Raw genomic sequence first — 115343 nt, forward strand, 5'->3', positions numbered from 1 at the left:
AATTGTTAAATTGAAACTTATTACAAAAAATCCTCGTAATATAGCTTTTATGTTATTAAAACCGTATTTTGTTACGAATGCTTTTGATTTGGCTCTTAATGGTGTTCAAAGATTTAAATAATTTTTCAGCAATTTGAGTGTTATTTAACCCTTGCTTCCTCAGTTGATACACTTGCCGTTCCATTGGCGTTAATACCGATAAGCGTAGTTCTGCGCGAATGACTTCAGCTATGTCAGCATGGAAAGTGGATTTGCCTTGGTAGGCTTCACGGATAGAGGTTACGAGATTGGCGTAGTTGGACTTTGGAATATAGTTCGTTGCCCCTTTTCGAAAACTTTCCACAATAATTTCTGGTTCTTGAAATGAGGTAAGCATGATTACTTTTGTTTCTACATTTGTAAGGCGGTCGATTAATTGGGTCGCATCAATCCCGTCCAATAGATTTTCGGTTAAATTAATATCCATCAGCACAATATCTACATCCCGCTCCTGAATCATTAAAAGCGCGTCTTCCTTACTGGCTACTGCCGACACAACCGTGATATCCAATTCCTCATTTAAGTCTTTTCTTAACTGTTGCTGCCAGAACGGGTCATCATCCACAATTAGGACACTAATCATCCAATCTCCTCCTCTACAAAACTACTTCTTGGAAAATATATTGAAAAAGTCGTTCCTTGATTGATTTCAGAATAAGCGATTTTAAGTGTGCCGGAATGCTTATGAATGACCGAATGGCAATAGCTTAACCCAAGACCATAGTGGCTTGTATTATTTTTAGTGGTGTAAAATGGCTCAAACACTTTAGAAAATTGCTCCTTCGGAATCCCTTTACCATTATCCTGAATTTCAAGTATTACGTTGCGCTTGCTTACCATCATTCTGAGGATCAATATCCCTTCGCATGGTTTCATTGCCTCGATGGCATTAATAAAAAGATTGAGAAGCGCTTCCTGCAAATGGATCGGATCACATATTACTGTAACATCCCTATCGAATTTCTCCATTTTTTGTATTTGATTTTTTTCCAAATAAACATCCGCCTGATTCATCACTTCTTTTAGAATCGAATGCAGCGACTTTTTCGTCTTAACTAGATAAATATCACCTGTCTTATCTTGGATTCTGTTGATCATTTGCTGCAAATGATTGGTGACCTGCTGCATTCGATCAAGGTATTCATCGACTTGATTAATATCATTTGTCGGGAGCTTCTCTCTGATTCTTTCCCTTAAATATTCCATTTTTCCGATTTCATTCTTAATCGTATGGTTAAGAATAGCTGTCCCGGACTTTATAGCCGTTATCGAGCTATCAAGACGCTGCTTCTCAATATACAATTTGATTCCAAACATACCGTACTTGCCGGAGAAAAAAACAAAAAGAAAAATCATTAAAAACGCGATGGAGTTAAAATAATCATGTGGGCCATGAATCTGTAACACACTACTTTCAAACTTAGGAAGCTCGTTTCCATAATTCGTTGTTTTGTTATGAATATAAAAGAAAAAGAGGTTCAACAACATGGATATGGTTCCTGCGGTGAATGTTCGTTTTCTATTAAAATAAATATGGCCATCGTTCTCCTTCCCCATCATGATGCCAATAAAAAGAATCAAGATTAAAAGACAGCCCGCAGCGTATAGCCAAAACCAATTGAAATTTTGGTAAAGGGAAGGAACCGTTTGGAAAAAAAGAATAAAAAAGACCGCCCCGATTGACCTGGAGATGGCATCGGGAAATACAATCCAACCCATCAAAATGATAAAGGGAAACAACACGACAAAAGAATAGTAGACAATAAATATAAACAGTTGAAGCTCCTCAATCAAAATGGTGGGATATGAAGTAGCATGTAAATAGGGAAGCGTGAAAATTTGAAAGACGCTTGTTAACCGCTGCAATGCGATAAGAATTTGACAGGCACTCATCCAGCGGAAAAATAAATTTTGTTCACTTTTACGCCATAACATGAATGTAGAATACAAAAGAATGGAAATTTCTATGAAACGAAATAACATAGGCCATCCCCCTTGATTCGATCCATTTTCATTGAACTTCCACATATATAGGGGGTGAAAAAAGTTCATCCTCCCGCTTTATTTACCTGCAAGTTATAATCCAATTAAAGGGATTGAAAGTCTTGAACAATGGTGACTGGCCAAGGAGTCTCGCTTTGTCCTCATAAAATATTTATAGTTCTATTGTTCTATGTTAATACCGTTCATTCCTTTAAAAGGAGGGATTTTTTATGGATAGTAATGTGAAGCCATCGGTGGAGCGGATTCGTCTCGCCGGTCTTGCGTGCCTCACTGGCGGGTTACTGTGGGCGATTCTTGTTATCGTCAGTCCTCTAGAGACTGTACCTCCAATATTCACTGGTTTACTGATACCTTTGCCGATGTTGATTTGCTTGGCATGTGGTCCGCTGGGACTTTTTATACTCCGTGCTATTGGGAAGGGTCGGATTAGGTGGGTCGGACTCATCGGCACGTCTATCACTCTACTAGGGATTTGTTCTTATCTGGCAGCTACCTTGTCAAAATACATCGTAGGGTACGAGGTGGAGTTCTTTTATCCCGTAGGTGCATTGTTGCTTGGAGTCGGAATGCTAATGCTCGGGATTGCGGTGTTCGTAGCACGAAGTCTAACGGGGTGGCATAGAATGGCGCCGCTTTTCGTCGGGGTATACTACGTAGCAATGATCCCGTTCCAAATCGTCTTCTTTATTATCCCTAACGGGGAACCTTCACCAATACTGCTCGGGATCTGGAGTATCCCATGGATTCTACTCGGATATGCCATTTGGTCTAGTGCTTCTTCATTCGAACGTTTATCCACGGGTGGGAACGTTAGCACTGCGGGGGGAAATGGTAAATAAGGTAAGGATTAGTAAGGGGTGTGATTCTCCTTACCTTTTTCATGAACCCTTTATACTTCTGTTATTTCATTTAACATGATTTCGTTATATCACTTATTTCTGACTTCCTTTTATTCTAATTGGCTTAAAAAGTATATACTGGAGGGGAAACAAATATGACGTTGAATCAGGTTGTTCGCACTTTTGCTATCATAGGAATCATTGCCTCCATCGCAAATATCGCCTCGATTACTTATGCATATATCAATCCTGAAACAAATGTCACTAACATTATTGATGCCTTTGTGTCCAGCCTTGTTTTCATCGGTTTGATTTGTTCTTACTTGGTGCAGACTAAAGATCTTGGAGGATTTGGTTTAATCAGCTTTATCATCTTATCTATTGGTTTTATTCTGGTTTGTGGTTTGGAATGGACGATCACTTTTGCTGGACCTGTAATGGAATCACTTTCTCCATCTTTAAATTTCGATAATCTACCATCTCCGTTAATTGAAGGAATGGCTACTTCCTTTCTCACATTCAATCTCGGTTTACTTTTTTTTGGTATTTCTCTTCTAAAGTCAAGCAAAATTTCACGCTGGCCAGGTCTTCTCTTTATCATCGCAATTGCTGCCAACTTTGCCCCGCCAATGGACGATAAGGCTTGGTACTTCATCAATATTTCAATCATCTGGATATGTTGGAAAGTATGGACACGCAAAGTAACAGCCGTTCCGGAGTCATTGAATAGTGAATAAACTAAAAAATCTATGTTCATTTTCTTAGGTAAATAAAGAGACGGTCCTCAGGTACCCTTGTAAAGGACATTTTAAAAAGACTAGGCAACTGTTAAAAGGTGATCTCTGTATTGAGCGAGAGCAGGGGTCATCTTTTTTAATTCCAATGATAAGGGCATTGTTAAATGGCAAAACAAATAAAAAAGGAGAGAAATCATCATAAGACAATTGCTTCTCTCCTGAGGGAAATTTATCCTTAACTGTTTATACTATTATAATTTTTATATCTTTTTTTAAAAAACCTCATTTACTTATGGTAAGGTTCATCGTAACATATCCAAATGAAGTAAGTTCTAATTTCCTTTTACACCATCAATATTTCCCGTATATCCTCTTCGGTCAGAGTCGATAGTGCCTTATCTTCAGAATCGATCACTTCTTCAATTAAATGGCGCTTTTGCTCCTGCAGCACATTCATTTTTTCTTCAATTGTACCTTTCGCTACGAGCTTGATGACCTCTACAGTGTTTTTCTGACCGATGCGATGAGCTCGGTCTGCTGCTTGTTCCTCCACGGCAGGATTCCACCAAGAGTCATATAGGATCACGGTATCTGCACCCGTCAAATTAAGGCCCGTACCCCCAGCTTTCAATGAAATGAGGAATAAATGGCGTTCGCCTGCATTAAATCGATTAGCAATATTCAATCTTTCTTCTGATGGGGTTTGTCCATCCAGGTAGAAAAAAGGCAAGCCTTGAAACGCTAACTCTCTCCCAATGATCTGGAGCATTTTTGTAAACTGCGAGAAGATTAATACCCTTCTTCCGGAAAGCTGAGATTCCTTTACAATCTGCATAAGCTGTTCCAATTTCGCCGAGCTTCCTTTATAACCGTCTACAAACAATGCAGGATGACAGCAAATCTGCCGAAGCCGAGTCAATCCCGCCAAGATTTTGATACGATTTTTCCGAAGTGTGTCTTTGTCTAAATGTTTCAGAGTCTCGTGCTTAAGCTTGGCTAAATAAGCAGCATACAGCTTCTTTTGATCAGGAAGGAGTTCCACTGTTTCTCTCGACTCAATTTTTTCAGGAAGCTCTGAAAGCACGCCCTCTTTCAACCTACGAAGTAAAAACGGACGAATCCGCCGTGCAACTTGTTTATTCGTGAGTGAACTATATTCCTTTAACCCTTGGAAAAGTTCAGGAAAGACAATATGAAAAATAGACCAAAGCTCTTCAAGTGCATTTTCAACCGGTGTACCCGTAAGTGCAAAGCGATGATCCGCCTGGATTTTTTTCACCGCTCTCGCAATCTGTGTCGTAGGATTTTTAAAGACTTGGGCCTCGTCGAAAAAAACAGTGTGAAAAACTTGTTTCTCAAACCAAAGAATGTCCTTACGCAACAGAGTATAGGAGGTGATGATAACGTCCTTGTCTAATGCGTCTTCCTGTAAATTTATTCTCTCTTTTTTATGGCCGTCTATGATTACGACTTGTACATCAGGGGTAAATTTAACGAATTCACTATACCAGTTATACAAAAGTGAAGATGGACAGACAATCAGGACAGGGTGTTTCTTGGTACGGATGTCAGCGATCTCAGACAGAATGAATGTAATGCTTTGCAGCGTTTTACCCAACCCCATATCATCCGCAAGAATTCCTCCAAAGCCATATTTAGCGAGTGTTTTCATCCATTTAAAACCATTCTTTTGGTAATCTCGCAACACAGCTTGTAAGCTTTCAGGCACCTCGAACTCGAGTTCTTCTAACTTATAGATGTTTTCTAAAAACTGACGGAAAGATTTTTCCAGCTTAAATATATGATCATCACTTACAGAATCTAGAAGCCGAAGGCCTTGGACGACATGTACATTTAAGCCATTTTCCAAATCTTCCGGTTGTGTCGGAATCTTCCTCAAAAATTGATTTACTTCCTCAAATTCCCTTGTCGTAAGAGAGAGCAGTGATCCGTCCCGGAGACGAAAATACTTCCGTTTTTCCTCTAAAGCCAATAAAATTTCACGAATATGCTTTTCGAAAATCCCGTCCATTTCAAATTTGAATTCCAGCCAATTCATCCGATCCTTATGGACCTTCACCCTTATCCGCGGGCGTGGATTTTCTCTGAAGATGCGATTTCTCACTGCCGTCGTTGCATATAGCTGTACAAGTTTATTCATTTTCGGAACGATTTGGTACAAAAATTCAAATTCCAACTCCTCGTTTTGCAAAAAATAGCCACTTTCGGTCTTAGTAAACGAGCTTTCCTCCATAATCTTTAAAATCGTATTCTCCTTTTCCACATCTCTTATAAGAATGGGATTTATTAGGAATTCACGGCTTTCTAATGGGTTAATCACAATATTCCCATAGTGAAACTCGAGCCCAGCTAGAAGCCGATTTTTCACACGATCTAAATAGAGCTTGGCAATGAGAGGTGTCTCTTCAAGCATTTTAGAAATAGCGCTAGGAAGATGAACATTGCCTAACTTTTTCAAACCTGGTATCACTTTTTCTATGAAAACATGTAATTGCTTCTGAGGCACTGAAAATTCATTCGTCCCTGAAGTTTCTAGCATTTGTTTTAGCTCAATTAAACGATTAAAGTCCTCATTTTCCAATCGAATGAATTTTCCTTCAGACAACACATACCCATATGATTTCAACACTTGTATCTGATCCAAACCATTTACCTTAAGCTTGTAGCCACCTCCCTCATCTAGAAAGTGAAACTGTAGTGGCAATGGTTCTTTCGATAAGTGAATTCCATCAAACGAATGCCCATTGTACTCCAACGTTACCGATGGTGCTTTTGTTAGTAAAAGCATAAGCCGCTCCCAGGAAGATGGTGGAATGAGTATGGTTTGATAGTGGGATGTGTAAGCAGCGTTGTTCTGACGGTTCTCAAAATAAACGGTTTCATCATCCATCACTTGAATGAGCTGTTGAATGACAGCATCTGTTTCTTTTTGAAAGCAATGCAAGCTTGGATCATAGGTGAAAGAAGAGGAAATCACACATGTATTTCCTTTCTTTACATGCTCCAGAAAATCGCGAATATTTTCGATTATTATCGATTCTAGCAGTGCTTCAATTCCGATCATTTGTTGTTCATTACCAATCTGGACGGGTTTACAGATAAATTCTAAATAAATCACTTTTCTTTTTTCAAAGTGAAGCTGTTGCCCGCTTTTTCGTACAGGGTTTTCATTGAAAAGTGTCATTAAACCATCTGTCAGCACTTGATTTGTTGAAACGCCAGTATGATCAATAGTCGGGATACTTCCCTGACGTTGATGCTCGTATATCGCGAGTAAAACAGCCGCAATATGCTGGCAATCCCGCTTAAAGGAAGCAAGTTTTGGGCAGCTGCATGACGAATGAAAATCCCCTTCTGAAAGGTTTTTGATCGTCACATGGAAATCTTCTGTCCCTTTAACCGTTGCCTCACATCTATCAGAACTATAGTGTTCAAATATAACTTTATTCGATCGATAAAAGGAGTCTCCTCTTTTGAAGGAGACCGTCCCGCAGATTTCTTGAATGATCTTTTGATTTACTTTGATATCCAAAGAACTTACCCCTTCCTCCGGAAACTGTAATTATGAAGATTTTATCATATTATTTCCATGAGCCTGTACCTATAGCATCGTTCCGCCAGGTCATTATTTTTTAATGGTGCTATTGCACTAATCAAAAAATATATATAATAAGAGACTTTTTACCTAAAGAAAAATGAAATCTGACATGTAAATAACCATATTTTTTTGAATCATAAACTAAGGAATCGTATCAGATACCAAAAATGTCTGGGGAGAGGGTTTTGGCGAAACTAAAAGCGTTGGAAGAAAAACATTTTATATTAGCTTTATTATTTGCTGGATGGTCGCTTGGAAATTTAGATCGCTTTGTGATGAACTATGCTGTCATTTCCATTACTAAAGATTTACAGCTTAGTGCTGCTTCAACAGGAATATTGCTTAGTAGTTTTTTTGCAGGATATGCATTGATGCAAATTCCTGGGGGCTGGTTAGCAGATCGTTATGGTTCAAGGAAAGTTCTGCTAACAGCAATAATCATGTGGTCAATTTTCACTGTCTTAACAGGGATGGCTTGGTCATTAGCTTCCATATTAATCATTCGTTTTTTGTTTGGCATTGGAGAAGGGGGCTATATGCCAGCTGGATCAAAGCTTATTGCCCAAACCTTCCCATTTTCGGAAAGAGGAAGAGCAATGTCCATCGTTCTTTCCTCAGGGGCATTTTTAGGGATTTTTTCACCCATATTTGCAACGACCATGATGTCTACCATTGGGTGGCGAATGATGTTTTGGATCATTGGCGGAATTGGAATTGTTTTAGCGGCTATGTTTTGGTATTACATAAAGGATCCTAAACCTGTTGTAGAGGATGTCAAAGAAGAAGGAAATCATCAACAGTCAACATCCTTGCTTCAGCTTTTAAGGTACCCCATAATATGGATCTTGTTCATAGCTTCTTTTAGTGTAAATGCTATTAACTGGGGACTTTTATCGTGGATGCCAACATATTTAGTAAACGTTCGAGGACTAGAATTACTTGAATTAGGCTGGATTGCTGCAATTCCAGGATTATCAGCAATTATCGGAACATTTGGAGCCGGTTATATTTTAGATAAATTACCAAAGGGAAAAGAATATATTTACGGTATCATTAGTGCTGCTTGTGTTAGTATTTTGCTTTATCTTATGTTTAAAGCAAACAGTGTCACTGAATTCATGATTTATCAAACAATTATCATGATTTTTGGTGCATTTATTATCATTTTTCTTCCTACGAATGTACTAAAGACAGTGCCTTCACAAATTGTCGGTTCTACAATGGGATTTGTTAGTTTCGGCGGACAGCTTGCAGGTTTTGTAACCCCCATTGCCATTGGATTCATAGTTGAATTATCAAGAGGCTCTTTTGATACAGCGTTCTGGCTCCTAATTGGGTTTGCCATCATTTGTACACTATCATTTATTTCTTTAATGATAAAAGATCGAGATATTCATCATATATAAAATACTTCTAGCCGCCTAATTTACTTGTAGGACGTAGTTATATGGTTTTAACAACTGGCGGGGTAACGATCGATGTCATAAAGCATTAATCGAAAACCAAGGTAAAGAAAAAAACATAAAAGTGAGCCACTCCCCCCTACCAAATCAAGATTGAAGCAAAGTAAGAATATTATCAATGAATGTCGTGTGGTAGGTTCAATGGAAATTCAGGGTGGTGTATTCCCGTTCAAGCAGGGTCTATTCTCGTTCAGGTGGGATCCATTCCCGTTCAGACGGGTTCTATTCTTGTTCGGAAAGGTTCTATTCCCGTTCAAGAGGGTTCTATTCCCGTTCAAGAGGGTTCTATTCCCGTTCGGGCACTCCAAAACGAATATACGTCCGATCATCAAAGGAAAGATTACCTTTTTGCAGTCCTTTAGATGCGATGTATTCTCGGAAACAGAGCGGATCTTTTTCTAGTAATTCTTTTAGCTCTTGTTCGGATTCTTCAAGGGTTGGACGCAACACTGGATATCCATCTGATGCTAAGATAATCGATTTCGTTCCGACTGGAACAGGAATGATTTGAATTCTAGATTCATCCACCGGGAAGCCATTGATCACTTCATAACCAAATTGATTGTATGGATCGTTTTGTAACTGATATTGCTGCTTGATCAGTGGTCGAATGAATTCCCAGCCAGTATCGTGCTCTAACAAATCATTAATGGTCTTTCCTTTTTTTATTTCTGCTTCCAAGTACAAAGCACGGGCCCTACCTGTAATATCATCAATGATTTTATCATTCTTATAAAGAGTGCCATCCATCATACATTGGGAATCGCCAATCTGCCAGATTTCACGATAAAAATGACTATAGCAAATCAGACAAGCCGAAGGGGCCATCCAAGCATTCTCTTGAATTTCCTTTAGAAGGCCGAGTCTCTCATAAACAGTGAGAAGATTGTGGTTGATTCTTTCCAATAATTGAGGAAGTGTAATATCCGCTTCTGCCTCCAATAAGCTTGTTTGAATCACCTCTGCAGCCAATCTTCCAGGCGTTTTTCCTTCCATTAATTGACCTGTTATATTAGTTGCACCATCAATAACCGCGACAAAGTGGTCATTGGTAACATACAAATCCTCACACAAATCAGGGTTCCCCCTTTTTCCTTCGTTCCATAACTCAATGATTGAAATGGTCATTTTCTTCATCACCTACTTCGGATTTTCATTCAATCGCAAAAGTTTTCACCAATTTTGTACGAGCTAATTCATCCCTCCGCATTGATTGGAAGCCTGCATAACATTTTTTATCAGGTTGGAATCAATTATATTCAACCTCTATCTTACCAGCAGTAGTAATTCCCCTGTTCTACCTTTATCAATCAATCGAGATAAACTCACTTCTATTATTTTATACATATTATACCATTATCATATCCATCGTTTTAAAAAGCAAAAAGACCTCTCACAAATTGAGAAGCCTTTTTCAATAGAATTATAGAGCATATATATTTATTACTTATTTTTTCTTTTCAGCCAATGCACGTTCGTGTTCTTTCTTCACTTTATGCAATAGCACGGAATCCGTCAACAAACGGTAACCTGTTGCTGCGAGGGCCTTGGCACCTTTGATGAGTGCTTCATTGCCAAGCTCGGATTTCGCACATTCACGGAATTCGTCTGTATGAGCAATCAGATCATCTGGACCAATTTTGATGTGTGGGTGAGCTGTTGGTACAGCGTAACTGATGTTTCCTGCATCAGTGGAACCTTTACCAGTCGATTTTTCCGTATGAACGGTCTCCCCAACGGCTTCCAACTCTTCGTGAAGAACGCTATCCAATACAGAGTTCAGAACAAAATCCTGAACCTCGTTCTGGAAACGTTCAACTTTTACTTTCGCTCCAGTGGCGAGACCTGCTCCTTCCGCAATAGCACGGATTTTATTTGCCACTTCTTCCGTCCGCTTCCATGTGCTTGCTCGGATGTAGAAACGGGCGGAAGCGTATTCCGGAATGATGTTCGGTGCATCTCCGCCATGCGTGATGATGCCATGGATCCGTACGTCCGTCGGCAATTGCTGGCGAAGTGCGCTGATGCCGTTGAATAAAAGGATGACTGCATCCAACGCATTGATTCCCTTTTCGGGTGAAGCAGCAGCATGGGCCGCTTTCCCGTAGAAATGGAAATCAAGTGGGTCGACGGCAAGCGTCTCACCTGTCAACGATGTCCTGCCTGATGGGTGGATCATGAGCGCAACATCGATATCTTCCAGGAAGCCGTGTTTGACGAAACTCCCTTTCGCACTGCCGTTCGGACCACCTTCTTCTGCAGGAGTTCCGAGAACCGCCACACGTCCACCTGTTTCTAATAATACTTGTGAAAGGGCGATGCCCGCAGCGACGCTTGTCGTACCGATAATGTTGTGGCCGCAAGCATGTCCGAGTCCCGGAAGTGCGTCATACTCAGCAAGAAATGCGATCGTCGGACCTGGAACGCCGCTATCTTTCACTGCAAAGAATGATGTTTCGTGGCCAGCAACTGCCGTCTGTACCTCAAACCCTGCTTCCGCCAATGTATCTACATGGCGCTTGCTCGCAAAAAATTCTTGGTTCCCGATTTCCGGATTTGCATGGATGACCTGGCTCGTCTCAATATACTTCTCACGATTGGTTTCAATGGATTCATTAATCAAATCAAGACCGTTCAATACTGTGCTCATTTCCGCTTCCTCCTTTGAATTAAAGTCCCTTATACACTTCAAGTAATTCTTCCGGTTTCAAATCGACAACGAAGGATCCGCCGTTCGTATCCTTTTTCACTGCTTCTTTCACTTCTTCTGTATGGTAAAGCTCTACAATGCGCTTGAACGTTTCATTGTCCGCATCTTCGCTACGTGCAGCAAAAACATTCACGTATGGAATGGCGTTTTTGTCCGCGCCATCTTCAAGAAAAATAGGGTCTTTCGCAGGGTCGAAACCAGCTTGGCCCGCTACTCCGTTATTGATGACGGAAATGGCTACGTCAGGCAATACTTGCGGTGTTTGCTGAGCGACCATCGGGATAATTTCCAAGTTTTTCGGATTATCAACGATTTTAGAAGGATCCCCGAAAAGTCCAAAGTCATCTGCTAATTTGATTAAACCTGCAGATTCAAGCAATTTCAAAGCACGCGCTTGGTTAGATGGATCGTCCGGAATAGCGACTTTCGCTTTGTCTTCTAACTCGGAAACATCTTTTATTTTTTTTGAATAAATACCCATCGGAGCAATCACCGTAGCGCCAATTGGTACTAAATCCGCGTTGTTTTCCTTAGAAAAAGAGCTAAGAAAGGCGATATGTTGAAAAGAATTTATGTCTATATCCCCATTTTCCAACGCTTGGTTTGGAAGCGTGTAGTCCGCGAATTCCACTAACTCGATTTCAATGCCTTCAGCGGCTGCTTTTTTCTTCAAGATTGGCCATACTTCTCCATCTGTACCCGTTACACCAATCTTTATTTTTTTCGTTTTTCCATCTGCACCAGTTGCAGAGTTACCGCAAGCTGCAAGTACTGCCGCAACTGTTAGAACGAATAACAATAACAATGTTTTTTTCATGATGTCGATTCTCCTTTTTTATTATTAGCGACGCATAATTTTGCGTGAAAGTGTATTTCCTACCCATTGGGCGATTTGAACGAGGAAGATCAAAATGACAACTGTGACAACCATGACACTCCAATCGAAACGCTGGTATCCGTATGTCTGGGCAATATGACCAAGTCCTCCGCCACCGACTATTCCGGCCATCGCCGAGAAGTCGATTAAGCCTATGGTCATAAAGGTTAGACCTAATACCAACGGACCGAGTGCTTCGGGAATCAAGACCGTAAAGATAATCTGTAATGGACTTGCCCCCATCGCCTTTGCTGCTTCGACGACACCCGGATCAATGCTCACCAGGTTATTCTCGACTACGCGAGCGATGGCGAATGAAGCGGCAATCGTCATCGGGAAGACCGCACCGCCGATGCCGATCGTCGTTCCAATGACCAGACGAGTCACCGGACTGATCGCAAATAGGAAAATAATGAACGGAATCGGCCGGATAAAGTTGATTAAAAAGTTAAGCAAATTAAAGATGAACCGGTTCTCAAGGATATTTCCTTTCCGTGTTACATATAGAATTAGGCCAATTGCAATCCCGATGATGGAACCTAGGACTAGAGTAATTGCGACCATGAGAATCGTTTCGCCGGTGGCTTCGACGATGCGTGGCCAAAACGTATTCCAATCAACCTTCATGGACAGACACCTCCTCAATCTCTACAACTATGTTCAATTCTTCGATGACTTGTTGTACGGAGGATTCATCACCTTCGAATGACACCAATAAATTACCGATAAGCTTTCCCTGCAATTCACGGACCGAACCGTACACAATGTTCACGTCGACTCCGTGTTTGCGGGTCACACGGGACAATACCGGATCCCCAGCCACTTCTCCTTTGAAGATGACTCGGTAGAGCTGCTTGCCACCGCGCTCCTTCCATTCACTCAACAAATGATCAGAAGGACGATCCTTTTGTACGGATTCGATGAACCGCTTCGTCGTCGGGTGCTGCGGATTCGTGAATGTGTCAAATACACTGCCTTGCTCGATAACTTCTCCGTTCTCCATGACGGCCACCCTATCACAAATCGTTTGAATGACGTTCATTTCGTGAGTGATCAATAAAATAGTTAAACCAAGATCCTTGTTGACTTTTTTCAAAAGGCGAAGGATTTCTGCGGTTGTATCCGGATCAAGTGCCGAAGTGGCTTCATCGCAGATCAGTATATCCGGTGATGTCGCGATTGCCCGCGCAATGCCGACCCGCTGTTTTTGCCCGCCTGACAGCTGCTCGGGATAATCATTCGCTTTCTCCGACAACCCGACAAAGCTTAAGAGCTCCGCTACGCGCTCATTGATTTCCTTCTTCGGAACACCTGCCAATTTAAGCGGATATGCCACGTTGCCGGCAACGGTCCGGGAATTGAATAAGTTAAAGTTCTGAAAGATCATCCCGATCCTGCGGCGAAGCTTCCGTAATTCCTTCTGAGAAAGACTTGCCACGTCCACCCCTTGTACGCATACAGCACCGCTCGTCGGCCGCTCCAACATATTCACCAGTCTTAAGAGCGTACTCTTTCCGGCACCACTGAAACCGATGATGCCAAAGATTTCGCCTTGCTCAATTGACAGCGAAACTTCCTTTACCGCATGCACCTCCCGGTTGGCGAGCCTGAACGTCTTGGCTGCCTGCTTAAATTCGATCATGCTTTGTCCCTCCTCTTGCTGTTATTGCTTCATGCAGACAATGCAGATTGCAGTCATCTACCTTTCTTTTTTGAACGAAAAAAGCCTTCTTTTTTCTCATCCATAAGAAAAAAGAAGGCTTCTATAAAGAAAACCATCTCGTTCTCATCTTTCAGATGCACATAGCATCTGCAGGAATTGGCACGATTGTTCATTCGTCATGAACCCGCTGCCGAGATGTCATAGGGCCTGTCCCTCGATCTCTCTGGATAAGAAAGTGATGTATTGCTATTCGATTGTTGCAAGAATTGATTATTACTTTATGCCGGTTTATGAGAAAAGTCAACTTAGATTTTTAAAGTAATATTATTCTGATTATTGGAAGGGTTTACTGTTAAGGCAATTTCTTCATACCTTCCGCACTAAAAAATGATATAGGTCTTAGCATTCGTATATTAATAGATACACAGTATTTAACTAGATTTTAGAGTCGATTGATACAATACAAAATAAATAAGCAAGGCAAGAATATCATCAATGAATATCTTGTCTTGCTTACTTTTGATAGATGTTCGATTCACTTAACCTACCTGTACCGCCACTTTTTCACTTAAACCAAGGGCTTGCGCAGTTGACTCATGAATTTCTTGGAAAAGCTCTGGGTTTTCCGTAAGTGATACACCGTAAGAAGGAATCATTTCCTTTAATTTTGGTTCCCACTCTTCCATATGTTGTGGGAAGCATTTTTCTAATACTTCCAGCATGACGTGAACAGCAGTAGATGCACCTGGAGAAGCTCCTAGCAACGCAGCAACCGAGCCATCAGTAGCCGTAACTACTTCCGTACCAAATTGCAGGGTTCCTTTACCGGCTTCCGTATCTTTGATTACTTGTACACGTTGGCCTGCTACGACGATATCCCAATCTTCACTTTTTGCGTTCGGAATAAATTCACGCAATTCTTCCATGCGTTTTTCATTCGATAACAACACTTGCTGAATTAAGTATTTTGTCAGAGGCAACTCTTTTACACCTGCTGCCAACATCGTAAGGACATTATATGGTTTTACGGAACAGATCAAATCTAAATTTGAACCCTTTTTTAAGAACTTCGGCGTGAAGCCAGCAAACGGTCCAAACAGTAGTGATTTTTTGTTGTCGATATATCGTGTATCAAGATGCGGCACAGACATTGGGGGAGCGCCGACCTTAGCTTTACCGTATACCTTTGCATGATGCTGCTCTGCAATCTCCGGATTATTACATACCAAAAACAGGCCGCTTACCGGGAAGCCTCCAATATGTTTCGACTCAGGAATACCGGTTTTTTGCAGTAACGGCAGACTTCCGCCACCAGCACCAATAAAGACGAATTTTGCAGTATGGTGTTCGACTTTACCACCATCGAGATCATGCACCTTTAGTTCCCATGAACCGTCGTCGGTACGTTTAATATCCTTAATATTATGCTTGTAGTTGACCTCGACGTTTTGGCTCTTTAAATGTTCAAATAACATACGCGTTAAAGCACCAAAGTTAACATCCGTGCCAGAGTCGATTTTTGTTGCCGCAATCGGTTCATCCGACGCGCGGCCTTCCATGATGACCGGAATCCATTCCTTTAGTTTTTCAGGTTCATCGGAAAATTCCATTCCTTGAAACAGAGGATTGTTCGCAAGCGCCTCAAAACGATTCTTTAAAAACGTTACATCCTCTTCCCCTTCAACTAGACTCATATGAGGAATTGGCATGATAAAGTCATGAGGATTGCTAATCAGGTTACTGTTTACAAGATAGGACCAAAACTGTCTCGAAAGCTGGAACTGTTCATTCACCTTAACAGCTTTGCTAATATCGATAGATCCGTCGGATTTTTGAGGTGTATAGTTAAGCTCGCACAGTGCAGCATGCCCCGTACCTGCATTGTTCCATTCGTTGGAGCTTTCTTCTCCAGGATTTTCGAGCTTCTCAAACACGGTAATCTCCCAGTCGGGTACTAGTTCTTTCAAGAGCGTCCCCAACGTCGCACTCATGATTCCGGCACCAATTAAGATAACATCTGATTTCGTTTGTTTGTTACTCATGTCTCTCTTCCTTACTAACCTATTATTTTTAGAAGGATGTAGGCGCACCTATTTCCTACCTATTTTGTATGAATTATGATCTTATATTATTATAGTGTACCACTATTAAATATAGATTAAAATAATTACTCTAACAAAATAGTTATTAATCTATGTAAATGTTGGTAAAAAATGGCGAGTTCGTACACAAAGTCCAAATGGGATTGGATTGGTACAACATGATTGCGAAGAAACCTGATTGCGGAACGAATTTTATCTCACTATCGTAAAAGTTTCTTCATCCTCATTAATAGGTAAATCAATCATTGTCACTTTTTTTACAGACGCCCGTTTCAATGACTGCATGCATTTGACAAGAAAATCAATTTTTGATTCTTCCCCTTGTATTTCCGCTTCCACACTTCCATCTTCTAAATTTTTTACCCATCCTGTTAAGTTCATTCTTTGAGCAATACAATGTATTTCCAAGCGGAATCCTACTTTTTGCACTCTTCCAGAAAAAGTTACTTTCTTTCTTAATAAAGTGCTTGAAACAAATGTAGGAAGCTCAATTCGATGTGCATGCCAAATTACATATTCATCTCTTAATTTCTTAAAAACACTCATTCTTCGACCTACTCCTTTTCGTTTATTACTAAATTGTCTCTGAACCTAAAAAATAAAAACGCTTTACTCCCTCTAAAAGTCTATTAAAAACCCCATTACAAGCATAAACACATTTTTTTAAAAAAAGCCCAATTTTTAAACGCAAGCTACACTTTTAATTCCCTTACTTTTACATTGTTTGTTATCCTATTATACTCCTTTGTTTAATAAGAAATATAAGGGGTAATGAACAATTTGATCCGAATGTGATATAAAAAAGCCAACAATTAATGTTGACTTCTTCAAATAAACACCCGTTTAGTACAATAACTCCTTATGAGAGACGAACCTTCTCAAAATGTTCAACTGTTGGAAAAGGGTCATAGAAATGATGCAATTGACCATTCTTGGTACTCTTTTGATTGCCTAAATCCAACTGTATGGTCTTCTAATGTTTCCCACTTCACTAATAGTAGATATTTCCCTTGAACTTCCATACAACGTTGTAACTCGTGTGATATGTAACCTTTCATTGAAGAGATAATTTTTGATGCCCCACGAAACGCTTCCTCATATTCAGTTTCCATACTTTCCTTAACTTGTATCATAACAGCTTCCAATATCATTTGATTTTCCCCTTTTTCAAAAGTATATCATTACAACTTTTTTAAGTGACTAAGACAAGTAACGACGTATGTGAGCGTTTGTTTTCAGTCTGAGACATTCTCAAATTCCCAGTTTTTAAACAAGGAATACAATTAACACTAGCTTTTGCTGCCATGATTGCAGGAAAAGGATGTTTAAACTCGAATATATGATAAAAGGACTAAGTTTAGAAAGGGAGAACAACACGCATGGATATTAAATCGCTTGATTTGTTTTCGCAGGAGTTTCACCAAAATCCTTATGATTATTACAGTAAAATCCGACCACACCAACCTTTTGCAAAAGTGAAAATGTTTAACGAAGGTCAACATCATTCATGGATGGCTTTTACGTATGAAGCAGCGGTAGCCGTGTTAAAAGATGAGAGGTTTATTAAAGATATGCGGACAGTCTTCCCTGACGAAGTGACAGACGAAAATCTGCCTCCAATAAGTCAAAGCATGCTTTTTGTTGACCCGCCTGACCATCGCCGTCTGCGCAGCCTTGTACAAAGTGGCTTTACGCCCAAAAGGATTGCGAGGTTAAGAGGGCGCATTGAGGATATTGCAAGAGAACAAGCATGGCTTATGAGAAACAAAGGAACGGTTGACTTTATTGAAGAATATGCGTTTCCGATTCCAATTAGAGTCATCTGTGAATTGCTTGGCATCCCGTCTGAAGATCGTCTTGATTTCCAGCGCTGGTCCAATGTAATAGTGGAGATAAGCGATAATCCTCGATATGATGAGGCCATGATGGAATTTATGGCTTATCTGGAGAAAGTGATTGAAAAAAAGCGCGTGTCTCCTAAAGAAGATTTGCTGTCTGATTTAATTCAGGCAGAGGAAGGAGGGGACCGTTTAACTGTACGCGAATTGTATGGAGTCGTTATGCTTCTGATTGTAGCCGGACATGAAACGACAGTGAATCTTATTGCCAATGGTTTACTGGCGCTGCTTACACATCAAGATCAACTTGCGTTGCTAAAAGAAGACCATTCCCTTGTGGCACAAGCCATTGAAGAATTGCTACGTTTTAATGGCCCCGTTGAGTTCAGTACAGACCGATGGGCGAAAGAATCCTTTACGTTTATGGGCCAGCAGGTTGAGAAAGGGGACCATGTCATTGTTTCTCTTGCATCTGCTGATCATGATCCAGAAGCGTTTGCGGATCCCAGTAACCTCAACATTACAAGGGAAAAAAGTTCTCATCTTGCGTTTGGAAAAGGCATCCACTATTGCCTTGGCGCCCCACTCGCCCGTCTTGAAGGCGAAATAGCCATACGCGTTTTGCTGGAAGAATACCCAAATCTTAGCCTTGCAGCTGAACTGAATGAACTTGAATGGCGACAAAGCCTTATCATTCGTGGATTGAAACAGTTGCCTATCAAGCTTTTTTAAAGAAACACATTAAGAAAACAAGCAGCGATTGGGGCCATTTACATTGTCATTTCATTCCTTCTACAAAAGAAGACGATTTGTATTTGTGATATCAGATTTTATATCAAAAAAGAAGCCGAAGATATCGATAAACAAGAATATATCGCTTAACAAATTGCCCTCTACTTTATTTCGGTAGAGGGTTATTTGTGTGCAAGCCTATTTTCTTCTTTTACAGTTTTAGCATTAATGATTATTCCTTATCAATCGGGGAATGAATATGATCTCTATATGTATCAACATACATATTACCATTATCAGCCAATACGGCATATACAACATCCTGTTGTGTTAAATTACGCTTTCTCAACTCTGATTCTAACCATGGAATCGTTAATTTATTTTGCTCTAAATTTTTTTCGATTACTTCGCCATCCATAATCAGTTCAATTGGTAATCTCTGTTCGGGCGTTACTGCAATCATCAAATCCTGTCTTGTTACACTTCTAAACTGCGGTTTTTTTTGTACAGTTAATGTTCCATTCGTTTCAACCATAGCGTGGAGAACCTCTTCAATATTAAATACATCTCTTTCCCTTAGTTGCTGATTTAAATAATCTAATGTGTACCTCATCTTCTTCATGTTTTGTTCTAATACTTTCCCGTTTTGTATCACGATTGTGGGATCACCGCCAAGTAATTTTCTTCCTTTTCTACTTTTTAACGAAATAATGGAAATAAGAAAAATAATGGCTACGTATATTGAAAAAGCAATAATAGTATGGGGTACCTTCACATTAGTATTGAAGGCAATATTGGCTGAAATAGCACCTAATGAGATTGCTGCAACAAAATCAAACATGGTCATTTGTGCGATCGTTTGCTTACCTATAATTCTTGCTCCAACGAGTAAAAGACTAAAAGAAATGATTGTCCTCAAAAAGACTTCAATATGATCAGGCATTTTCCCACCCCGATAATAACGATTGTTATTCATATCATAGCCTTGATTTTTTTATTTATTTATAAAAAAAAAAAGACTGGTATGCCTGTCACTAGCTAAAGTAAATATTCACGTTAACTTTTCGTTACATTCATTTTGGGTATATTTATTTCTGCTAAGTATGTATGATTTTCCTTCCCGACAACATATATCATTTTATCTACTATGATAAATGTTAACCTTATTCAACTATTGTAAGAAAGATATCTACTAGCATTCGGGAGGAATTCTACGATAGACAGAGGTTTTAAACGGTCATTTTGGTATAGCAAAGGCTAATTCTACAATTTACAGAATATTGGATTTTGAGTAACGTACAATATTTTGATAACATTAAACCTAGTTGCATTTTTTGTAAATAGAGAGGGCTGATAAGTCTACTATGTGAAGACATACACAAAAAGGAGCTGATTCTATTGAATTTGAATACAACTACAGATAACAAAGAAAGCAACCAACAACTAGGGGATGATTATTCTCTCGATCGTGTCCCACGCCACAAGCGAAACATGAGTTGGATGAGTATTACCAATATTACATTTGGCATTGCTACTGCCATCTTCTATTTTCAAATGGGAAGTGTAATGGCGCTCAAATTTGGCGCAGTCAATGCGATTATTTCCGCAATTTATGCCATTATTGTCGCGGGAATTCTCGGAACGTTCATTGCCCACTTATCCGCAAAGTCGGGAATGAATGTCAACCTCCTATCAAGAGGCGGAGGATTTGGTTATATTGGAGCATCCTTAACTTCCTTTATTTACGCAACTAACTTTATTATGTATTGTGCATTGGAAGGGCTAATACTAGTAACAGCTGTACACGAATTCTTCCCCTCAATCCCCAAATGGTCACTCATTCTTTTCTTCGGAACAATCGTTATTCCATTAAATTGGTTTGGGATAAAACAACTCGACAAATTACAAAAATGGTCCTTGCCATTATTTTTTTTATTCTTACTAGCAGCTATCATCATGGCCGCGATGAAGCCATCAAGCTTTGATGGGATTTTTTGGACTTATATGCCGGAAGGTGTCCACGTTGGAGGGACCGCCCTTTTACTTTGTATCGGAATGCAGCACGGAATTATGGGACTCACTCCCCTTCTCGCATCTGATTATTCACGTTTTTTAAAACCGAAAGATCATAAAATTGGTATCTTTGCGATTGGTTTTATTCCGCAAATTTTTTGTTTCGGAGTAATGGGAGGTCTTGGAATCTGGTTTGGAGTTCGTCTCGGCGAACCGAATCCCGGAGTCTACATCGTCCTTCTTCTAGGCATTGGCGGTGCCTTATTTACCGTCCTAACCCAGGTTAGAATTAACGTTACCAACATTTATAGTGGATCCTTATCGCTATCCAATTTCTTTGAAAATATTTTTAAATTTACCCCAGGCAGACGTTTTTGGGTTGTCGTTACTGGAGTATCCGCGATTATTTTAATGATGATGAATATCGTCAATTATTTGGAAGCCGTCATGACGTTCCAAGGAGTTTTCCTATTAGCATGGGCGTCGATCTTAGTAACAGATGCAACGATCGTAAAAAACTTATTGAAAATTGGTCCTAGATATTATGAAGCACGGCAAGAGTTCTTGCATAAATGGAATCCTGTCGGCGCCTGGTCCCTTCTCATTTCCAGTGTACTAGGAACCATTGCTGCATTAGGCTTTATGGGAACATTCCTTCAAAGCACTGCCGCCTTCTTTGCCGCAGTCCTTGCAGCCATACTTACCGTTATCATCGCAATCTTTACCCGAGGAAAGTTTTATACTAAAAAAGAAGCCGAAGATATCAACAAACAAGATTATGTTGCTTAACAAATGGCCCTCTACTTTATTTCAGTAGAGGGTTTATTTGTGTGCTAACCTGGTTTACCATATATTTTTTATAAACACTCACGTACATAGCGAGGGTTTTTGCTCTGTAAGGGCGGAATCTCGGCTTTACTTGCTGCATCCTTAGATTTACTGGCGGGTTTCTCTACTTTTCTGGCCATATCATAGATTTACTGACCAGTTTCTCTACTCTACTAGCCGTAACCTTAATTTACTGGCCTATATCTCTACTTTTCTGTCCATATCCTGGATTTACTGGCCGGTTTCTCTACTTTACTGGCCGTAACCTAAATTTACTGGCCAGGTTCTCTACTTTTCTGGCCATATCCTAGATTTACTGGCCAGTTCTCTACTTTACTAGCCGCAACCTTAATTTACTGGCCGGTTTCTCTACTTTTCTGGCCATATCCTAGATTTACTGGCCAGTTGCTCAACTTTACTAGCCGTAGCCTTAATTTACTGGCCGGTTTCTCTACTTTTCTGGCCGTAACCTAAATTTACTAGCCAGTATCTCAACCTTACTAGCCATCCTACTCAGTTTACTTGCCGAATGCTCTATTAAAGCACAGCCGCAATGCCTAATCGAGATTACGTCCAATAATACTCAACCAAAAAAGGAACTTTGTTCTTTTCCATTTACGAAAGTTGATGATGAGATTAATGGTCATGATATATAGACCATATTAAAACGAATGAGGGCTGCCACAAAATATGGGAGCCCTTTTCATAAATGAACTTGTTATTTTTTCGGTGCAACTTTTATCACTTTTGATTTACTTTGGTTTCCAGCTTCGTCTTTAGCCACAATAGTCAGGCTTGTACCTGCTTTTTGGGCTTTCATTTCCACTGTGAATTTTCCTTTAGAATCTGCTTTTGCTTCTCCTAATAATGTATTGCCATTATAAATTTGTACAGTAGCATCTTTGTCAGTTTTACCAGTAACAGCTGTAGATTTTTCAGTTACTTTATTTACTGAAGGCTTTTTAGGTGCAGTGAAGTCTGGCATCATTGTAAAAGAAGGGAGGCCAGAGATGTATCCAATACCACCTGTTTTATTAATCCCGATTTGTTCATCTACTGCCTTCAGCAACTCATCTTTATTAACAGCTGTAATAGCTTTACCCTCTACTTCATCACCAGGATGTTGGAAGTTACTGAAGATATAAGAGAAGTTATTACTATTGTCTACAGCCGTTAATCCCGTTGCTTCCGCTCCGGCTGGAACAGATAAAATACGTTCTAATTCTTTTGTATCAACATTATAAGCCCAAACGTAGTTATTTGTGTGGCTACCACTATCTTCACCGATAAAAAGTGTTCTCATTGCTTCAGAATAACTTAGGTTATCTGGATTAGCTACTTTATTTACATTAGCTGTATTACCATAAGCATCAGCTTCAGGAAGATCTTCACCTACAATTAATCCGTGCATGGAAGGTGCTACATAAGAACTATGAATCACTTTTCCTTTGCTGTCCTTTTGACCTTTTATCAGATCTAATTCATACGTTACGCCAGCTTTGATTTTAGGTAATTGAATGTGATCTGCTGGATCATTTCCGGTAGAATCCTTTTCCATGCTCTTGCTTTGGTCAGAAATGGCAATATATAATTTACTATCTTTTTGATTTAACGTTACGCCTTCCATCTTGTTAAATTCAGTCGTTGCACCAAGCATAGCTGCGTAACGGCGTGTTTCAAGGAAAGCAGCTGCTTTTTCTTTACCTGGCTTTAATTTTAAATATTCTACTTTACCATATGAATATTGTTTAATTGCTGTAAAGCCTTTTGCAGGAACTTCTGAAGTTTCAAAAATATCCTTGAATGTTATGCCACTATTAATGATTTTCTCTACTTCTTTATCCGTTGCATGTCCCAGATTGATCCAATCTAAATCTCCAGCACCACCATTTTCAGTACCTGTTTGATTGAATTTAGCGGAGTATAATGTACCTGCAGATAAATCCTTTGCTTTATCTGCTACATACATAAATAATCCTGTATTTCCACCATCATCACCGAAATAAACAGTTTTATTATCTGGCATCACTTTCGCTAATTCATGAGAGAGGCGTCCAGTGCTGTAATGTTTTACGACCGAAGCATTCCCATTATGATCTACTGATATTTCTGGAGTGAATCCGTAAAAGTAAGGATTTGCTTTAGATTTATCGCCAAAATAAAATTGAGCAAATGTTTCTACTTGGCTTCTTGTTTTTGAGGTTGCATCTAAAAATTGACGAGCATCTGGCTCATACTCTTCTGAACCTAAATGTGTATTCCATGGCGATAAAGAGCCGTTACACGGGATCCATAGTCCATTTACTGCTGAAAAGTCAATTTTCTTAACTGATTTTTCTTCAAGCTCTCCTGTTTTTGGATCTTGAGTCAATTCAGTTAAAGACATGGAAGCAGGTACTAATCCATAAGCTGAATTCCCAGCAGCATCAACAGTTTGATATTCATAATGAGTAATCAAGTACAATTTACCGTTAATCGGATTCAACAGTGAGTTTGAATCAGGAGCATCTGATACAAAGTATTTATTATCCGGGCTACTTGGATCAACAATTGGCTTACCATTTACATCAATCGGTGTACCTGCAGGGATTTTTTCTCCATTGACGGTTGCTACTTTATCTTCTGACTTGAATAAAGATTTGTATGTCAATGGGAATGTTTGTACTTTTCCATTTGTGTATTTTACTGTAACGGATGCAGTTGTATACGTTTTTACCATTTCATCAATCGTAGATGGTGCTTGCATTCCATTAAATTTAACAGATTCAATTTTAAAATTATCCTTAGCAGCCACTTCTGCCGGTGATAACGCTGGAACTGTAATAGCTAGAGCAAGTGCTAAAGTCGCTCCTGTTTTCACAAGTTTTTTATTAATCATTTAATAAATCCTCCTTGTAAATTTATGTACTACAGTTCCATTAAACACAATAAATTTTAATTCCATATTAATCTTTCGTAATGATTTAGTTTTTTTATTATTACAAGTATTACAGACGATTTTTTACAACATTTTAGTCCTACTTATTAAAACGCACAAAAGAAAGAGCAGAATGATAAGTTTGAATTCATCATTCTGCTCTTTCTTGAATAAGTATTTTATTTAGATTTCTATATAAAAAGAAACCTCACTTATTTTATCATCTCGATAAAATGTCTTAATATCCTAGCTGTTATCCCCCAGATGGTATACTTCTCATATTCAAAAAACCATTCTTCCAATGAACGAGCCCTCCATTGATACTGGGTACCGTTCATTATTTTTTCAAAAGGAAAGTCTGCTGAAGGTGTAGGTTGAAAGGAAACTAAATGCATATACGGCTCATAGTCCAATAACCATTTAACTGGTACTGTAAATACCTCTTCCACTTCTTCTTTGTTGTAGGAATGAATGATTTGATCGTAATCAACGATCCCTATAAATGGGTAGATAACAAATGAAGGAGAAGCAATATAAGGACTTAATTGCCCTAAAACAGTAACTGTTTTGGAATCGACACCTAATTCTTCATATGTTTCTCGTAAAGCTGCTGCCAATGGGGATGGATCAGTCGAGTCGATTCTACCACCAGGAAAACAAATATCACCCGGCTGTTTTCTCATAGTCGCTGAACGTACTTCAAAAAGGACATGCCATTCTTTATCTACTTGGACTAATGGAATCAAAACGGCTGAACGAAAGGCGGTTTCCTCTCCTATAAATAGGGAATTATTTTGATTTAACTGTTCTTTTAGTTTATCTAGGAACATACAATATCCCTCATCTCAATGTTCTATATTCTTATTATCGTATCACTAGGAGATTGATAGGAGAATATCAGAATGCGATTTATTGATTGAAATGTAGACAAAGTTTGTGACTTTTTAAAATCGCTCTAAAAGTAATTATCCATAAAATAACAGCCCGATTCATTATGTATCCGACTGTTTCATTGCTATATGTCCAAACCTCTCTTACGAATAATACATTGCTCCTTTTAAGCTGTAACCAACTGTCCCACCAAAATCAACGGAATAGATTGCCCTTTGATAACCTCAACATTAAACATCCTTAAGGGACAAATCCCCTTTTAATGGAACGAACATATAATTAATTAAATGTCTTCATATAGAAAGAAGGAAATGGTATGCCAAGCGGAATGCATCAAGTTGAGGTGGATTTACCAATTCATAAGGTTTGGGATTTTGTTAAGAACATGGATAACTGGGCGCCACTTATTTCAGGATATATTCAACATCGGAAATTTACGAATCGCCAGTCCCTCTGGGAATTTTATAGTGATATTGGAATTATAAAGAAAAAGATTAGTCTAATGGTTACGATAAAAGAATGGATCGAACCGACAAAGGTTACTTTTGATCTAAAGGGGGAAAGTGGAAAACTTTCAGGCGGGGGATATTACCTAGCAGAAGCAATCGGTAAAAATAAAACGAGGATAACCGGCTTTCTAGACATCACTGCAAGCGGCGTAATGGTACGAATGGTTAATGAGGTATTAAAATCTTATCTTCCAAAAGTGACGGGAGAAATGGTTACAGCTATCGCCGTAAAATTGGAGGAGCTTAATCGAATATAAAGAGAAGCATCAAAAATATGGTTCCATGGGGATGTAAGAGGCAAAAGTAGACACTGAGATGTAATTTCAGTGTCTACAATTCTCTAAAATGTACTACTTACTATTTTTCATTTTAAATCTGGCGTCATTTCTAATTTATCGGCTTTATAGTAAGTTAATACATTTTTACTAACTTTATGATCAGGTTAGAATTAGCAGGAAAATCAGGCCCGTTTAGGTTCTATGTCCAATAGCATGTCCAGTGCTCAATTAATATAATAATCTAATTGTGTCGGAATCTATTAACCTTCTTTTTGTGGGTGTTGACCACTGTCACTTGTCGTTTTTTATTTTATATTTTACCTTTACGTCTGGATTTTCTTTGTATTCTTGCCATAGTTCATCAATGGACTTTCCAGTTAATGTTTTAAAAGAATTTAAATCATACGTATTTTGTTGGAGTTGAGCATTTAATTCATCAACAATCCTCTTATTTTTATGCTGTTCTAGCCATAATAGAAAACGAGCCGTAACCCGGTATCCACTATTATAGTTGTCTGTGTCTTTTACTTCCTCTGGTAATATCCACCTTCCATCATGAGGGCCATAGGCATAACGAATATAATCTGATATCCCTTCGACTAACCACCAGTTGGAATTATCATAGCGAGGATATGCCTGAGCGATATGAGATAATTCATGCGTAAACAGCGCAATATCATATGGGCGAGAGACTATGTAATCGACACCTACAACAATCGTACCGTTACTTGCATAAGCCACGCCATCATAGGTTGGATCAAATTTCAATATGACCTTTGTGGGCGCACTTTTCCGATCAGCCGAAAAATCCTTTACCAGCTTTGGAAACATTTTAAAATAAAGCTCCACAAAATCCGGAATAATCGTTTGAAGACTAGGATTATTAGAATCGGCAATTACTTCTAATTGATAACCCCTTTTTTCATAAAGCTTGCTGTCAAGCTGTTGTATTGTAGATGCAGGAGCACTATCTTCTGCAGATGCATGTTGCACCGCTGTGAAACTACTAAATACCAAACTTGCACATAGGAAACTAGCTGCTATTTTCCTTTTCATTTCCTCACTCCTCGATTTTTTTTATAAAAGATTGACAGTGGCTGTTTGCGCTTACAATTTTCTTATACTAAACACCTCTCTTCTACATTAAAAGGTAAAAGCTCGTGGTATTTTGAATTGATAGTTTAATAGTATTTCGAATTCCATTTATTGTAAATAGGCCAATTGGTTGCTTATCTTCAAGTCTTTTATTCCTATTTTCACAATAAATGTGGATGAAAAAAGAAGGGAAAATGAGATTTAAAACCAAAAAAGGAATGCACTTTAATAAAAAATGCATCCCTTCCTTCATATTCTCGAGAATAAAGCACTATTGCTTTCTACTCACTAAAGTTCAAAAGAATTGATGGAAGTAGGCATACTCCCCTCTCCTGCAATTGGTATTAGTGTTTTTAGAAAAAATATTTTGAAATTGTTCGCAGGTCAATGAGTTGTTCTTTGACGCTTTTACTAAAAATAACTTTGTGCATACTTGTGGTACGATTCACCGTAACGTATCAAAATGAGATCATTTAGCGTTCTACCTTCTTCCTTTTTACTTCTGACAAGATCTCTCATGTTGAAGCAGCCATTCTTTTCTCCACAGACCTCCTGCATATCCGGTTAATTTTCCATTGGAACCAATTACTCTGTGACAAGGAATGACAATGCTTAACTTGTTTTTCCCATTTGCACTTCCTACCGCTCTGATTGCTTTTTCATTCCTAATGGAAACGGCAATATCCTTATAAGACCCAGTTTTTGCATAGGGAATTTCTATTAAAGCTCCCCACACCGTTTTCTGAAAGTCTGTCCCTTCAAATTGATATGGGAATGTAAATTCATGGCGATCGCCTTTAAAATATTCGTCAAGTTGGTTATAGCATTCTGCTAAAACAGGAGGAGTTTCAGGTTGTAAAAAATGCACTTTTTTATTCTCTTCAGAGAACAGAATAGAAATAATCGCTTCTTGGGTACCGATTATTTCTATCACTCCAATCGGCGATTCATAATCTAATTTATATATTTTTGTCATATAAGGACCTCCATAGATAAAAAGTAGCATATGCCTGCCAACCTTCCCAATTTGCTGCTAATTCTTCAATTTCTTCTATAGTCGGTTTTCTCTCAATTCCTAATACATTCTTTAATGCATTATGAAGGCCGACATCCGCAATTGGGAAGGAAGAGGTATAGTGTAAACATTTCATCATCACATAATCTGCCGTCCATGCTCCAATACCTCTTATCGACATCAATGATTTTTGTACCTGATGATAATCTTGTTTCTGAAGCAATAATTCTTTTGTTAATTCGCCATTTATCATGGCTTTAGCAATGCCAATTATATATTCTGCCTTCCTAACAGTAAATTGAAGTTTCCTTAAATCCTCCATTTCTATTGATGCAATTTTTTCAAATGAGGGAAATAACCAAAATGTTTCCCCTTCGAAAATTAGACATTCTCCAAATTGTTCTACAAAGCGTTTTTTTAAAGTGTAAGCAAAGGTTAAATTAATTTGCTGTCCGATAATTGCCCATACTAGCGCTTCAAATAAATCCGGAATGCACAAAATCCGTAAGCCATAATATTTATGTGCGAGTTTCTTTAAAACTTTATCTTTACTAGCCACTTGATAAAATCCCTCTAAATCCTGATTCAAATCAAACCATTCCCAAATATATTCTGCCACTATTTTGCGAAAGTGATTTGATGGGGGGCTTACTGGAAATTCAACCTTTATGGAATCATTGAAAAAACCTATTTTACATAAAATCAAAGATTCTTTAACCTTTATTAGTTTATATACAGACCCCTCTTTAATTTGATAAAGCACTTCCTGGTCTGATCTGCCTAAAAAAATTAAACACTCTTCAAAATTAAATTCCTTAGGAGGATAAATTTCCAAATATGATTCATGATCAATCCAATCCATTTTGGAATTCCTTTCGATATTCACTAGGTGAACAGTTTTTTAAGTTACGAAAAACCTTGTAAAAATTGGAAGGACTCTGAAATCCCACCTCATAGCAGATCTCAAGATTCGTCAAGGTTGAGCATTTAAGAAGGTGGGTTGCTTTATCGATGCGTATTTTTTCTAAATAAGAACGCGGGGTCTCAGAGGTTTCTTGTTTAAATAAGCGTTCTAAATAAAATGGACTTAAACCTACTTGATTTGCTATATCTGTTAATATCAACTTTTGTTTATAATGATTGACTAGGAACGTAATGACATTTCTGACAAGACCAACATGAGGAGAATGCTCTACTTCTGGCTGACATCTTTTGCAAGCACGAAAACCAGCTTTTTCAACTTCATTGATGTCATGGTAAAATTCTACATTCGTTTTTTTGGGCTTCCTTGATCTACAGGAAGGACGACAGTAGATTTTAGTTGTTTTCACTGCCGTAAAAAATAGGCCATCATATTTACGATCACAAGCTATTATCTTTTCCCACATTTCTTCAAACGAAAGATTGATATTTGTCACCATCGTACCTCACTGTCCTTTCTACATGAGTCCTCGTATAAATGAGCAGTATCCATACACTTTATTAAGTGTGCAGCATTTTTTTCTAAAAATGCTATTATTTTGTCAGATAAGGCATTTCCAAAACTAAAACATTTAACGCCTAATTCTTTTAGCTTATTACATTTTATTAGACTTGATAAAGATAAACACTTAATGGAGCGCTAATATTCATTATAATTTCTTTAATATCATCGTCTTCGATCCAACCAGGAACAAAAATCCCGCTAGCAACTGTTGGACCCATTTTATCAAGTAATCGACCTCCATTTCGTCCTCATTCTTGCTCTTATGGTCTGCCTACTTAGAGAACAAAAAAAGTGAAGCTAAATGGCGCTCCACTTTTAAAGTCTACTTCACTATAAATTTGCTTCATTTTTTTAAGACAACTCTCTAAAATGCGTGGCTCGATTTCGACCCATTTCTTTGGAAGCATAGAGAGCTTGATCTGCATTTTTCATGATCGATTCTTCTGTATCATTCTTAGTAAATGTCGCTGCTCCAATACTTATTGTTAAACTTCCAGTCTCTTTCCATTCAGCTATTTCAACCTGATGATTCATATTCTGAGCAATTGCTATTGCTTCTTCCACATCAGTATTCGGAAGAATAATTGTAAATTCTTCACCACCGAATCGTGCAGGAATATCTTTAGGTCGCGCCTGATTTTTCAGGATATTAGCTAATTTCGCAAGGACAATATCACCAATTTGATGCCCATATGTATCATTCACTTTTTTGAAATGGTCAATATCAATCATAAGCAGAGAGAACGTCTTTTGTTCTTTGCGGTACCATTCAATCTGCTCTTCTAGCTTTTCTTGAAAGAATCTTCTGTTAGGAATGCCTGTGAGCTTATCTGTATTTGAAATTTTAACTAATCCTGAATTAATTTCCATTAATTCAATCTGTTTCTTCTCTATTTCAAGATAGATTTGTTCTAGTTTTGCAAAAGCTAGATCCTTTTTTATGTAGGCCTCTTCCAATTGTTTTTTAGTCGTACGTAATTCTAATTCATAATCAATTCGCTTTTTCATTTGAACCAAAACACAGTCAATTATTTCAATACTACCTTGCTCTATACGTCTTGCATTCATCAAATAAGGAACGGATTCACCATTTTGGTTTCTAAGATTAATGAATAGCTCTTCTACATACCCATGTAAATTAATATTCGGATAAAAATAAGAATGAAAAACCAGCTTATTTCCCGTCGTCAATAACGATTCAAAATGCTTTCCTACTAGATTCTCTTGCTTGCAGCCCATCCACTCAAGAAAGGTTTTATTGACCTCAATCATATAGCCATTACGGTCAATCGATAAAAACCCACAAGGTGCCTCTCTTAATCTTTCATCCATCATTAATCCCCTTTGATAAACTAATTCATTAGATAATCTATTATAATCTTAGATGTTTCTAAAGGTTGACTAATATGCGGATAATGACCTCTTGCATCTATGATTTGAAGCGTACTATTTTGTAAATGCTTATTTAAATATTCTCCTACTTCTATTGGAACAATGCTATCCTTCGAGCATTGAATAATAAGTGTAGGTACCTTTACTAATGGTAAACTCGAACGATAATCCGAAAAGAATGTTACCTCTGCAAATTCCTTTGCTACACGAGAATCCGTCGTGACAAAGCTACTCTCCAGTTCTTTCGTTAGCTTAGAATCCTTAGATTGGTCCATAGCTAAAGGCGCCAAATAGCTTGCCCATCCTGCAAAATTCATCTCCATCATCGCAAGTAATTCTTTAATATCACTTTGTTCAAACCCACCAACATATCCGTCTGTATCATTTAAATAACAAGGCGAAGGCGCAATCATTATTAGCTTATCGAAGTAATCCGGTCGCTCAATTGCAGCAAGCATACCAATCATTGAACTAATCGAATGGCCAATAAATAGTATATGTTGAAGATCCATTCCTTCAATTATATCTAGAACATCCTGCTTATAACCATGAAGAGTGCTATACTTTTCAGATTGGTACGCGGTGATGTCTGAATTTCCTGACCCTACATAGTCAAATAAAATAATTCGATAGCTCTCTGCCAATTTAGGAGCGATATATTGCCACATGCTCTGATCACAACCAAATCCATGCGCAAAAATAATTGTTTGCTCTCCCTCTCCCATTACCTTCACATTGTTACGTTTCATCACATCATTCATGACAAATGCTTCCTTTCCTATGTACATTAAATTTATTGTGAACGAATACACTATATATTTCTAGTGAAATTTACCTTTTCATTTCTACTTAACGTATGTTATGTATTACTCAATTAATAAAACTACAGCCCAGCCAAATTAGCTAGAATGTTTCACTCATACTAACGTATTTAAGTAGTTTTTTAAGTGATCAACCATTTAGAATTCTCCGTCGACTAAACATTGTTTCGTTCCAAGTTTCGACATCTTTCCCTTTTATTTAATGGTAATATTTTCATATTACATATTGCCTATTAATCTATTTTTTGATTTTATATTTAAGAAGCTAGTGAGTTGTTGTTATCAAGACAGAAATGATTGATTTAAACAGGAGGTTTCTGATGAAAGAAAAAATTGTTATGATTACGGGGGCAAATTCCGGGATTGGTAAAGCAGCATCCCTTAAATTTGCAACAGAAGGCTACCGTGTTATCATGGCTTGTCGCAATATGAAAATTAGTACAGCGGCACAAAAAGACATTATCGGAATTACAAAAAATAAAAAAGTAGATCTGATGGAGCTTGATGTTTCTTCTTTTGATTCGATTCGTACATTTTGCACGGCTTTTAAATCCAAATACCCGCGATTGGACATCCTGATACATAACGCAGCCTACTTAAATCACGGTGAAAAAGAATATAAACTTAGTCCCGATAATATCGAATTGTCATTCGCTACTAATACAATTGGTCCTTTTTTAATGACTCGTTTATTGGTAGAACATCTCGCAAAATCACCAGACCCAAGAATCCTTAATGCTTGTACAACAAACATTAAAAATTTCTTCGACCCGAAAAGGGAGATCGAGTTCGACAATTTGCGTGGAGAACTGAAGGACAAGCGGCCATATAGCACTTACAAGATGTATGGAGACTCGAAAATGGCGTTATTGATCCTAACCTTTAAAATGGCTGAAGAATTAAAAAGCATGGGGATCAAAGTCAATGCCCTTATGATCAACCGCGTAAAACTATCAAAAGAGACAATCGAAAAAATGAATTCCATTTGGAAAGTATTTGCACGGTTACAAAACCTCACTAATCCTTTGCCATCGGGCATGGCCGATAATTATTTTCATATTTGTACTTCGGATGAATTTAAGAATGTTACTGGCCAGCTTATCAATCATAAGAGAGAGATTGTTAATCCATCAACAACCGAAGTAGGCTTTACACAATTGAAGAACATATTCGGTTCAAGTAGCTATCCTAAATACGCAACAAATCCTCAAAATGTCGAACAAATATGGAGCTTGTGCACCACACTCACCGAAGACTAAGACTTCAAATATACACTATCAAAATGATTAACCTTTACTACACTCTTGGTCTAAATAAAGCTTTCAGCGAAAAAATGAAAACTCCCGTCCTTATTATAGGGCAGGAGCTTTTTTGTAACTTCAACATCTATTTTTACATGATAATAGCCAATACATGACTACAAGAAAGTGGTGGTTATGTTTAGAAGAAATTAGATACGAATGAAGCTTATTTTTTGTGGAGGGAAAAGAGTCGTTATCATTCGGAAACACAATCAATTTTTTCCAATTGATATAAAGAAAACAGGACTAACTAATCAAATTAAACAGATTATTCCAAAAACTCTCCCGTATATTTCAGTTTATCAAAATTTAGGCTGTGACAATCAATATATAACTGACCTAAACCTTCTTTACCACTTTAATGGACATCCAAAGAACAGCTATTAAAAAGAGGATAAAAGCAAGAGACTACCAAGTTATCACCAGAAAAAGGCTGGTAGGACTGTGTTGCTAAAAAAGGACCCTCCTGCCCGCTCAGAATACCATGCTTGCTCAAAACGTCTTTCTAACTCCCCCTCTGACCAATCTCCAATGGGGAATATCCTAGCCTACTAATAGCTAATGCCATTTGATAATACCCCTTACTATTTGGGTGAATACCTCCATGCGATAATAAAACCTTTTCTTTCCTTTTAAAAATACTATAAATATCAGCAACTTTAACATTCTTCTCTGAACTGAAACTTTGGATCATGGAATTATACTCTTTAATCCCCGCTTCTGCTATCGGAATATCGGGAAACGGATTGTATAAATTCGTTAGCCGTATCATGTAATGTTCCTGTTTGTCTAGACGGTGAAGTCTTTCTAATATTTTTACATAGTGATCCCTTGATTGTTGAATAGCTTGAGCCACACTCTTATCGTTTTTATTTGTTAAAAACCTTTTAGCTGCATTTATTAAGTCATCCCCTCCCGCTGTAATCGTAATGATATCCGCATGCTTAACAGCTTCCATCACATTCGGCGAATGAAGCATTGCTAAGACATCCTTTGTTGTTGCCCCTGACCTTGCATATTTTTGATAAGAGATATACCTTTTTAACATTTGCTGACTTAAACCTCTGAAATATTCAACAAATCCAGGGTCCAAAAACGGAACACCAATACCTATAGTGAGGGAATCGCCTATCGCCAGATAACGTAAAGGATTGCAGTCCATATTCCACCTCCATTAACTGATTATTCCTATCATATTCACATGTCTAAAATGTGTATTCCTTTTCATCTAGTAGGTATATTGATTGCATTCGTCACACGATTTGAAAGTGATAGGACTAAAAAAAGAACTTGATAGTGGTATGAAAAATTTCATCCTATATCATCAAGTTCATTTCCTCTTATATGGGGCACTTTTTGTGTTCTTAAAAGTTTTTTCGATATTTGATTGCTGATGAGATTTTTACTTATATTTTAGTGGATTCGACAAAACGGAGAATTGAACCTGCAAAAGAACCATATAAAATTATGAAAGGAGGAGAGTCATAAAATGCAAAATGAGTATTATCGTGCGAGTGTTAGTATGGTCTATATTATGACTAATAATGAAGTAATGAATCAAATCATTGCCTTTTCTAGGGACACGAATGGAATGCTTAATTTTGCGGGTTCTTATCCAACTTATGGTAGAGGTACTGGTACAAGGGAAGTCTCCACGGCAACGGCAAACGATGGCGTCGATCCCCTTACATCACAAGGATCCCTAACTTTGTCTCGTGATGGACGTTTTTTGCTTGCAGTAAACGCAGGAGACAATAGTATCAGCAGCTTTATTATTACTGACAGCGGTGCACCCGTTCTCGCGGATGTGAAGCCATCAGGAGGTGCTCAGCCCAATACAGTAGATGTGTTTGGTAATCTTGTCTATGTTGCTAATGTAGGGAATGTGGCTAACAATTTCGCCTCCAATATCACTGGATTTCGCATAGATCATAACGGTCTCCTTACTCCTATTCCCGGGTCCACCCACTCTCTTAGTACTTTTAATGCCCAACCGGCGCAGGTTCTCTTTACTCCCGATGGCAGAAAAATCCTTGTATCCGAACTTACATCAAACCATCTCAGTGTATTCCAAGTAAATAAAAATGGGACGGTTAGAGAACCGATTGTTAATGATTCTTATGGTCAAGGACCATTGGGCGCTCATTTTCTATCCACGGGAATCCTTTTAGTTACAGAAGCAGGTTCAAACGCGTTGTCATCTTATTCATTTAGAACCGACGGGATTCTTCGTGTGATTAGCGGTTCTGTTCCAGACGGATATAAAACCGCTTGCTGGGTGATAACAACGAGAGATGAACGTTTTGCATACGTTACCAACACCTTAAGCGGCACTATCTCCACCTACCAAATCGCTCCCAATGGAGTACTATCGGTGGTAAGGCATATTACCAGTACACCGACAGGTACAGCACCAGGTCTCCCGATAGATGTTGGGGTGAGTAAAGATGGAAGGCATTTTTACACACTTAATGGAAATCAGGGTACTGTCTCGGTATTTTCTATTCAAGATGATGGTAGTCTAGTAAGATTGCAGGTCGCTTCATGGACTAACATTCCTTACTTTGGGTCACAAGGTTTAGCTGTTCTTTGATTCTAATGGGTCTTCTATAATATGTGGAATAGAAAAATACAGGAGTTGCTAACAAACTAATGGTTTTTGTGATAGAAAACATAATTACCTACAGATTGTTAAATTATATAAGGAATAAAAACTAAAGATCCTAAGATATGCATTACTTGCGTATTTTAGCTTTTTTTCATTCATAAAAGATACTGCCATTTACAGCATTTTTCAATTGCTATGAACAAGAAGATAGAAAAAAAAACTGGGTATGATTCAATAAATTTGGAAAAAAAAGGACCATACAATTATCTAAAAATTTTGTCTCTAGAGGTTGTTTTTTTGATAATTTGGTAGTAGCATAGATTTCACTGAAATATTCCATACAGAATATGAATTACTATACTTTATGCATCTAAGAAGGGAACAGATAGGATGAACGAAAAATTACCATTTTCAAAATATACTGCAATTGGAGTTATGTTGTTTGCCTTATTCTTTGGTGCAGGAAACTTAATATTCCCAGCACAATTAGGGCAAAACGCTGGTTCAAATCTTTGGCTTTCTGTAGCGGGATTTTTAATAACTGGCGTTGGTTTACCATTGCTTGGGATTTTGGCGATGGGCTTTTCCGGAAGCCGTAACTTGCAAGAGCTTGCGAGCAGAGTGAATCCAACGTATGCCATCTTTTTCACCTGTCTTCTATATTTAACGATTGGTCCATTTTTTGCCTCACCTCGGACAGGCACTGTGGCATATGAAGTGGGAATCGCACCGTTTGTAAGTGAAGGATTTCAGCAAGGTGGATTACTCATTTTTACATTTCTATTTTTCGCTGCTACACTTTGGTTTTCTCTTAACCCGGCAAAGATCGTTGATAACGTTGGGAAAATATTGGCACCGGGCATCGTGATTCTCCTCGCTATTCTATTATTTATGGTTGTCACTAAGCCAATGGGTGTTATTCAGGCTCCCGTAGGGGGATATGCAAACGGGGCCTTTGTAAAAGGTTTTTTAGACGGATATAACACGATGGATGCACTTGCTTCCCTTGTATTTGGTATTATTGTCATCAATTCAGTTCGTGCACTCGGTATCACATCAAAAAGAGGGGTTCTAGGAGCAACTGTAAAATCGGGTCTCATTGCCATATCTATACTCGGAGCCATTTACATTGGAATTGCGTATATGGGAGCAACGAGCACAGAAAGCCTTGGAATTACTGAGAACGGCGGGCCCGTACTAAGCAGCGCTGCATCTTATTACTTTGGAGAAATTGGACTAGTCTTACTGGCGGTTCTGATCATACTTGCATGCTTAACGACAGCAATTGGATTAACAACAGCATGTGCTGAATATTTTCAAACACTATTCCCGAGATTCAGCTATAAGTCATTAGTCATATTTTTTGTTACACTATCATTCATCTTTGCTAACTTTGGATTAACGAACATTATTACATTCTCCGTCCCTGTTCTCATGTTCCTTTATCCACTTGCAATTGTATTAATGATTTTGACCTTTCTATCACCATTATTTAATCACAAACGGATTGTATATGTATTAACAATTGCTATTACGTTTTTGATTAGTATCTTTGATGGGTTGAAATCACTATGCCAATCATTAGAAATTGATTATTTTGGTTGGATGGTGCCGGTCGTTTCCTTCTATGAAAATACATTACCGCTATACAACAAAGGACTTGGATGGCTACTGCCTGCCTTGGTTGTGATTATCATTACGGCTGTGGTGAGTCGTTTGCAAAGAACATCTAAAGACTAGACACAATACGGAAACGAGTGTAGGGGCTAATTATTAGTAAATTTAGCCCTTACACATGTTAACATTGATAGTCCGAAAAATGGGTCAGGCACCCATTTAAGCTATATCCGTTATATGGACATAAATATTCTCTGATCAAACCAGTTTGATTTGCCACTAATCCGTTACATTCAGAAAGGCACCTTCTTATTCAAGAATGGCGCCTTTTTCTTGAATAGACACAATCCATTTTATCTCATTTGAGTATATACTTTTAAAGTCACAATTTTGCAGACCTCTTAGGTCCAGTCGTGTTAACTAAACGTAAATGCTTATTTTCAGCTAAAAAGACATCCAATTTCTCCGTAATCTAATATTCACTTTTCACTAACTGGCAACATCCAGTCATTAATTCGTATGAAACAGCCTTTGGGGTATTCAAAATCATACTCACCAATAAACGAGAAACCTAGCTTGCGACAAATAGCATTAGAAGCGGGATTATTGATTTTAGGGAAAGCATGAATGAAACTGCGCTTCTTTTCAGAATTGATATAAGCGATGGCTTTTGCTGTTGCTTCTGTCGCTATTCCTCTACCTTGATATGCTGTTAAAACACACCAACCTATCTCATAAACCGATTCTTCTTGCCAAATCGTATCCCAATAGCCTACACTACCTACGGGTTCAAGCTGCGGAAGCAAAAGAATCTTAAACATACGCCCAGTTCCTTTTCCTGTGATCTCACAATACCGCTTATGACGAGATAGGACTTTTTCCTCGGTCTCTGGTCCTCCAAAGTGTAATGTCATCTCAGGCGTATTTAGAAGATGGAGCAAATCAAGATCACCTTCAGCCCAAGGTTCAATCCTTACTTCTGGTGCATTCCTTTGTTCTGAAATGTCACTCACCCCTCTGTCTTGTATTCCCAACTGATTTAGGTAGTCGAATAATTATCGGAAAATATTCTATATTCCCAATATAATTGAACAAATATTCATAAACAAGTTTTTATTGAACTTTAGCTTGAGTAAGGATTCCCCATGATTTCTATGGAATAACAATTAATACGATGATGATAATGAGTTCAAATAACACGTTGTAATTTTCAGATAAATTTGATATAAAGGGATTAGGAATTTATCGGTATGTGTTACTGGCGTAAACGTGGAGTACCACGAGGGAGCACATATTATCATATTAGCCGTACGCCTGGGCAAAGTATTTGGTCTCAAAACCAGATACTTTTTATTATTTTTGGGGAGATGATCGTATGGAGGAAGTACGGCAACCAAGAAATGTAGCGATCTTGATTTTTGACAATGTAGAGGTTTTAGATTTTACAGGACCGTTTGAAGTATTTATTACCGGAAGCAACCGGGGGAAAGACTTCAAAGTCTACACAGTAGCTGAACACGACCGCCCTATCATTGCATTAGGGAATCTCAGCATCAACCCAACGTATACCATTTATAACTGTCCTAATCCTGATATTTTAATCATACCCGGAGGATGGGGCTCCAGAAAAGAAATGCAGAACGAAATCATCACGAAATGGATTCGCGAAGTTTCAAATGACGTTGAACTTCTCCTCTCTGTTTGTACGGGAGCCTTAATTTTAGCGAAAGCAAATTTGCTGGATGGATTGAAACTTACGACAAATCGCCTTGCTATTAACGAACTGAAGGAAATTGCTCCAGAAACAGCGGAAATAATAGAGAACGCTCGTTATATTGACAATGGAAAAATAATACTTTCTGCTGGTGTATCTGCTGGAATTGATATGTCTCTATACGTGGTGAGTAAGTTATTAGGAGAAGAACGAGCGAAAAATACAGCTACGCTAATGGAGTATGATTGGAAGGTTTGACCCTTTAATAGTCTATGTAAGGAGAGTGGTTGTTTGATTCGCCTATTGACGAAGGATGACCAAAATCAAGTGGAAAATATGATGGCTGGTCACCCCCTCCAGTTCCCTAAGTTCATCATAGAACAATACCCTAAACGTTGGAATGACTTTTTGGTTAATCAAGATGATAAACATAGTTGTTACTTTGTAGCATTAACGGACAATAGCGAAATTGTCGGTCATGCCGGCTATATGTATAACGTTGAAGTTGGTCTTTTTGAAATAGTCGGAGTGGTTGCTTCAAATAAAGTTCAACGACAGGGATTAGGAAAATCTTTAATCAATACTATTTGCAATAGATTGGTTGAGTTGGGAGAAAAACAAGTAATTCTTTATACATTAGGACATGTTGGAAATGAAGGCACTCTAACTTTCTATCGTAATATTGGCTTTGAAATGACTAGCTTCGAGAAAGATTTCTTTCAAAACGACTATTCAAGGGTTACTTTTATGAAGTCGTTAAAATAGGTGATTCAACTAATATGTAATAGGACCACTCGCCTTAAGCATGTTTAGCGAAGCGATTGGATTAACAATCATTAGTACATTGTCAGTTCAAGTTTTCATGCTCCTTTATCACTGTTGTTGCGAGTCTATTTCAAGGACAATCTAGGGTTTAGACACTACACACGATTTCAGGTGGGTATTTTCTCAATAAGTATGAATCGTATTATAGCTAATAATAATATTATTGATTTTCAATAATCGAGCGCAATTCTTGAAGAGGAATTGTGCCTTTTTTAATAAATAGGGCTATATATTTGAAGAAGGAATTATAGATACGGTGCAGTATAGTATAAGAAATAGAGAAAGAAGAAGTACTTTTTTAAAAAAAATTAGTAAAATAACATCCAGAGGAGAAATGATAATGAATTTACATATTACCAAAGAGTTAAATAATGATGACAAAAAACACATAGATAATGAACTTTTTAAATATAATTTAGCACATTTCCCAGAAGATTTAAGAGGTAGATATGAGGAAATAAGCCTGTATCTTCGTGACGAAAACAGTAATGTTCGTGGTGCTATAATAGGAGCAGTGTGTTGGAACTGGCTGGAGATTTATAGCTTAATTGTAGACGAAGAAATCCGAAAATTTGGATTTGGAACTAAACTATTATTAGAAATAGAAAAAATGGCTCAAGATAGACAATGTGATTTCATAAAAGTAGATACTTTGAGTTTTCAAGCTTTAGGCTTTTATGAAAAACATGGATATAAAGTGTTTGGATCTATTGATAATGTTGGTCGTCATTTTAAGCATTATTATTTAAAAAAGGATTTAAATGTTTAATTTTGATATAAAGTAACAAATGTTTTTTCACTAAATATGCTAATAGAAGCTTTAGTTATTCAACAAAACAAGTCGGATTTCCTTAGTATACGGAATTTCCGGCCTGTTTGATCTAATTTTCGCTTAGCGTCCGTTTTTCACATTTTGTAAGAGGGGCTCCCATTATAAAGTGAAATCTCCTTCTATTTTCCAACTTATCTCAAAATTTCATCTCTGATGTTCTTTCATGCCTAATCGACCGAACCAACCGAATAATTCCCATGGTTCCCTTCAGTGTCATAAGTACAGTCATCACCATCAGCCAAACGTATACGTCCGGCTGAAAGATTGTTGCAATATGCCATAACGGTACAATTTGAGTCGTATTCAACAACAGGATAATAAACAGACCTGCAAAATCCAGTACAATTCTTGATATAACTTTAATAGATATATCAGTGTGGCCAGAATTGTCAGGATTCAACGGTCCAAGGCAGCGTTTCGCAGTTCGGGCGGTCGTATATAATAGCCATGCGCTGAATATGAGTATTAATCCATTTACAAGCCAGTATTTCTGCGAAATGCTTAGACCAGATCCTCCAATCGGTTTCTCATTCAGTAAGTTTATAACCCCGGAGGCTATGTGGGTAGTCGTAATGACGTGTGTATCGGGCCATTCGGCATCGATCGCGTCAAGTACGTTTGCGAACACGATAACTCCCAGTTGTTGTTCTGGAACCATAAAAGTTTGGGCTTGGAAGCCTAACGAGCCACCCGGCGAACCGATAACCTGTAAACCGTTAATATAATCTGTCGACCAACCCATGCCGTACGTTAGCGGAACAGGTTCTGTCTGCATTAGTCGTATGTTTTCCGAAGAGAGCACGGATTCTTCTTCAAATCGGCCGCCGTTCATTTGGGCAATCAAGTAATGGCTCATGTCCTTCGCATTGGTGTAGTGGTAGCCTGCTGGCGCATCCCCTGGAATATAAACATAGGGGCCATCGTAGGCAACGTTATATCCAAAGATCCGACGGTGGGGAGTAGCCAGTCCGTGTTCAGCTGCTTCATCGAGCGTAACGAAACTGTTATGCATAGATAGAGGGCTGAAAATATGCTCTTTCACATAGTCGCCATAGGACTGGCCGGATACTTGTTGCACGATATAGCCAAGCAGTACATAGTTTGCGTTCGAATACCTGTAAGTGTGTTCGATTTTGTTGGTTTGCGTTAAAAACTTTTCCGCATAAGACAATGCGTTTTTCTCTATAGCTTCTTGATATTGAACATTGATACTTGTCAACGTGTTGTCAAAAGTCGAGATTTGGGAGAATCCGCTTGTTTGGTTAAGTAACTGACGTACAGTAATGAACTCTGCACCTTTATACTTGGTGGGGAGATAGCGCTGTATAGGCGCATCTAAGTCAATTTTTCCTGATTCGGCAAGTTGCAGAACGGCAATAGCAGTAATCGACTTGCCGATTGATCCTAATCCGAAAGGTGTTTCAGGTGTTACAGGACGACCCGATGAATCGGCTTGACCATACCCCTTAAGGTAAAGAATGCGATCCCCCTGTATAATCCCGAGAGCCAGCCCGGGAAGACGTTGTCGTTTCATTTCACGAGCAATATACGCATCCACTTCGGAGAAAACTGAAGCTTCATATTGCTCTTTTTTCCTGCTTTCATCACTACGCGCTGAACTGAACAGGGGGAAGATGAACAGACCACAGAAGATTATTGCTATAATCCTTATTCTCATTTTCATTCCACCCCCCTATTAATTTTCACTGTAAACTATCCTAGGATTGTTCAGATTTTGTAGTACATATTCCCATGAACGAATAATGTTAAACTCATGCATTAGTCATGTTTATAATCCTTTGAAAATCCTATCAATTGGCCTCGAATTGCTTTTCAATAGATGTTAATTCAGTACCTAAACCGGAGTTTCGGCGCCCGGGCCAAAAAGCCCATCTACCGAGGAGCAGAGTAATGGCCGGTACGAGGAAAGGACGCACAACGAACGTATCCAGCAAAATCCCGAGCGCGACAATAACTCCCATTTGCAACATCAACTGAACCGGCATCGTGATCAAAACGGCGAACGTACCAGCAAGAATGAGGCCTGCCGATGTAATGACGGATCCCGTCTCCCCCACGCCTTCCAAGACTGCTTGTTTCAACGGCATGTGCTTGCTTTTTTGCCATATGGAAGATATCACGAAAATGTTGTAATCCTCGCCTAGTGCGATCAAAAATACAAACGAGTAAAGCGGAATAGTACCTTGAATCACGTCCATGCCTAGGAAGTGGTGCAAGACGATCCACCCTAATCCCAGCGCCGACAAATACGAGAGTAATACGGTTAGAATAAGGTAAGTTGCAGCAATCAAAGAACGCAGATACACGACTAGGAGAGTTGCGATCATGAGAATGATTAGCGGCAAAATGATGCTCATATCTCGTATGTTTGTTTCTTTCGTGTCATATTGCTCCGCTGTCACTCCAGAAATCCATACATGCTTCGCCGCATTCGCGTCGCCCAATTGATTCAGCTTATTTTTAACCGTTTGGCGAAGTTCCGGAATGAGATTCATCGCTTCCGTCGAATAAGGATTCAGGTTAAGACGTACGTCATACGCCAGGATTGCAGGGTTCATATTCCCTGCCTGTGGCTCTGATACTTGTGTCACATAAGGAAGCGAGGCCAAAGTCTGTGCGACGTCCCGATCCTTGCCGCCGGTATCCACGATTACTTTAACAGGGGCGAGTTCGCCTGGCGAGAACTGCTCTCCGATGACGGAGAATCCTTCGATGGATGCCATCGTTTTTGGGAACATGGCCAGCTTATCAAACGTGAACTTAACCTGAGTTGAGAATACGGCAAATCCGCCAAGCACCAAGCAGGTCAGGACTATAATGAGCCAAGGCCGACGTACGACAAGAGTACCGATAATATTGCGCGAAGGCATGTTTGAAGTCGGGGCCGATTGTCCCTTGCGCTTGGCTCGTTCAGCCAGCATACCCGGCGTCCTCGGAATAAACGGCCAGAACGAAGCGCGCCCCATAATGGCGAGCAAAGCAGGAACAAGCGTCAAGCTGGCCAGGACCATAATGAAGATGGAAATCCCAAACGGTGCGGCGAGTAGTCGGAACGAACCGTACTCTGCAACAATCATCGTAAGGAGCGAGAGAATGACGGTTAAACCGCTAATCGCGATAGCACCGGACGATCCGGTAATGGCACCGCGAAGTGCCTTGCCCTTGTCCGGTTCGGTCTTGAGCAGTTGACGGAACCGGTAAATGAGGAACAAGCAATAATCCGTACCTGCGCCGAACAATAATACCGTCATGATATTGGTTCCTTGCTTTTCTACCGTTATCATGCCGCTGTGCACCATCCAACCCAAAATCGGACTGATGACGGAGTAAGCGATGCCTACGGCAACCAGCGGGAGCATAGCCAGAATCGGCGAGCGGTAAATGAGCAACAGCAGCACGAGCACAAGTAGTACGGTACCGAAGAGCAACGTTTTGTCGGCCTGACCGAATACTCCGGTTGCGTCGATCTGTATGCCGACTGGACCGGTAACTCTTGCGTTCAAGTCAGCCGGAGAATCGATGGCGACGGCGAACGGATCTGAACCGAATATGTCGGTTGCTTCTTCTTTCGCTTGATCCACACCTTCCTTCCACTCATTCGATTGCTCGCTTTTACTGAAGAATACTGGCGAGACGATGGTGCTGCCGTCATCCGACAGCTTCGTTTTCAAAGCTTGAAGCGACATTTGATGCAATGGCGGTACGGATGTCTGATACGGTACGGGATGCGTCGATAATCTTTCGGTAAATTGTTGGATGCGCTGCAGGTCGGTATCGGTCAGTCCTCCTTGACGGTGCCACACGAATAGGGCAAGAGCATCTTCCGCATTCGGATATTCTTTCAAAACCAATTCGCTTGCTTGCACGGATGGCCTGGCGTCAGTCAATGGGGGAGCATTATTCACAACTTCTTTGCTAATGGGAGGTGCCAGCGTGTTTAACAGCCCTGCAGCGACTAACCAAATAAGCAAAATAACCCATCTGGTTATTGGGCCTGACACCCATTTATCGATTCCAATTCTATTCTTCATGCCTATTCTCCTTTTTTAGCAACATCAAATGCTATTTTGCCAATTATGAGGATTTCGTCCAAAAGACGTCGTTACCCAAAACATGATCATGGCGATTACAGGAGTTTTCCAAGCTCTCTTGAAGCTTGATACAATTCGTTTTTTTATTTTCATTCCCTTACCTTCTCAAAACTATAACTGACCCTGCACCCACCGGGACATGCCCAAGGACAGGAGCCACATCATCGGACACCATGATCGGGTCAGCCTACGCGTCGGCGGGAGCGGCGTAGAGTTAGCCCAGCGAGGATCATGCTTGTAAGCCCAAACATTATTGCAAAGTAAGCCCCGACTCGCCCGTCACCGGTGCCAGGACCACCAGGGAATATGGTCACATGCACCCCAGCATAGGCTATAACGAGCAGTCCCACCACCATAGACACGATGGCACCACGTCGCCCGCTGCCGATACCGAAACGACCAGCAGAACGGGCCAGAGATATCCCAGCGAGGATCGCACTGACCAACCCCACAACCGCATCCATCGTGACCCAGAGTCGCCCGGTGGTTAATTTGTATCCAATATTACCATTGGTCACTTCAGCGGAGGCTAAAGTTGGCACAAGTAGAAAAGCACAAAGTAATACGAATGAAACTAGCTTCATTTTCATTTGTTAATTCCTCCTTTTTGTTGTTTTTGCAAATCAACAGATTTTAGGGTTGTATAAGAAAAACTAAAGCGAGCAATCACTTCTTGTTCTTCAAGGTAATGTTCTTTCCATCATTTGCTTGATAGCTCGAAGAGTTCGATAGGATTACGGTGCTGGGTCATCTAGTTTCTTGGAAAAATAATGAAGAGAACTAGGATACCGGACATTCCATATAGAACAATTACAATGATTCGAAACCAATGAGTTCTATTCTCATAATCATGCACAAGCAGATACTGCGATACTCCAGACGCGATAAGGAATAGAAAGACCAATAGATATACTGATAAATTAGGGTGGCATCTCTACTATCCATCCATGTTGAAGATTGTGATTAAAACTCAATTTAACTGCTTTGCTCCGCAGATTCATGCTTTTTTTCTTTTTTGAGGGCATCGGTCTTCCGTGCGAGGGACACAGTTCCAAAAAACAACATCAGAGCGAGTACCGGATGAAGAGCAGATAAATATCCAATCCCTGACGGTAATTTGGCGCTTACCGCTATCAAAATGATGATGCCCAACAAACCTGCACTACGGAGTCGTAGAGAAAGCGGCAGCCGTGCGATGAAAGAAATCACAAGTATCAGGATTGAAACAATGATCAGTAATCTGGCAAAGCCTGTATGGCTGGCCCATTGGGCAGGATCCCAAAACAGTGCGAGACCGGCAAGAAACACCTGGATCAAAATACAAATCGCAAATATCCTTACCACTGCATTAAATACTAAACGCGCTTTAACTACTAGCGGTGAAACATTGGTTATTTCTACCGCGTGATCCCCGACTTCAGGTTCAGTGCGGTTTACGGATAAGTTACTCATCTTTATAAACCTCGCTTTCGTTAAAATAAGATCTGTCAGGTTTTCTATCTGAGATCGTTCAATCGCTTGCTCAACTTCAGAATCTTTGTCGTTAAATAGGCTCTTTTGCTAACGCAACGATCTCGTTATTTTCAGGAGGCACAACCTGCTTGAGTCCCAGGCTCAATCTGTTAATCAATTCATTCGATTCTTTTTTAAGTGCTTTTAGTTACCCCGAAGTGAATTGCTCCATCTTCTTCCTCATCTTTGACTACTGCTCCGGTGTGCATATTCCCATGAGTTCATTCATTTTTTCATTTCAAGCTTTCAATTGCGTTGCTCTACACTTTATATCCGATGTCTTCTATAGCTTCTTTAATATGAACTAGTGCACTCTCAATCGACATCGCACACAATTCAGCTCATTTCTTCCATTTTTATCATTACGTTTCCATGAAAACGATCCTCCCGTTCACTTATCTTTTCTTGTTCTACGCGGCTATTTCTCTCGTTTCACAGTCAGTTTAAACAATAAATGTCGAGAACTTATGCAGATCTTCCTCTTTTTGTAAGGACTTCTTCAAGAACAAGTTAAGTTGCAGTATAATTTTCTGTAAATGGTGTATTCTCGCGTTGGAAGCAGACTAAACTGGAAAGATGTGATTGGAATGGAAACGAAATTGTTGCTTGTGGAGGACGAACCAGGAATGCTTGAGGAAATGCACATCTATCTGCAACGTGAAGGGTTTCGGATATTGACCGCCTGTACCGGCAAGGAAGCGCTCACTATTGCCCAGTCTGAACGGCCTGATATCGTCGTGCTTGATTGGATGCTCCCCGAGAAGAGCGGCATCGACGTATGCCGCGAAATTAGGCAAAGCTCGCATTGCGGTATTATTATGGTCACTGCCCGATCGGATGAATCGGATAAAATCGTCGGTCTGGAAATCGGTGCGGACGATTATTTGACGAAGCCATTCAGTTTGCGCGAGCTCGCTTCACGCATCCGAGCTTTACTTCGACGCTTACGTGGTCCTGAAGACAGGTCGATGTTCTTGGAAAGAGACAACCTGACCATTTCCGAGGCTAAATGTCAGGTATTTAAGGACAGCCAGGAGATCCATCTGACACCAACGGAATTCAAAATTTTGTACACGTTGGCTGCACGTCCCGGAATGGTTTTCAGCCGCCTGCAATTATTAAAAACCGCACTCGCGGACGAATATATGGGGTATGAAAGAACGATGGATTCCCATATCCGGAATCTTCGCCGCAAGCTGGGAGACGATCCGGCCAATCCTCGTTATATTCAAACGGTATACGGTTTCGGTTACCGATTTGGTGAACAATCATGAAGTTGACGGTACGTCAAAAAATATTTGTCTTCACGGGACTGCTCGTTCTTATCCTCGGCTTCTCTCATATCCTTACCAATCAGTTATACATGGAGTCTTTGTTCGATCAATTTCGTAAGGAAGAAATCGACGCAGCTTATTTGAACGCACCGCCAGGGGAACAAATCGACATCTTGAAGACTTACTTTTTAGGTAAGATGCAGAAAATGTGGCTTGAAAAATGGGTATTATTCGTAGTAACCGGGCTGTTCTTCAGTTTATGGGTTTCGGGGGTGCTGACAATCCCGCTTAGAAAGCTCGTTGCCGCTATCGAACGCGTTGCACAGGGGGATCTGGAAGTAAATGTTCCTGTACAATCAAAAGACGAATACGGTAAAGTAATCCAGACATTCAACGATATGACACTTCGCCTCCGAGAAGCTGAGGACGCCCGCAGGAGGTTGGTAGCTGATGTCGCTCATGAGCTTCGAACTCCACTATCAATCATGCAGCTAAAATTAGAAAATGCTCAACAGACCGGTCAATACGTCCCTCCGGAAATGCTGCTTAGACTCCATGACGAAGTGATCCGCTTAAGCCTGCTTGTGGAAGATCTTCATGTCTTGTCGTTAGCTGAGGCGGGCCGTTTGGCATTGGACTGCAAACCGCTCGATCTGTCGGCAAGACTTGAACAAATCGTTGATGATGTGAAAATGGAGGCTGAGGAGAACGGGCTGGAAATGAGCTTCTATTCAAAAACGAAGCCTGTAACGGTGATGGCGGACGCTAGACGGATCACGCAGGTGTTCATCAATTTGTTGACTAATGCAATCCGCTACACGCCGGAAGGAGGAAAGGTTTCGGTTGTAATTGAAGACAAGGTCCAGGATCGGAATACGGTCTATACATGTGTCTCAGTGAAAGACACCGGCATCGGCATTCCAGCTAAAGAGCTTACCCACCTATTCGATCGTTTTTATCGCGTAGAAAAAGCCCGTTCGCGGCATACGGGCGGAACAGGGCTCGGATTATCGATCGCTCATCATCTTGTCAGAGCCCACGGCGGGTTCATCCGTGTCGAGAGTGAGCCTGATAAAGGTACGACATTTACCGTTTATTTGCCTTTAGTTAAATGATATTTAACAAAGGCTCTTTCTAAAATATTGTTGGTTCAAATATGTTTTGTTAAATGAACTAAAATGGGATTTTCTGTTGATCAAATACTGACATATGGGGAGCCTCTCGTTCTATAAAAATTTGAAACGTTAAAAATTGGTAGAAGGTTATTCAACGGGGCACGATTGTTGAAAAAGAAAAAGGGAAGAATGGTTTGAAGAGCTGATTAGGGTTCCGATTTTGCCTAGAAAACCAAATCCGCTCAGCTCCGACACTTTTTTACCTGCAGACCAGGTTGCTATCTGGATTTCTATGTGTAACAAATACCTTTTCTTGCATAACCCTTCCCCCTCAATCAGATTATTATGTACCATATATATGTACTCATTTTAGGTTAATACTTATTCAAGTCCTTACTTTGTTTCGAGTTATCTTGATATGCGTTGTCTCAATTACTAATTACCACATATCTGGTTAATATTATGAATATCAAGGCGATAAGGACTGTCACAGCGCCACCTAAAATCGACTCTCCCAGCATGAAGATACCGTATGTACCAAAAAGAATACTACCGACAATGACTAGCGTCTTCCCATTTTGTTTTCCACGGAAAAGCTGAATGGCACCAAGCAATACAAATAGATCTCCTACTGCATTGATGATGTATAAAAGAATCCCATGACCCTCTGTAAAAATCTGAGATACTGTGCTTGCGCTAAGCCCAAGTAAAGCAATTACAATAAATACAATACTAGTTACCTTAGCAGGGATCGAAATCAACCTCTTTTTATCCATTCGCGTCACATCCTCATTTTACATAGACATACTAATTGGGGCATGATATATAATATTTTTCCCATGTATTAATAACTTTTATATTCCCGAAAAATACTGAAAATTCCTTTTTGTTTCTTGCAAAAACTGTAACTTTTTTTATTTCTCATGCCTAACATCCTTCTAGGTAGGTCATCCAATATTCGATGATGGTACGGGTGTCCTGCCGCATTTTAAAAGGAAGGAACTAACGTGATCCTTCATTTCTCCTTTTATCACGGCATTTATATTGATTTGGCGTCAAATGATATAATTTTCATGTGAAACTGTAAGACTATTAAACTTATCATCATTAACCAATAGATATACCTTCTGGAATAGGGGGTTTTCTAATATGTATATCAATGATTGAAATTACAACCAGCTATAATAATTCAAATAATGTAGGCTATCGAAATTATGATTACATTCGATAGCCTTTTTACTTATGCTCGATAACATTGGGGTTTGGCTCCAAGTCATCCTAGTAGTCAGCGAACAACGCAAACGATTGGCGGTCAGGCACCATTATTCAGAATTTAACAGACGAACGGAACCATTTTCTTTTCCCGCAGCACTCAATACTTTGTTTTGATTATTTTCCACTTGTAAGACTTACATTCATTTTGACGTACATACTGCATATCCCCAGAAATATTGGTCTTGAGAGGAATTATTTTTTACATAAAATCCCCATCCTTCTATTTCACCTGCACCAGGAAAACTACTAATAATTTCGACAGCTGGATAACTAGTATTCGAATATCCACCGGAAATTACTTGTTCACCCTTATCACATAAAACCCAGTAATAACTAGAATGATTATTGGAAGCCCTAATATTGTTTTCATGTTTAATAAACTTTGGAGAAGAGGCTGTTCCCGGGGGCCCTTGAGGCCCTGGATCTCCTTTATCTCCTTTGGATCCTTGAGGCCCTACAGCCCCAGTTGCACCTTTTTCACCTATGGGTCCCTGAGGTCCTGCAGCCCCAGTTGCACCTTTATCTCCTTTGGATCCCTGAGGTCCTGCAGCTCCAGTTGCACCTTTGTCCCCCTTCGCTCCTTTATCTCCTTTGTTACCCTTCGGTCCTTGGATATTCAAAGTAATCTTCTTCTCATCTTTTTTGGGCGCTTCTCCTACATGTAACAGTCGAACAGAACCATTTTCTTTTACGGCGACACTTAATGTTTTGTTTTTACTAATGAAATTAAAATTAGAAGCCGCAACGGTTACGGCAACGCCAGAAATGAAAAAAAGCACTGTAATAATTAAACTGTACCCTATAGAGTAGACACTAAAAAAGGTCTGCCCTATAGGGTACTTTTTTGTATAATGAACAAAATGTGGAATCGGAGAAAAATAAAATGACAAAAAAACACTTTTCAGAGAAAGAAATAAAATTACTTTCTAATAATCCATATGCTAAATCTGTTAGTTCAAAGGGTATTACTTATTCAGATGAATTTAAAAGAATATTGATAGCTGAAACAGAGAATGGCAAGACACCTAGACAGGTTTTTGAAGATCATGGTTTTGACGTTGAACTGATTGGAATAGTCAGAGTTCATAAGGCTGCCTATAGATGGAGAAAAGCATTTAAAGAATCTGGGGTATTTGGTCTTCAGGATGCACGTACAACGAATTCTGGGAGACCGTCTGAAAAGGAACTTTCACTAGAAGAAAAAAATGCAAAGTTAGAGGCTCAGATTCACCTTCTTCGTGCGGAGAACGAGTTGTTAAAAAAGCTAGACATGATGGAAAGGGGAGTGAAGATAAACAAGTAAAGGTTTCTGCTGAACAGAAGTTTCTTTTAATTCACTCAGTGATTGAAGAGTACGAACTTAAAAATATGGTTGGTTATTTGTGCGAGCTTTCACAGGTTTCACGATCAGGTTACTATAAATATTTCTCTGTAGAATCAAAGGAAATAAGAAATCGACGAGAGAAGAAAGATTTAGTACTAAAAGATATTATTTTAAAGGCTTTTCATTATAAACGCCGTACTAAAGGCGCCCGACAGATTAAAATGACCTTAGAAAAGCAGTTTAATATTACATACAACTTAAAGCTAATACGAAGAATCATGAGGAAATATAATATTGTATGTCCTATTAGAAGAGCTAATCCTTATAAGAAAATGTTAAAGGCTACCCAGGAACACTCCATATTGCCCAATTTACTAAATAGAGAGTTCAAACAAGATATTCCAGGTAAAGTGCTGCTTACAGACATCACTTATCTTTATTATGGAAAGAATCAAAAGGCTTATTTATCCACTATTTTAGACGGGTCAACGAATGAAATAGTGGCCTATAACGTATCCGATAAACTTACATTGGATCTAGCTACGGATACATTAGTAAAGTTAAAAAATAATAGAAAAATAGAGTTTGCTGAAGGAGCTTTTATTCATTCGGATCAGGGCGGACATTACACTAGTCCTACTTTTCAAAAACAAGTTAAGCAACTGGGGCTAAAGCAATCGATGTCAAGAAGGGGAAACTGTTGGGATAATGCACCACAAGAATCTTTTTTTGGACATCTTAAGGATGAAGCTACTATAAAGACATGTAGTTCTTTAGATGAACTTAAAAAGGAAATAAGAAGTTATATGACTTATCACAATAATTTTAGGGGATCTGCGTAAAATCTTGTGTAAGTAGTATTCTATAATCTTCGCAAGGCAAGAAATAATAGGTATGAAAAAATACAATCTGGCAAAACTATTATTGCCTTTTACCATAAAACAGGATAGGGCAATGCAGAAGTGCAACCCGAGCGATTTTATGGTTTTTACACTAAAACGGACGGACTTGATCTGTCCGTTTTTTCATCCGTTTTAGGGAAAACAAATGCGTTAAACTTCAGGGGTTTGGGGACAGAGTCCCCAATTATGATGTTTGATTTAAAATCTCAAGTTGGCTCAAGATTATATCCCAATTACGATAACGCATCTTCCATTTTTTTGTAATATTTTGAGATGCCAAATAGAGCATTTTCCTTAAGCTATCATCATTAGGGAAAATGGATTTTGTTTTGGTCACTTTTCTAAATTGACGATGTAACCCTTCTATTACATTCGTAGTATATATTATTTTCCTAATTTCGGGCGGATATGCAAAAAAGGTAGCTAAAATATCCCAATTTTCTTCCCATGATTTAACTGCAGTTGGATACTCTTTACCCCATTTTTCTTTAAATTCTTTGAGCCTTTCCATACCCGATTCTTCGTTAATTGAAGTATAGATTAGCTTTAAATCAGCGACAAATTCCTTTAAGTGTTTATAAGAAACATATTTAGTACTTGAACGTATCTGGTGAATGATACAACGTTGAATTCCAGCGAAAGGATACACGGCTTGTATGGCTTCTCTGAATCCTGTAAGCCCATCTACACAGAAAAGATTAACCGTTTTAACGCCTCTCGTTTTCAAATCGTTCAACACACCTAACCAAAACTTACTACTTTCATTTCCCCCAACCCAGATGCCTAATATTTCTTTATAACCTTCATTGTTAATACCCAATACCACATAGGCCGCCTTCGAGACAATTTGGTGATTATCCCGAATTTTATAATGAATGGCATCCATGAAAATAAAAGGATAATAGGCTTCAAGTGGACGGCTTTGCCACTCATTTACTTGTGGCATAATCTTTTCGCTAATCTTACTAACTAGCTCTGAGGAAATCTCAATATTATAGAGATCCTTGACTTGTTCCTTGATATCTCTGGTAGACATACCATGTGCGTAAAGAGAAAGAATTTTCTCTTCCAGCCCGTCCACATTTCTTTGGTATTTATCCAAAATTTGTGGCTCATACGAGCCATTTCTATCTCTAGGAACGTTTATTTCAACTTCGCCAAATTGCGTTTTTAGTTTCCGTTTTGTTGAACCATTTCGATAGTTATTAGGTCCATCACTCCGACGTTGGTGCTTTTCATAACCCAACTGCTCATCAATTTCGCATTTGAGCACTTCCTCCAAGACATTGGAAAACATCTCCTTGATCGTTTCCATAATTTGATCGGTACTAGTGAACTTTTGTTCCTTTACCATTTCTTTGATTAATTCCTTTGGTAATTTCATGACGAAAAATCCTCCTTGGCAAAATTAGTTATCCTAATTCTCGCCAAGGAGGATTGATTTGAAACCTATTTACACAACTTTTTCCGCACCGTCATTTTAGGTATCAATGGAATTTAAAGAAGATGACTCCTGTTGAATACAGAAATCATCTTCTCCAAGTTGCATAACCTTTTTCTAATGTCCTTTACAAAGGGTACAGTTTAAATTGACACTGCCACCGATCTTTTTATCAATAAAATCACCTCTTAACTTTGTGAAATGACACTAGGACTAAAGATATAACTCTAATGACTTGGACCATGAAACAAAAACTTGCATTAAGAATAAAAGCTTGGATGCCCCGTCTAAAGAAGAGGTTCCTTTTACTGAGGGCATGGCCCAGTAAAAGGGCAGTTTTAATGTTTATAGTTGTTGCCTACTAACGAGACTACGTCTTCTTGCATAAACCTTCCTCCTCCATCAGATCATTTTGTTACACATATATAGGAGTACAAATTTAAGATTAACAACAATCCAATTAGAATTACTCAATAGTCCTTCCCTATTTTTCCAGCAAAAAATGTGTGTCGTTTTTGATAATGAAAAACCCATCGCTATAAAATGTTCTTTTAAATCAATCTTTTAATAACCAGCTATATTTGAGGAAATTAGATTAAAGGAGTTTATCTACAGACGACGAATATTTAAGTCAGGGAGAAGATATATAAATAAGGAGTTAATGGATATGGAAGAGATCATACGAACGTGCAGGTTAATGAAAATAGAACAACTAACATCATCACCTGTTTTTTCATTCATATGCAGTTCGATTTGGAATTGACACTTCAAAGGAAGTTAGGATTTTAAGGTCTGAACTTAAAGAAATTAAAATACAAATTAAAGAATAAAAAAAAGATAACATAGGTCATTTTCTTCTTAAACGGTCTGTTATCTGCAGTATGATTTTCCACCGTATTTAAAGGTTTTAATAGAATTATTAGTTCTTGAAGGGAGTAACACCGTCATGCAGCGGATAAAATTTATGATAAAAGGGTTTCTGAATGAACCTTTGTGGTTCAAACTACTAATCTCTATAACTTTCCTTGCTTCAATTATTTTAAGCAGTTCATTTTTTTCAAATCATTATTTGCAAAGTTGCTCCAAATTAGCAGCGGCAATCTTTTTTTGTGCTTATGGTATTAAAATGAGGAGGAGCTTTAGAACAGCTTTAATCTTATTTGCTTGTTCGGTTATATGTATTTATCTATCTGTCATCGCTATATATTAGTTTTTGTTTGGTACAAACCGTGCTGACCTTATTGTTGAACTAGAAGAGAACGAAATAGAATTCCTTATATGGTAATAACTCTCCGAATTGGAGTGTTATTTTTTTTATCCATCAATTCATCTGTTTGCACTTGGTGATCGCTACGCCAGTACTTGCCCAGAAAAGAGCGCAACTGTTGAATAATGAATCCCAATTGCTCATAACCACTAATTGAGAAATGATAGTAGTAATTGAAAGTATAAATTTTACCACCAAAACAATTTATACCACCATTTTTCAATTCCCCACTATATGAAAGACACAGTATCTTATAGCCATAATTACTACAGGTATCAATTTTCAATGCTAATTCAATAAATCATCATAAAGTTGAGTGGATTTGTTGACAAAAAATTATTTCTATATAACAATAGATATATAATTAGAATTATTATAGTTAGATAATAATAGTTAACGGCGAATTAATATTATTGTAGTTTAAGCTACATGTCCTAAACGATCTAACTATCTATTAGTTCTAAAAAACACATCAGGAGGAAGATTCATTATGTCTCTAATCGGAAAAGAAATACTACCATTTAAAGCTTCAGCTTACGATGCAGGAAGCGGTGACTTTATCCAGGTTACCCACGAAAGCTTGAAAGGACAGTGGAGTGTTGTTTGCTTTTATCCAGCAGACTTTACATTCGTTTGCCCTACTGAGCTTGAGGACCTTCAAAATCAATACGCAACTCTTAAAAGCCTTGGAGTTGAAGTTTTCTCCGTTTCAACGGATACTCATTTTACTCATAAAGCATGGCACGATCACTCAGATGCTATTAGCAAAATCGAATATGTTATGATTGGTGACCCTTCACAAACTATTTCTCGCAACTTCGACGTTCTGGACGAAGAAGAAGGACTTGCACAACGTGGTACATTCATCATTGATCCAGACGGAGTAGTACAAGCGGCTGAAATCAATGCAGACGGCATCGGACGTGATGCAAGTATTCTAGTTAACAAAATTAAAGCAGCACAATATGTCCGCAACAATCCAGGTGAAGTTTGCCCAGCAAAATGGCAAGAAGGATCCGAAACACTTAAGCCAAGCCTAGACCTTGTTGGAAAAATATAAGGAGTGCGATCCATGTTACTAGATGCAGATATAAAAGCACAATTAGCCCAATATCTTCAAATGATGGAGGGCGATGTGCTACTAAAAGTTAGTGCCGGTTCCGATAAGGTATCTCGCGACATGGTGGCTCTAGTGGACGAATTGGCCACCATGTCATCCATTATTAAAGTTGAGAACACACAGTTAGAGAGAACACCGAGCTTTAGTGTAAATCGTATCGGCGAAGACACTGGGATCACTTTTGCTGGTATCCCACTTGGACACGAATTTACTTCATTAGTGCTCGCTCTTTTACAAGTAAGCGGAAGGGCTCCGAAAGTCGATCAGAGAGTCATTGATCAAATTAAAAGCATTGAGGGAGAATTCCGTTTTGAATCCTACATTAGCTTAAGTTGTCAAAACTGTCCTGATGTTGTACAAGCACTAAACTTGATGAGTGTTCTTAACCCAGGTATTTCGCATACAATGATTGATGGTGCGGCTTTTAAAGAAGAGGTTGAAAGTAAAGACATCATGGCGGTACCGACTGTGTTCCTAAACGGAGAGTCTTTCTCTAGCGGCCGTATGTCACTGGAAGAATTACTCGGCAAGATGGGTAGTGCTCCTGATGCATCAGAATTCGCAGATAAAGATCCATTTGATGTCCTTGTAGTTGGAGGCGGACCAGCTGGAGCAAGTGCAGCAATCTATGCAGCACGTAAAGGAATTCGTACAGGTATTGTGGCTGAACGCTTTGGTGGTCAAATTTTGGACACAGCAGCTATTGAAAACTTCATCAGTGTAAAACACACTGAAGGTCCGAAACTCGCTGCAAGTCTTGAGGAACATGTGAAAGAATACAACGTTGATGTGATGAATTTACAGCGTGCCAAACGTTTAGAAAAGAAGGACTTCATCGAAATTGAACTGGAAAACGGTGCTGTTCTAAAGAGCAAAACCGTCATCCTTTCAACAGGGGCTCGTTGGCGTAATGTTGGTGTACCTGGTGAAGCTGAATTTAAAAACAAAGGTGTCGCTTACTGCCCTCACTGTGATGGTCCGTTGTTTGAAGGAAAACACGTAGCCGTTATTGGCGGCGGTAATTCCGGTATTGAGGCAGCAATTGATCTCGCAGGAATTGTGAAACATGTAACAGTTCTTGAATTTATGCCAGAATTGAAAGCTGATTCTGTACTACAAGATCGCCTTTACAGCCTGCCTAATGTAACGGTTCTAAAGAATGTTCAAACAAAAGAAATTACCGGAACCGACAAAGTAAACGGTATTACCTACGTTGATCGTGATACAGGCGCAGAACATCATATTGAATTAGCAGGCGTATTTGTGCAGATTGGCCTTGTTCCAAATACGGAATGGCTAGGAGAAACGATTGATCGTACTAGAATGGGTGAGATCGTTGTAGACAAGCGCGGAGCTACTACCATCCCTGGTATATTTGCAGCAGGCGACTGTACAGATAGCGCATATAAACAAATAATCATTTCAATGGGCTCTGGTGCTACTGCAGCTCTAGGTGCATTTGATTATCTTATTCGAAATTAATTTAGAAAAGCGCAAGGCGCCCGCCTATCGGCGACAAGCAAATGTTCTGAGACGCAAAAAGTCGTTCTTTGACTTTTAGCGGCTCAGGTTATTTGACCTCGAGCCGATGGTGCCTGAAGCTAGACAGCAAAAGCCTTAGTTAAAAATTTCAAACTTAAAAAAACTTATACTTTCTTAACTTAGAATAAATTGAGCCTCTTGTATGTTAAACAAGGGGCTCAATTTTTTAGCTGTTGCTTAACAAATTTTAATAACTTAAAAGAATTGAAGTGCCAGTAACAACCGCAATCTTATTAAAATATCACCTTCTGCAAAAAGTAATATTACATTTATCAATGTTGAAACGATAAATAATGATTCATTTTCATAGAAAATTATGCAGTTCGCGAACAGTTTTAGGAACTGACCGCTAACATATTTTCACTATATCAAATACCTACTGTATTCATTAATACTACTCGATATCCATCCGGGTCCTCTATCGTAATCCCGCCGCGATCCCAATATGGATTTTCTGAAGGCACTTGACGGTAGCCCATTTTGATTAATCTATTCGCAATTTCATTTTTCTTAAAAGTATCCGCCACATAGAAGACTAGCAAATGATCTTCCGGTGGCCGTGGGATAGAACTTCCATTTTCATGTTGGGTAAATTCCAAATGGTATGTTAAATCTGGCAAACCAAACATTACCCCTCCATACCCTTCATGCTTGCTGAACTCACCCACTTTTTCAAGTCCTAATCCTTCACCATAAAACTCTATTATTCTTTCGAGTTGATTGGTTGGTCTTGCGACTCGAAATTGCACTGCAGGAACTGATGATGACCATTCTTTTCGTACGGTTATTTTATAAGGCAGTGTCGGATGATTCAAATGTGTATCCTTATTACCACTTACTACTAGTTTAATAGGATGAATTTCCGCAGGGCGGTTCGTTGGATACCAGTTCCTTCCCGTTTTTACTAATACACCTACCCCATCATCGTTGCCAAAAAAGGAAAACAAATCATTGTTTGTTTCAAATTGATTGTCCATATAGGGTGATAGAAAATCACGCAGCTCATAAATATTTTGGCTAGGAATCCCAACTTCACCTACATCATACCAACCATATGGCTCTAAATCACCGTGGCTGAAAGGGCGTTCCAAAATTTCTAAGATATTACCGTCCGGATCATAAAAATAAGCTTGTTTCCCCTGCCAATACATACTTATTTCTCCATCTTCATTGGATAGGAGTAAATCTTCCTTTTTTAAACGATTGAATATTTCATCAAAAAAAGCAGCTCCTAACCGGAAACAAACATGGTAGTATGGCTGAAAATCACTTTTATCAAAATAAACTCTTGTAGTCCCTGCCAGAACAGCAAAACTATTTTCACCTTCATAAACAAGTTCCATTTGTAAAAGCTTTGTATAAAACTCCTTCATTTTTTCCATGTGAAAAGCGTTTAGTTGTACACGATAAATTTTCATGATATTCCCCCTCAATCTCTATAATCAGGCACACTATATACGGAATGCCTTATATTACTTATTTTCCTTCTCTTTTTTTGCTTTCTTTGCTAACTAAATATTCCTTGAATAACGATGCTTTCTTTCCAGTTCTTCTTGAAAATAACATATTGAGCCGTCAACTTTATATTTTTTAGTTATCATAAACACGATTGGATGTTGTTTCATTTCAGCTTTATATTATTTTGTTTTCTATAGCATATATTAATCTTTATTAGAAAAATCCGAATCCGCACATTGATTGAAATTATTTCAAACTTTAGTTGTAAAAAACGGCCACCACTAGCATATAGTGGTGACCGGTATAAACCTATAAAAAAACAGCTCCATACACAAGCGCTCCTGCAATAACATAGGCGGGATGCACCTTCCATTTTTCTAGTAAAAGTAGGCTCACGACTGCGATGATGATGGTTTGCACATATCCGGAACCTTTTAATGAGACGGAACTTGTAAAGAAACTTATCGTCATGACGCCAAGGAGAACGGCAATCGCTGGTCTCACAAGGAGGGTCATTTTTTTTACTTGTGGTGAATCTTTATATTTTAATAATAGGCCAAGTAAGGCAATCATTAAGATGAGTGAAGGCGCAACGGTTGCGAACAAGGCAACGGCTGCACCGGGGATGCCTGCTTGCTGATAACCGATATAGCCAGCCATTTTTGTTGCAATTGGACCTGGAAGAGCATTTCCAAGGGCAAGCATTTCACTAAATTCATGAACGGTTAGCCAATGATACCGGCCGACTACTTCGTTTTCGATCAATGGTATTGAAGATGGACCTCCGCCGTAGCCAAGTATTCCTGGTATGAAAAAGGCTAAGAAAATCTGCCAGTAGATCATGCTTGGACTCCCTTCTCTTGCTTTTCCTTCCGTTTCTTACCACCCGAAATAAGTGCTGTAGCAAGCAAGGCAGCAATTAATATCGCCGGATGGATGCCGAGCAGTTCAATAATGATGACACTAACTACAAGGATAAGCACGGTACCTATTAACCCAAGGGATTTTTTTGATTTTACGATAAAGTCCCAAGTTAAAACGGCCATCATGACACCGGCCACAGGTAAAACAGCTCTCGACATACCCGAAACCCATGGTTTGTCTTTATGTGCGCTCAATAATGAAAGAAATAATATCATGAGGACAACCGTCGGGACGGAGGTGGCAAATAATGCATTTAACATTCCGGTGAATCCGCCGACACGCCAGCCTATATATCCTGCCATTTTTGTATTAATTGGACCAGGAAGAGCGTTGGCAAGTGCAAGTACGTCGGAAAATTCTTCATCACTCATCCATTTATAAGTGATTACTACTTCTCGATGAACAAGAGGGATGGCGGACGGACCGCCGCCAAACCCTAACATACCTGATCGGAAAAAAGCGATAAATATATCTACTTGTTTCATTTAATCAACTACCTTCATTGCAAAAATGTCATTACCAAACGGCAATAGATCCGTCTGTACGCGACTCGGTTCCGCCCATAAGGACACCCGTTTCAGGGTTTCGCCAAATGATTTGCCCACGACCGAAACCACCTGTATCAACAGCAATTTGTATGTCATGACCTTTTCTTACGAGTGCTTGGGCGATATGGTTTGGAAACCCTGGTTCAAGAACGACTTTTTTCCCTTCCATCCACTGCCAACGTGGCGCATCCAGTGCTGCTTGCGGATTTAAATGGAAATCTATTGTATTGGTAACCACTTGGAAATGACCTTGTGGCTGCATATATCCGCCCATAACTCCGAATGGGCCTACCGCTTCGCCATCTTTCGTTAAGAAACCTGGAATAATCGTATGATATGTTTTCTTTCCTGGTTTTAAATAGTTCGGATGGTTCTCATCTAGTGAAAAATCATGGCCGCGGTTTTGCAGTGCAATCCCGGTTTCCGGAACAACGATACCTGAACCGAAGCCCATATAGTTACTCTGAATAAAGGAAACCATATTTCCGTCGCCATCCGCAGCAGCTAAATAAACCGTACCACCTTTAGGCAATTCAAATGGTGTCGGCTCACATGCAACATCGCTAATTTGCTTGCGGCGTTCTTCCGCATATTGTTCAGATAACAATACTTCAGCACTTAAAGGCATATCCGCTGGCTCTGTGACGAATGCTTTTCCATCGGTGAAAGCAAGCTTCATTGCTTCGATTTGTTTATGGTATGTATCTGCATTCTCTTTTTCAGTAAACTGGAAGCCTTCAGCAATTTTCAATGCCATTAAAGCAACGATTCCTTGACCGTTCGGAGGAATTTCCCATACGTCATACCCGCGGTAATTTGTTGAAATTGGCTCAACCCACTCAGGTTTGTATGTAGCTAAATCTTCTTTGGATAAAAAACCACCATGCTTTTGCACATAATCCGCTATTTTTTCCGCGAGCTCACCTTTGTAAAAACTTTCCGCATTTGTTTCAGCGATCGCGCGTAACGTTGCTGCATGGCCCGGTGATTTCCACATTTCCCCGATTTCAGGCGCACGTCCTTCCGGTGCAAAAGTGTCAAACCACGGCTTGTACTCATCACCAGTAAAGATTTCTTTAAATTTATTGTAAGCAATTTTCCAAAACTTCCCTAGAATTGGAGAAATCGGATAGCCTTCTTCTGCATAGCGAATCGCTGGCTCAAGAACTTCACTTAATGGTAATTTACCGTATTTTTTAGATAGTTCAGCCCATGCACCAGGTACTCCCGGAACTGTAATTGGAACGACACCGTGAACAGGCATTTTTTCATGTCCTTGCTCTTTCAACGCTTCTGCTGAAATGGCTTGTGGAGCAGGACCGCTCGCATTCAACCCGTGTAATTTGCCGTTTGTCCAAACGAGTGCAAACGCATCGCCGCCGATTCCGTTCGATGTCGGCTCAACAACTGTAAGGGCTGCTGCAGTTGCGATTGCTGCGTCAATCGCATTTCCGCCCTTTTTCAAAATTTCCATACCTGCTTCTGCAGCAAGAGGTTGGGAAGTCGCAACCATTCCTTTTCTAGCAAACACCGAATTTCGCTGCGCCAAATACGGCTGATATAAATGATCAAGCTTCATCAACTTGCACTCCTTAAAAGTATTTTTCTACTCTATTATATTTATAGAATTATAGGTAATCATACTCCCGCATAATGGCAGGCGACAAAATGTCCTTTCTCTGCTTCCCTAAACTCCGGCATTTCCATTTTACATTTATCCGTCGCTAAAGGGCAACGTGTATGGAAACAACAACCTGTAGGAATATCGAGTGGGCTAGGAACGTCCCCTTTTAAGATCACCCGCTGCTTTTTTCCTTCGGTCGTTACTTCTGGAATCGCGGAAAATAACGCTTTTGTATATGGATGAAGTGGATTTTCATACATCATATGCTTATTTGAAAGTTCCATCATTTTGCCTAAGTACATGACTCCAACTCGGTCACTTATATGTTTTACAACAGATAAATCATGCGAGATGAAAATATACGTTAAATGATAGTCGTTCTTTAATTTTTGCAATAAGTTTAATACTTGGGCTTGAACGGAAACATCCAATGCAGAAACTGCTTCATCACACACAATTAGTTTCGGCTGAACGGCGAGCGCCCTAGCAATGCTAATCCTTTGTCTTTGTCCGCCACTGAATTCATGGGGATAGCGCCAGTAATGCTCGGGATTTAAACCAACATCTTGTAAAAGCTGTTGAATATACTTTAGCTCCTCTTTTTTCGGAACAATTTTATGCACTCTAACAATTTCACTTAACATGGAACCAACGGTCATTCTTTGGTTCAATGAGCCAAATGGGTCCTGGAAGATAATTTGAATATCTTTTCGTAGCTCCCTAATTTGTTTGGCATTAAATTTACTAATATCTTTTCCTTGAAACAATACTTGTCCTTCTGTCGGCTTTTGGAGCTGAAGGATCGCTCTTCCCATCGTTGATTTTCCACAGCCGGATTCACCAACGATTCCTAGCGTCTCACCTTCATTGACGTAAAAAGATAAATCATCAACAGCTTTGACATATTTTTTATTTTTGTTTAAAAAACCAGTTCCACCCGTGGAAAAGTATTTTTTTAACCCTTTAACTTCCAGTAGGGGCTGCTGCTGCTGCTGCTGCTGCTGTTGTTTCTCTTTGGCTAACATTACCTGCTTCACCTCCGTGATTCGTCATCTTTTCCCACTCATCTGTATACATCCAACAACTTACTTTATGCCCTTCCTCACCGACTAACTCCGGTAATTTTTCAAAACATGCTGGAGCAGCAAATTTACATCTCGTGGAAAAACGGCATCCTTTCGGCATATTTTCAGGGCTTGGAACAGATCCTTTAATAATTGGCAGTTCATCTTGTTCTTCATTTAATTTAGGAATCGATTCAATCAATCCTTGTGTATACGGATGTTTCGGTTTTTTAAACAATGTTTTTACGTCACTGTATTCAACGACCTTGCCTGCATACATAACCAATACTCGGTCGGCAATCTCTGACACGACGCCTAAATCATGAGTAATCATCATGATGGACATATCGAGTTCTGTTTTTAAGCGGTCCATTAGTTCAAGGATTTGCGCTTGAATCGTTACGTCTAAAGCGGTTGTCGGCTCATCGGCAATTAAAAGCTTCGGGTTACACGTAAGCGCCATTGCGATCATGACGCGCTGACGCATCCCACCACTCATTTCATGCGGATAGTTATCAATCCTTTTTTCTGGTGCGGGAATTCCTACGAGACGAAGCATATCGATCGCTTTCTCACGCGCTTCTTTTTTCCCGACCTTTTGATGGATTCTTACGACTTCTTCTATTTGCTTTCCAACGGTTTGAACGGGATTTAATGATGTCATCGGTTCTTGGAAAATCATCGAGATTTCTTTCCCGCGAATTTTACTCATTTCCTTTTGGTTCTTTGTCGACAAGTCTTCTCCGTTAAATAAAATTTGACCTTCACTAATTTGTCCCGTCTTTGGCAAAAGTCCCATAATCGATAAAGATGTTAAACTTTTACCGCAGCCAGATTCACCAACAATACAGAGGGTTTCTCCCTTTTTCACTGTAAAATCAACACCGTTTAGTATCGTTGTAAATCCTTTTTTACTTTTAAACCCGACATGTAAATTTTTCACTTCAAGTTGGGTAGTAGTCATATGAGCACTCCTATCTAACACTTCGTACAATTATTTTAATTTCGGATCTAACATATCTCGAATGCCGTCACCAAATAAATTGATCGACATAACTGTAAGGAATATAAAGACACCTGGGAAAAGCGCCATCCATGGAGCAAGCTCTAAATAACCTTGGCCAGCAGCGAGCATCGACCCCCAGCTTGGTGTTGGCGGCTGCGTACCGAGACCGAGATAACTTAAAGAGGCTTCAGAAATAATGGCTCCGGCAATTGCTAATGTTGCTTGAACCATGATGGGTGCCATCGTGTTCGGTAAAATATGATGTAATAATATTCTCCAATCTCTTAATCCCGTTGCCCGGCCCGCTTCTACATATTCACGTTCACGATGGGCAAGAACTTCCGCTCGAATCAAGCGGATAAAGTTCGGTGTCAATACGATCCCGATTGCAATCATTGCATTCTTAAGTCCTGCTCCTAAAACAGCGGCAAGTGATAGTGCCAAAACAAGTGGCGGGAAGGCTAGCATCGCATCTGTAATCCGCATAATCACATATTCGTCCCAAAAACCGCGATAATACCCGGATATCAATCCGATTGGAATTCCAACTGCAAGGGCGATACCAACTGAAATTAACCCAGCTTGCAGAGAAACTTTTGCACCGTATATAACTCTACTAAAAATATCTCTTCCAAGTTCATCTGTTCCAAACCAATGATCCGCACTTGGAGGACTCATAATCAATTCATAGTTTTGTTCGGTTGGTTCATATGGAGCAATATATTGAGAAAATAGCGCCATAAAAATAAGTAAAAAAGTAAAAATACCACCGACAACCGCTAATTTATTTTGAAACAACCGGCCCATCATGGTCTTAAACATTTTTACCCGGGGGTTTTCAACTTTTCCTTGGATTTGTATTTCTTGATTTTTCACAGTAAGATTTTGCGCCATTATTTTGTCCCCCCAGTCAGCTTAATTCTTGGATCTAGGATGGAATATGCAATATCTACTAAAAAGTTAATAATGATAACTGCAAAAGCCATAAACATAACCGCCCCTTGAACTACTGGGAAATCCCGAGAAAGAATCGATTTTACAATTAATTGCCCGATTCCTGGTACAGCGAAAATCGTCTCTGTAATGACAGCTCCACCTAAAAATGTTGCCATTTGCAAACCACTAACCGTGATTACTGGTATTAAGGCATTTTTTAAAGCATGTTTGAAGATGACAGCACCTTCTAACAATCCTTTTGCATAACCTGTACGAATATAGTCGGCATGTAAAACTTCCAATAAACTCGAACGTAGCATCCGCGTTAATTCAGCAGAGAGGCGAATACCAATGGTGATGGCTGGTAAGATCATGAGCGTCAGACTTCTTACAAAATCTTCTTTCATCGAAACATAACCTGAAGGCGGCAGCCATCCTAATGTCACTGCAAAAATATAAATTAATAGAATTCCGAGCCAGAATGGTGGCAACGAAACCCCTGAAAGCGCAAAGAAAGTACCTGAGTAATCCCAAAGCGTTCCTTTTCTCGTTGCACTAATAATACCTGCTGGTAAAGCAATCAAGAGGGCAATGATAAATGACATGATTGTGAGTTGAAGGGTAACGGGAATTTTTGCGATTAAAATATCCGCCACAGCCGTATTATCTTTGACAGAATTTCCGAAATCACCTTGGATTAGATTTGAAATCCAATGAAAATATTGAACTACTAAAGGATCATTTAATCCCATTTCCACTCGTAAAGCTTCCAATGCTTCAGGTGTAGCTTCCTGGCCGAGAATAAGCCTTGCCGGATCACCTGGCAATACATTTACTAAAGAAAATATCATAATACTTACTAAAAATAAGATGACGAACATGAGACCAATTCTTCGAATCAAAAACGAAAACACCTCTACACCTCCATTTTCAAATGGGATAAAGTGTTGCACAAAGCGCAACACTTTATCCGTTTTTTCTTATTCAAAGGCTCTTTTCTCAAATATTGTTCCTATTTCATATAAATTTTTATAATAAGAGATTGTTTGAACCTCAAAAATGAATCATTCTGCTGAGAAAAGAGCTACCAATTTCATAAGAGCAGCTATACTTCATTGTTAGGTGTAAAAGCCGGCTTTTGGGCTTTTACATAACAACAAACTTAACGAAGACAGCTTATTCAAAGCTCTTTTCTCAAACATTGTTGCTATTTCATATAAATTTTAATAATAAGAGATTGATTTGAACCTGCTGAGAAAACAGCTTATTCAAAATACATTGTTTCTGTACGAATCATCGTATCTGAAATATGATTAAATCCTTTTACATTTTTCTTCATCGCTTTATAGTCTTTTTCGTGATATAGGAAAATGTATGGAGCATCTTCAAATAAGATTTCAGATACTTCTTTATATAATTTCGCACGTTCTTCTTGATCAGAATTAATTCTTGCGTTTGTTAACAACTCGTCTACTTTCGCGTCAGAATAGAAAGATTTGTTCAGTGGAGCATCCGTATAGAACCATGAATAAATGTTTCCATCCGGGTCAGTACGTCCACTCCACCCAAGACGAAGGGCAGTAAATTCTCCATTGTCTTGTTGTTCAAGCAATGTTCCGAATTCAACCATTTCAATCTCCATGTCAATGTCAGCAGCTTTTAGCATTGACTGCAGCATTTGAGCGATTTGTTGTTCTTCAGGCTTTGGAGTAATTTTTAATGTAAAGCTAACTTTTCCGACACCAGATTCTTTCAGTAATGCTTTCGCTTTTTCAACATCTACTTTAGGGACTTCCATATCTGGACTTGCCCAACTTGATGATGGGAAAGCACTGATTGCAGGGACAGCACCACCATGGAAAACTACTTTTGTAATGGCTTCACGGTCAATCGCATAGTTAAGTGCTTGACGAACTTTTTTATTATCAAATGGTGCAACTTTCGTATTTAGCTGGATCCCTTGGAACATGAGGGAGTCTTTTTCTAATAAAGTAATATTTTCATTATTACGTAAATCTTCCAAATCTTTGTAAGCTACTTTATTAATAATATCTAAATCACCTGAAACAAGATTCGTTACGCGTACATCTGCATCAGAAAATGGTTTGATGACGATTTTTTTAATTTTCGGTTCCTCGCGCCAGTAATCTTCGAATCTTGTTAAGTTAATATGACTTTGTGTTACTCTTTCCTCCAGTTGATATGGACCTGTTCCAACTGGTTTATTTGCAAAATCCTTACCTGATTCTTTGACTGCAGTTGGGGAAACCATCATTCCAGCACGATCAGTAAGTGCTGCTAAAAATGGTGCATATGGTTCTTTCAGTTTAATTTCTATTTCATAATCGCCTTTTACATTTACTTCTGAAACTGAGGCAATCTCGGATTTTCTTGGAGATCCCATATCTGGATCTAACATCCGCTCAAAATTAAATTTTACTGCTTCTGCATTGAACGGTGTGCCATCGTGAAAGACGACGTTTTCTTGTAATTTAAATGTATACGTTTTTCCTTCATCAGTGATTTTCCATTCTTTTGCAAGTTCAGGGATAATGTCTAAATTCTCATCCACATCTACAAGTTTGTTGTACAAACTTTGGAATGTTTGACGGTCTACCGCTGCTGATGACATATGTGGGTCTAGTTGGGGTGGATCATCGTCAAGCCCAATGACTAATGTATCTTTTGACTCTAACTTCGTTTTCGATCCTGATGTTTTCGTTTCTTTGCTTCCTGTTGAAGCATCATTTCCGCAAGCTGTAGTGATAATTGCGAAAATTGAAACTACAAATAATAAAAGTAATTTCTTCATTTTCTTCCTCCAAAAATATGTTTTATTTAAGCTCTTTTCTCAAACATTGTTGATATTTCATATAAATTTTTTAATAAGTGATTGATTTGCATCTCAAATATGAAACATTCTGCTGAGAAAAGAGCTACTACCTTCATAAGAACAGCTAAACAACCCTTATGAAAACAGCCTTTATTTATGTAAAAAAACGATTAAGATTTCGATAGTAGTTCTTAATTTCCAATATCTTCATACCTTTTACTTACTTCTATCAAGTGTTCCTTCATCGCTTCTTTAGCATCTTCTTCATTGCCATTTTTGATGGCTTCGAAAATCTTCCAATGGTGATCTAAACTAATATGTTTCTTTTCTACCTTTAACATTTCAAGTTTAAAGGAATGGAGTAAATCAGAAATATATTCATACACCTTCACTAAAATGCTATTTTGCGTGGACGTTACAATGGCTTTATGGAAAAGCTCGTCAGGCTTTAATGTTGGTTGATCACATTCGATCGCTTTCCTATGCATGTCCAATGCTTTTTCCATCTTCATTAAATCCTGCTCTGTTGCCTTTTCCGCGGCTTTCCCGGCAATGGCCATTTCGAGCATTAATCGAAATTCCAATAATTCCTTTGATAAGTTTGTATCCATTAAAGCAGAAACGACATAAGAATCGACCAAATGATTTAATTCGGTCGTTTTCACGAATACACCGATTCCCATCCTTTTTTCTAATACACCCATATCAACAAGTGTGCTTAAAGCCTCTCTTACAGATGATCTTCCAACACTGAGGATTTCCGTTAATTCCCTTTCAGAAGGCAATTTATCACCTATCTGATATTTTCCATTTTTAATTTCTTGCGTAATATAATCTGTTACAAGCGTACTGACCTTTTCCGCCAACTTTCGTCCACCTCCTATAGGGAATTATCTTGTCTTACCTGTCTGACAGGTACTACTAAAAAAAAGAAAAAGGATACAACTGTCAGTCACTGAAAAAATACATGGATTATTCTGACTATTTAATGTGCAAGAACAAATGGAAACTACCGGCTTCACACTTCGCAAAAACCATACCACTTTAATAGTTTTTAAGTCTATATGATAACCTACCTAAAATCAAGCATTATTTTTAAAAAATAAAGATAAATCGAAACCATTCGACAAAAATCGAGTGGTGGTTGTTGAATGCCATTCAATAAATTTCGGGGGGGGGGTAACAGGCGCTTGTCCAGCTACAGCTCATATAGTTAAATTGTCAACTTAGAAATAGTAAGAAATTGGTCACATGAAAAAGTGAAACTTACTATGCTTTACATCGTATAATTAAGAATGGTGGAGAAAAGATACTCACTCATCCAAGATACATACACGGAGGGAATTGTAATTGAAAAAACTACTAGCAGCTTTACTTGCGACAGTGCTTCTATTATCACCTGTTGGAAGCTTCGTTTTCCAAGATCATTCAACGACTGTCGAGGCAAAAGGTTACAAGTCAGGTAAGAAAAGTTTTAATATGAATAATAGTAAGGTCAACAACAATTCGAATTTCCAGAAGAAAAAGCAAGAATCGAATACAACAAATAATAAATCTACGACAACTACCAATAACAAAGGCGGTTTGATGTCAGGTGGTCTTATGAAAGGCCTTATGTTTGGTGGACTAGCTGGACTTTTATTTGGTGGTCTATTTGCAAACATGGGGGAATTAGGTTCAATTCTCGGATTTATCATCAATATTGCGGCCATTATGATTTTAATCTCAGTCATTCGTAAAATTTTCGCCTTTTTCAATGAAAAAAAGAAAAAAGAGGATATTAATCCATGGAGAGGCTAATCATTTCTGAGCAAGATATTATCAACGCCGTTTGCGTTTATGTTTCTCGCAAAAAGCAAGTCAAGCCCGAAGAGGTTGAAGTAGAACTGATGTATGACGATGATTACGGCTTTTCTGCGGAAGCTTTTGTAGACGGCCGAAAGCAAGTGCTCATTACCGCAAACTTAATCGAAGCTCTCCGGTTATGGCTTGATGAATTTATGAACGAAGACCCATACGCCGGAATCGAGCTCCAGTTAGATGATGAAGAAGGAATTATAGCTTTAATAAATAACTAAACAAAAGCTCTCCATATACGACAAAATCCGAGGAGTGACAGGCACGCCCCGAATTTTGTAATATGATTATTGTAATTTTAGGCTGGTGTTGGGGTTCGTTATTGTTCCATAATAAGAGGCTGTCCAAGTGTTAACTTTTGGACAGCCTCTTATTTCTCCTTCTTTATCGTGCCAGCACGCCTTGTTAGATTTGAAGCATAAAAATCACGTCATATGAGACTCCATTTTTCGTACTTGCATTTAGTATACTACTGATGTATTTTCTAGTGAAATGGGGGATGACCCTAATGTCCCTAATGAATATCAAAATTAACAAGAGAGAAAAAACGGTTTGCACTACGGAATGAACCGACGGTCAGCATGTAAGGGTGCGGGCTTATTTTTTTTCAGTTTATGGAGCATTTCTAGGGTTCCGCTTTGCATCATGTTCAACTAACTATTCGCTCCAGTGAAAACAAAATGCAAACCTACTGGTACACCGCAAGATGGCGCAGTAACTCCAGTAACATCACCATATGTAATCACTATTGAATAACGAATCCTACACAAAACACTCCTCTCTTAGAGAGATTGTAAATTCGTAGATTGTAAGAGTGATTAGTTGACAGAATTAATGTTTTGTTAAATGATAGATACAAAATATTCAGAAAGATGAAAGGAGTTAACGAAATGAAATATCGCCGATTAGGACGTTCAGGTTTAAAAGTAAGCGAAATCAGTTTAGGCAGTTGGCTCACCTATGGTAAATCGGTTGAGGATAATACGGCCGAAAAGACAATCCATAAAGCGTATGAACTTGGAATAAACTTTTTTGATTCCGCCAACGTGTATGAGCGTGGTGAAGCTGAAAAAGTAATGGGTAAGGCTTTGAAGGAGTATCCGCGTGAATCTTACGTGATCACGACGAAAGCGTTTGGACCGATGGGAGATGGACCAAATGACCGCGGTCTTTCCCGTAAACACATCTTCGAGCAAGTACATAACAGCCTCAAACGGTTAGATTTAGATTATGTCGATGTCTTTTATTGCCACAGGTACGATAAAGAAACTCCCGTTGATGAAACATTGCGCGTCATTGACGACCTCATTCGCCAAGGAAAAATCCTCTATGCAGGAGTCAGTGAGTGGAGTGCAGCCCAAATTGAAGAAGCAGTTGGAATCGCAGATAAATATTTACTCGATCGCATCGTTGTGAATCAGCCACTTTATAATATGTTGAGTCGCAATATTGAAAAAGAAGTCATTCCTGTTTCTGAAAAATACGGTATTTCCCAAGTTGTCTACTCACCGCTCGGTCAAGGAATGTTGACTGGAAAATATAAGAGTGGAAGTGTTCCAGAAGATAGTCGTGCTGCCAATGATGAAATCAATTCTTCTGTCACAAATTATTTTAGCGAAACCAATTTTGCTAAAGTTGAAAAATTAGCTGCAATCGCAAAAGAAATCGACACAACCCTTCCTGCCTTAGCCCTCGCATGGGTATTGAGACAGCCGAATGTTGCAAGCGCACTTGTAGGAGCAAGCCGTCCGGAACAAATTGAAGCAAATGTTGAGGGTGCGAAGTTAGAACTTTCAGCGGATGTAGTTGAAAAAATAGAAAACATTTTAGCTTGAGTGCTTGAAGCTCCTAACTCTGGATAGAGTACGGGAGCTTTTTTATATAAACGTCTTTTTGCCACTTTTGACGCAGATTTAATTCAGAAAATTTAGATGAGGCTAAGTAATTTCTTGCAGACTTTGGTATTATATTTATCAAAAGATATCTTATAGGAAAAAATACATATAACAGGGGTTCAATATGGCAGGATATTTTTCTAAATATAACATAGCTATGAAAATTAGCATCTTACTAGCAGTTCTTCTTTTCATTCCCGGAACTCAATCCATGGCAAAATCAGACACCCCAGTAGTCGTAAATAAGTTACCTACATTACGGCTAATCACATTGAGTGAGAAAAGATTGGCGATTGCTGCGGTTGTATTGCCTGAAGAAGTGAAAGAGTCCAAATCGCTATCAAAGAAAATCGAAGTAATCTTACAAGATCCTCGTCTTGAAGGGGCTGTAACGGGTGTTAGTATTAGAAAAGCAAGTGACGGAGATCTGATTTATTCGAATTTCGGTGATATACGTTTACGGCCTGCTTCTAATTTGAAAATGATTACGGCGGCTGTTGCATTGGAAACGCTTGGGCCTGGGTATCAATTCAAAACAGAAGTATTAACGGATGGAAAAGTAAAGAATCGGGTGCTGGATGGAAATGTATATTTAAAAGGAAAAGGGGATCCAACCCTAAGAAAGTCAGACTTCGATCAGTTTGCCCGTGATCTAAAAAGTAAAGGTATCTATCAAATCAATGGTGATTTAATTGGAGATGATCGGTGGTATGACGATGTGCGCCATTCACAAGGGTTGAATGTGTCGAACGAAAATAATTATTACGGTGCGCAAATTTCAGCACTTACTTTATCACCGAACGATGATTTTGATGCAGGAACTGTTCTTATAGAAATCGCTCCTGGCGCTAAAAATGGTGATAGTCCAAATGTGATTTTGAAACCAGAAACGGATTATTTAGAAATCATTAATAAAGCGAAAACCGGAAATACGGGAGAAACGAATACGCTGAGTGTTGATCGGTTACATGGTACGAACCAAATCATCATTGAAGGAACGATTCCTCTTGAAGGAAAAAGCTCAGGGGAAATCCTTTCCGTATGGGAGCCGACTGGCTATGCATTGGATGTTTTTAAAAAGTCGTTAGAGGAACAAGGAATTAAATTAAGTGATGCCGTCAATATGAAGGTAGACAAAACACCTGAAGGCGCGCAAATGTTAACTTCCAAAAAATCAATGAGATTGGAAGAATTATTATTACCTTTTATGAAATTAAGCAATAATATCCAAGGTGAGACACTAACGAAAGAAATGGGGAAAGTGATTTACGGTGAAGGCAGTTGGAATGTTGGCCTGAAAGTAATCGGAGAAACCATTGCAAAATTCGGTGTGGATCGGAATAATGTATACATTGAAGATGGATCAGGCTTATCTCATAGCAATTTGATTCCTCCGAATGAACTGACGAGGATGTTATATGAAATCCAGAAAAAAGATTGGTTTTCAATTTTTGAAAAGTCTCTGCCAGCAGTAGGAGAATATGGTCGCTTTGGCAGCGGAACTCTAGGCTATCGAATGGCTGAGAGCGCAGCAAACGGAAAAGTGCACGCAAAAACGGGATCGATAGATGGGGTAAGCACTCTGTCAGGATACGTCACATCAGAAGATGATGAAGAACTTATTTTTTCCATCATGATAAATAATTTTATCAGAGGATCAATGTCTGAGATTCAAAATCAAATTGTGACGATGTTGGCGGAGCATCGGTTTGATGGTGGAGGAAAATGAGGATATGCCTATAAATGGGATTCACTTGATGGGGTGGGCTAGCAACAACAGATCTGTTGTTGCTAGTTTGTTTCTAGATGTTAATTTTGGTTAGAACAGATGTCTTAGAGTTATTCTTTTGGTCAATTAACCATAATAAGGCATAAATATCTGCATTTTTATTTCTGGTGATATACCTATTTTTAGGTGAATTACATATAGATTGAAGGTGGGATTAATATGAGGTTGTTACAGCGAATTTCTGATGACGAGGTCGTAGCCGAGTTTTTGAAAGCAGAAATCAACTCAAAAAGATTCGGAGATAAAATTAAAAATGCTCTTGGGGGCGTTGGACCTGAGATAATTACTAACCCTGATATAACAGATGCTACTCAAAATCAATTTAGGAAAAGGTTACTTGGAAAAGTAAGAGGCTACGGTAATAACACTGAACTTTTTGAAAACTTCCCTCCCGAAGTCATTTGGCATAAAGCAATATTTTCCCGTAAGGACCTTTGTTCTGTTATGTATATTAATTATAGTTATTGGAATGAACTATCAGGTAACTCCAGACTTGCAATAAATGCAGCCAAGAATATACAAAATGGCATTGAAGTCTTTGGTGTGAGTAATGATGGCTTCAAAGATATACATTTAGACATTAAGCAAGGTTATACCTTCCCAAAAATGATTTTTATTTCTGCCAATGAAAAAGCAAGGATTGTTGTGTTGGAAGGTCATGCAAGGATTACTGCTTACTTCCTTGAAACAGAATATATTCCAGAGGAAATTGAAGTCATAATAGGATACTCGGAGGATTTCGTGGATTTGGATTTATATTGAAATTAGGCAACTTCAATATATTTCTTCCTTCCATCGCATGATTATAACCAATACAATCCATCTTTGATAAAATAATAGCAATACTATGTAAGGAGAATACAAATGCCTATCTATAACAAACTTGTCCACGACTGAATCCCAGAAATCATTGAGGCTAATGGAAAGTCATTAACTACACTTAAACTGATTGAGATACATGTTTGGACCCCATAGAACGGATGAATGTTATATTGTAGATGTTTTGGGAGGAGAAAATAATGTACATAACTGATGACGCAAAGCAATTATTGGAAAGATCGGGGGTAGTAGGAATTCGTTTATATACCGCTCCAAGTGCCAGTGCTGGACCCCAAATTGCTTTAGCAATAGATGAACCACATGAATTTGACCGCATTCAAACGATAAAAGGGATTCAAGTGGCATTTGATCCAAGCGTAACAGGCACCGATATCTTAACATTGGATATAGAGGAAAATGAAAACGGGACGGGGTTAGTTTTAACTATTCCAGGAAGTCTTTCTTAAAAGGAGAATGGTAGCATGAATATAAAGGTGATTACACCCGGGGAATTATTTCAAAAAATGAATGCACAAGAAAAGGTAATCCTTTTAGACGTAAGAGCTGAGGAAAAGTATCATGATTTTCATATAGTTGGCTCCAATGTCGATAGTTACAATATACATAAAGAAGAAATCTTTAATCTCGAGGAGACTGAAAATCTGGCTAATGAATCCTTACCAAAAGACAAAGAAATCATCGTGACATGTACAACTGGAAATTCCGCCACAAAATGTGCGAACGTTTTATCTGCGCACAACTACAATGTTGCTGTTTTGGAAGGTGGCATTACGGCATGGACGGAATATCTAAAAACGAAATAAGAAAAATGGTGGTACAGGCAATTGCAAATGTTGGAGTAATCACTTCGCCAAAGGCGGAAATTTTAGCCGTAAGTAAAAGTCCCATGTATGAAAAAAATGTCCTATAGAGTAGACCTCTAGAAAAAGTCTACCTATAGGGTAATCTTAGTATCCACTATATTGCAGGTACTATGATGGTGGATACGAAAGATGGTATCCAAAGTATTGGTTCCCCCCAGTTTAAGAAGATACAGCAAAAGGGGTGGGAATCGGATCTTTCATAATTTTAATTGAGTAATGCATAATGCTTGTTAATCATTTTTCGTAAAAAAACAACAGATTCTTTTAACTCATGAAGACCATTGACACCATCCTCGATCGATATCCACCCATCAAAATGAATAGATTTAAGGATGGTAAAAATTTGATTATAATCATTTAATCCTTTGCCGATTACACCATGAGAAAGAGCCTCCGAATATCCTTCATTCACATACTTTTGTATGTCTTCTAATGAATAACCTTCTGCCAAATAGCGATCACTTGCATGGGCCGTTACCAGTCTATTTTTCACTTCCTTCAATAAAACAATAGGATCTTCACCTGCAAAAATGGCGTTAGACGGATCATAGTTTACTCCAAAATATGGAGATGATATTTGTTTTATGATCTGAAGAAAAACCTCTGACTTCTGCGCAAATTCAGGATAAATCCAAAATCCATCCTTATAATGATTTTCCATCACAAGGTGCACATTTTTACTCTCTGCATATAGCAACAGTTCATTAATGGAATCAACCGTCCATTGTATTCCTTCTTCTGTAGATACTTCCGGCCTCCTTTGACCGGAAAGAACCCTACATGATTGGAAGTCCCCTGGTCCAAGGAAATGCATAACATCGATCATTTTCTTCATTTTATTTATTTCATTTTCTCTGAATGAGGCATCTGGATGTGTAAAATCTGGAGAAGAGCACATCATCGGAATGATTAAATTTTCTTTTTCTGCAGCTCTTTTTATACTTAATAAATATTCTTCGGACGTATCTTTTAAGAATGAAGGGTACAGCTCCAATCCATCCGCTCCCAAAGTACCCGCTTGTTCGATCCATTCAAAAATGTCCATCCTGCCATCTGACAACTCTTCGAGATACCCTTTTGGAAATACTGAAATTCGGGGGTGTTTGCTCATACTTCTCTCCTTATTTAGATTGTTTTACTTGCTGAACCAAATCAGATAATATTTTTTTCAAATCTTCTTTATTCGTGCTCGGGCTAAATTCTTTTTTATCGATTACTAAAGGGGCGCCAACTACTACTAAAGGAGCTCCATTTTTGGGCATTTCAGCTGCTTGTTCAATCGTTAAGCCACCTACAGCTTGTATAGGTATTGTAACCGCTTTAAAAACTGCGTCTAAATGATCGAAGGGGCTTCTCTCCGGATCTTCTCCTCTTTCATCAAAACCTGTATGTACAATGATATAATCGACGCCATTTTCTTCTAGCATTTTTGCTGCAGCTACTGGATCTTCAGTCGCCATAATATCGCCCATTACCTGGATACCATATTCTCGTGCTGCTTTTACAACTGCCCTAATCGTAGCTGGATGTGCAACCGCCATGACCACAACATGGGTAGCGCCAGCTTTTGCCATCATCTCCGTTTCCAAATAACCACCATCCATTGTTTTTAAATCTGCAACGATAGGATGATCTGGGAATCTTTCTCTTAAAGCAGATACTGCATGAAGCCCTTCAGCTAATAATAATGGCGTTCCGACTTCAATCCAATCAACTCCTGATTCTACGGCAACTTCTGCCATTTCCAATGCCTCTTTCGTGCTTGTTAAATCTAGCGAAATTTGTAAAATGGGTTCCATAGACAACTGCATTCATTCCTTTCAATATAAGTTTATGAATTTGGTAAGATAATAGATTTGGCTTGTGATAAAGAGTCCATCTCTTTGAACGCGTCTTCCCAATCCTCGATAGGATACACTTTAGCCATTGGTAAAGGATCAATCTTCCCTTGCTCCATCAGCAATAATACTTTCTCCCACATCGGGTAATTATGACTAAATGAACCTTGTAGTCTAGCCGCCTTTTGTATTAAAGGGTCAAGTGAAAAACCGACAGGTGCCGGTCCCCAGCCAATCTTTGTTATTTGTCCCCCCGGTCGAACAACTTCTATACTTTGCCTTAGCGTTGTTGAATTTCCTACGGCATCCAGCACTAGATTAGGGCCAAAACCATCACCCAATTGCATGATTTCTTGGACAACATTTTGTTTAGAGGCGTTAATGATATTGTCTGCACCGAAATCTTTAGCAAGTTCCAAGCGATTCATATCTGCCTCAATCCCTACCACAGTCAATGAAGCAGGAGAAAAAAGTTTAGCCATTTGTACGCACATTAATCCTATAGGTCCTGGTCCAAAAATGACAACATGATCTCCTGGTTTTATTTCAGAATGATGAGCCACAGCATTATAAGCGACACAGGCTGGTTCAGTTAATGCCGCCTTTTCATAGGAAACTTCTGAAGGAATTCGATGGACAATTGACTCCCTCGTTTTAATATATTGTGCCATTGCACCATCTTCCAACACTCCAAACCCTTTGCGTTCCGGACACAAATTGTATTCCCCAGTTCTACAATAGATACAAGTTTCACATACATATGATGGTGTTTCGCTGACCACCCTATCTCCTATTTTGATATTTTTTACATCTTTTCCGACATCAGCTACAACCCCCGAAAATTCATGACCTAATATGACGGGTCGCTTCACTTCAAACCCTTGGGAGTCATGATACATATGAAGGTCACTTCCACATACCCCCACCGCTTTAACTTTCATTAACACATCTTTTGGACCAATCTTTGGAATTGGGACGTCTTGCAGCTCCACATTGCCTTTTCCAACTGAAAAGTTTACTATAGCTTTCATAAAAAAGCCCCCTTGTTATAGATTATGTATGATGCTTAATAGATAATGATGAATCACCTATAAATAACTTCGACTTAATAAATTCATGAATGAATGAGAGATACAACAATTAGTCTACGAGGCTTGAATACGGAGAGGCTATTCGTAAGATGAGCTGATAGTAGAACCAGATTATATAGGCAACGAGGCTATGCAGCACCCCAATACCGGATAGCAGCCAAAAGTACATTTGCTTACTAGTAATGGTCAGATAGGAACGAACCAAGGATTAATACTTACTCATGAAGAACGTGGCTTTGTATACTAGTAATCTAGGAAATTGGTCTTTTTCGAATTCATTATATTCTAACCGTTCCGTATTTACAATATATTTCGATAATTCACTCAAGTAATAAATCAATGCTTTCAGCAAAATATGATAGTGTCTCTAGTTCAGATTTTTCCCCTTATACTGTAACCGTGTAATTCTATGTAAATATTACAAATGAGTAAGCATACATCATTCAGCTTTAAAAACTGACATAATGGAACTTTAGTTAATGAAGGTGCAACTAAAGGGATATTTGTAACTACTACGAACTATGGTTCAGATGCATATAGCTTTGCTAAAGATAAACCAATTACATTATGAAATGGAAACAATCCATCGTGCTTCATAAATTTCTGCGAGTCGACGGTTATATAATTATAAAATTTCTTATAAAAACATAGGGAATTTTTCCTAGCTAGTGGTATTATAAGGAAGGATTCAGATAATTTAAAAGAGTAAGGGGAATTTTGCTTGTATAAGAAACTATTAATCATTATGACTACATTATTTTTATTTATGATCAGTATAGGTGGCCATACATACGCTATTTCATATCCACCTGCACTTGAGCATAAATGGACATCGAAATCATTCAAGGCTGTTGATATGTTTGGGCCTTACAGTAATGAAAGTGGATATACTACAGTGAATTATTATCAAAAACCAAATAGTTCGAATAACTCAATCCTAGTGTACAATTCACAAGGTAAAAAAATTTATGAAAAAGAAAACGATGCAAGTCTGGGAAGTGTTTCTCAAGTTTTAGCAAATAAAAACGGAATTATTATTAATTCACAAAAGGGACTAAAGAAAATTAACTTAAAGGGAAAAGTAGAATGGTTTAATAAAAACCTACTCAACGGTGGAATATTCACAACAGACAATGGCGATCTATTTTTTTCCGATCAGTCTAGAAAAAAAATAGATAAAATCAACCCCAAAAACGGCAAAGTCCTTTGGACGTATAAATTAAATACTAAGAACGAGATAAATAACCTTGAGATTAATCCCAAAAACGGTAACTTCTACTTTGTTACTAATAACGATTTATATGTAATGAACAATAAAAAACTGATGTGGAAAGTGACCGCGCCGAAAGGAAATGGAATTCAGGAGATCATTCTTTCCCCAAATGGAACGGTAGCCATAGAGATGTATGACAAAAACGGTTACTACTTAAAGGTATATTCAAATAAAGGCAAGCTAACATGGCAAAATAAATCAAAAGACTTCTACGTACGTAATGCCATGTTTAATAAAAATGATGATTTTTGTATGATCGACGGTGATAATAAAGTCATATGGTTCAATCCAAAAGGTAAGATCATTAGTTCGTTTACATTAAACGAAAATAATTATTATTCTCCAGAAATATTTTCGGTAACAAACGGCTTAACTATTTATATCAATTATTTCCAAAGGGATTCGAATTTTCAAAGCACTTACTATATACGTAAATTTAATAAAAACGGTAAGGTGCTAGCTCAGTCAAAAACGAAGGATTTTGATTTTAATACTTATCCAAGCGGTGTTTACTCATTAACCCATAAAAATGGCGCATTTCAATTTAAATATTATAAATTAAAGTAAGCACATGGGGCTGTTTAGAAGGTCAAGTTAATTGACTTTTAAACAGCCCCTACCTTTCAAATATCCAAGCCTTTAGAAATCAAATGATTCAATAACACGCAGTAATCTGTCTTCGAACTAAGTATCAGATAAGGTTTCTCTCTAACATTTGGTACTACGTCTCATGAAACCCAACCAAACAAGGAAACTTCTCTTGTTCCTTCTTCCATTCGCGGAAGCTGATGAAGCGATTGCCAATATATACGATTTGGTCTGGAATAATCTCACGACATTTCAATACGTTTCTCCCCTTTTCTTGAAACTTTTGCTAATAATAAACCCTTTCATTTTGTACATATCGATTAAAAGGAAAATGGGACACCCTGTTTAAAAAATTTTAGTAAAAAGAAGAAAAAGAGCGCTCCCTGTGCCGAAAATCGACGACAGGGGCGCTCTTTTAAGAAAAGATGGTTAATCAATATTTATTCCACTTTACTAATTGTTTCATCGTAAATCATTTGAAGCTTTTCTATTATCTCCTGCAGATTCTTATTCTCATATAAAGCATCGAATGCATTCATGATCCCCGATTCATTTGACCCTTCAATTGATATTGTTTCAGAGTGAATACGATTATATTTGGCTTCTAGTGTAAGTCCCTTTTTACTAACTTTAATACCCTTTTCTTTAATATTTTCCATCAAAAGTAGACGTTTATCTGCTTCAATTGGACCAATTTCCAGCGTAAAGTACAGGGAATCTGGGTTAATATTCATCCAAAATAGAAATGGCCCATTATCCCACCACCATTTTTCTCTTGTTTCTCCCAATTTCTCCTTGAACGCATCAAACAAAGGAATTTTAAATGATAGATTTCGTGAAGTCACACGATAATGATTTTCAGGAATATTTTTAGATTCCATCCAATTTTTAAATGTATTTTGAACTTGTATTTTCATTCCATCTAATGGGGAAGTTTCGATAGATTTTGTTATTTCTTCTTTTAATGGATTTTCATTATTTAAAATGGCAGCTACTTGTTTTCGCAATAAAACAAATTCCGAACTATTATATAAATCCGCCATTGCTTGCCTTAGCTCGACCATATCATTCCACTTATTCACATCAATCTTTTGAGAGAAAAATCGCGTGTAACGTGCTTTTTCTAATTTTGAATTCTCTTTAAATGAAAATCCTACTTTTTCTAATTGTTCCAGCAGCCAAATACGTCCAGCATATTCCATTGGCCCTATTTCAGCAATAAGACGTAGCCGACTATCATTTGCCCTTTCAAACCAAACAATTAATCCCTTTCCTAACCAATAATTTGGTTCCCGTAAATGTATATCGCCAATAGGATTCCATTCAGGTGGGAATAGATTCGGACTAGTTGGATGTGCATTATAAAGAACTTCTTCATCAAACTGTTGATGAATGAATTGTTCAAAGCTATATGATAGGATATTTTGTCCATGTTTAAAAATATAATTGATTGTATTTTTATATTTCATCATGAATTCAAATTGATATCCGGATTCATATTTCAATTGCTTTTTAAACATAGAAGTTTCTTCGAATAACGCATCAATTGCAGGCTTATTATTTCGGTATATATGTATTGCCTGCAATATTTGATCCTGATTTGGATAAAATTTTTCCTTTAATATTTGGTTGTAATCTTCAATAAATTTGTAAATCTTATCACTCAATTGATCCTTATACAGCAGAAGAATGGTTTGTAAAATCGACTCGATTCGCTCATAAGAAAGCATAAAGTATTGTTTATTAGAAGGTTCTTCCCCATCAAGCGTTAAGTAAATTGGGATTATTGTAAAATCCTCAAATGTATGTTGGATGAAGTTTAAATAATCATCTAATTGATTTTCCGATTCTGTGGAATAAAATTTATTTTCAATGATAAAGATAGATTTCAAATTTTGGTTCACAATGACCAAATCAACGAATCGATTTTTATCTGTTTTAACTTCACGATATACGTGACTATCCATTAATGAATGGTTCAGGATTTCACTCACTTTATCATATTGTGGATTATTGATGTTTTCATCTATTAATATAAGATGTTCAATCATTTTACGTAAATAATAGTCTTGTAGACTATGATTTTCTTTCGGGTTTAGCAACCACGCTAAAATATTCGAATGACGGATCTCATGGTTTTCTAATTTTAAGATTTTTAATGTATTGAACGAATTTACTTGCTGATTGAGTTGTTGGAAAGTCGCATCATTTTCCAACTCAAATAAATCTCGAATATCCATCTGCATTCACTCCGATTGTCTATAAAAATAGAGCCAGATTCTAAATCAATGTCGCCATTGATTCAGAACTGGCAGCATACTTGATATACCATCTTTATAGCTTCTCATAATTTATCTTGCATATTATCCAACTCAAATCCAAACAATCCTAATCCTAGGAATGGAGATATTCAGGAAATGGGGTTTTTTATTTAAATATCGTCTCTTTAACCACTCTAAACACATAACTTGGTTGTCTCTTTAATGTTTCTAACGGCAACTTTTCCACAATATCGTCGCCATACATAACATGAATTTCCTCTTGTTCAGGATCAATTACTACAAAATAATAACCAATTTGATAGGCTTGGATTTTACTTGCATGATCAACGATTTTTGCGTCAAGGGCTGTTTTCACGTTCGTTGTTAATCTTCTCAGCATTCGCCACAGTTTTACTTCTTCTCCAGATTTCATAAATAGTTCTGGCAAATCTTTGGCATGTGATAGAACACTGAATGTTGTTATGATGAATGTTTGAATGCCATAACCGACAGGGCGAATCGTCTTCTTCAGCGTTTGCCAGTGATAGATATGAAAACGAACTCGAGTTTCCGAATTCAAATGTTCAAGAATCTCTACTCGAGAAATTTCTCCGTAAAATTGGATACCATTTTCCACTCCGCTCACCTTTGCGACGTTTTGTGTAATGTACAGTGCGAGATATTTGGATCTTTGCCATTCACCTTTTAGTAAGCTCGCTTGAATTTCATAATACCCATTTTGTTTATACTCATAATAGTCGTCGATATTATTGATTGAGCCAATAAGTGTGACATCTTCTAATTGGGACTCCCAATATGAGATGGAGCCTTGCGGCAAAATCCCCTCTTGCTGCAATTCTTCTGGATTACTCTCAACTAATCTTTCTACTAATCTTTCCACAAGCTTCGTCGTTCTTGGTAAAAACGGCAATCCACCAATATTCACTTCATCAATACTTTCAAAAAAAGGATGCAGCTCATAATTTTCTTCATCTTGCCAAGGGAATAATACATACGCGCCAAAAGCATGCCGTTCATATGGTCCATTTCTTTTAGTCACATGCGCATCCCTATATCGATGCATCGTATTAATATCCTCTTCTAAAGGTCCTGGATTATTTTGTGAAAAATCAATTCGATATTTCGCATCAAAAATATAATTGTATGTATAATCTTTATCACTTTTCTCAATTTCTAGCATAATATCAGGTTTTTGTCTGACAGTAGGCAATCTCCCGGCGTTTTTCTGAAAGGAAAGGGTGATTCTTTCACCTGTATGTTGATGTATAAACACCTGTTTTGCATCTCGTGTTTGATCTAAATTTACGAATAAGCGGCCATAGGTTGCTTTTACGATAGTTTGATCCACAGCCTCATATTTATTTCTTAAAATTTGCCCTACTTTTAAATATGTCCAATATTCATATAGAGTTGCAACGTCCTTTACTGACATTTTGAGCATTTCCCCTTGAAGGGCTAATCCTCTCGTCACAAGTAGGTAAATCTTATATGCATCACGATAGCCGACTTTCATTTGCATGACCATATTCAAAACACTTCTGTCGATGGAGCCTATCTTCTGCCAGAGTGTCTTTTTCAAATAGCTTTCTAGTTTGAATGTCATCTTCCGAATTCGATTGATAAGCACTTCATCTATGCTCTGATCATAAGCACCTTTTCGTGTAAGTAGCCTTTTTTTCAGATCTACTATTTGATGAATTAATCTTTCCATCATCCATTTTATAAATCGATTTTCGATTGTATCAAAGGATTGTGTTTTTTTGGCATTCAATCCTTTAGTAGGCAGAAGAGATCGCCCTTTCATTGCGATGCCGAAATCAATTTCTTGAAGAAGCTGTATATTATTCCTTAAATAACGCTTACCTACAGCATCTAATCGCTTAATTCGATCTCCGCGTACCATCTCATATTGTGTCACTAACTGATGATGTGGTTGAGCTTCTATTCTATCGATCGCCTGGCAAAAGGAATTGAAGTAATGCTCTAATAGCCGAAAAAATTCGGTAGGTGATGGCTTATCTGAAAATACAGATGAAGCACCTAAATACGTCTTTTTTATAAAATGAAAAGCTAAATTATAAATCTCCTCATTTACTTCCTCTAAAAGTTGACGATAGTCCTCTTTATAATTCAATTTAGATGGATAGATTTCTAATGTAATCTCCAATAGCTTTTCCTGACCAGAAAAGATGGAAAACGTCGTGAGACCTACTTCATTCATGAATTGTAAGTTTCCCATCAATATCGCTGATCTACCAACAGTAGTCATAGCCTCACGAATTCCTGGGTTTTCATGATAAAATGACAGCTCTCGCTCTGTTTTAGGTGTAATCACAAGTTGGTAGATTCTATTTTCAAAAAAAATGGGTGCAAAACGATGCTCACCTACAGGGATCAAATGGTTCATTTCGATATCATATAACTCAATACTTTCAACGTTTTGAGCATCATATCGAAAAGTCATCATTTCTTTTTCCAAACCAGCTCTCTTGCGATATTGCAATAAACTCTCATACTGTTGATCATATGGAACACCTTTTATGTACAGAGAAAAATCTTCTGCTTCAACGATCAGCAATTCCTTCGTTTCATTATTAGAATTCAATGGCTGCATCTCCTAACTAACCCCAGAAAGAAGTAAAACCATCTTTTTCAATCTTCATAATCATATCCTCTATTTTTTCCGCTGACTTAGGAAAACGACTTTCATTCAGCAGGCTGTATGCCAAATTCTCATCCCACATATGATTTGTACAAAAGGAAAATAGCTCTTTTAAAATCGCCTGTGTTTGATAATCATTACCAGATATTCGAGGCAATATTTTCTGGTGAAGTTGCAAGTCAAACGCTTGCTCACGCGGTATTAATTGACCTTGTTCATTGTAAATCATATAAAAGCAAACTTCGTCACGCACGCGATAACCAAAATGAAGTTTTATTTTTTCCAATATCTGATTTAACCGGACAAGCCAATCGGTTATTTCACGAATAAGTTGTTCATGCTCAGAAAATGCGTCTTTTAATGTTATAAACTTGCCTGCTAATTGCTCATTTGCAATAGTGACAGACGTAACTTCTAGTATATTTTCATAAATTGAGAAATTTTCCAATTGAACTTCGTTATACTCGATTGTATTCGCTCGATCTAGCACCTTTGGGCTAAATGGATAGGTCGTTTCATCCATATTGACCGTACCGATAATATACACATTGTTTCGAAGCATTAGTTTTCCTACTTCTTCACGATCAATGACCGGAGAAGAGATATACTGATCATTAATCTTCTCTCTACTTTCCATCACACTTAATAAATCACTGAAATAATACTCCACACGGGCAAGATTCATCTCATCTAAAAGAATAAAATATGGTTTATTTTGATTTTCTGGTAAATTCGCTTCCACTAATACTTTTGTAAAAGGCCCCGGCTTAAAATCGCCTTTAATATCCTCATATCCAATTAAATCAGATCCGTCGCTCCAGTCAGGACGAACAGGAATCAATTTAAATTGTCCATTATCTTCAGTTGCCCCTATGCTTTCCGCAAACAACTGCACAATTTTTGTTTTCCCCGTTCCAGATATTCCAGATAAAATGATAAATGGCTTTGTTTTTAAGCATAGATAAAAGTTAGTGATACTTTCTTTCGTAAAATAAAACCCTTTATTTGTTATGTATGAATAGATGTGGGAAATGAGGTTGGAATCACTATCAAAGGTCATTAAGTTCGTTTCCTCCCCTCTACTTTCACTGGCAGTAGGTAGCACTCCTAATAATTCGCCTGGTAACATTTCCGAGAATTTTTCCAATACTTTCAATGCAAAATCATTTGATGTTTGAAAAAAGTACCCTTGTTTCACATTACCGTTTCTATCAAAAGGGCCTTCCTCTTGAAGTCGCCACGGTTCAGGAATATCATTTCTTTGTATTGGCGTCTCTAATGGGAAATATCCCACTTTCAACAAATTCCCATCTTCCTCCCACTGCCCCGTCGCTAATGAAGATGGCTTACTGGCCGATTGAACTTCTTCCTCTACAATGCAAATGTATCGAATTGCACTGTTAGAATAGGCAAAAACAACATCTCCACTTTTCGCTTTTACCAAATCCGTATGATGTGCTAGCGCAGCACCATTTTTCGCTCTCTTGGGTGCCCATAGAAAACCGCCTGCTGTTTCAGCCTTTGCACTCTGACCTTGATTGACCCACCAAAAACTACTTGGGGATTTGCCTCTTTCAGGTGATACAATAACATTAATATCCTGATCAACGAGCTTACTATTTTGCAACCATTTTAGAGCATCACTTAATCTGCGATTAGCCACTGATTCAGTGATTACGGTGCCCGATGTGGAACTTACTGTTGTTAAAAAGATTACTTCTAACAAAGTCTCCCGCTTTTCTTTCTCCGTTTCATCATCTATATATTTGAGCATGTCATATATTAATTTAATAAATGGACTTTCCAATTTTTTATCCGCTGAATTACTTGAAAGGCTTGTAAAATTAACTGGATCAAGATCTGCTGTAGTATATTTTTTTAGTCGAACTGCCGGACTAGACAACGATCTATCTATTTCTACAAATGGCAACGCTGCTAAGAAAGCTATCAAAAACGAATGTCTCATTCCATATTCGTGTAGATCATGACTTTCACATACCTTGTTCTCTACTAATTTATCAAGAGAACCAAGAACCCATTCTCGTTTAACAATACTGTAGGAGCTTCCCTTTTCTCCATTGGCAAATTTATTTCTTGAATCCTGCGTTTCTACATAAAGACCTTCCTCATCAACCTTCATTATATGATTCGGTGCATTTTGAGATAATGTATAAATGACTCCTATTTTTTCAGCAAAACGCAATGTGAAATTATTTAAACGTTGGTACATATGAAGTCTCCCTCCTAGAATAACCCCTTACCATTCTTATTTCCGTTTGTGTTCTCCAAACCGTTTCCTTTGCGAGACGAGCTTCAATCTTTGTATTCACTTCATCTGTTTGATATATCACATAATTCGTTTCATTATTCAATTACATTCCTCCCCATAATGCTCCTTTATATTATTCAGCCACAGTATAAATCCTATATTTTCAATACATCCATTATATCATTTTGGTTATTTTTGGTTATATAAATAGAGCAAGTTACTCCCATGAGGCTATCAAAAGAAGTTTGTGAAATTTTCTTTCTACTTAAAATGATTACATACTTCTCAAGTGTTTTCATATTCCGGAAATAATACATTTTTTCTTTTTTGGGGGATTTTTAATAAAATTGTTTTGATTTAACAAAAATACGTATATTTGACGGTTCTTCAATAATAAAGTTTTTTGTCTACTCTCGGTCAAATTTAAACAATTAATAATAGTTGAAAGTATATATATTTTCGAGATTCTTTTTTGAACAGTGGATAATTCTTTTTAATTTTGTTGATAAAAGCAATATTATTGTAGAATATTTATATAAGTTAAATAATTGTTTAGGATAGATAATATGTTAGATATTATAAAAAAGAGACAAGCCTAGGATTTACTGCTTAAATAATTTTATAGAAAGGAAATCGTAGTTTGAGAGAATTAATTAATGTTTTTAATTATATTGAGATACTGGGAATTATAGGTGGTTTCGTGGCGTTCATACGTAAGATTGCTCCAGTATCAAACTTGACAGCGGATATTGTAGAGGTAAAACTTTTCTCAAAAGAAAAAAGGCTTTTAGTTACAGTTGTAAAATATTTATTTAACACTTTTATAGCCACAGCTTTCATGTTTATTTTTGTTGAATTTGCAATTAATAGGTTAGAAAGTATACCTTTACTCTTGGTCAGTTTATTAATGATTGTCAATCTTATACTATTCTATATCTTGCTTATTGCATCAACGTTTAATAGCTTTAGGTATAGTCAAATAAAGAGATTAATTAAGGATCTCAAGGTAAGATGGATTGTTAAATGGGTATATTCTTTACAAAAACAAATTCTTTTAAAAAAACTCTTAATTTTGTTTTTTTATATACTGCAAACCTACATCTCTATTAGTTCTTGTCTAAGCTATATTATATTCAAATCCGGAATATATTTAGGAGTTAGAAATGGAAGTTTAGATGACTTTATAGCAGTAATCATTTTTACTTTCCTTTTTAGTTTATTGATACCAGTGTTATTTAAGCCTGGACTTAGTTTAGTTAACTGGGATAACGGAAAACAAATTGCTTATATTAAAGATGAAAAAGATAATAAAAAGTGGTTTATACTGCAACCTGCTCAAAAGAATTATGTTCTCCTCGGAAATGAAAAGGAGGAATCTATTTGTACTCAGAAGAAACTCGTTCAAAAGGAAGATCTAATAAATAAGATAATCTACCTTGAATAATGTCCAATTTTATAAAAGTAGGAGGCACTAATTAAGTTAGTTATAAATATCAACTACTTAATTAGTGCCCTTTTTATATTTGAGAAGGTGTAAAGACTGTATAAGGAATAAACCTTTGATTGTAAGGAGAAACGACAGGCATGGAGCAGATTTTGAATTTAATAATTACGGAAAAAAATAAAGATATCAGGATCGATAGTCTATTGAATTTAAAAAAGCTCCTTAAGAGATGTCAAAGATACTTATTAAGAATATAGTACTAAATTACTTGAAAAGATAAAGTATATTTGAATAGATATTTTGATATTTAAAACAATCGAGTTTGTATTATGGAATAACCAGAATACGATGCAAAAGAAGGAATCAAGAAGAAATAAAAAATAAATTTTGTATATAAATTATGTATTAGGATGTTTGTACACATGTAAAAAAGGATGTAGTGTTTATGTTTATACCACATCCTTTTTCTCTGTATTTCATTAATATAAATTCCCATCACGCTTTAACCTTTTTTCTACCTTAAATTGTTACTGAGAACGATACCATAAGTAAATGAGGGTTATTCTGAGAAAATGATACAGCAAAAAAATTCGCAGTTAGATCATATAATTCCCTGGGAATACGTTAGTGATGAATTAGATGAAAATTTGCATATGCTCTGTACTATTTGTAATCAAAGTAAAAATAAAAGTGTCACGTTTTTACTTTTAGCCTTTCTGATGCGTTTTACTAATAAGGGTTATGTACAAACTGTATAAGCTTCATTATTAATAAAATTTCAAATACCTAAGTGATATAATACAAAAAATAGCCTCTATGATTAAGAATGTTAAGTGCATTTTTTTATTTTTTAACCTTACTTTCTTATGGTAAGTGTCAGAGAATTTAACCGTATCTATTTATGATACGGCTCACCCTGATGAATCTAAATGAGGTTTTTACATTGTCTTAAAATAATGACCATTTATTTTCAAATACCCTTGAATAGATAAGATTCCCGATTATAACAGTTTGTTTAACCTTAAACTTGATGTGTTTACGTTGCGTTCTTTCTTAATTATTATTGACCTGAGAAGAAACCCCATACTGATGAACAAAATGGTTATAACAATTCCACTTGTCATTACCAAAGAAGTAGGTAATCCCTCTTTAACTGCATTCATCAACACACATGTCCGTACCGACTTAAGGGCTTTTTTAATTGTTTATATGTATTTATAATACGTTTCAACGTATGGAGCATCTAATTATCATAACTTTATACACACCACATCAATATATCCCCAAGAAAAAAACTATGATGTTTGTTCTACTCTTTTCACATTACTTGTAAAAAATATCCCTGTTTGAAATGACATGACTCCCATGAACTTAGGGACATTACTTTGATATACTCCCTTTAATTAAACTTTATAGGAGGTTAGAAATGAATTATCCCTTATTAAGAAAGCTTGCTTTATTTTCAATTATTGGTGGTATTTTGCAAATTGTAGCAACATTCGGTTTTGGATATCAATATCAGATGGGTCATGACACAATGGGAGTAGCTGTAATTGTTGGGTTAATTAATGTATTAGGTATGATCCTTATTTTAATTGGTATGATTGCAGTCTTTTTATATTCGTATCAAATTAAAGCAAGTCTAAATCTATTTATAAGCTTTATCGTTTTATTCATCGGCAGCATGCTCGAAGTAGGAGGTATGTGGACTGTTACTTTTGTATCCCCAATGCTTAAAGTTCATGCTGCAGAATTAGCTTCAACATGGCCAACTCCTTCAGGTGAGGGCCTGATGATCAGTTTACTTCTACTTTTTATTGGATGGGTTTATTTTGGTTTCAGTTTAGCCAAAGTGAAGGTCCTTCCTGTAATTCCATCAGTTTTAGTCGCTGTATCACTTTTTTTAGATTTTGCTACTCCATTAGGCTTTATTAGTTACTTCGGGGGAATTTTCTGGGCAATCGGGATTATTTGGTTAAGTACCGCTGTTTACAAAAGGACAAAAACAGAAGTTGTTCAAGGAAAGGATGCAACATTAGCTAATTCATAACTTTGCAATTTTTTAAAATTTACCATGTTTTTTCAATCCATCTCATCCGAACTGAATTTTTAACATATCGGAAGAAATATACTCTACTCCATTGAATATATTAAGTGTAACTTTGCCAATTCAATGGAGTAGGGAGATCTTCCTAATGAATAAAGACTTCAATAAAATTCTAAACAATATTATAAAATTCATGTGGATAATTACAGCCCTGATCTCAGTTGGACTCTTCTTTTTTAGTGTCTTCATACAACACACCATTTATCAAGTACCTTGCCCTACAAGCGGATGTATAGACTTTGCTCAATTAACCTTAGAAGAATCCGCTGAACTTCAAACTATTGGGATCTCCCTCATTTCTTACTCCTGGTTTAAAACAATAATGAATTTTATTATTGGGTTTGGTTTTTTTTCTGCTGGTATCTTTCTATTTTTGAAAAATAGTTCAGATAAGTTTATCACATTTACTTCTATGATCATTATTGCCTATGGTGCTAATTTTGGTATGGATACATTAAGTCAAGCTTTTCCCAATATCATGGTGATGACAAACTATATTGACTTTGTAGCTTCTGGAATAGTTGTTTTTCTTTTTATATTTCCCGATGGGAGATTTGTACCTAAATGGACCATTGGCATTGCAGCTTTGTGGATGATATTTTCATATAGTCGAATTTTCATGCCCGATTCCATTTTAAATCCAGAATTATGGCCATTTTGGCTTGATATTGTTGGGTGGATGGGTTTCTATTTACTGGTCTTCTACGCGCAACTCTATCGATTTCGAAAGGTATCAAACTCAGTTCAAAAACAACAAGCAAAATGGTTAATTGTTAGCATTATCATAATTATTTTACACATTGGTTGGATTGGTATTTTTGGTGATGAACAAACGGCTATTTTAAAAGTTATTACTCCCTTGATGATAACCACAATCATAATAATACCTGTTTCTTTAGCTATTAGTATATTGCAATATAAGTTGTGGAATCTAGACATCTACATTAACCGTTTTGTTTTATATATCATGCTAAGTAGTCTTGTAGCGATCATCTATGCAAGCATTGTCGGATTACTTGGAACAATATTTCAGATAGGGGGTTTTTTCGTTTCCTTTATTGCCGTAGGAGTCATTGCCATACTCTTCCAACCGATAAAAGGGAAATTACAAGATGCTATTAACCGTTTGATGTATGGAGAAAGTCGTTCTCCATACGCTGCTTTGTCCATGTTAGGACAAAAGTTGGAAGCAACGTCGGACACTAGAACTGTTCTTTCTTCCGTTGTTGAAACGATGAGTCAGGTGTTAAAACTGCCATATGCAGCCATCTATCTTTTCACAGAAAATTCTTTTCAGTTAGCGGCTGAATATGGATATTTGAATACCTCACCAAAGAGAATAAATTTAGTTTATCAGAAAGATGTGGTTGGGGAACTAGTCCTTGGAACTAGGGACTTAAACGAAGGGTTCTCTGATTATGAACAACGCTTGATTCAGGATCTTGTACGTCAAGTAGGGATGGCTGTGTATTCAGTAAAAGTCACAACAGATTTAATGAAGTCCAGAGAAAATCTTGTTAAAGCCCGGGAAGAAGAAAGAAAGAGAATCCGAAGAGACCTCCACGATGGTTTAGGTCCGCAACTTGCAAGCTTAGGAATGAATATAGAGGCTGCGCGTAATTTATATCAAATAAACCACAAAGCTGGTGACGAACTATTGATCACTACCCATAAGCAATTAAAGGATGCTATAAATGACATTCGTCAACTTGTCTACGATTTACGACCACCTATCCTCGATGAATTAGGTCTCACATTTGCTATTAATGAATTAGTTAGACAATACAGTAATAGCGAAATAAATTTTCAGGTTTCTGTGCCTCCCAGTGTATCCACATTACCTGCAGCAATAGAAATTGCTACATACCGTATTATTCAAGAATCAGTCTCTAATGTCATTCGTCATTCAGATGCAACGGAATGTATAATTAACATAACCATAAATAACTTTCTTAAAATTGAGATTACGGACAACGGTAAGGGGATTTCTTTTATTTCAAAAAAGGGGATTGGGATGGCCTCTATGCGAGAAAGGACTGAGGAATTGAACGGAACTTTTCATGTCATTTCTACTCCCGAGCAAGGTGTGAGTATCCAAGCAGCGTTTCCATTTGTGGATAAAGGGGCTTAGTTATGGAAAAAATAAAAATATTATTTGCTGATGACCATACTTTGTTTCGCGATGGTTTAAGAAATTTACTTACTTCTATTTCGGACTTTGAAATCGTCGGTGAAGCTAGTTCTGGAGAAGAGGCTATTACTCTAGCAAACTTGCTACAACCCGATATTGTCTTAATGGATATAAAAATGCCTACTATTAACGGTATTGAAGCAACAAAGGAAATACTCGCAAAAAACTCGCACATAGGTATCATTATGTTCACTATGTTCGAAGACGATAATTCGGTATTTGCTGCTATGAGATCAGGAGCTAAAGGTTATTTACTTAAAGGTGCTAGTCAAGAGGAGACCATTCGTGCCATTCGTGCGATTGCGAGTGGCGAAGCAATTTTCAGTCCGTCCATCGCAGCGAGACTCATACACTACTTTAATTACATGAGCAAAAGTCAGGAAAATATTGTCTTTCCAGAGCTGACCAGTAGAGAAAGACAAATCTTAAACCTCATTGTTCAGGGGACTAAAAATGAAGGTATCGCAGAAAGACTTGGTTTAAGTTCAAAAACCGTCAGAAACCATGTTTCAAATATTTATAATAAGTTACAAGTTGCCGATCGATTTGAAGCTATAAAACGAGCTAAAGAGGAGGGTATGGAATAACATAAATTACAGCAGTTTATAGTGGAAAGGTTTATCCAGCAAACTTCTTTTTCATTTTAACGTATAATAAACTAGACTAAATTTATTCTTACAAATTGTATAAACTATATCCAAATTTCACGGTAATAAGTGCCTCTGCCATATCCGTAAACAACTTTTGGAAGACAGCTACTACATTGAATATATCATTTATCTCTTGGAATTTAGGTGGGGGGAGAGGTACTAAAGCACCTCATTTACTTATGGTACGGTTCCCCCTTAATTATCCTAAACGCCCTATAAACCTGCTCCACCAAAATCAGCCTCATTAACTGATGTGGGAAAGTCATTTTCGAAAATGACAAACTCTCATCCGCTCGCTTCATCACATCTTCACTCAATCCCAACGATCCGCCAATTACAAACACTATTTTGCTCTTTCCATATGTAGCAAGATTATCAATCCGCTCGGCGAGTTCTTCGGATGTTTTCATTTTGCCTTCGATGGCGAGGGCGATGACGTGGGCGTCGGGGTGGATTTTGGAGAAGATGCGGTCGCCTTCTTTGGCTTTGACTTGGAGCATTTCGTTTTCGCTTAGAACTTCTGGGGCTTTTTCGTCTGGGACTTCGATGATTTCTACTTTTGCGTAGGCGGAGAGGCGTTTCAAATATTCATCGATGCCTTGTTTTAAGTATTTTTCTTTCAGTTTCCCAACAGTAATGATTGAGATATTCACAATGTTTTCCCTCTCTTTATTAACAGGTATCGGTTTATATACGATAATTTCACAGGGTATTAGCTTATTTTCATATTAATCATGCCTAATTACCTGAAAATTTCGTTACAAACATGTTACACACATATTACAAACAACTTATACACAATAGTTATCCACATATCCCCAAAAGGTATCCACATTTTGTAGGCGAATATTAGTTCCCCACAATATATGCGGCTGGATTTTTACAATATTCACAGGATGTGGATAAATCTCCTTCTTTTTTGATCTCCTCTAAAACAGGTGCTGTTTCGTATTCATCTACGACTATATCCAGCGCTAACTCTACATGTTCCTTACAGCAATAAATCATTTTTCTTCCTTCTTTCTGTTATGTTTACATTACTTTTGCACAATCTCTATCCACATATTCTCTTTTTTATCCACAAACCATTGTATCACTAACTAAAAAAGCGAGAAAGCCATCTCTCGCTTTCTCGCTTAGTATCCACATTACATACGTGTTTCATCTGTCAGCTTTAATGTCACTTCTTCTTTCTTGCCACCTCGGTAATAAGTGACCGACATGGAGTCGCCGACTTTTTTCTTGTTGTATAAATATTTTCTTAGTTCTACGACGTCTGCTACTTGTTCACTATCGAGTTGGACGATAACATCCATTTCCCTCAATCCTGCTTTTTCAGCAGGGGAATTTGGCACAACGGATTCAATCATGATTCCTTCTGTTATATCATGAGGCAGTTTCAATGTTTGTTGTTGATGATATGCTGAAATTTCGGCTACATTACGGAGTGTAACCCCCATCGCAGGGCGCTTCACTTTTCCAAATGCCTCAAGGTCTTCTATGATGGGGACAACATAATTAATTGGAATGGAAAATCCAATTCCTTCAACAGCACTTTGAGCAATTTTCATGGAGTTGATTCCTACGACTTGACCCGCGATATTAATTAACGCTCCCCCACTATTTCCTGGGTTGATAGCTGCATCGGTTTGGATAACTTCCGCGTTCCAGTCAGGGATTCCATCATTATTGATATCAACCGGAACCGCACGATTTACTCCTGAAATGATGCCCTGAGTGACCGATCCAGAAAACTGCAGTCCTAATGGATTTCCGATCGCAAGGACAGGTTCTCCGATTTTTAGAGCATCAGAATCACCAAATTCATTCACTTGGTCATTTCCGATTCCTTTTGAATTGATTTCGACAACCGCTAAGTCTGACCACACATCTGTTCCTCTTAACTTTGCCGCTACCTTCGTCCCGTCCGACAATGTTACTTCTAGTTGTGTAGCCCCTTCAACAACATGGTTGTTCGTCACTATGTAGACAGTGTCTCCAGCTTTTTTATAAATGACTCCTGAACCAACGCCTGCTGCTTGTTCATCACCAGTTGATGACCAGAAGTTGGCTGATTGGATATTCGTAATCCCTACTACTCCTTTTCCCGCTTTTGCAACGGCTTTCGTTACATCGGTCGTCACATCAAGTGAGAGATTTTTCGTTACATTATTGTTTGAAGTTCCTTGATTTGTTTCAATTCGAGCAGTACTTACATCATTTTGATTGTTGCCCAAAATATTTGGATAGATGATGGCTACAAGTAAGGCTCCTATAATTCCACCTATCAGTCCTGTAAAGAAACCCGATCTTCCTCGTTTCACTTGATAGCGGTTCGGGCTGTGATTATCGTAAAATCCCATAAAACACCTTCCCTTTCTATAGCTCCATACCTCTTAGTTTGCCTTTCTAAGTACATATTATAATGATTTGAAAATAAAATAACAAAATATTAAACCAAAAGATGGAAACGACCGTTCAGCAGTGTACAGAAGATGTGGACCCGTTTGGATAGTATCGCAGATAGTGACGTATTTTTTAGAGGAAGCTTTGTTAAGCAGTAATTCTTGATTTTGGCACATAGTTGATTGAAGCGGAAACTCGACGACTTACTTGCCCTGTGACAATAAAGTTATGTAATTTTAAAACCTAAAAAAGCATAACACCGTTCTAAATTTAGCTCGGGTTAAAATATGGTTTAATTTTAATATAAGATACTTTACTGTACTTAAAAATATAACAATAAAGTTGTTTAAAAACACCAATCCTGCCAGATTGGTGAATAACCCTGTAATAGAAAATTGTGTAGTTAAATAGAACCCATCTTCAATACAGGTCAATTGATACCACCGTTTGCGAATTGGATGAATATCTTAGATCGCATAGTTTCTTTCAGCTAAATTCAATGTTACATGATGGATTTAAAGGAATGCCTAATTACATCTCCACGGCTAATAATTCCCACCAATACTCCATTACGTTCCACCGGCAATTTTTTAATTTGTTTTTTACCTAAAATGGCCGCAATATTCTCTATTTCTTCGTCCCATGAGACTTTAATAACCTTCCTTTTGGCGATTTCAAGAACATTCATATCGAGTAATCTTTGTACCCTTTCTTCAAATTCTACATCATCACCTTTTATAACTGTAACGTAGAAGAAAAAAGTAATAATTCGATCCTCATGCTTGCCGATATATCGCATGATATCACCGTCACTTACATACGCAACAATTTCGTTTCTGTCGTTAACCACGGGGAGTCCGCTGATACGGTAATTAATAAATCTTTCAATGACAGACCGAAGTGTGGCGTTTTCTTTCACTTTATATACTTCCTTATTCATGATTTCATATGCTTTCATAAACATTCTCCTCACAAGTAAGTAAATATTTTACTTGTACCACAGACCGTTACCAACTCAATTATTTTGGTCATTATTCCATTCAGCATATCAGGAATTCTAAAAGCTTTTATATCAACGACATTAATGCTAGTAATCTACCTATAATAGTCAACACATTGGAAATCTCATGAACAACTCCACAATCAAACCACGAAGAATTTACTTTGATTCTAATCCGTTTTTCGCCTCGCTTTCTATTAGATTCAGCAAGACTTTTGGAATCGTGAATTGTTGATAATTTATGATGAGCTGAGTTACATTATCCCCTATATTTTCCTTCAATGTGGTGTAAGTTCATTCATAAATCTCTCCAATGCCTTTCAAAATGAATAGCAAAAAAGAAAGGACGATACTAGACCATAGATTGGGCAGTATCGTCCTAAGTTTTACCATTTAACTTTTTACAGAACTCACTTCGCTAGAATTGCTGGGCTTCGCTTCTTCTTGTGGCATTTTGTTGGATGTACGAAGCGGAATTTCCCTTAAGAAAAGGGTGAGTATGAAAGCAACTAAAGTAACTGCCGCCCCTGCCAAAAAGACGGTTGTCAAGGATGAACTTAATGCTTCGCGAAGTGTATCAACCAATTGCGTCACAACTGGCTGAATGTCCGGCGGAAGCGTTTGTTTCATTTGTTCTAGCTTCGGGTGATCGAGCAGCAATTGCGGACTGTTAAATGCAGCCAATTGCTCCGCTGTCTTCGGATCAATCTTCGTGAGATCAGCCCCAGCACTAGCTGTTAAACTTTTCATGTTTTTTACCAAGCTAGACTGCATGATTGTACCCATCACGGCAATTCCAATCGTACCACCCATATTTCTAAACAGTTGGGAGGATGCCGTAGCTACTCCGAGTTGGGCAGGACTTACAGCGTTTTGGACCGTGATCGAAAATACTGGCATTCCTGTACCAAGCCCAATTCCGAATACGATCATCGCAACGACCGCCATCCATACACTATTCATATACGCCATGATGACCATCCCAGCAATCATGATCGGCATCCCGATAATTGCAAAGCGTTTATATTTACCCGTTTTTGTAATGAGACTTCCGGTGATTGCACTGACTGCAAGCATAGCAATTGACATTGGCATCGTGACATAGCCGGAGTACGTTGGTGAAATCCCTTCTACTCCCTGTACGAAAAATGGAAGATAAATGAGAGCGCCCATCATGCCAGCATTCATGATAAACCCAATGCTATTCGATATTGTAACAATATCATTACGGAACAATGATAACGGAAGAACAGGACTCTTTGCTTTCCTCTCCACTAAGATAAAGATACCGAGGAAAACAATCGCTGCTGAAAATAGACCAAGGATTTCAACGGATCCCCAATCATATTTCGTTCCCGCCCATGAAAAACCAAGAAGCGTCGCAATAATCATTAAGCTGAGAAAAAGAGAACCAAGATAGTCAATTTTCTCCGATTCTTTGCGTTCAACTTTTGGGAAAAGCATAAGAATCATCACAAATGCAACAATCCCTAAAGGAAGGAAAATCCAAAACAGCCATTTCCAATCTAGATTGTCTACTAGCCATCCACCGAGCGGCGGTCCGAGAACGCTGGAGAAACTGAAAACTGCCATCATCACGCCCATCCATTTACCTCGTTCGCGAGGCGTGAATATATCCCCAACAGCTGTAAAGGCGGAGGACATGATAATACCTGCTCCTAGTCCCTGAATACCACGATACGTGATCATTTGAAAAATATCTTTGGAAAATCCGCTTAAAAATGCCCCAATCATGAAAAACACAATCCCAGCAAGAATAAACGGTTTCCGTCCATAAATGTCGGACAATTTACCGACAAGAACTGTTGCAATCGTGGACGTTAGCATATAGATGGTAATAACCCACGTATAATGATCCATACCCCCAAGAATTGCTATAATACGCGGCATGGCTGTTCCAACGATCGTTTGATTAATAGCGGAGAAAAACATCGCAACCATGATCGCAACCATAATGCTTACTTTCTTCTTTTGCGTCAAATCTCCCAAGATCTACACTTCCTTCTCTGTATAATTTGATCTTTCTGGTGCCACTATTTTTTCCAATAACTCAGTAAACAATAGAACTTCCTCTTGTTCAAGGCGAGTTAAGTAGGACTTTAAAATTTCATTTCTCTGCTTAAAAGTATTTTCCAATACTTCTTTACCCAAGGGAGTCAATTCAACCATCACTGCCCTTCGATCAATGGTGTCATTGGACCGTTTGACATAATTATCTTTCTCTAATCGATCAATCATGACGGTAATAGCACTTGGTTTGACCTCCATCATTTCCGCAAGTCGTGAAAGCTTACATTTTCCCATTTTATAAATGGCATACATCAAGAACATTTGCGGTTTAGTGATCTTAGATTCATACGTATTTTGAAAATCGGAATCCACGTTGCGCTTGAGTAATTGAAGGGCAATTTGAATTCGATTTATAAGTAAATCCACTTCTATTCCTCCTAATATTTTCACTGCATTATTATTAAGCATTTTAAATATTAAACACTTTAACTAATTATGTCAAGAAAAAAATAAAGCAACCTAATTTAGGATAAAAAACATGAAAAACATCATCCGTCTCCTCTATACGAGTTATCTTTCCAGTTTGAAATCACAGTAAAATCATCGTTCGTAAAATAACTAACAAAAAATGGGGCATCCAATAAGTCGATTTCTCGACTTTTAGACACCCCTTTGTAATCTCAAAAGCGTTGATATATAACCCTTTTCATTTTTTAAATTGGAAGATTGTATTTTTTCATCACACCATGTGGCATTTGAAAGTGTTAAGGTAGTTAAATGGATGCATCTTCCTACTTGGAATTTGATTCAATTATACGCTTTTGATTCTCTATATAGTCATAGACTTTTGTAATTTCTTCTTCATAATTTTTATCAATTTCAAAATACTTAAAACCAGCTTCAATACATCTTCTTCTATATTCATTATGTTCTTTGATAATTTCTGTAATATTGTAATCTGACTCGTCTAGTTCTCCACGATCTTCAATTACATTTCTATGTTTTAAGATTTTTGATTCAAAGTTTTCTTTAATATATTGAGCTGAAAAAACTAAGAATACAGATATTATTTTTTCAGAATATGATTTCTCAAACTCTTTTATATAGTGAGGTAATATATAGCACCCTTCAATAATTAGGTTTTGATTATTCTCGATGTTTGTTTTAATAATCTCCCTTATTATTGGCCATAATTTATCTCCTATTAATTCGTTACTGTCCAGCGGAGTGAATCCACAATTCTTATTACTTCTGTATATCCCCATTTTTAGATGATCAATGGAAAGATAGGGCACTTTATATTTTTCAAGTAAATTTTGAGCCATAAATGTTTTACCAGACTGACCGTTACCGCTTATTAAAATAATCAAAATATCTCTCCTCCGTTTAATCATTCTATTTGATAATTTCCTATAACATTCCCTATTCGCTACTTGCTCGGCCTCCACCTTTATGGAAAATGAATTAATTATAGTAAGTCTTCTTAAACAATCCTGTCCCATAGCTTAAAAACAATTATTTCAAATTTCCATTATTTGCACAATGCTTTACTCCAGAATCTGGGTCGATTGGAAGAACTCTTGAATATACAATAGTTAAATTGAAGGGATTATATATAAATGTAAAGAATATAACTATATCTTTTTTGGAAAAATTTATTAAATATAATGGGGCTGGTGGAAGTGAATTATTTTATTTTGACGGGAGCATCAAGAGGTATTGGAGAAGCTATTTGTAAAAAACTGTTATCGAATAATAATCATTTACTATGTGTTTCTAGAAAAAAGAATAATGAACTAATGTCACTTGCAAATTCTAATAAACACAAATTGGATTACTTCGAATTTGATTTAAACAATACATATGAAATAGAAGACCTAATGAAAAATATTTTTGAGAAAATCGATTCTTCTATTATTGAGTCTTTATATCTCATTAACAATGCTGGTGTTCACTTTTCTCAAAATGTGGAGGAAACAGAACCAGACTCTATTATAAATATGATGAATGTGAATTTAATATCTCCAATGATTTTAACGTCTAGTTTTATACAACAATCTGAACAATACGATATAGAAAAAAGAATTTTAAATGTTTCGTCTGGGGCATCGTTCAATTTATCCTCTGGTGAAAGTTGTTACTCGACATCAAAAGCAGGACTTGAAACTTTTACAAAAAGCATTGGGATAGAGAAAAGTAATGTTAAGATCATGGCCATTAGACCAGGAATGGTTGATACATATATGCACAGAAATACTGTAAATAAAAAAATCTTAAAAACACCCGAGTATGCAGCTGATAGAATACTTACTTTTTTATTTGAAAGATTTGAACATGGGAAAGCAGTAAAAGCTTGGTAATATAGGCTAAAGTACATTAGAGAGATTCTTAAGCTAACAAACTAATAAAAGCATAAAGTTTGTGCCTTTATTCAAGCACCAAGTTGATTGCAGCGGAATGCGGCGAGACTCCTGCGGGAAAAAGAGTAAACGGGAGACCCCACAGGCACGTAGTGCCGAGGAGGCTCCCTAACTCCCCGCGGAAAGCGAACCGCCTGCAGCGAAAATCAACGTCCAATTCAAAAACACAAACAAAAAAAAGAACGAATCCATCCGGGCTCAATTCCCAAATGTCTTCATTCTTTTCCACTATCTTGCCTCTTCTATACCGCCGTCAAAATGGTTGGGACAGAAGGATCCGTATCGTACAGCTCAAACTGATGCCCGACCGGCTTGTCCTTTCCTTCCAACGTCTGTTGCACACTCATCCGTGCAAGATCTTTCATATTATTGTCGCGACTTAAATGCGCTAGGTAAATCCTCTTCGTACGATCACCAATCACATCACTCATCGCAAGCGCCGCATCTTCATTCGACACGTGCCCAACATCGCTTAAAATTCTTCGCTTTACACTCCATGGATATCTGCCCATTTGCAGCATTTGAACATCATGATTGCTTTCAAATACATACATATCCGCATTGGAAATAAGTCCTTTCATTCGGTCACTCACGTATCCCGTATCGGTAACGAGTACGAGTTTTTTTCCGCATGAATGAAATATGTAAAACATTGGCTCTGCTGCATCATGCGAGACGCCAAATGATTCAATATCAAGCCCTCCGAATGTTTTCACTGTTTCCATGTCGAATACACATTTTTGCTCCAACGCGATTTCTCCGATTAGGCCGTCCATTGCCTGCCACGTCCGCTCATTTGCATAGATTGGTAGTTTATATTTACGGGCCATGACGCCAAGCCCTTTTATGTGATCACTATGTTCATGTGTAACGAGAATCCCGTTCAATTTAGCTGGATCGCGGTCGATTTCCTGAAACAGCTTGTCCATCTGCTTCCCGCTTAGTCCCGCATCGACTAAGAAAGAATGGGTATCCGTTTCAACGTAAACAGCATTTCCGGAACTACCACTCGCCAGCACACTGAATTGCATTGACATTCATTTCACTCCAATTTTGTTTTCTCGGTCGGTTTTTGTTGTGCTTGGATGATTTGTCCTTCAAAAGCATTCACAAGTAAATTTTCGATTGAGTTGTCCTTATTTTTTACAAGAAAATGCCATGTTGGGGTTAATACTTGTGTCGCTTCCATACTGACTAGCGAATGATAGCCGAGCTCCGCATTTAACACTGTACTTCCTGGTTTCAATACTCCTTTAGAATAAAGGGATTCCAGTGCACGGAGCGCGGGATACACCTCTTCTTTTTCACTGATTGGTTTAAATGTATCAAGCATCGTTTGATCGTAGGAAATCACTTCGCCAACCTCATTTAATTCAAAAACGAGATTCGCGCTTCGATTCATGAACAATGTCTTATCATCCTCTTTTTGATAATACGTAACAGTGTTTTCTTCCTTGTCATAGTTCCAAAAACCATAACTTTCACCATGGAGGACATGTGTTAAAACATAATCATTTAACTCTACAAAATCTTGTTTTTTATTAGCGACAATTGGTTTTTCCAGTGTAACATGGATGGATGATCGATCCTCTGGATATTCAACCTTGGCCTTAATTTCCATTATTTCTTCTTCTGTAAAAATGTAAGTATTGGCACTCATGTAATGGTCAGTTGCGACGTCCTTTGGCAGGCCGTCGTACACAATACCATCTGATTTTAAATTTTCCTCTAATGTCGCATCGCTTTTCACTTCAAATTGCCTACTCTTCGTCATTAACTGTGAAAGGAGGAAAAGATCGAGGATTAGAAAGGCTATAATGAAAATTGTTTTTATCCTACTCCAATCCACCCATATCCCCCCTTTTCTCATCTTGATCGAAACGAATCCACGACCCTCCGTAAAGGTAATACCAGGATGGCTTGAGATCAATTATTTCCGTATTTTCGGAATCCTTTGAGAGCCTATAGCCAACAAGAATCGATTCTAACATGTCAGGTTTAAAATCTGGTTCCTTTAATAAAGAGTTCAATACGGATTCACCAGACGGAAGCACTTTTGTTTTCCTTGGTGGTATTTCTAATTGCTTGGAGAAATACGGGCGCTTATATTGAAATATTTCTTCATTGCTCCAAAGTTGGAGAATATTCGCCATTCCTTGCTCGTTGAAAACAGGATAATTTTGCAAAAATAACTGAAAGACTGTTTTCTTTTCGAACACAGACATATCAAAATAGCGATAGTTATCCGTCCAGCCCCCATGTTCATTAACAAAATCAATGCTTCGCTTCAAAACATTACTATTGATGCTTGGAGTCCCTGTAACGGTTTCCTGTCCGGGATTAATATAATCAATGATATTTGTTGAAGAATCCACATTCATGACACTTCTGTCATCGGTGTATTGTTCTTCATTCGGTAGGATATCATCTCTTCGCACTTTTTTCGGATCCCGAAATAAAGCATTTTTAAATTTATCAGGATTCGTATACTCGATTCTATATTTAAACCATTCTACCTCTTGTTCCTCAATCGGCAAATAAATGGTTCGATTAGGGCCATCTTGACCACGCAGTTCAAACGCCTTGTATTCATCGAATACGTTCTTTTTCCTTTTCGATTCAATCAACAACGATGCCACTTTATCCGGGTTTACATTACTGTCGTATACCCGTCCCTCATTCGTAGAGATAAAAGAAACGGTTGCACTGCTTTTTGTATTTTTATCTAAGTTAATGACGATACGATCAAAAGAGGCGTTCGGCAACACGTCTGCTTCAAAATGGAGAACTCCTTTATATAATTCAAAAGGAACTACACCGGGATAGATAATGTCAATCGTATTGTTTGCAGTCGTACGTTGTTCTATTTGATATGGTTCAAGGATTCGCGCGCTACCAATATTATAAAAGTTCCATTTGCTCATTTCTTTTAAAAGATTGTTTATATCCTCTTCGAGCACGGTTCCATAATGCCCATCATCAATATGATAAAGCACTTGTAAAGGCTTGATGAGTTGTGAAACATCCCTTGTGTCAGCAATGGAAATTTCATGAACGTATTTGTTGTTGGGAAACTCGTATTTAGGCTGATACGTCCATAAATTCCAAGTTAGTAAGGCACTAAACGCTACGAGCACGGTCAACACTATTGACTTAACTGTTTCATATTTCACAGCCAATCATCCTCTTGTCCAGGGTCATAGGGAAGGGTGAATAGAATCGTCGTCCCTTTTCCTTCCTTGCTCTTCGCCCAAATATCCCCTCCATGGGCTCCTATCATTTCCTTTGCTATTGCTAGACCAAGGCCTGTTCCTCCGAGCTGTCTCGTCCTTGCACGATCTACACGATAAAAGCGTTCAAAGACTTTTTGAATATTTTCCTTAGGAATTCCAATCCCCTGGTCACTGATGCTAACTTCAATATGGTCATCTAGCACTTTTACCCGGAAGGTGATGGTTCCTCCTTCTGGCGAATATTTCAGTGCATTTGAGATGATATTATCAATAACTTGCGTGAGCTTGTCCTCATCAATTTCTACAAAAATCGCTTCCTTCGGAAATAGCCTTCGGAAATGTACATTGCGCTCTTTCGTCATTTCAAAGCGATCAATAATGTAATTGAAGAATGTAACAAAATCGACCCAAGATGGATTAATTTCAAAATTTCTTCTATCCATCTTGGAAAGCTGAAGCAAATCAGTAACAAGTCGAATCATTCGTTCCGTTTCAAGTTGCGTGACGCTTAAGAAACGAGGTCCGAGTGTTTCGTCTTTCATTGCTCCGTCTTTTAACGCTTCTAGGTAGCTTCGCATCGTCGTAAGTGGTGTCCGTAATTCATGAGATACATTCGAAACAAAGTCTCTTCGTTCCGCATCCAGTTTTTCCTGCTCCGTTACATCATGCAGCACGACGATTAACCCGTTCACAAATCCAGTTTCGCGCTGTATGACAGACATATTGGCCCTTAAAATAAAATGGTTATCAGGTGTACTGTAATCGAGAATAAGAGAATCTTTTTCTTCTAGTAGTTCCTCAAACGAATAATCTTCATCGAGATCAAGCAGTTCTGTAATCGGTTGAGAAATGACTGTTTCATGTGAAACATCTAGCATTTCTGCCGCCCGTTCGTTAATTAAAATAACTTTACCTTTACGGTCAGTCGCAATAACCCCGTCCGTCATATATGTAAGGACGGACGAAAGCTTGCGCCTCTCCCCTTCTGTCATCGCTTGCGATTCCTGTAGCTTTTTCGTCAAGTTATTAAAAGAAAGAGCAAGTTGTCCAATTTCATCATTCCCGTACACACGGACTTTCCGGGAAAAGTTCCCTTTCGCCATCGCCGTTGCTTGCCGCCTCATATCAGAGATCGGTCTTGTAATCATTCTGGCGAGCACAATCCCAAGGATGGCAGTAATGAGCATCGCAATGACGGTTCCAGTTATAAAGATGCCATTAATTTCATCCATCTGTTTAAAAACAGTCTCAATCTTGCCAACAAGGTAAATGGCGCCAATGACCTCACCATTTTGTTTGATTGGGGAGGATAGCACCCAAATTCGACCTTCTGATGGCCTATCAAAATATATTTTATCTTCGGGTTGGGCTGTCTCAAGTGTTCTTTTTACAATCGGATCAGTCGACTTTTTACCAATATCCTTTCCATCACCGGGTTCGGAAGTACCGATAATAACGCTACGTTTATTAATGATACTCACTTCAGAAATGTCATTCGTAGTAAAGTCGAATAAAAGATTTTTAATGTCCTCTTCCAAGGGAAGGGCATCTTCTGCTGAGCGATCCTTCACCATTTCTTCGCGAATATTGTATTCAAGGAGTGGGAGACGCCCTTCTATTCCATTTTGAAAGTTTGTCACGAGCTGATCTTCAAGCTTGCCGACAAAATATACCCCGATGATCTGCATGGCAATCAGGATTAATAACACATAGATCAACACAAATTTAATGTGTATTGATCTGAAAAAGCTTACTTTTTGCATCGTGCCTACTCCTGTTCAGGTGTGCGTAAGTAGTAGCCTACTCCTCTTCTTGTTACGATCCAATTTGGATGGCTAGGATTATCTTCAATTTTTTCACGAAGTCGTCTTACGGTTACGTCTACTGTACGAACGTCTCCAAAATAATCATAACCCCATACCGTTTGTAGTAAATGTTCTCGCGTCATGACTTGGCCGATATGCTTTGCCAAGTAGTGAAGGAGTTCAAATTCACGGTGTGTCAGCTCAATCGTCTCTCCATTTTTTGAGACGACATATGCATTCGGATGAATCGTTAAATTTCCAACCGTAATATCATCATTTTCATCTTCTTCTGATTGTTGGGCCACTTGGGCATGACGGCGCATATTCGCTTTCACACGCGCAATCAATTCCCTTGTGCTAAATGGCTTTGTCACATAATCATCTGCACCAAGCTCAAGCCCCAGTACTTTATCGATTTCTGAATCTTTTGCGGTTAGCATGATGATGGGCATTTCGTATTTTTTGCGCACTTCCCTGCACACTTCCATGCCATCGCGGTTAGGAATCATGATGTCGAGCAAGATCATATCAGGCTTCATTTCTTCTACAAGCCTTAGAGCCTCATCTCCGTCGTATGCACACTGCACGGTAAAGCCCTCTTTTGTAAGATTGAACTGAAGAATGTCTGCAATTGGCTTTTCGTCGTCAACGACAAGTATCTTTTTATCCATGGCCTCATTTCCCCTTTACAAATATTTAATGTATGTGAACGAAATCTGTTTTTTTCTTTGAATCTCTTTATTTTAGCATAAAAAAGAGACAGGTCCAAGGGAGCGCAGCCCCGTTAGATTCTGTCTCTAGAATGCATCTAGTCTTAGAAAAAGCCTAATGGATTTCGCAACTGCCCGTTTTGATATACTTCGAAATGAAGATGGGTTCCAGTTGAATTTCCAGTGCTTCCCATAATTCCGATAGCAGAGCCTTTTTCGACTTTCTGACCTGCCGATACGCTGATTGAGCTCAAATGAGCATATACAGTACGGAATCCGTTTTGATGATCAATGACGATTTTATTACCATAACCGCCGTTATCCCATCCTGCCGAAACGACAACTCCGTGGTCAGCTGCTTTAATCGTGTAATTGCTTGGCCTCGCGATGTCGATTCCTTTATGTAACGAACCCCAACGCTGCCCCATTCCACTTGAAACGTATCCGCCGTTTGTTGGCCATGCAAAGCTGCCAGTTCCACGAGATGGAATAACTTTTGTTCCTTTGATCGTTATTTGTTTCACAGGCTTTTCAAGGACGACTTCTTTAGTGGCTTCTTTTTTAGTTTGTTGACCATTTACTTCTTTGATTTTATAAATATAAGCGTTTTTCCCGCTCTTTCCTTCTTGCTTGATTTTCGTTTCGCCTTTCGGCATCGAGCTATCTTCGATGACTTCTGTTTCATACGGAACAGATTCTTCTTGATATTTCTCCCGATCAACGACGACATGAAGAAGTGGCTTTGTCACAACGGTATTTAATTCTTGCCCAATTTGAAGGATAGAATCTTCCGTTATTCCTTCGTTCAGTTCTTTTAACTGTTTAATGCTTAAATCATATTTGGCCGCGATGATTTCAAGCGCTTCGCCTTCTTTGACTACATGCTTTTTCTCTTCAAGCGTACCTTTTTGTAAAAATTTTACTGCATCTTTATAAGTTAAGACGTTTTTTGGGTCCGTTTTATCGTCTTTAATGAAGAATGGTTCTTTTATGGAAACATTCAAGACACGGGATTCGTCTTTTTTAATTTCCGGCAACTTTTCTTTTGTAGCTTTTAACATGTTCACGAATGACAAGTCTTTCTTTGAAACATATTGAAGCTTTAAATCGTTGATGACCTTCTCTGCATCGGAGCTGTCTTTTACGTAAGCGATCGCTTCACCATCCAACATAATGGCAGATGCAACGGCTTTAACGGTTGCCAAATCCTTAACTTCTTTCTCTACAGCAGTGTTATCTGCATTGGAGCGAAATACTTGCTCAGATATATATGTAAGCTTGTTTCCTAGTCCAAAGTTAAAGCCTTCATATTTAGCTTGTTGTTCGTCAATTAGTTTTTCGACAACATTTTCGACTACGCTTTTATCGGATACTGTTCCAACATAAGTATCATCCATATAAACATGGAAGACGGTCTCAAATGTAGAATCGGCATCAACCGAAGATGAGATCATTATAAAAGCGTATAGAAACGCCATGCATGTCAACAAAAATCTAGGTGTCGCGTTCCTCTTGGGCTGAGTAACCTCTAAATCCATCTGTCTTCCCCCTAAAGTAAACTTCCTGACCTGTTTTGTAGTATGTATAGTAGGTATATAGTAGTAGAATCATTTCCTGTTCTTACTTTAACATATAAATCTTCCAAAATGAGACAATATGAAACAATGTAATATAATTGTATAAATGTTGTCATTTCAGGTATAGAACATATACAAAAACGGCACTAAACCCCTTAAACAACAACGATTTAAACGCTTTCATAGATAAATAACCGAATCTTCCGTCATTTTACATTAAAAAGTAATTTACATTACAAGATTGTTACAACAACACTTTTTTGAGTATGACCACGTGATTTTTTCCATGTTTTGGTGGGTATTTGTTATAACGTTTTCATTTAGAAGGTGCCATATCCATGTACAACACTTCACATGAAAAAAAGCACCACGAGAGGCTACGTCGTCGCAATACTTTTTGTGGGAATGTGGCTCAGGACGGAATCGAACCGCCGACACAAGGATTTTCAGTCCTTTGCTCTACCGACTGAGCTACTGAGCCATGATATGATGTTGTTCCGCTTATGCTTTGTCCGATTGTCCTTCGTCCCCAACTCAGTAAGTTACGCAAGATGCGGCTCCTTGGGGACGGCTGCGTATTTAGCGCAGAGAGGTGTTGCTTCGCTGCTCTACCGACTGAGCTACTGAGCCATGATATGTATTTGTTCTTGTTAGATTGAATCCAATTTTACTTCCTGCTAAGTTACCAGCAGATCGTATTTATCATACCAAACTCTATTAAACGAACGATTAAATACGCGCTTTTTCGATAGGTTGTTACTACAATAAACCCATTTCGTTATTTTTAGAGAATGTAAAATTGATTTTACCATAAACGTTTAGTAGATGACAACATTTTACGACAAAAATTTGTTACTTTCGACATAACTTTTGTACTACTTCTTTATTCCCACTAACGTGATGCTCTCTCATTCTTCTCCTATATTCTAACCTCCTGTCCATTGTCATATGATTGAAATAAGATATGCTGCGGGGAAAAGACCACTTTCTACTATTCTAATCTTTGAAATGGGGATGCAAATATGAACAAATGTGCAATTGTAATACCAGCACTGAACCCAACAGAAGATTTGCTTCCGTATGTACAATCTTTACTAAAAGAAGGCTTCACTCAAATCATTGTGGTTAATGATGGTAGTTATGAGGAGCTGACGCCAATTTTTACGCATATGAGTAGAATTGAAGAATGCAAAGTGTTAACACACCCCATCAATAAAGGAAAAGGACGAGCGTTAAAAACAGCCTTTCATTATCTACTAAAGCATTATCATTCGTTTTCCGGCGTTATTACAGTGGATGCCGATGGGCAACATTCGATTGAAGATGTTTGCAAAATAGCAAAAAAGTTAACTAGTATCGATGAAGGACTCATATTAGGGGTTCGTGATTTTAACGATGCCGATGTTCCTGCTCGAAGTATTCTCGGAAATAGGATTTCAAGCTTTATTTTTCATCTCTTTTTTAGAAGAAAGTTTGAGGATACACAGACAGGTTTAAGGGGCATTCCGAAGAAGGAACTTTTATGGATTGTTCAACTAAAAGGAGAACGTTACGAATATGAAGTCAATATGTTAATCAATGCAGTGAAAAGAAAGACGACGGTATATGAAATCCCCATTCAAACTTTATATTTTGACCATAATGCCAGTTCTCATTTTCAACCTGGAATTGATTCTTGGAGAATTTTAAAAAAACTCATCAGGGGTTTATTCCCTTTAACAGATCAAAAGATAGATAGGTGGAAAAAATCTTGAAATTTTATGGGAGTCTTTTTCTCTTTGTCCGTGCCCTTATCCGTATTTTTTATCGAAAATATTCTGTGTTTTCCCCGAATTCTAGTAAAGGCCCCATCGTTTATATTGCTCATCATCAAAATCTCTTCGGACCCTTTGTCATTCTTCTTTCATTTCCGCATCATTTGCACGCGTGGATCCTTGACGTTTTCATCGATCAGAAAACTTGTTACAAGCAATATGTAGATTATACTTTTACAAAAAGGTTCGGTTGGAATCGCACTATTTCTAAACTTTTAGCTTGGCCGATTTCTTTTGGCATTTCAAAACTATTAAGCTCTGGAAAAGGTATCCCTGTTTATAGGGGTTCGAAAAAGATAATGAACACGATGAACTTAAGTGTAGAAGCTCTACAAAAAGGAGAAAGCATCGTGATTTTCCCAGATATCGATTACCAGGACTCCTCTTCTGAGACGAAGGATTTATACGATGGCTTTCTCTATCTTGAAAAATATTATTATCGTAAAACCAGAAAGCATGTTTGTTTCGTTCCTCTGTATGCGAGTAAAATGAGCCGACTGGTTATTTCGGGGGAGAAAATTTATTTCACTGGTGAGGAAGACTTTCTTTCAGAAAGAAAAGTCGTCCTCCAAAAAATTAAGGACAACCTAAATAAGTTGGCTTCGATATGTGGGGATACTTGACATTTCATATTTCTGATTCACACTCTTCTGCCCGTTTTAGTAAAAGCTCCTTCTCACGAAGATTCCGAGTCATCGACGCAGCCTCCCTAAATTCTGTACGTGCTTCATCAAATCGTCCCAACTTCATAAGAAAATCACCCCGTATACTCGGCAGGAGATGGTATCCCTTTAAAGAAGGCTCAGCACTTAACTCGTCCACTATTTGCAATCCATAGGCTGGGCCAAATGCCATCGAAATCGCAACGGCTCGGTTTAATTCGACGATTGGAGACGGCATAACCATTGATAAAGCTTCGTAAAGTGCGGCAATGCGAGTCCAATTCGTTTCCTCTGCCGTACGTGCCTGTGCATGGCATGCAGAAATGGCAGCCTGTAACGAATATGGGCCAAGTGTTTGTCCAAGCTGTTGACTGCGCTCCAATGCCGCTAATCCACGACGGATATGCAACTGGTCCCACTGTGCCCGGTTTTGATCCATTAGCAATATAGGTTCGCCTGAAGAACTAACTCGGGTTTTAAGACGCGAAGATTGTATCTCCATTAAGGCAACAAGTCCGTGAACTTCTGGTTCATTCGGTATGATTTCAGCGATGATCCTTCCGAGCCTTAAGGCTTCCTGACAAAGCAAAGGACGAGTCCAATCATCCCCGGAAGTGGCCGAATATCCTTCATTGAACATAAGATAAATGACCTGGAGCACTGAAGATAATCGGGTATTTAATTCCTCCCCAATAGGTACTTCAAAAGGAATGTTTGCGGAACGGAGAGTTTTTTTCGCTCTCACAATCCGTTGGGCAATCGTTGATTCAGATGTAAGGACAGAACGGGCAATTTCATCGGTAGTAAGCCCGCATAATAGGCGCAGAGTCAAGGCTACTCTTGCGTCTTGTGAAAGAACTGGATGACATGTCATGAAAATGAGACGAAGGAGATCATCGCCAATCCCCTTGTCTAATGCATCATCTATGTCATCTTCTGTATATAAATTCAAATCGTGTGCTAATTCTGCGTACTTCTGATCACGTAATTTATTCCTGCGTAAAAAATCAATCGCGCGCCTCTTTGCTGTCGTCATCAGCCACGCACCTGGCTTTTCTGGAATACCTGTCTTCGGCCATCGTTCAAGAGCAATGACCAATGCATCGTGGGCTAGATCTTCTGCGAGCCCAACATCCCGCACCATTCGAGTTAACGCCGCAATAAGCTTCGCTGATTCCATCCGCCAGATTGCATCAATCGTTCGCTTCGCATCAGACATGGTCATTTTTGCTTCTGTTCCTCGGACAGTTTTCGAAGTTCTGCTTCCTTCGCAATCGTTTCCGGATTGTCTGTTAGATCCTCTGCTTCGAAAACCTGCCTTAACTCAATCTCCCCTTGTCCAAATCCGTGGGGATCTGGCATACGCAAAGCCCATTCAATCGCTTCTTCCCTAGATTTAACATCAATTAAGTAATAACCGGCGATTAGTTCTTTCGCTTCTGTAAAAGGTCCGTCCACAATTTTTGGACTGCCTCCTGGTTCCGGATAAGAAATTCTAATTCCCTTAGAACTTGGTTGCAAACCATCACCAGCTAACAGTATTCCTGCTTTTACCAATTCCTCATTATATTTCATCATTGCATCAATAAGCTCCTGGTTAGGAAGCACTCCTGCTTCTGAATCTGTCGTTGCTTTTACAATCATCATAAATCTCATTTTTGTTGCCTCCTCATTTTTTTGTGAAGCTTCGTTTTCCGCTTCTATTTTTACAACGATCGGAGATGGTCTAAATCGACAAGAGTATAAATTTTTTTTATTTATTTCTCCCTTCGAAGGAAAAGTTCCTGCAAACAAAACTGGCTTCGCATTTAAATGCAAATAAATTGGAAGGAAACTTCAGGAATGTTACTATGAAAAGCGGAATTTCAAAAGATATGTAGCATAGATATAAAAAGGAGTTTTATTCAATAATGACAGAAAAAGAAAAGGCAAAAGCAGGATTGCTTTATAATAATAATCACGATCCGCAACTCATAAAAGAAAGAACCGAGTGTAAAAAGATTTGTAGAAAATATAATTTTTTGGAAATTGACGACTTTGAAGGTAGGGAAGCTACCATTAGGCAGTTATTTTCTAAGATTGGAAAAGATTTTGTTATGGAACAGCCGGTTTATTGTGACTATGGATATAACATTGAAATAGGTGATAATTTCTTTTCCAATCATAATTTAGTTATTCTTGATGAAGCTAAAGTAACGATAGGTGATTATGTGTTTATTGGACCAGATTGCGGAATATATACTGCAGGACATCCATTAGACGTTGAACGTAGAAATGAAGGGCTTGAGTATGCTTATCCCATTACAATTGGCCATAATGTTTGGATTGGTGGTGGCGTAAAAATTATGCCGGGAGTAACAATTGGAGACAATACCGTTATTGCTTCAGGAAGTATCGTTACAAAAAGCATACCTAGTAATGTACTCGCAGCAGGAGTTCCTTGTAAAGTGATCAGAGAAATAACGGAAGTAGATATAGAAAAGTACAAATAAATTATGAGTTTAACCCTAAATAAAGGATCGATTATCCTCTACTTGTGGTAAAGTATAAATTTGGTATAAACATATCATGGATATTAGAAAACAATGCGACTAGTTACTATTCAGGAAGAATAGTAACTTTTTCAATTTAAGGGACATATCCGAAATGGAGCAATTTGTCTGACCTACATAAGAATTGGATGATCTGGCTTTTGTCTATTTTTTATTAATAACACGCTTTTTTTTGTTTGTTTATCAAGGTAGTTAGTAAGAATACGATCATTCTTTATTCTAAAGCAACTAAGGTCGCTTAATTGCGGATTTGATTATTTAACACAGGAACCCAGTGCAGGGATTAGCTATATAATGTTTTATAAATGGAAAATGAGAAATACTAGTAATGACCCTCTTTATGGCATTTTGCAATCCCTCCTTTTGTCTTGAGGGATTTTTTATGCTTAAAGATAAAAATAACCCCATGGTTTTGGCAATAATGTACATATATGAACGATGTGACTTTTCGTTAGTTTTATCTTAATTGTAAATTCAACCAAGTTAAAAAGAACAATTGCAATATTTAACCTACCACTGAGGAAAACATCCTTTCACACCTTAATTTCCCACTATAAAACTCCCTATACCAATACCTATTATACTGAAGACACTTTTATACAATTGGTTACATTAATTTGAGTTAAAAACCTATTAGACGAGTGACGATTTTTGTCTCATTTTGCTCATTTGTCCATTTCGCTTAAGTAAATTTACATACTGTATATAAAGGGATTGTATTTATAGTATCCCTAGTTCTTTCAACGGAGGTGCAATGTATAATGGGAACTTCATTTGCGTTGATCGTTGTATTGTTCATATTGCTCATCATTGTAGGTACTGCTTTTATGACAGGCTACTAATATGAGCGGAACAAAGGGCAGTTTTAGTTAACTGCCCTTTGTCAAATTAGCACTGAAATGAAAGGAGGCTGGAGTACATGCCATTTTTTGGATTTGAACGAAGAGAACCTTTTTTTCGTGAAGAATTTAGAAGAAGACGTTTTTTCCCCTTTGAAAGAAGAAGACGTTTTCCCTTCGAAGTTGAAATCGAACTCGAAAGAAGAAGACGCTTTGAATTTGAAAGAAGAAGACGTAGATTCTTTTAAGCAATTAGTATATGTAGTAAACATTCTGCCATCAAAGGATTAACCTTTTTCTCGCCTGGTTAAGACATCCCGCTTCATGCGGATATTATTATTAAACGATGATTATGGAGTCTACTGCAGTGTTTAAGAAAATAATGTTTTAAAAAAATAAAAAATGAAATACTAGTAATGACCCTCTTTATAGCATTATGCACCCCCTCCTATTGGTAGGAGGGATTTTTTTGTAGGGGAAAATATATGACTTGTACATTACACAAATATTGGATGTACTTATTCTTCATGATAGGGCCAGATTGTTTAAAAACAATTTTAAAACAAATTGGATATTGTAAAGGTTTATACTTTAACTATTTGGCAGTCTATCC

Annotated in this window: 100 protein-coding genes, 1 tRNA gene, 3 pseudogenes and 2 riboswitches; of the genes and pseudogenes, 38 read left to right on the forward strand and 66 right to left on the reverse strand. The window is 38.1% G+C overall.

Annotated features, from left to right (window positions below; translation table 11 throughout):
* Positions 1-55: 55 nt before the first annotated feature.
* Both KHA93_RS16515 and KHA93_RS16520 read right to left on the reverse strand, forming a co-directional pair.
* A complete protein-coding gene (locus tag KHA93_RS16515) occupies positions 56-622 on the reverse strand; it encodes a response regulator transcription factor (RefSeq protein ID WP_213111740.1) in 567 nt (188 codons plus the stop codon).
* The gene (locus tag KHA93_RS16520) at positions 619-2022 is read right to left on the reverse strand and encodes a sensor histidine kinase (protein ID WP_213111741.1); all 1404 of its coding nucleotides are present in this window, start codon (positions 2020-2022) and stop codon (positions 619-621) included. The genes KHA93_RS16515 and KHA93_RS16520 overlap by 4 nt, the downstream gene beginning before the upstream one ends.
* 515 nt (positions 2023-2537) lie before the next feature.
* Here KHA93_RS16520 and KHA93_RS16525 point away from each other — a divergent pair.
* Both KHA93_RS16525 and KHA93_RS16530 read left to right on the forward strand, forming a co-directional pair.
* Positions 2538-2882 (forward strand): hypothetical protein, encoded by a 345-nt coding sequence (locus KHA93_RS16525; protein WP_213111742.1) that lies wholly within the window; start codon positions 2538-2540, stop codon positions 2880-2882.
* 155 nt (positions 2883-3037) lie between these two features.
* Complete coding sequence (locus KHA93_RS16530) at positions 3038-3619, forward strand: hypothetical protein (protein WP_213111743.1); 582 nt, start codon at positions 3038-3040, stop codon at positions 3617-3619.
* A 343-nt stretch (positions 3620-3962) separates the two neighbouring features.
* On the opposite strand, the gene KHA93_RS16535 is transcribed toward KHA93_RS16530, so the two are convergent.
* Positions 3963-7172 carry a DEAD/DEAH box helicase gene (locus KHA93_RS16535; RefSeq protein ID WP_213111744.1) on the reverse strand — a complete coding sequence of 1070 codons (3210 nt, stop codon included), beginning with the start codon at positions 7170-7172 and terminating at the stop codon, positions 3963-3965.
* Positions 7173-7423: 251 nt separating this feature from the next.
* Here KHA93_RS16535 and KHA93_RS16540 point away from each other — a divergent pair, with 251 nt between their 5' ends.
* The gene (locus KHA93_RS16540; protein WP_233711200.1) at positions 7424-8644 is read left to right on the forward strand and encodes an MFS transporter; all 1221 of its coding nucleotides are present in this window, start codon (positions 7424-7426) and stop codon (positions 8642-8644) included.
* A gap of 342 nt (positions 8645-8986) precedes the next feature.
* On the opposite strand, the gene KHA93_RS16545 is transcribed toward KHA93_RS16540, so the two are convergent.
* The 8 genes and pseudogenes from KHA93_RS16545 to KHA93_RS16580 all read right to left on the reverse strand — a co-directional run bounded on the left by KHA93_RS16545 (position 8987) and on the right by KHA93_RS16580 (position 17204).
* Positions 8987-9829, reverse strand: a complete 843-nt coding sequence (locus tag KHA93_RS16545; protein ID WP_213111746.1) for a hypothetical protein — start codon at positions 9827-9829, stop codon at positions 8987-8989.
* Between the two features lie 319 nt (positions 9830-10148).
* Positions 10149-11351 carry a M20 family metallopeptidase gene (locus tag KHA93_RS16550; RefSeq protein ID WP_213111747.1) on the reverse strand — a complete coding sequence of 401 codons (1203 nt, stop codon included), beginning with the start codon at positions 11349-11351 and terminating at the stop codon, positions 10149-10151.
* Between the two features lie 19 nt (positions 11352-11370).
* A complete protein-coding gene (locus KHA93_RS16555; RefSeq protein ID WP_213111748.1) occupies positions 11371-12228 on the reverse strand; it encodes a MetQ/NlpA family ABC transporter substrate-binding protein in 858 nt (285 codons plus the stop codon).
* Between the two features lie 24 nt (positions 12229-12252).
* Positions 12253-12915: a methionine ABC transporter permease gene (locus KHA93_RS16560; protein WP_213111749.1), complete on the reverse strand. Its 663-nt coding sequence runs from the start codon at positions 12913-12915 to the stop codon at positions 12253-12255.
* Positions 12905-13930, reverse strand: a complete 1026-nt coding sequence (locus KHA93_RS16565) for a methionine ABC transporter ATP-binding protein (RefSeq protein ID WP_213111750.1) — start codon at positions 13928-13930, stop codon at positions 12905-12907. The genes KHA93_RS16560 and KHA93_RS16565 overlap by 11 nt, the downstream gene beginning before the upstream one ends.
* A gap of 141 nt (positions 13931-14071) precedes the next feature.
* Positions 14072-14185: riboswitch (SAM riboswitch) on the reverse strand.
* Positions 14186-14490: 305 nt separating this feature from the next.
* Positions 14491-15993, reverse strand: a complete 1503-nt coding sequence (locus KHA93_RS16570) for a malate:quinone oxidoreductase (RefSeq protein WP_213111751.1) — start codon at positions 15991-15993, stop codon at positions 14491-14493.
* Positions 15994-16245: 252 nt separating this feature from the next.
* Positions 16246-16599, reverse strand: a complete 354-nt coding sequence (locus tag KHA93_RS16575) for an acylphosphatase (protein WP_213111752.1) — start codon at positions 16597-16599, stop codon at positions 16246-16248.
* Positions 16600-16912: 313 nt separating this feature from the next.
* Positions 16913-17204 (reverse strand): annotated as a pseudogene (locus KHA93_RS16580) (antibiotic biosynthesis monooxygenase family protein).
* A gap of 228 nt (positions 17205-17432) precedes the next feature.
* Between KHA93_RS16580 and KHA93_RS16585 the strand changes: the two are divergent.
* A complete protein-coding gene (locus KHA93_RS16585) occupies positions 17433-18623 on the forward strand; it encodes a cytochrome P450 family protein (protein WP_213111753.1) in 1191 nt (396 codons plus the stop codon).
* Positions 18624-18855: 232 nt separating this feature from the next.
* Here the strand turns inward: KHA93_RS16585 and KHA93_RS16590 are convergent, their stop codons facing one another.
* A complete protein-coding gene (locus KHA93_RS16590; protein ID WP_213111754.1) occupies positions 18856-19566 on the reverse strand; it encodes a DUF421 domain-containing protein in 711 nt (236 codons plus the stop codon).
* Between the two features lie 461 nt (positions 19567-20027).
* Here KHA93_RS16590 and KHA93_RS16595 point away from each other — a divergent pair, with 461 nt between their 5' ends.
* Positions 20028-21425: a purine-cytosine permease family protein gene (locus KHA93_RS16595; protein WP_213112991.1), complete on the forward strand. Its 1398-nt coding sequence runs from the start codon at positions 20028-20030 to the stop codon at positions 21423-21425.
* A 757-nt stretch (positions 21426-22182) separates the two neighbouring features.
* Here KHA93_RS16595 and KHA93_RS16600 read toward each other — a convergent pair.
* Both KHA93_RS16600 and KHA93_RS16605 read right to left on the reverse strand, forming a co-directional pair.
* Positions 22183-24342, reverse strand: a complete 2160-nt coding sequence (locus tag KHA93_RS16600; protein ID WP_213111755.1) for an alkaline phosphatase PhoX — start codon at positions 24340-24342, stop codon at positions 22183-22185.
* A gap of 251 nt (positions 24343-24593) precedes the next feature.
* A complete protein-coding gene (locus KHA93_RS16605) occupies positions 24594-25211 on the reverse strand; it encodes an NUDIX hydrolase (RefSeq protein WP_213111756.1) in 618 nt (205 codons plus the stop codon).
* Positions 25212-25588: 377 nt separating this feature from the next.
* Between KHA93_RS16605 and KHA93_RS16610 the strand changes: the two genes are divergently transcribed.
* The gene (locus tag KHA93_RS16610) at positions 25589-26038 is read left to right on the forward strand and encodes an SRPBCC family protein (RefSeq protein WP_213111757.1); all 450 of its coding nucleotides are present in this window, start codon (positions 25589-25591) and stop codon (positions 26036-26038) included.
* Positions 26039-26350: 312 nt separating this feature from the next.
* Here the strand turns inward: KHA93_RS16610 and KHA93_RS16615 are convergent, their stop codons facing one another.
* The 7 genes from KHA93_RS16615 to KHA93_RS16640 form a co-directional block, all read right to left on the reverse strand.
* Positions 26351-27115: a basic secretory protein-like protein gene (locus KHA93_RS16615; protein ID WP_213111758.1), complete on the reverse strand. Its 765-nt coding sequence runs from the start codon at positions 27113-27115 to the stop codon at positions 26351-26353.
* Positions 27116-27650: 535 nt separating this feature from the next.
* Positions 27651-28130, reverse strand: a complete 480-nt coding sequence (locus tag KHA93_RS16620; protein ID WP_213111759.1) for a methylated-DNA--[protein]-cysteine S-methyltransferase — start codon at positions 28128-28130, stop codon at positions 27651-27653.
* Positions 28114-29031 (reverse strand): DNA-3-methyladenine glycosylase family protein, encoded by a 918-nt coding sequence (locus KHA93_RS16625; RefSeq protein WP_213111760.1) that lies wholly within the window; start codon positions 29029-29031, stop codon positions 28114-28116. The genes KHA93_RS16620 and KHA93_RS16625 overlap by 17 nt, the downstream gene beginning before the upstream one ends.
* Positions 29018-29590: a bifunctional transcriptional activator/DNA repair enzyme AdaA gene (locus KHA93_RS16630; RefSeq protein ID WP_213111761.1), complete on the reverse strand. Its 573-nt coding sequence runs from the start codon at positions 29588-29590 to the stop codon at positions 29018-29020. Before KHA93_RS16630 ends, KHA93_RS16625 begins: the two co-directional genes overlap by 14 nt.
* Before the next feature lie 166 nt (positions 29591-29756).
* Positions 29757-29873, reverse strand: a complete 117-nt coding sequence (locus KHA93_RS23325; RefSeq protein ID WP_233711202.1) for an isocitrate lyase/phosphoenolpyruvate mutase family protein — start codon at positions 29871-29873, stop codon at positions 29757-29759.
* A 133-nt stretch (positions 29874-30006) separates the two neighbouring features.
* The gene (locus KHA93_RS16635; protein WP_213111762.1) at positions 30007-30987 is read right to left on the reverse strand and encodes a sensor domain-containing diguanylate cyclase; all 981 of its coding nucleotides are present in this window, start codon (positions 30985-30987) and stop codon (positions 30007-30009) included.
* Between the two features lie 20 nt (positions 30988-31007).
* Positions 31008-31808 carry an alpha/beta fold hydrolase gene (locus tag KHA93_RS16640; protein WP_213111763.1) on the reverse strand — a complete coding sequence of 267 codons (801 nt, stop codon included), beginning with the start codon at positions 31806-31808 and terminating at the stop codon, positions 31008-31010.
* Between the two features lie 380 nt (positions 31809-32188).
* Here KHA93_RS16640 and KHA93_RS16645 point away from each other — a divergent pair, with 380 nt between their 5' ends.
* A complete protein-coding gene (locus KHA93_RS16645) occupies positions 32189-33127 on the forward strand; it encodes an SDR family NAD(P)-dependent oxidoreductase (RefSeq protein WP_213111764.1) in 939 nt (312 codons plus the stop codon).
* A gap of 547 nt (positions 33128-33674) precedes the next feature.
* Here the strand turns inward: KHA93_RS16645 and KHA93_RS16650 are convergent.
* Positions 33675-34331, reverse strand: coding sequence for a GDSL-type esterase/lipase family protein (locus KHA93_RS16650; protein ID WP_213111765.1), 657 nt, complete (start codon positions 34329-34331; stop codon positions 33675-33677).
* A gap of 327 nt (positions 34332-34658) precedes the next feature.
* Between KHA93_RS16650 and KHA93_RS16655 the strand changes: the two genes are divergently transcribed.
* Together KHA93_RS16655 and brnQ are read left to right on the forward strand one after the other, a co-directional pair.
* On the forward strand, positions 34659-35762 hold the full coding sequence (locus KHA93_RS16655) for a lactonase family protein (RefSeq protein WP_213111766.1): 1104 nt from the start codon (positions 34659-34661) through the stop codon (positions 35760-35762).
* A 405-nt stretch (positions 35763-36167) separates the two neighbouring features.
* The gene (gene brnQ, locus KHA93_RS16660; protein WP_213111767.1) at positions 36168-37517 is read left to right on the forward strand and encodes a branched-chain amino acid transport system II carrier protein; all 1350 of its coding nucleotides are present in this window, start codon (positions 36168-36170) and stop codon (positions 37515-37517) included.
* Between the two features lie 356 nt (positions 37518-37873).
* Here brnQ and KHA93_RS16665 read toward each other — a convergent pair whose 3' ends face one another.
* On the reverse strand, positions 37874-38428 hold the full coding sequence (locus tag KHA93_RS16665) for a GNAT family N-acetyltransferase (RefSeq protein ID WP_233711203.1): 555 nt from the start codon (positions 38426-38428) through the stop codon (positions 37874-37876).
* Positions 38429-38638: 210 nt separating this feature from the next.
* A riboswitch (ZMP/ZTP riboswitch) is annotated at positions 38639-38721 on the forward strand.
* A 48-nt stretch (positions 38722-38769) separates the two neighbouring features.
* Here KHA93_RS16665 and KHA93_RS16670 point away from each other — a divergent pair.
* The 3 genes from KHA93_RS16670 to KHA93_RS16680 all read left to right on the forward strand — a co-directional run bounded on the left by KHA93_RS16670 (position 38770) and on the right by KHA93_RS16680 (position 40702).
* Entirely contained in the window at positions 38770-39366 is a 597-nt protein-coding gene (locus KHA93_RS16670) for a DJ-1/PfpI family protein (protein ID WP_213111768.1), read from the forward strand.
* A gap of 33 nt (positions 39367-39399) precedes the next feature.
* Positions 39400-39873, forward strand: a complete 474-nt coding sequence (locus tag KHA93_RS16675) for a GNAT family N-acetyltransferase (RefSeq protein WP_233711204.1) — start codon at positions 39400-39402, stop codon at positions 39871-39873.
* Between the two features lie 400 nt (positions 39874-40273).
* Complete coding sequence (locus tag KHA93_RS16680; RefSeq protein ID WP_213111769.1) at positions 40274-40702, forward strand: GNAT family N-acetyltransferase; 429 nt, start codon at positions 40274-40276, stop codon at positions 40700-40702.
* Positions 40703-40901: 199 nt separating this feature from the next.
* On the opposite strand, the gene KHA93_RS16685 is transcribed toward KHA93_RS16680, so the two are convergent.
* The 5 genes from KHA93_RS16685 to KHA93_RS16700 form a co-directional block, all read right to left on the reverse strand.
* On the reverse strand, positions 40902-42449 hold the full coding sequence (locus KHA93_RS16685; RefSeq protein ID WP_213111770.1) for a serine hydrolase domain-containing protein: 1548 nt from the start codon (positions 42447-42449) through the stop codon (positions 40902-40904).
* A gap of 127 nt (positions 42450-42576) precedes the next feature.
* On the reverse strand, positions 42577-44817 hold the full coding sequence (locus tag KHA93_RS16690; RefSeq protein WP_213111771.1) for an MMPL family transporter: 2241 nt from the start codon (positions 44815-44817) through the stop codon (positions 42577-42579).
* A 24-nt stretch (positions 44818-44841) separates the two neighbouring features.
* On the reverse strand, positions 44842-44970 hold the full coding sequence (locus KHA93_RS23580) for a hypothetical protein (protein ID WP_267917518.1): 129 nt from the start codon (positions 44968-44970) through the stop codon (positions 44842-44844).
* A gap of 89 nt (positions 44971-45059) precedes the next feature.
* A complete protein-coding gene (locus tag KHA93_RS16695; RefSeq protein WP_213111772.1) occupies positions 45060-45467 on the reverse strand; it encodes a DUF6223 family protein in 408 nt (135 codons plus the stop codon).
* Positions 45468-45852: 385 nt separating this feature from the next.
* Complete coding sequence (locus KHA93_RS16700) at positions 45853-46329, reverse strand: DUF6220 domain-containing protein (RefSeq protein ID WP_213111773.1); 477 nt, start codon at positions 46327-46329, stop codon at positions 45853-45855.
* 647 nt (positions 46330-46976) lie between these two features.
* Here KHA93_RS16700 and KHA93_RS16705 point away from each other — a divergent pair.
* Entirely contained in the window at positions 46977-47663 is a 687-nt protein-coding gene (locus tag KHA93_RS16705; protein WP_213111774.1) for a response regulator transcription factor, read from the forward strand.
* Positions 47660-48778: a sensor histidine kinase gene (locus KHA93_RS16710; RefSeq protein WP_213111775.1), complete on the forward strand. Its 1119-nt coding sequence runs from the start codon at positions 47660-47662 to the stop codon at positions 48776-48778. Before KHA93_RS16705 ends, KHA93_RS16710 begins: the two co-directional genes overlap by 4 nt.
* Positions 48779-49206: 428 nt before the next feature.
* On the opposite strand, the gene KHA93_RS16715 is transcribed toward KHA93_RS16710, so the two are convergent.
* Both KHA93_RS16715 and KHA93_RS23660 read right to left on the reverse strand, forming a co-directional pair.
* Positions 49207-49554 carry a hypothetical protein gene (locus KHA93_RS16715; RefSeq protein ID WP_213111776.1) on the reverse strand — a complete coding sequence of 116 codons (348 nt, stop codon included), beginning with the start codon at positions 49552-49554 and terminating at the stop codon, positions 49207-49209.
* A gap of 639 nt (positions 49555-50193) precedes the next feature.
* Positions 50194-50832, reverse strand: a complete 639-nt coding sequence (locus KHA93_RS23660) for a hypothetical protein (protein WP_285891556.1) — start codon at positions 50830-50832, stop codon at positions 50194-50196.
* A 104-nt stretch (positions 50833-50936) separates the two neighbouring features.
* Here KHA93_RS23660 and KHA93_RS16725 point away from each other — a divergent pair.
* Positions 50937-52219 (forward strand): IS3 family transposase gene (locus KHA93_RS16725; protein ID WP_233711205.1). Its coding sequence is split into 2 segments (ribosomal slippage): positions 50937-51318 and positions 51318-52219, totalling 1284 coding nucleotides; the frame shifts between segments, so codons are not numbered across the junction.
* Positions 52220-52463: 244 nt separating this feature from the next.
* On the opposite strand, the gene KHA93_RS16730 is transcribed toward KHA93_RS16725, so the two are convergent.
* Complete coding sequence (locus KHA93_RS16730; RefSeq protein WP_213109032.1) at positions 52464-53663, reverse strand: IS256 family transposase; 1200 nt, start codon at positions 53661-53663, stop codon at positions 52464-52466.
* 1814 nt (positions 53664-55477) lie between these two features.
* Between KHA93_RS16730 and ahpC the strand changes: the two genes are divergently transcribed.
* Together ahpC and ahpF are read left to right on the forward strand one after the other, a co-directional pair.
* Complete coding sequence (ahpC, locus tag KHA93_RS16735) at positions 55478-56047, forward strand: alkyl hydroperoxide reductase subunit C (RefSeq protein WP_213111777.1); 570 nt, start codon at positions 55478-55480, stop codon at positions 56045-56047.
* Between the two features lie 12 nt (positions 56048-56059).
* Positions 56060-57589 (forward strand): alkyl hydroperoxide reductase subunit F, encoded by a 1530-nt coding sequence (gene ahpF / locus KHA93_RS16740; RefSeq protein WP_213111778.1) that lies wholly within the window; start codon positions 56060-56062, stop codon positions 57587-57589.
* 428 nt (positions 57590-58017) lie between these two features.
* Here ahpF and KHA93_RS23335 read toward each other — a convergent pair whose 3' ends face one another.
* From KHA93_RS23335 to KHA93_RS16790, 11 genes and pseudogenes are all read right to left on the reverse strand, one after another.
* Positions 58018-58437, reverse strand: coding sequence for a VOC family protein (locus KHA93_RS23335; protein WP_349772359.1), 420 nt, complete (start codon positions 58435-58437; stop codon positions 58018-58020).
* Positions 58438-58752: 315 nt separating this feature from the next.
* Positions 58753-59067: pseudogene (locus tag KHA93_RS23340) on the reverse strand (VOC family protein); the annotation flags it as partial.
* A 349-nt stretch (positions 59068-59416) separates the two neighbouring features.
* On the reverse strand, positions 59417-59950 hold the full coding sequence (locus KHA93_RS16750; RefSeq protein ID WP_213111780.1) for a chromate transporter: 534 nt from the start codon (positions 59948-59950) through the stop codon (positions 59417-59419).
* Entirely contained in the window at positions 59947-60516 is a 570-nt protein-coding gene (locus KHA93_RS16755; protein ID WP_213111781.1) for a chromate transporter, read from the reverse strand. Before KHA93_RS16755 ends, KHA93_RS16750 begins: the two co-directional genes overlap by 4 nt.
* Before the next feature lie 31 nt (positions 60517-60547).
* On the reverse strand, positions 60548-62158 hold the full coding sequence (ggt, locus tag KHA93_RS16760; protein ID WP_213111782.1) for a gamma-glutamyltransferase: 1611 nt from the start codon (positions 62156-62158) through the stop codon (positions 60548-60550).
* Positions 62159-62217: 59 nt separating this feature from the next.
* Positions 62218-63228, reverse strand: a complete 1011-nt coding sequence (locus KHA93_RS16765; RefSeq protein ID WP_213111783.1) for an ABC transporter ATP-binding protein — start codon at positions 63226-63228, stop codon at positions 62218-62220.
* Positions 63167-64231: an ABC transporter ATP-binding protein gene (locus KHA93_RS16770; protein ID WP_213111784.1), complete on the reverse strand. Its 1065-nt coding sequence runs from the start codon at positions 64229-64231 to the stop codon at positions 63167-63169. Before KHA93_RS16770 ends, KHA93_RS16765 begins: the two co-directional genes overlap by 62 nt.
* A 30-nt stretch (positions 64232-64261) precedes the next feature.
* Positions 64262-65167, reverse strand: coding sequence for an ABC transporter permease (locus KHA93_RS16775; RefSeq protein WP_213111785.1), 906 nt, complete (start codon positions 65165-65167; stop codon positions 64262-64264).
* Positions 65167-66171 carry an ABC transporter permease gene (locus tag KHA93_RS16780; protein WP_267917519.1) on the reverse strand — a complete coding sequence of 335 codons (1005 nt, stop codon included), beginning with the start codon at positions 66169-66171 and terminating at the stop codon, positions 65167-65169. Before KHA93_RS16780 ends, KHA93_RS16775 begins: the two co-directional genes overlap by 1 nt.
* 302 nt (positions 66172-66473) lie before the next feature.
* Positions 66474-68021 (reverse strand): ABC transporter substrate-binding protein, encoded by a 1548-nt coding sequence (locus KHA93_RS16785; RefSeq protein ID WP_213111786.1) that lies wholly within the window; start codon positions 68019-68021, stop codon positions 66474-66476.
* Positions 68022-68233: 212 nt separating this feature from the next.
* Positions 68234-68908, reverse strand: coding sequence for a FadR/GntR family transcriptional regulator (locus KHA93_RS16790; protein ID WP_233711206.1), 675 nt, complete (start codon positions 68906-68908; stop codon positions 68234-68236).
* A 484-nt stretch (positions 68909-69392) separates the two neighbouring features.
* Here KHA93_RS16790 and KHA93_RS16795 point away from each other — a divergent pair, with 484 nt between their 5' ends.
* From KHA93_RS16795 to KHA93_RS16825, 7 genes are all read left to right on the forward strand, one after another.
* Positions 69393-69842 (forward strand): hypothetical protein, encoded by a 450-nt coding sequence (locus KHA93_RS16795; RefSeq protein WP_213111787.1) that lies wholly within the window; start codon positions 69393-69395, stop codon positions 69840-69842.
* Positions 69830-70120 (forward strand): YxcD family protein, encoded by a 291-nt coding sequence (locus KHA93_RS16800; RefSeq protein ID WP_213111788.1) that lies wholly within the window; start codon positions 69830-69832, stop codon positions 70118-70120. Before KHA93_RS16795 ends, KHA93_RS16800 begins: the two co-directional genes overlap by 13 nt.
* A 669-nt stretch (positions 70121-70789) precedes the next feature.
* Positions 70790-71734: an aldo/keto reductase family protein gene (locus KHA93_RS16805; RefSeq protein ID WP_213111789.1), complete on the forward strand. Its 945-nt coding sequence runs from the start codon at positions 70790-70792 to the stop codon at positions 71732-71734.
* 217 nt (positions 71735-71951) lie between these two features.
* Complete coding sequence (dacB, locus tag KHA93_RS16810) at positions 71952-73523, forward strand: D-alanyl-D-alanine carboxypeptidase/D-alanyl-D-alanine endopeptidase (RefSeq protein ID WP_233711207.1); 1572 nt, start codon at positions 71952-71954, stop codon at positions 73521-73523.
* Between the two features lie 219 nt (positions 73524-73742).
* Positions 73743-74345 (forward strand): hypothetical protein, encoded by a 603-nt coding sequence (locus KHA93_RS16815; RefSeq protein WP_213111790.1) that lies wholly within the window; start codon positions 73743-73745, stop codon positions 74343-74345.
* 257 nt (positions 74346-74602) lie between these two features.
* Positions 74603-74869 (forward strand): adhesin, encoded by a 267-nt coding sequence (locus KHA93_RS16820; RefSeq protein ID WP_213111791.1) that lies wholly within the window; start codon positions 74603-74605, stop codon positions 74867-74869.
* A gap of 15 nt (positions 74870-74884) precedes the next feature.
* The gene (locus KHA93_RS16825) at positions 74885-75226 is read left to right on the forward strand and encodes a rhodanese-like domain-containing protein (RefSeq protein WP_213111792.1); all 342 of its coding nucleotides are present in this window, start codon (positions 74885-74887) and stop codon (positions 75224-75226) included.
* Positions 75227-75491: 265 nt separating this feature from the next.
* Here KHA93_RS16825 and KHA93_RS16830 read toward each other — a convergent pair whose 3' ends face one another.
* The 3 genes from KHA93_RS16830 to KHA93_RS16840 are packed head-to-tail and all read right to left on the reverse strand — an operon-like array spanning position 75492 to position 78155.
* Complete coding sequence (locus KHA93_RS16830; RefSeq protein WP_213111793.1) at positions 75492-76397, reverse strand: sugar phosphate isomerase/epimerase family protein; 906 nt, start codon at positions 76395-76397, stop codon at positions 75492-75494.
* 10 nt (positions 76398-76407) lie between these two features.
* Positions 76408-77085 carry an orotidine 5'-phosphate decarboxylase / HUMPS family protein gene (locus KHA93_RS16835; protein ID WP_213111794.1) on the reverse strand — a complete coding sequence of 226 codons (678 nt, stop codon included), beginning with the start codon at positions 77083-77085 and terminating at the stop codon, positions 76408-76410.
* Positions 77086-77117: 32 nt separating this feature from the next.
* Positions 77118-78155, reverse strand: coding sequence for a zinc-binding dehydrogenase (locus KHA93_RS16840; RefSeq protein WP_213111795.1), 1038 nt, complete (start codon positions 78153-78155; stop codon positions 77118-77120).
* 538 nt (positions 78156-78693) lie between these two features.
* Here KHA93_RS16840 and KHA93_RS23585 point away from each other — a divergent pair.
* Positions 78694-78786 (forward strand): annotated as a pseudogene (locus tag KHA93_RS23585) (restriction endonuclease); the annotation flags it as partial.
* A 174-nt stretch (positions 78787-78960) separates the two neighbouring features.
* Positions 78961-80055: a YncE family protein gene (locus KHA93_RS16850; protein WP_213111796.1), complete on the forward strand. Its 1095-nt coding sequence runs from the start codon at positions 78961-78963 to the stop codon at positions 80053-80055.
* 154 nt (positions 80056-80209) lie between these two features.
* On the opposite strand, the gene KHA93_RS23590 is transcribed toward KHA93_RS16850, so the two are convergent.
* The 5 genes from KHA93_RS23590 to KHA93_RS16870 form a co-directional block, all read right to left on the reverse strand.
* Positions 80210-80332 carry a hypothetical protein gene (locus KHA93_RS23590; RefSeq protein ID WP_267917520.1) on the reverse strand — a complete coding sequence of 41 codons (123 nt, stop codon included), beginning with the start codon at positions 80330-80332 and terminating at the stop codon, positions 80210-80212.
* Positions 80333-80516: 184 nt separating this feature from the next.
* Positions 80517-82316 (reverse strand): PDDEXK-like family protein, encoded by a 1800-nt coding sequence (locus KHA93_RS16855; RefSeq protein WP_213111797.1) that lies wholly within the window; start codon positions 82314-82316, stop codon positions 80517-80519.
* Between the two features lie 187 nt (positions 82317-82503).
* Positions 82504-84972, reverse strand: coding sequence for a restriction endonuclease-like protein (locus KHA93_RS16860; RefSeq protein ID WP_213111798.1), 2469 nt, complete (start codon positions 84970-84972; stop codon positions 82504-82506).
* 7 nt (positions 84973-84979) lie between these two features.
* Entirely contained in the window at positions 84980-87250 is a 2271-nt protein-coding gene (locus KHA93_RS16865; RefSeq protein ID WP_213111799.1) for an McrB family protein, read from the reverse strand.
* A complete protein-coding gene (locus KHA93_RS16870; RefSeq protein WP_213111800.1) occupies positions 87231-87392 on the reverse strand; it encodes a virulence RhuM family protein in 162 nt (53 codons plus the stop codon). Before KHA93_RS16870 ends, KHA93_RS16865 begins: the two co-directional genes overlap by 20 nt.
* 537 nt (positions 87393-87929) lie before the next feature.
* Here KHA93_RS16870 and KHA93_RS16875 point away from each other — a divergent pair.
* The 6 genes from KHA93_RS16875 (at position 87930) to KHA93_RS16895 (ending at position 93618) form a co-directional block, all read left to right on the forward strand.
* Positions 87930-88733, forward strand: a complete 804-nt coding sequence (locus tag KHA93_RS16875) for a hypothetical protein (protein ID WP_213111801.1) — start codon at positions 87930-87932, stop codon at positions 88731-88733.
* Positions 88734-89305: 572 nt separating this feature from the next.
* The gene (locus tag KHA93_RS23895; protein WP_213111802.1) at positions 89306-89491 is read left to right on the forward strand and encodes an HNH endonuclease; all 186 of its coding nucleotides are present in this window, start codon (positions 89306-89308) and stop codon (positions 89489-89491) included.
* A gap of 340 nt (positions 89492-89831) precedes the next feature.
* Positions 89832-89954, forward strand: a complete 123-nt coding sequence (locus KHA93_RS23595; protein WP_267917521.1) for a hypothetical protein — start codon at positions 89832-89834, stop codon at positions 89952-89954.
* A gap of 205 nt (positions 89955-90159) precedes the next feature.
* Positions 90160-90783 (forward strand): hypothetical protein, encoded by a 624-nt coding sequence (locus KHA93_RS16885; RefSeq protein WP_213111803.1) that lies wholly within the window; start codon positions 90160-90162, stop codon positions 90781-90783.
* A 145-nt stretch (positions 90784-90928) separates the two neighbouring features.
* Entirely contained in the window at positions 90929-92971 is a 2043-nt protein-coding gene (locus tag KHA93_RS16890) for a sensor histidine kinase (RefSeq protein WP_213111804.1), read from the forward strand.
* Positions 92972-92973: 2 nt separating this feature from the next.
* Entirely contained in the window at positions 92974-93618 is a 645-nt protein-coding gene (locus tag KHA93_RS16895) for a response regulator transcription factor (RefSeq protein WP_213111805.1), read from the forward strand.
* A gap of 236 nt (positions 93619-93854) precedes the next feature.
* On the opposite strand, the gene rlmH is transcribed toward KHA93_RS16895, so the two are convergent.
* The 7 genes from rlmH to KHA93_RS16930 all read right to left on the reverse strand — a co-directional run bounded on the left by rlmH (position 93855) and on the right by KHA93_RS16930 (position 100488).
* Positions 93855-94334 (reverse strand): 23S rRNA (pseudouridine(1915)-N(3))-methyltransferase RlmH, encoded by a 480-nt coding sequence (gene rlmH, locus KHA93_RS16900; RefSeq protein ID WP_213111806.1) that lies wholly within the window; start codon positions 94332-94334, stop codon positions 93855-93857.
* Between the two features lie 196 nt (positions 94335-94530).
* On the reverse strand, positions 94531-94689 hold the full coding sequence (locus KHA93_RS16905) for a CxxH/CxxC protein (RefSeq protein ID WP_213111807.1): 159 nt from the start codon (positions 94687-94689) through the stop codon (positions 94531-94533).
* A 140-nt stretch (positions 94690-94829) separates the two neighbouring features.
* The gene (locus KHA93_RS16910) at positions 94830-96044 is read right to left on the reverse strand and encodes a S1C family serine protease (protein ID WP_213111808.1); all 1215 of its coding nucleotides are present in this window, start codon (positions 96042-96044) and stop codon (positions 94830-94832) included.
* A 545-nt stretch (positions 96045-96589) separates the two neighbouring features.
* Entirely contained in the window at positions 96590-97045 is a 456-nt protein-coding gene (locus KHA93_RS16915; RefSeq protein ID WP_213111809.1) for a CBS domain-containing protein, read from the reverse strand.
* Between the two features lie 435 nt (positions 97046-97480).
* Positions 97481-99097: an MDR family MFS transporter gene (locus tag KHA93_RS16920; RefSeq protein ID WP_213111810.1), complete on the reverse strand. Its 1617-nt coding sequence runs from the start codon at positions 99095-99097 to the stop codon at positions 97481-97483.
* Positions 99098-99100: 3 nt separating this feature from the next.
* Positions 99101-99544 carry a MarR family winged helix-turn-helix transcriptional regulator gene (locus KHA93_RS23600; protein ID WP_213111811.1) on the reverse strand — a complete coding sequence of 148 codons (444 nt, stop codon included), beginning with the start codon at positions 99542-99544 and terminating at the stop codon, positions 99101-99103.
* 365 nt (positions 99545-99909) lie between these two features.
* Positions 99910-100488: a 2-phosphoglycerate kinase gene (locus KHA93_RS16930; protein ID WP_213111812.1), complete on the reverse strand. Its 579-nt coding sequence runs from the start codon at positions 100486-100488 to the stop codon at positions 99910-99912.
* Between the two features lie 306 nt (positions 100489-100794).
* On the opposite strand from KHA93_RS16930, the gene KHA93_RS16935 reads away from it, so the two are divergent.
* The gene (locus KHA93_RS16935) at positions 100795-101478 is read left to right on the forward strand and encodes an SDR family NAD(P)-dependent oxidoreductase (protein WP_213111813.1); all 684 of its coding nucleotides are present in this window, start codon (positions 100795-100797) and stop codon (positions 101476-101478) included.
* A 302-nt stretch (positions 101479-101780) separates the two neighbouring features.
* Here KHA93_RS16935 and KHA93_RS16940 read toward each other — a convergent pair whose 3' ends face one another.
* From KHA93_RS16940 to KHA93_RS16970, 7 genes are all read right to left on the reverse strand, one after another.
* Positions 101781-102575, reverse strand: coding sequence for an MBL fold metallo-hydrolase (locus KHA93_RS16940; protein WP_213111814.1), 795 nt, complete (start codon positions 102573-102575; stop codon positions 101781-101783).
* 5 nt (positions 102576-102580) lie between these two features.
* Positions 102581-103387, reverse strand: a complete 807-nt coding sequence (locus KHA93_RS16945; RefSeq protein ID WP_213111815.1) for a two-component system regulatory protein YycI — start codon at positions 103385-103387, stop codon at positions 102581-102583.
* Positions 103374-104711, reverse strand: coding sequence for a YycH family regulatory protein (locus KHA93_RS16950; RefSeq protein WP_213111816.1), 1338 nt, complete (start codon positions 104709-104711; stop codon positions 103374-103376). Before KHA93_RS16950 ends, KHA93_RS16945 begins: the two co-directional genes overlap by 14 nt.
* Positions 104708-106534 (reverse strand): cell wall metabolism sensor histidine kinase WalK, encoded by a 1827-nt coding sequence (walK, locus tag KHA93_RS16955; protein WP_213111817.1) that lies wholly within the window; start codon positions 106532-106534, stop codon positions 104708-104710. The genes KHA93_RS16950 and walK overlap by 4 nt, the downstream gene beginning before the upstream one ends.
* 5 nt (positions 106535-106539) lie before the next feature.
* On the reverse strand, positions 106540-107247 hold the full coding sequence (yycF, locus tag KHA93_RS16960; RefSeq protein ID WP_213111818.1) for a response regulator YycF: 708 nt from the start codon (positions 107245-107247) through the stop codon (positions 106540-106542).
* A 143-nt stretch (positions 107248-107390) separates the two neighbouring features.
* Entirely contained in the window at positions 107391-108824 is a 1434-nt protein-coding gene (locus tag KHA93_RS16965; protein WP_213111819.1) for a M23 family metallopeptidase, read from the reverse strand.
* 447 nt (positions 108825-109271) lie between these two features.
* Positions 109272-109344 (reverse strand) — tRNA-Phe (locus KHA93_RS16970).
* Positions 109345-109885: 541 nt separating this feature from the next.
* Between KHA93_RS16970 and KHA93_RS16975 the strand changes: the two genes are divergently transcribed.
* Both KHA93_RS16975 and KHA93_RS16980 read left to right on the forward strand, forming a co-directional pair.
* Positions 109886-110617, forward strand: a complete 732-nt coding sequence (locus KHA93_RS16975; protein ID WP_213111820.1) for a glycosyltransferase family 2 protein — start codon at positions 109886-109888, stop codon at positions 110615-110617.
* Positions 110614-111300, forward strand: coding sequence for a lysophospholipid acyltransferase family protein (locus KHA93_RS16980; RefSeq protein WP_233711209.1), 687 nt, complete (start codon positions 110614-110616; stop codon positions 111298-111300). Before KHA93_RS16975 ends, KHA93_RS16980 begins: the two co-directional genes overlap by 4 nt.
* A 4-nt stretch (positions 111301-111304) precedes the next feature.
* Here KHA93_RS16980 and KHA93_RS16985 read toward each other — a convergent pair whose 3' ends face one another.
* Both KHA93_RS16985 and KHA93_RS16990 read right to left on the reverse strand, forming a co-directional pair.
* On the reverse strand, positions 111305-112564 hold the full coding sequence (locus tag KHA93_RS16985; protein WP_213111821.1) for an RNA polymerase sigma factor: 1260 nt from the start codon (positions 112562-112564) through the stop codon (positions 111305-111307).
* Positions 112561-112995 (reverse strand): YciI family protein, encoded by a 435-nt coding sequence (locus KHA93_RS16990; protein WP_213111822.1) that lies wholly within the window; start codon positions 112993-112995, stop codon positions 112561-112563. The genes KHA93_RS16985 and KHA93_RS16990 overlap by 4 nt, the downstream gene beginning before the upstream one ends.
* A gap of 254 nt (positions 112996-113249) precedes the next feature.
* Between KHA93_RS16990 and KHA93_RS16995 the strand changes: the two genes are divergently transcribed.
* The 3 genes from KHA93_RS16995 (at position 113250) to KHA93_RS17005 (ending at position 115021) form a co-directional block, all read left to right on the forward strand.
* Positions 113250-113831 carry a sugar O-acetyltransferase gene (locus KHA93_RS16995; protein ID WP_213111823.1) on the forward strand — a complete coding sequence of 194 codons (582 nt, stop codon included), beginning with the start codon at positions 113250-113252 and terminating at the stop codon, positions 113829-113831.
* Between the two features lie 821 nt (positions 113832-114652).
* Positions 114653-114733 (forward strand): YjcZ family sporulation protein, encoded by an 81-nt coding sequence (locus tag KHA93_RS17000; RefSeq protein ID WP_213113000.1) that lies wholly within the window; start codon positions 114653-114655, stop codon positions 114731-114733.
* A 117-nt stretch (positions 114734-114850) separates the two neighbouring features.
* Positions 114851-115021 (forward strand): hypothetical protein, encoded by a 171-nt coding sequence (locus KHA93_RS17005; RefSeq protein ID WP_213111824.1) that lies wholly within the window; start codon positions 114851-114853, stop codon positions 115019-115021.
* The last annotated feature ends 322 nt before the right edge of the window (positions 115022-115343 follow it).

Origin of the sequence: Lederbergia citrisecunda (assembly GCF_018343695.1) — a bacterium.
Taxonomy (GTDB): Bacteria; Bacillota; Bacilli; order Bacillales; family Bacillaceae_C; genus Lederbergia; species Lederbergia citrisecunda.

Excerpts from the sequence above, each read along its gene's own strand:
- KHA93_RS16515 (WP_213111740.1), bottom strand. The coding sequence starts at position 622 with ATGATTAGTGTCCTAATTGTGGATGATGACCCGTTCTGGCAGCAACAG.
- KHA93_RS16520 (WP_213111741.1), bottom strand. The coding sequence starts at position 2,022 with ATGTTATTTCGTTTCATAGAAATTTCCATTCTTTTGTATTCTACATTC.
- KHA93_RS16530 (WP_213111743.1), top strand. The coding sequence starts at position 3,038 with ATGACGTTGAATCAGGTTGTTCGCACTTTTGCTATCATAGGAATCATT.
- KHA93_RS16545 (WP_213111746.1), bottom strand. The coding sequence starts at position 9,829 with ATGACCATTTCAATCATTGAGTTATGGAACGAAGGAAAAAGGGGGAAC.
- KHA93_RS16550 (WP_213111747.1), bottom strand. The coding sequence starts at position 11,351 with ATGAGCACAGTATTGAACGGTCTTGATTTGATTAATGAATCCATTGAA.
- KHA93_RS16555 (WP_213111748.1), bottom strand. The coding sequence starts at position 12,228 with ATGAAAAAAACATTGTTATTGTTATTCGTTCTAACAGTTGCGGCAGTA.
- KHA93_RS16560 (WP_213111749.1), bottom strand. The coding sequence starts at position 12,915 with ATGAAGGTTGATTGGAATACGTTTTGGCCACGCATCGTCGAAGCCACC.
- KHA93_RS16565 (WP_213111750.1), bottom strand. The coding sequence starts at position 13,930 with ATGATCGAATTTAAGCAGGCAGCCAAGACGTTCAGGCTCGCCAACCGG.
- KHA93_RS16570 (WP_213111751.1), bottom strand. The coding sequence starts at position 15,993 with ATGAGTAACAAACAAACGAAATCAGATGTTATCTTAATTGGTGCCGGA.
- KHA93_RS16575 (WP_213111752.1), bottom strand. The coding sequence starts at position 16,599 with ATGAGTGTTTTTAAGAAATTAAGAGATGAATATGTAATTTGGCATGCA.
- KHA93_RS16585 (WP_213111753.1), top strand. The coding sequence starts at position 17,433 with ATGGATATTAAATCGCTTGATTTGTTTTCGCAGGAGTTTCACCAAAAT.
- KHA93_RS16590 (WP_213111754.1), bottom strand. The coding sequence starts at position 19,566 with ATGCCTGATCATATTGAAGTCTTTTTGAGGACAATCATTTCTTTTAGT.
- KHA93_RS16600 (WP_213111755.1), bottom strand. The coding sequence starts at position 24,342 with ATGATTAATAAAAAACTTGTGAAAACAGGAGCGACTTTAGCACTTGCT.
- KHA93_RS16605 (WP_213111756.1), bottom strand. The coding sequence starts at position 25,211 with ATGTTCCTAGATAAACTAAAAGAACAGTTAAATCAAAATAATTCCCTA.
- KHA93_RS16610 (WP_213111757.1), top strand. The coding sequence starts at position 25,589 with ATGCCAAGCGGAATGCATCAAGTTGAGGTGGATTTACCAATTCATAAG.
- KHA93_RS16615 (WP_213111758.1), bottom strand. The coding sequence starts at position 27,115 with ATGAAAAGGAAAATAGCAGCTAGTTTCCTATGTGCAAGTTTGGTATTT.
- KHA93_RS16620 (WP_213111759.1), bottom strand. The coding sequence starts at position 28,130 with ATGACAAAAATATATAAATTAGATTATGAATCGCCGATTGGAGTGATA.
- KHA93_RS16625 (WP_213111760.1), bottom strand. The coding sequence starts at position 29,031 with ATGGATTGGATTGATCATGAATCATATTTGGAAATTTATCCTCCTAAG.
- KHA93_RS16630 (WP_213111761.1), bottom strand. The coding sequence starts at position 29,590 with ATGGTGACAAATATCAATCTTTCGTTTGAAGAAATGTGGGAAAAGATA.
- KHA93_RS23325 (WP_233711202.1), bottom strand. The coding sequence starts at position 29,873 with ATGGGTCCAACAGTTGCTAGCGGGATTTTTGTTCCTGGTTGGATCGAA.
- KHA93_RS16635 (WP_213111762.1), bottom strand. The coding sequence starts at position 30,987 with ATGGATGAAAGATTAAGAGAGGCACCTTGTGGGTTTTTATCGATTGAC.
- KHA93_RS16640 (WP_213111763.1), bottom strand. The coding sequence starts at position 31,808 with ATGAATGATGTGATGAAACGTAACAATGTGAAGGTAATGGGAGAGGGA.
- KHA93_RS16645 (WP_213111764.1), top strand. The coding sequence starts at position 32,189 with ATGAAAGAAAAAATTGTTATGATTACGGGGGCAAATTCCGGGATTGGT.
- KHA93_RS16650 (WP_213111765.1), bottom strand. The coding sequence starts at position 34,331 with ATGGACTGCAATCCTTTACGTTATCTGGCGATAGGCGATTCCCTCACT.
- KHA93_RS16655 (WP_213111766.1), top strand. The coding sequence starts at position 34,659 with ATGCAAAATGAGTATTATCGTGCGAGTGTTAGTATGGTCTATATTATG.
- brnQ (WP_213111767.1), top strand. The coding sequence starts at position 36,168 with ATGAACGAAAAATTACCATTTTCAAAATATACTGCAATTGGAGTTATG.
- KHA93_RS16670 (WP_213111768.1), top strand. The coding sequence starts at position 38,770 with ATGGAGGAAGTACGGCAACCAAGAAATGTAGCGATCTTGATTTTTGAC.
- KHA93_RS16680 (WP_213111769.1), top strand. The coding sequence starts at position 40,274 with ATGAATTTACATATTACCAAAGAGTTAAATAATGATGACAAAAAACAC.
- KHA93_RS16685 (WP_213111770.1), bottom strand. The coding sequence starts at position 42,449 with ATGAAAATGAGAATAAGGATTATAGCAATAATCTTCTGTGGTCTGTTC.
- KHA93_RS16690 (WP_213111771.1), bottom strand. The coding sequence starts at position 44,817 with ATGAAGAATAGAATTGGAATCGATAAATGGGTGTCAGGCCCAATAACC.
- KHA93_RS23580 (WP_267917518.1), bottom strand. The coding sequence starts at position 44,970 with ATGAAAATAAAAAAACGAATTGTATCAAGCTTCAAGAGAGCTTGGAAA.
- KHA93_RS16695 (WP_213111772.1), bottom strand. The coding sequence starts at position 45,467 with ATGAAAATGAAGCTAGTTTCATTCGTATTACTTTGTGCTTTTCTACTT.
- KHA93_RS16700 (WP_213111773.1), bottom strand. The coding sequence starts at position 46,329 with ATGAGTAACTTATCCGTAAACCGCACTGAACCTGAAGTCGGGGATCAC.
- KHA93_RS16705 (WP_213111774.1), top strand. The coding sequence starts at position 46,977 with ATGGAAACGAAATTGTTGCTTGTGGAGGACGAACCAGGAATGCTTGAG.
- KHA93_RS16710 (WP_213111775.1), top strand. The coding sequence starts at position 47,660 with ATGAAGTTGACGGTACGTCAAAAAATATTTGTCTTCACGGGACTGCTC.
- KHA93_RS16715 (WP_213111776.1), bottom strand. The coding sequence starts at position 49,554 with ATGGATAAAAAGAGGTTGATTTCGATCCCTGCTAAGGTAACTAGTATT.
- KHA93_RS16730 (WP_213109032.1), bottom strand. The coding sequence starts at position 53,663 with ATGAAATTACCAAAGGAATTAATCAAAGAAATGGTAAAGGAACAAAAG.
- ahpC (WP_213111777.1), top strand. The coding sequence starts at position 55,478 with ATGTCTCTAATCGGAAAAGAAATACTACCATTTAAAGCTTCAGCTTAC.
- ahpF (WP_213111778.1), top strand. The coding sequence starts at position 56,060 with ATGTTACTAGATGCAGATATAAAAGCACAATTAGCCCAATATCTTCAA.
- KHA93_RS16750 (WP_213111780.1), bottom strand. The coding sequence starts at position 59,950 with ATGATCTACTGGCAGATTTTCTTAGCCTTTTTCATACCAGGAATACTT.
- KHA93_RS16755 (WP_213111781.1), bottom strand. The coding sequence starts at position 60,516 with ATGAAACAAGTAGATATATTTATCGCTTTTTTCCGATCAGGTATGTTA.
- ggt (WP_213111782.1), bottom strand. The coding sequence starts at position 62,158 with ATGAAGCTTGATCATTTATATCAGCCGTATTTGGCGCAGCGAAATTCG.
- KHA93_RS16765 (WP_213111783.1), bottom strand. The coding sequence starts at position 63,228 with ATGTTAGCCAAAGAGAAACAACAGCAGCAGCAGCAGCAGCAGCAGCCC.
- KHA93_RS16770 (WP_213111784.1), bottom strand. The coding sequence starts at position 64,231 with ATGACTACTACCCAACTTGAAGTGAAAAATTTACATGTCGGGTTTAAA.
- KHA93_RS16775 (WP_213111785.1), bottom strand. The coding sequence starts at position 65,167 with ATGGCGCAAAATCTTACTGTGAAAAATCAAGAAATACAAATCCAAGGA.
- KHA93_RS16785 (WP_213111786.1), bottom strand. The coding sequence starts at position 68,021 with ATGAAGAAATTACTTTTATTATTTGTAGTTTCAATTTTCGCAATTATC.
- KHA93_RS16800 (WP_213111788.1), top strand. The coding sequence starts at position 69,830 with ATGGAGAGGCTAATCATTTCTGAGCAAGATATTATCAACGCCGTTTGC.
- KHA93_RS16805 (WP_213111789.1), top strand. The coding sequence starts at position 70,790 with ATGAAATATCGCCGATTAGGACGTTCAGGTTTAAAAGTAAGCGAAATC.
- dacB (WP_233711207.1), top strand. The coding sequence starts at position 71,952 with ATGAAAATTAGCATCTTACTAGCAGTTCTTCTTTTCATTCCCGGAACT.
- KHA93_RS16815 (WP_213111790.1), top strand. The coding sequence starts at position 73,743 with ATGAGGTTGTTACAGCGAATTTCTGATGACGAGGTCGTAGCCGAGTTT.
- KHA93_RS16820 (WP_213111791.1), top strand. The coding sequence starts at position 74,603 with ATGTACATAACTGATGACGCAAAGCAATTATTGGAAAGATCGGGGGTA.
- KHA93_RS16825 (WP_213111792.1), top strand. The coding sequence starts at position 74,885 with ATGAATATAAAGGTGATTACACCCGGGGAATTATTTCAAAAAATGAAT.
- KHA93_RS16830 (WP_213111793.1), bottom strand. The coding sequence starts at position 76,397 with ATGAGCAAACACCCCCGAATTTCAGTATTTCCAAAAGGGTATCTCGAA.
- KHA93_RS16835 (WP_213111794.1), bottom strand. The coding sequence starts at position 77,085 with ATGGAACCCATTTTACAAATTTCGCTAGATTTAACAAGCACGAAAGAG.
- KHA93_RS16840 (WP_213111795.1), bottom strand. The coding sequence starts at position 78,155 with ATGAAAGCTATAGTAAACTTTTCAGTTGGAAAAGGCAATGTGGAGCTG.
- KHA93_RS16850 (WP_213111796.1), top strand. The coding sequence starts at position 78,961 with ATGACTACATTATTTTTATTTATGATCAGTATAGGTGGCCATACATAC.
- KHA93_RS16855 (WP_213111797.1), bottom strand. The coding sequence starts at position 82,316 with ATGGATATTCGAGATTTATTTGAGTTGGAAAATGATGCGACTTTCCAA.
- KHA93_RS16860 (WP_213111798.1), bottom strand. The coding sequence starts at position 84,972 with ATGCAGCCATTGAATTCTAATAATGAAACGAAGGAATTGCTGATCGTT.
- KHA93_RS16865 (WP_213111799.1), bottom strand. The coding sequence starts at position 87,250 with ATGTACCAACGTTTAAATAATTTCACATTGCGTTTTGCTGAAAAAATA.
- KHA93_RS23895 (WP_213111802.1), top strand. The coding sequence starts at position 89,306 with ATGATACAGCAAAAAAATTCGCAGTTAGATCATATAATTCCCTGGGAA.
- KHA93_RS23595 (WP_267917521.1), top strand. The coding sequence starts at position 89,832 with ATGGTTATAACAATTCCACTTGTCATTACCAAAGAAGTAGGTAATCCC.
- KHA93_RS16885 (WP_213111803.1), top strand. The coding sequence starts at position 90,160 with ATGAATTATCCCTTATTAAGAAAGCTTGCTTTATTTTCAATTATTGGT.
- KHA93_RS16890 (WP_213111804.1), top strand. The coding sequence starts at position 90,929 with ATGAATAAAGACTTCAATAAAATTCTAAACAATATTATAAAATTCATG.
- KHA93_RS16895 (WP_213111805.1), top strand. The coding sequence starts at position 92,974 with ATGGAAAAAATAAAAATATTATTTGCTGATGACCATACTTTGTTTCGC.
- KHA93_RS16905 (WP_213111807.1), bottom strand. The coding sequence starts at position 94,689 with ATGATTTATTGCTGTAAGGAACATGTAGAGTTAGCGCTGGATATAGTC.
- KHA93_RS16910 (WP_213111808.1), bottom strand. The coding sequence starts at position 96,044 with ATGGGATTTTACGATAATCACAGCCCGAACCGCTATCAAGTGAAACGA.
- KHA93_RS16915 (WP_213111809.1), bottom strand. The coding sequence starts at position 97,045 with ATGAAAGCATATGAAATCATGAATAAGGAAGTATATAAAGTGAAAGAA.
- KHA93_RS16940 (WP_213111814.1), bottom strand. The coding sequence starts at position 102,575 with ATGTCAATGCAATTCAGTGTGCTGGCGAGTGGTAGTTCCGGAAATGCT.
- walK (WP_213111817.1), bottom strand. The coding sequence starts at position 106,534 with ATGCAAAAAGTAAGCTTTTTCAGATCAATACACATTAAATTTGTGTTG.
- yycF (WP_213111818.1), bottom strand. The coding sequence starts at position 107,247 with ATGGATAAAAAGATACTTGTCGTTGACGACGAAAAGCCAATTGCAGAC.
- KHA93_RS16965 (WP_213111819.1), bottom strand. The coding sequence starts at position 108,824 with ATGGATTTAGAGGTTACTCAGCCCAAGAGGAACGCGACACCTAGATTT.
- KHA93_RS16975 (WP_213111820.1), top strand. The coding sequence starts at position 109,886 with ATGAACAAATGTGCAATTGTAATACCAGCACTGAACCCAACAGAAGAT.
- KHA93_RS16985 (WP_213111821.1), bottom strand. The coding sequence starts at position 112,564 with ATGACCATGTCTGATGCGAAGCGAACGATTGATGCAATCTGGCGGATG.
- KHA93_RS16990 (WP_213111822.1), bottom strand. The coding sequence starts at position 112,995 with ATGAGATTTATGATGATTGTAAAAGCAACGACAGATTCAGAAGCAGGA.
- KHA93_RS16995 (WP_213111823.1), top strand. The coding sequence starts at position 113,250 with ATGACAGAAAAAGAAAAGGCAAAAGCAGGATTGCTTTATAATAATAAT.
- KHA93_RS17000 (WP_213113000.1), top strand. The coding sequence starts at position 114,653 with ATGGGAACTTCATTTGCGTTGATCGTTGTATTGTTCATATTGCTCATC.